Raw genomic sequence first — 84,476 nt, forward strand, 5'->3', positions numbered from 1 at the left:
AAGGCCTCGCCACCTTCCCGGTTGATGAAGGTGTCGGGATCGTCTTCGGCCGGAACCTCCACCACCCGCGCCGGGAACCCCTCCTCCAGAAAGAGTTCCATGGAGCGGACCGTCGCCTTGCGCCCGGCCTCGTCGCCGTCGAAGAGCATGAAGGCGCGGTCGGCGTAGCGGCGCAGAAGCTTCACGTGCGGCGGCGTGAGGGCCGTGCCGCAGGTGGCGACCACGTTGGTGTAACCGGCCCGGTACAGTGCCAGGTGATCGAAGTACCCCTCGACCACGATGGCGCTCCCCTTCTCCCGCATCCCCTTCTTGGCCAGGTCGACGCCGAAGAGGACCTCGCTTTTGCGGTACACGATGGATTCCGGCGAGTTTATGTATTTCGGAAGCGAGTCGTCCATGACCCGTCCGCCGAACCCTATCGCCCGCCCGTGCAGGTCCGCGATGGTGAAGAGGAGACGGTTTCTGAAGGTGTCGTAGTAGCCGTCCTTCCCTTCCCTCTTGCGCAACAAGCCGAGCTTCTCGGCCGCTTCCAGCGGGATCCCCTTACGCCGCAGAAAACCGGTCAGGTTGTCCCACCCCGCCGGCGCGAAGCCCATGCGGTAGGTGGCGGCGGTGGCCTTGTCGACCCCGCGCTTCTCCAGGTAGGCCCTGCCGGCGGCACCCGCCTCGTCCGATTCCAGCACCCGGCGGTAAAACTCGCAGGCCGCCTCGTTGATCTGGTAGGCCTGCTCCTGCTCGTCCACCTTGCGCTTCTCTTCGCGGGTCAGCGGGCGCTCGGGGATTTCCACCCCCACTTTCTTGGCCAGGAACTTCACCGCCTGCGGGAAGGAAAGCCCTTCCATGCGCATCACGAAATCTACGGCGTTGCCGCCCACGCCGCAACCGAAGCAATGGAAGATGCCGCGCGCCGGGTTCACGTTGAACGACGCGGTCTTCTCGCCGTGAAAGGGGCAGACGCCCTGGTAGTTGGCCCCGGACTTCTTGAGGCTCATGTAGTCGGAGACGACCTGGAGGATCGGGGCCCTCTCGCGTACTTCCCTGATCTTCTCGTCCGGTATCGTCGACACTGCGGTTGATCCTTATTTCTTATGCGCTCCGTGCGGAGTCGGCGCCTTTACTTCTTTGTTTTCCTTTGTTTCTTTAGCGTCCCTGGCTTCCCTGTTCTGGGCTATGGCGCCTTCCCATCCGGCGGCTATGTCCGCCCCGGTGGAGGCGAATGCGGCGGCGGTCTTGGAGCCGTGGATCCAGAGCTTCACCTTCTCCGGCATCGGCTTGGTGGTGGCCAGGTAGAGGAGCACGCAGAGTATGAATCCGCCCTGGAGGAAACCGAAGACGATCCCGCCGGCGCGGTTGATCCCGCCCAGCAGCATGACTTTCAAAACGACGGTGAGCAGATGACCGAGGAAGTAGAAAAGCATGCCGAGCAGCATGAAGATAAGGAGGAACGCCAGCGGCTGCGCCACCTGCGGGGGGAGGTTGATGAAATGCCTGATCCCCAGACTGAGAGAGGAATAGTATCGGAATGCGGCCCAGCCGCCCGTGACGAGGCCGAGCAGGGAGCATGCCTCCCGCACCAACCCCTTCGAGAATCCCTTCGCCACAAAGAAAAGCAGTACGACCCAGATAAGGATGTCGAGAAGGATCATGCAAACACCTGGTCACTAGCTACAAAGCAAAAGAAGGGGGAATCGCTGCGATTCGCCCCTACTCATGACACCCAAACCTCGCAAGCACCCCCGGGGTTGGCCCGGGGGCGTTGATCATGCGAGTTTTTCCTTCACAACTTCGCTCACCAGTTTGCCATCTGCACGGCCGGCGACTTGGGGCTGGATGGCCTTCATGACCTTGCCCATATCCTTGCCGCCGGTAGCGCCGACTTCCGCGATGACTTTCGCCACCAGGTCAGCCAGTTCTTCCCGTGTCAGCTGCTGGGGGAGGTAGCCCATGAGGAGCGCGAGCTCCGCTTCCTCTTTATCCACCAACTCCTGCCTGCCTGCTTCCTTAAAGAGTCGGATGGATTCCCTGCGCTGCTTGCAGAGGGTAACGATGGTTTCGGTGATCTCGCTATCGTTCAGTTCACGCCTGAGCTCGATATCGCGGTTTTTCACCGAGGAGAGTACCATGCGGATGGTAGATAAACGCAAGGTATCACGACTTTTCATCGCCTCCTTCAGTTCCGCGTTAAGCCTCTCCCTCAGTTGCATGAAACCCTCTTTCTTAGTCGACCATCTTGCGCTGCTTCTTCAGAGCGCGCTTGCGAGCGGCAATGGCCTTTTTCTTCTTCTTGATGCTCGGCTTCTCGTAGTGCTCTCTTTTGCGGACCTCAGAAAGGATCCCCGCTTTCTCGCACTGCTTCTTGAACTTCTTGAGCGCAAGCTCAAACGGTTCAGTCTCTTTTACCTTTACTCCCGGCATTCATATTCCCCCCCCTTCTCTAGCTAGATTTACAACTTGTGTGGGTACGGGCCGGCAGACATTATTCAAGGAACCAGCAATATATCATTGCGGTCTTTTTTGTCAAGGACTTTGTGCCATTGTGGAACGGCTACCCGACGCGGGAGTTCTTCTCCTCGATGCCGGACATGCCGAAGCGGCGCCTGAGTTCCGCGTAGACCTCTTCCGGGTCGATGTCGTAGAAGCCGAGCAGGACCAGGCTGTGGAAGAAAAGGTCGGCGGTCTCGTAGACGATCTCCTCGCGCTTGCCCCCCTTGCCCGCAATGACCACCTCGGTCGCCTCCTCGCCCAGCTTCTTGAGGATCTTGTCGATCCCCTTGGCCATGAGGCTTGCCGTGTAGGAGTTTTCGCTCGGGTTGGCCTTGCGTTCCTGGATGACGCGGTAGACCGCGGAGATGATGTCGTCTTTATGCTGCTCCATAAGGATGCTCCTTGGCATTATCACTCCTCCCCCTGGAGGGGGGAGGTCGGGAGGGGGGCTATGCTGGCTGAAGAAAAACTTCCCCCTCCCTAACCCTCCCCCTCCGGGGGAGGGGACTTGGTCCGGTCGTTAGAGCCTTACCGGCACGCCGCGCTCGCGGAGGTAGGTCTTGGCTTCTTCGATGGTGTACTCGCGGTAGTGGAAGATGGAGGCGGCGAGACAGGCGCTGGCGCCGGCCTGGGTGAAGCCGTCGTAGAGGTGCGAAAGACCACCGACGCCGCCCGAGGCGATGACCGGGATGCTGACCGCGTCGACAACCGCGCGGGTGAGCGGCAGGTCATAGCCGTCCTTGGTGCCGTCGCGGTCCATGCTGGTAAGGAGAATCTCGCCTGCGCCCAACTCTTCCATGCGCTGCGCCCACTCGACCGCGTCGATGCCGGTCGGGTTGCGGCCGCCGTGGGTGTAGACCTCCCAGCCGCCGGTGGCGCGGGAGCGGGCATCGATGGCGACCACGGTGCACTGGGACCCAAACCTCTCGGCAGCCTCGTTCACGAACTCGGGACGATGCACCGCCGCGGTGTTGATGGAGACTTTGTCCGCCCCTGCATTAAGAAGCCGGCGAATGTCGTCCACAGTGCGAACCCCGCCGCCCACGGTGAGCGGCATGAAGACGCGCTCGGCGGTCCTGCGCACCACGTCGATGATGATGTCGCGCTCGTCGGAGGAAGCGGTGATGTCAAGAAAGGTCAACTCGTCCGCGCCCTGCTGATCGTACAGCTCGGCGATCTCGACCGGGTCGCCCGCGTCGCGCAGACCCAGGAACTGGACACCTTTTACTACCCGGCCACCTTTTACGTCGAGGCAGGGGATGATTCTTTTAGTAAGCATCTCGAACTCCAGATTAAGACTGAGATTAAGATTGAGATTAAAACTGACAGCGACAACAAGGATCTAGAAGATGATGTGCCCTTCTTAGTCTTAATCTTTGTCTTAATCTATGCTTGTCGCTTCTTAGTCAGCGCTATCGCTTCGGCGAGGTTGATGGCGCCGGAGTAGATGGCCTTGCCGGTGATGACGCCGGTGACACCGGAGGACTCGATGGCGATCAGGTTCTCGATGTCCTTCAGCGACGAGAGACCGCCGGAGGCGATGACCGGGATGTTGATGGCCTCGGCCAGCGCCTTGGTCGCCTCGATGTTCGGTCCCTGCATCATGCCGTCGCGGCTGATATCGGTGTAAATGATGGCGGAGACGCCGTCGCCTTCGAACTGCTTCGCCAGTTCGGTGGCCGTAATGCCGGTCACCTCGGCCCACCCCTGGACGGCAACCATGCCGTTCTTGGCGTCGATGCCGACCACGATCTTGCCCGGGAACTTGGCGCACGCTTCTTTCACGAAGGCGGGATTTCTCTGTGCGGCGGTGCCGATGATGACGCGGCCGATGCCGAGGGAAAGGTAGGCCTCGATGGTGGCGATGTCACGGATACCGCCGCCCAACTGGGTCGGTATGGTGACGGACTTGACGATGGACTCGATGGCGGAGCGGTTCTTCGGCTCGCCGGCGAAGGCGCCGTCGAGGTCGACGATGTGCAGGATCTCGCCACCCTGGCGCTGCCACTCGGCCGCCTGCGCACCCGGATCGTCGTTGAAAACGGTGTCCTTCTCCATCAGCCCCTGCTCCAGGCGGACACAGCAGCCGTTCTTCAGATCTATTGCCGGAATAATGATCATTTCAATCCCTCGTCACTATTTAATAGATACGTTCCTGTCCCATCCCCTCCCCCTCCGGGGGAGGGTGGCCGGAGGCCGGGTGAGGGAGTTGCCACGGAGCGTCATGGTTGCAGCTTGCAGCGCCCTCACCCCCGCCCCTCTCCCGGAGGGCGAGGGGAGACAGGCTCTGCCGGGGGAGGGAACAAAGACCCGGGCGGGCAGAGATTACTTCATCTGCGAAAAGTTCTTCAGCATGGCGAGCCCCTTGTCCTGGGACTTCTCCGGGTGGAACTGTGCGGCCACGACGTTGTCGCGCCAGATGGCGGCGCAGAAGTCGATGCCGTAGTTGGTGGTCGCGGCCACCACGCTCTCGTCATCGGGCTTCACGTAGTAGGAGTGCACGAAGTAGACGTTGGCGCCCTGCTCGACGCCCTGGAACAGCGGAGACGGGCGCTTGATATCGAGCTGGTTCCAGCCCATGTGCGGCACCTTGAGGTCCTCGCCCGCCTGCTGCATCCCTTCCGGGAAGCGGAGCACCTTGCCCGGGATCACGTCGAGTCCCTTGTGGATGCCGAACTCCTCGCTCTCGGTGAAAAGAAGCTGCAGACCGAGGCAGATGCCGAGGAAGGGCTTGCCTTCCTTGATCACCTTGAGGATCGGCTCGACGAAGCCCCCTTCCTCGAGGTTCCTGATGCAGTCGCGGAAGGCCCCCACGCCCGGGAGCACGACGCGCTCGGCGTCCAGCAGCACCTTGGGATCGGAGGTGACGACGGCGTCGCAGCCGACCTTCTCGAACCCTTTTTGCACGGAGCGGAGGTTGCCCATGCCGTAATCTATGATCGCGATCATCTGTCTATCCTTCCGGCACCGCAGGCGGCGCCTGTTGCTGTGCTACCGTTATCGCGTTGGCGGCATTACACGTGCTGCCAACGCCCTCATCCGCCCCTTCGGGGCACCTTCCCCCGGTGGGGGAAGGGATGGACACCGCCACTTTAAAAAGGGAGGCCATCGCCTTGATCCACTCCCCCTCGCCCTTTGGGAGAGGGTCGGGGTGAGGGCCGCGTCTTGCCCCCTCGCCCTCCGGGAGAGGGTCGGGGTGAGGGCAGCGTTAGAGTTTCCCCTTGGTGGACATGACCCCTTCAATGCGGGAGTCCATCTGCGTAGCCATGTCCAGCGCGCGGGCTGCGGCCTTGAAGCAGGCTTCCAGGATGTGGTGCACGTTGTCGCCGTACATGACGTTGATGTGGAGGTTGGCGCCGCAGTGGTTCACGAAGCCCTGGAAGAACTCGCGCACCAGCTCGACGTCGAAGTCCCCGATCTTCACCTTGGGAAGCTGGACGTTGTAGACCAGGTACGGCCGGCCGGAGAGGTCGGTGGCGACGCTGGCGAGGGTCTCGTCCATCGGGACGGTGGCCTGGCCGTAGCGGCGGATGCCGCACTTGTCGCCCAGTGCTTCCTTGAACGCTGTCCCCAGCACGATGCCGATATCCTCGACGGTGTGGTGGAAGTCGATATCGATGTCGCCATGCGCCTCGACCTTGAGGTTGAAGAGGCCGTGCCGGGCGAAAAGGTCCAGCATGTGGTCCAGGAAAGGAACCGAGGTGCAGATATGCGCCTCGCCTTTGCCGTCGATTTCGAGGGAGAGCTTGATCTGCGTCTCCTTGGTGATGCGTTCGATGCTTGCCGACCTGGCCATGCCGCCTCCTTGAATTAGATGATCAAAGCCGCAATGAATTCCAAACTAGCTGTCCAGCCTGAAGCTGACCGACTTGCCGTGGGCTTCGAGCCCTTCCAGCGTCGCGATGCGGACGATGTCCTTGCCTACGCGCTGCAGGCCGCCCTTGGTGAAGTAGATGAGGGAGCTTTTCTTGACGAAGTCATCCACAGACAGCGGCGAGAAGAAGCGGGCCGTGCCGCCGGTGGGAAGGGTGTGGTTGGGGCCGGCCAGGTAGTCACCGGAGGCCTCGGGGGTGTAGTGTCCCATGAAGATCGCGCCGGCGTTGGTGATGAGCGGCATGATCTCGAAGGGGTTGTCAACGGCGAGTTCCAGGTGCTCCGGCGCGATGCGGTTGGAGAAGGCGATCGCCTCTTCCAGGTTGCCGGCCACGATGATGACGCCGAAGGATTCCCAGGACTTGCGGGCGATGGCCTCGCGGGAAAGTTCCTTCAACTGGCGCTCCACCTCGGCCGCCACCTTCTCGCCGAAACTGCGGTCGGTGGTGATCAGTACGGACGACGCCAGTTCGTCGTGCTCGGCCTGGGAGAGAAGGTCCGCCGCGATGTGAGTGGGGTTGCCGCTGCCGTCGTTGATGACCAGGATCTCGCTGGGGCCGGCGATCATGTCGATGCCGACCTGGCCGAAAACGAGCTTCTTGGCGGTGGCGACGTAGATGTTGCCCGGGCCGGTGATCTTGTCGACCCTGGGCACGGTTGCGGTGCCGTAGGCAAGGGCCGCAACGGCCTGCGCGCCGCCGATGCGGAAGACGCGATCGACGCCGGAAAGTTTCGCCGCCACAAGCACGTGGGCGTTGGTCTCGCCCCCCGGGGTGGGGACGACCATGATGATTTCGCCGACGCCTGCGACCTTGGCGGGGACTGCATTCATGATGACGCTGGAGGGATAGCAGGCCTTGCCGCCGGGGACGTAGATGCCGACCTTGGCGAGCGGGGTCACCTTCTGGCCCAGCATGATGTCGGCTTCCTCGGTGGAGAGCCAGGTCTGCTGCTTCTGCTTTTCGTGGTAGCGGGCGACGCGCTCGACGGCGAGTTTCAGCGCCGCGAGGTCCTTCTCGTCCACCTGGGCGAAGGCCTTGGCAAACTCCGCCTCGGTAATCTCAAGCCCGGCGGCGTCGCACTCCAGCCGGTCGAAACGGCGGGTGTACTCGATCAGCGCCTCGTCGCCGCGCTTGCGCACGTCCGAGATGATGCCGAGCACCACCTCTTCGACCTCGCGTCCCGACTCCTCGCCGCGCTCTACGATGGCATCGAACTTCGCCTGAAAATCTGCTTCCCTAATGTCGAGGAACTGCATCTTTAACCTCGCGGATCATGGCAATAAAATTCAAAGATTGCTGTTTCCCCCCTTTTGCGAAGGGGGCAGTGGGAGGGGGACTGGCTCCGCCAGGTGCCTGTCCCCTTAGAGCTTGGGTAAGATGGCTGCAGCGGAATGGAGCGTTCCGCTAGAGGGACAGGCACCTGACGGAGCCAGTCCCTTCCGCTACTAAATATGCTGCTCCAGCCCTTCGATGATCTTGGAGATGCGCTCGTGCTTGGTCTTGAGGCTCGCACGGTTGACGATGAGACGGCAGGTGATCTCGGCGATGGTCTCAACCTCTACCAGGCCGTTCTGCTTCAGCGTCTCGCCGGTGGACACGAGGTCGACGATGCGCTCGGAGAGGCCGACCAGCGGGGCCAGCTCGATGGAACCGTAAAGCTTGATCAGCTCGACCTGCACGCCCTTGGCCGCGAAATACTTCTCGGTGACGTTGGGGTACTTGGTGGCGATGCGGATGTTGTTCCAGGCGGCGGGATCGTCCTTGCTGGAAAGCTCGACCGGCTCGGCGACCATCAGGCGGCAGTAGCCGAACTTCAGGTCCAGCGGTTCGTACAGGTCCTTCTCCGCCTCCATCAGCGTATCCTTGCCGACGATGCCGAGGTCGGCGCAGCCGTACTCCACGTAGGTGGGGACGTCGGTGGCGCGCACGATCATGTAGCGCATCTTCTGCTCGTGGTTCTCGAAAACCAGCTTGCGGGTGTCGGAGAGGAGCTCTTCACAGTCAATGCCGATCTTCTTGAACAGGGCGACGGAGTCCTGCAGGATGCGGCCTTTAGGGATGGCGATGGTGACGTAGTCGGTCATTTAAAAACTCCAGTGGAGCATGGCATTTTCTGTTACGGGTCTTGCGCCTCGTCCCCTCTCCCTCTGGGAGAGGGTGCCCGAAGGGCGGGTGAGGGAGGTTTTTCAAGCCGCACGCCCTCACCCTAACCCTCTCCCAGAGGGAGAGGGGATAGTGGACGCTGGGGGTAAAGCTTGGGGCGACACAACATCAGCGTGTCATGCCCCCTATGCTGATTATGGCGCGTCGATATCCGGGACGCGGACGATGTCGGCACCGAGACCGGCGAGCTTCTTCTCGATGTTCTCGTAGCCGCGGTCCAGATGGTAAATCCTGGAAATCTCGCTGGTGTTGTCGGCGGCGAGCGCGGCCAGGATCAGCGAGGCGGAGGCACGGAGGTCGGTGGCCATGACCGGGGCGCCGGAGAGCTTCTTGACGCCCTTGACGGTGGCGCTGTTCCCCTCGCAGATGATGTCGGCACCGAAACGGAGCAGCTCGGAGACGTGCATGAAGCGGTTCTCGAAGATGTTCTCGGAGATCACGCTGGCACCCTCGGCGATGCACATGAGGGCCATGAACTGCGCCTGCATGTCGGTCGGGAAGCCCGGGTAGGGACGGGTCTTGATGTTCACGTTGCGGATCTTCTTGGGACCCTTGACGCGAACCACGTTGTCCTTGTTGATGATCTCGACGCCGGCATCCTGCAGCTTGAAGGTCAGCGCGTCCAGGTGCTCCAGGCGCATGTTCTTGATCCTGATGTCCCCGCCGGTGATGGCGGAGGCAATCATGAAGGTCCCGGCCTCGATGCGGTCCGGCATGACGGCGTGCTCGGCTGCGGTCAACTGCTCGACGCCCTTGATCCTGATGGTGTCGGTGCCTGCGCCCTCGATGTTGGCGCCCATCTTGGTGAGGATGTCGGCAAGGTCCACGATCTCCGGCTCGCGGGCGGCGTTCTCGAGGATGGTCTCCCCCTGCGCGGTGGCTGCCGCCATGAGAAGCTGCTCGGTGCCGCCGACGGTGGAGATGTCGAAGTTGATGCGCGCGCCCTTGAGCTTCTTGGCTTTCGCCTCGACGTAGCCGTGCTCGAGGGTGATCTCGGCGCCCAGCGCAGCAAGACCTTTCAGGTGCAGGTTGATGGGACGTGCGCCGATGGCGCAGCCGCCGGGCAGCGACACGCGGGCCTGGCCGAAACGGGCCAGCAGCGGGCCAAGGACCAGCACGGAGGCGCGCATAGTGCGCACCAGGTCGTAGGTCGCTTCCCAGCTGTTCAGGTCGGTGGTGTCGATCTTGACCACATTGCCGCGGCCGTCGACATGGGCGCCGAGCTTTTCCAGCACCTTGATGGTGGTGTTGATATCGCGCAGGAACGGGACGTTGCTGATGGTGTGGCACCCGGGCGCCAGGATGGTCGAGATGAATATGGGGAGGGCGGCGTTCTTCGACCCGCTAACGGTCACTTCTCCGGAGAGCTTGTTGCCACCTTTGATTACCAGTTTTTCCACTGTTACCTCTGTACTCTTTTCGTTTGTTCAGCGCCCCGAAGGGCGGATGGAAATGTGTCAGCGACCTAGGGGGACAGGCACCTGGCGGAGCCAGTCCCCTCCGGGCAAAGGGGGACAGGCACCTGGCGGAGCCAGTCCCCTCGGCAGTCCCCTACAGCCTGCCGCCGACCACGCGCTCGATGCCCGCGGGATCGGTCTGGGTGAAGGTTTCCCCGGCGAAGCCGCCGGCCTTTAAAAGCCCCAGCACCTGGGGAGCCTGTCCGGCGCCGACCTCGAATATCAGCCAGCCGCCGGGGTTCAGATAGCCGGGCGCGTCGCTCACGATACGCCGGTAGAAGTCGAGACCGTCGGCCCCTCCGTCCAACGCGCCCATCGGTTCGAAGCCGCGCACTTCGGCCTGCAATGTCGCCAGTTCGGAATTGGGAATATAGGGCGGGTTGGATACTACCATGTCGAAGCGTCGTCCCGCAAACGGTTCGAACAGGGATCCCTGGAAAAATTGCACGCTGGCCCCGTTGCGCTCGGCGTTGCCGCGGGCCACTTCAAGGGCTTCCGCGGAGACGTCGACGCTGGAGACCTCGGCCTGCGGCAGTTGCTTGGCAAGGGAGATGGCCACGCAGCCGCTGCCGGTGCCGATGTCGAGAATGCTCTTCGCGGTAGTTGCGCGCTTGACCGCCTCGGTCACCAGCACTTCGGTGTCGTGGCGCGGGATCAGTACCGCCGGGGTGACCCGGAACTCGAGTCCCATGAATTCCTGGGTGCCGAGGATGTACTGCAGCGGTTCGCGCTTGCCGCGCCGCGCCACCATGGTGCGGTAGGCGGCCAGTTCGGCGTCGGAAAGGGGCTTGTCGAAGTTGAGGTAGAGCCCGACCCGGTCCAGGGAGAGCGCCTCGCACAGCATCCACTCTGCCTCAAGGCGCGGGTTGTCCACGCCTTTCTCGGCAAGGTAGCCTTTGGTCCAGTTGAGGACTTTGAGGACATCCCATTTTTCGGGGGTGGTGGTCATGGCAACCTACTTGGACGTTGTGGACCCGGTGGACCCGGTGGACCTGGTGGACCCGGTGGACCTGGTGGACCTGGTGGACCTGGTGGACCTGGTGGACCCGGTGGACCTGGTGGACCGGTCGACCTAATGAACCTGGGGACCCGGTGGACCGGGGGAATTACATGCCTTCGCTTTGGGCCTGCAGGGCTTCCATCTGGTAGTGGGTACGCAGGGAGTCGGCGATCTCGGCGATGTCGCCGGCCATGATGGAATCGAGACGGTACAGGGTGAGACCGATACGGTGATCGGTCATGCGCCCCTGCGGGAAGTTGTAGGTCCTGATGCGCTCGCTGCGGTCGCCGCTGCCCACCTGGCTCTTCCTGTCGGCGGCCATCTTGGCGTTCTGCTCCATCACGATGTTGTCCAGGATCCTGGACTTCAGGACCTTCATGGCCTTCGCGCGGTTCTTGATCTGGCTGCGCTCTTCCTGACAGGCGACGACGGTGCCGGTCGGGAGGTGGGTGATCCTGACCGCGGAGTCGGTGGTGTTGACGTGCTGGCCGCCCGCGCCGGAGGAACGGTAGACGTCGATCTTCAGGTCGGCCGGGTTGATGTCGATGTCGATGTCCTCGGCCTCGGGCATGACGGCGACGGTGCAGGCGGAGGTGTGGATACGCCCCTGCGCCTCGGTCTCGGGCACGCGCTGTACGCGGTGGGTGCCGGACTCGTACTTGAGTTTGGCGAAGACGCCGTCGCCTTCGACCAGCGCGATGACCTCTTTGAAGCCCCCGCGCTCGGACTCGGAGGCGGAGATCACCTCGACCTTCCAGCGGTTGGTCTCGGCGAAGCGGCTGTACATGCGGAACAGGTCGCCCGCGAAGAGGGCCGATTCGTCGCCGCCGGTGCCGGCGCGGATTTCCAGCACGACGCTCTTGTCGTCGTTGGGGTCCTTGGGGAGCAGGAGCACCTGGATCTCGCTTTCCAACTGCTCGCGGCGCTCCTCCAGGGTCTCCAGCTCGGCCTGGGCCATCTCGCGCATCTCCTGGTCCGGCTCCTTCAGGAGTTCCTTGTTCCCCTCGATGTCGGAGAGCACCTTCTTGTACTCGCGGTAGGCGGCGATCAGCTCGGTGAGGCCGGCGTGCTCCTTGGAGAGCTTCCGGAACTCAACCTGGTTCGCCAGCACCTCCGGATCGGAAAGGAGCGATTCAAGCTCTCCGAAGCGGGTTTCAAGATCTGCGATTTTGTCGAACATGGACATCAAAACACCTCAAAAGAGGTTCAACGTTCAACGTTCAACGTTCAACATTAAAGGCACACCCGCAGGTGGTTGCTTCTAACATAGAACGTAGAACGTTGAACGTTGAACGTGTTTTAGTTAAACCACCAGCCGGTCGTCCTTGAAGCCGTCGTTCAGTTCGAGGGCTACCTGCATGGACTTGATGGCGACCTCGAGCTGGCTGTCGTCGGGCTCGCGGGTGGTCAGCCGCTGCAGTGCGAGGCCCGGGGCGATCACCATTTTCACCAGCGCGTGGTTGTCGTGCTTCGCGGTCCACTTGAGGACCTCGTAGGAGAGCCCGGCGATCATCGGCAGCAGGATGATCCTGGAACCGGCCTTGAAGTAGAACGGCCACAGCTTCGGGATCAGGGAGAACACCACGATGCTCACCAGCATGACGATCAACAGGAAGCTGGTGCCGCACCGCGGGTGCAGGCAGCTGTACTTTCTCACGTTTTCGACGGTGAGCTCCTCGCCCGCCTCGAAGGTGAAGATCGACTTGTGCTCGGCACCGTGGTACTGGAACACCCGCTGGATGTCCTTCATGCGCGAGATGGCGATGATGTAGATCAGGAACACCGCGACCCGGATCACGCCGTCGACCAGGTTGAAGACGATGTTGGAGTCGCCGATGATCGGCACCAGCAGCTTGGTCAGGTAGAGCGGCAGGATGAAGAAGAGCAGGATGCCGAAACCGAAGGCCGCGGCCATGGTGCCGGCGATGGCCCAGTCGTTGATCTCTTCCTTCTCCTCCCCCTCGGCGAGCGCCTCGTTGGCGGAGAAGTTGAGCGCCTTGATGCCGATGATGAGCGACGAGAAGAGCGCCACCGCACCGCGGACGATGGGGAGCTTGGTGATGGGAAAACGCTCGGAAAGCGGGATCACCGTCTCGCTCTTGACCGAGATGTCGCCGTCGGGCCTTCTCACCGCGATGGCCATCGAGCGCGGCGCCCGCATCATGACACCTTCCAGAACCGCCTGTCCGCCTATGTTTATCTTTGACACGTGTTACCTCGTAAACCGAAAACCGTTAGCCACGGAGACACGGAGAAAATCTGAGAAAACCGGAACCTGGAGGCTTACATCTCCCGGAAGTACTCCCGAACCTGCGCCATCTTGCCACAGCACATGGCGCCCTCGGGGCAGGGGCCGCCGAGACAGCCGGGGCCGGCCTTGTCGAAAACCGTCGGCGCCACCGGCTTCACCAGACGGAGCATCTCGATGGCCATGGCACGGATCTCCCACTGGGCCCGCTCGCAGCAGCGCACGGCGAAGAAGTGCAAAAGCTCCCGGGCGTTCATGGTGATGATGATCTTGGTCTCGGTGGCGTTGGGGAGCAGGTAGCGCGCATCCTCGGCCGGGACACCCGCCTCGACCAGGGCGGCGTAGGCGGCGTGCAGCGACGCCACCTGGGCCTCGAACAGTTCCAGGTGCTTGGGATTGTCCGCGATCGATTGCGGCGTCACCACCGCGAAACGCTCCTTGTGGGAAACGTAGCGCTGGGACTGCTGGGAAAAGGAGGCGACCCGGTGCCGCACCAGCTGGTGGCTGGTGACGCGCGAGATCCCGTCCACGCCGAAGGTGAACGATGCGTGCTCCAGCACCGACTGGTGCCCAAGCGACATGATCTTGTCCAGGAATTTTTTGACGTCAGCGCCGGAGAGCTTGTCCTTGAGCGCCTCGATGTCGGCCGACGAATAGCAGAGCCGGGCCGCAAGTGCGATGGTCAACTCGGGATCGGGGGTGTGCTGCAGAAGGGCAACCTTCATGAAGATCCTTCACATGCTGCGTTGTTTTGCAATCGGGCCATAGAAAACGAAACAAGGGGATTTCGCCATAGACAAAATCCCCTCCGAACGGATTCGCAAGCGCGAAAGCCTACTTCTCCAGGTTGTATCTCTTGCGGAAGCGCTCGACGCGGCCTGCGGTGTCGATCAGCTTCTGCTTACCGGTGTAGAACGGGTGGCACTGCGAGCAGATCTCGGTGGAGATCTCCGCTTTGGTGGAACGGGTCTGGAACTGGTTACCGCACAGGCACTTTACGGTAATTTCCTCGTACTTCGGGTGGATCCCTTCTTTCATATCTTCCTCCTGGCGGGGCGCGCCCCGTTATCTAACTTTGATGTTCTTGCCGGAAAGTAGCCATAAATAGCACCTTCACTGCAAGATTTCAACACTTTTTTACTTGCTCATGGAATCGAGGAAGTCCTGGTTGCTCTTGGTCCCCTGCAGCTTGGAGATCAGGAACTCCATGGAGTCCACCACGTTCATCGGGTGGAGCACCTTCCGGAGGATCCAGATGCGGTTCAAAGAGGCCTGCGGGATGAGCAGTTCTTCCTTCCTGGTGCCGGACTTGTTGATGTCGATGGCGGGGAAGGTCCTCTTCTCGACCAGCTTGCGGTCCAGGTGGAGTTCCATGTTACCGGTGCCCTTGAACTCTTCGAAGATGACCTCGTCCATCTTGGAGCCGGTATCGACCAGGGCGGTGGCGATGATGGTGAGCGAGCCGCCCTCCTCGATGTTACGCGCGGCGCCGAAGAAGCGCTTGGGCTTGTGCAGGGCGTTGGAGTCGACACCACCGGAGAGGATCTTGCCGGAAGGGGGGATCACGGTGTTGTAGGCGCGGGCCAGACGGGTGATGGAGTCGAGCAGGATGACGACGTCGCGCTTGTGCTCGACCAGGCGCTTGGCCTTCTCGATGACCATCTCGGCGACCTGGATGTGACGGGAAGCCGGCTCGTCGAAGGTGGAGGAGATGACCTCGCCCTTCACGGAGCGCTGCATGTCGGTAACCTCTTCCGGGCGCTCGTCGATCAAGAGGACGATCAGGAACACCTCGGGGTGGTTCAGCGCGATGGAGTTGGCGATGTTCTGGATCAGCATGGTCTTGCCGGTGCGCGGCGGAGCGACGATGAGGCCCCTCTGCCCCTTGCCGATCGGAGCGACGAGTTCCATGACGCGGCTGGACATGTTGTCCGGGGTGGTCTCGAGGACGAGCTTCTCTTCCGGGTAGAGCGGGGTCAGGTTGTCGAAGAGGATCTTGTCGCGGGCGACCTCGGGAGACTCGTGGTTGACGGTCTCGACCTTCAGCAGCGCAAAGTAACGCTCCCCTTCTTTCGGCGGCCTGATCTGACCGGCAACGGTGTCGCCGGTATGCAGGTTGAAGCGGCGGATCTGGGACGGCGACACGTAGATGTCGTCCGGACCCGGCAGGTAGTTGTAATCCGGCGCCCTCAGGAAGCCGAACCCGTCAGGTAGGGTCTCGAGGACCCCCTCGCCGAAGATCATGCCGTTCTTCTCGGTCTGGGCGTTGAGGATGGCGAAGATCAGGTCCTGTTTCCTGAGACTGGACGCCCCCTCGATGTTCAACGCCTTGGCAATGGCCGTGAGATCGTTGATTTTCTTTTCTTTAAGTTCCTGTAGGTTCATCTGTTCTCCTGATTTGGCGCAAATATAGATCTATGGGCAAATTGCCTGACTGGGAATACGGGAATGTTTCACCGATGCGGCATGGGTAACATGCGAGGCGTGCCTGACGAGCGCTATCGTGTAAAGGATCTGTGAGTAAGTAAGCCTTGAGTTTATTCTTGAGGTGTCGGTACCGGTTCGGTATGAGAAAAAAATTGGGGTATTAAAAGGTGTCTGCAAAGGTCTTATTGAGGATATGGAAATTTATACCCTTCCCCTCGTTACCTTGTCAACTTTATTTTTTCCGCCCTTTATGGCGCGGGCTGCGCCCGACGGCCTGAACTGACGGGGGTCTTCCCGGCGGCAAAAGGTCAAATTATTGGCTCTCATTCCAGGTAGTTGACGCTGCAGACCCCGTTTCCGGGCCCTGTCCAGCATCCTTTGCAGCATCGGTGCCATACTTGGCGCCGCTGCGCCGTTTTCTGCGGGCCTTCTGTCTCTTCAGCTTCTCCGCCGCCAATTCCTTCTTGGTCATGCCGCCGCCGGCCCCTTCGATCTTCTCCAGCAACAGGCGCCGGGCCAGGAACCGGTTCCGCGACTGGCTGCGCGATTCCATGCATTTCACTTCCAGCCCGCTGGGGAGGTGTTTCAGGTAGACGCAGGAGGAACTCTTGTTGACGTGCTGCCCGCCGCGCCCCGAGGCATGTACGAAACGCTCCTCCAGGTCCTTCTCCGCGACCCCGAGCTCTTCCATCTTCGCCTTCAGCCAGCGGTTCTTTTCTTCGCTTACTGCGAAATCAGCCATTGCCTCTCCCTTTCCAACGCTCTTCACGATGCGTTTTTGTTTCCCACCTTAGAGCCTTCAGCAAAGGAGGGGACTGGCTCCGAGACGTGGCTGTCCCCTTAGTGTTGGCAGGTGGCTGAGCTGAAAGGAGCGTTCCGCTAGAGGGACAGGCACCTGGCGGAGCCAGTCCCTTCAGCACCGGCCATGATAGCGTCCGGCAATGTGGAAGTCAAAAGATGTCGGCGAGAGGAGGGAGGCGGCGCCCCGCGGCCTTCGCCGGGATCAGCCCGCCGCTGTAGGGGCAAATAATTATTTGCCCAGCCACAGTGTCCGCCGCCGACGCCGATGGCGAGAGAGGTCCAGGGGCGCAAGAGGCGGGCGAATAATTATTCGCCCCTACAGGGTGAGGTCACCTTGGTATAATCTCCGGCTTGGAGGAGCGTTCATGACAGCTATTAGCAGACGGGCATTCCTGGCGGGCGGGATCGCCTTCTTCCCCTACCTCTACTACCAGAGAGTGTCGGTGGCGGTGCGACGCTACCGGGTGCCGGTGCACAAACTCCCGCCTGGTTTCCACGGCTTCACCATCCTGCATATCACCGACCTGCACGACAAGGAGTTCGGCGAGCGCGGCGAGGAACTGCTGGCGATCCTGCGTCGCTTATCCTTCGACCTCGTGGCCGTCACCGGGGACCTGGTGCTGAGGACTTCGCCTAAATTAGACGCGGCACTGGACCTGATCAGGGGGATTGGCGCCTTTTCCAAGAGCCCGGTCTTCTCGGTGAGCGGCAACCATGAGTGGGGGGCGCAAATGACGCCGCACGTCAACGCAAAACTGGAACATGCCGGGGTCCGGGTCCTTAAGAACGAAGCGGAGCTGCTGCGGAGAGGGAAGGACCGGCTCTGGGTGGTCGGGGTGGACGACCCGGTGACGGGACGGGCCGACCTGGCGCAGGCGATGAGCCGTACCGATGCCGGTGTCCCGCGCCTGTTGCTGGCCCACGCGCCGCATCCTTTCCCGCAGGCGGTGCAGGCAGGCGTGGACCTGATGCTGGTGGGCCACACCCACGGTGGCCAAATCCGCCTCCCCTTGATCGGCGCGCCCTACATCCCCTCCATGGGCTACCTGCCCCGGTGGGATTACGGCCTCTACCGCCAAGGAACGTGCACCATGATCGTCAACGGCGGCCTGGGGGAGAGCTGGTTCCCGATCCGCATCAACAACCCTCCCGAAGTGGCGCTGGTGACCCTGCTTCCCACGGAAACGACCACGGGGACACAACAGCAAGACGTGGGCTAGTCGCGCGTCGGCGGCATGACCACGTCGGCCATGATCTCCGCGATGCGCACCGCCGACAGGCGGGCGTTGTTGAAGACCAGGTGGTACAGGGTCGGGTCGGTGATGTCGCGCCCGAGGAAATCCTTGAGGAAGGCGTCCCGCTGGCGCTGCTTTTCCGTCACCATGTCCTGCGCCTGGTCCGCGGAGATCCCGCAGCGGGCCGACACCGCCTTCACCTTGAAGCTCATGGGGGCGATGATCCGGAAATGGTAACAGTTGCCGGTGTCCTGGGTCAGGATGGAGCCCCCCCTGCCCACCAGGATCACGTTCCCCTCGGTGGCCAGCGCCACGATCTGGCGACAAAGCAGCCGGTAGTAATCCTTGTCGCTTTTCCAGCGCGGGGAAAAGGTGGAGAGCATGTCGTCGAGGAAACGGTTCTTGGTGCCCAGGTTGCGCAGAATGCCTTCGGAGAGGTTGTGGTCCTTGGCCACCGCGTCCAGCAGCGCACGGTCCATGACCACCCACGGCTTGCCGCTACGCTTCTCGAGGAGGGTCTGCAGCTTTTCAGCCACCGGATACCCTTCGCAGCCGAACTCGCGGGTCAGGGTGACCGTGGGGTTGCTCCGCTGCACATCCGACATGCCATGCTCGTGCAGGTTCCTGCGGCCGACCTCCAACATGCCGCGCAGCCTCTGTTCAATCGACGGGATCAAAACGTTCTTGCCCATGATGACGCCCTCCCGAACGTTAAGTCACTAGTCCAACCTCTTTAATTAGGCCGCAATTTTGAGTGCAGTCAACTGCCCCTGTTTTAAAAGCTGTTACGCAAAGAACGCGGAGCATCCGCGAAGAACGGCAAGTAAGGATTTGGGGTTAAACCTTTAGGCTGGTGGTTTCATGGCGCCCGTCGCGCATACTTTCCGTACTTTGCGTAACTGCTTTTGACGTTTGTCACCCCTCTCCCCGGTGCGCAGCGCGCTTTTTTCGCTATCATTAACGCCATGACGCCGCTATGGTTCCCGCTCACCGTTTTGTCCGCCTTCTTCCTCGCCACCAGCGATGCCACGACCAAGCGCGCCCTGACCGGCAGGAACGAGTACCTGGTCACCTGGCTGCGCATCGCTCCAACCTTCCCGCTCTTCCTGGCCACGCTCCCGTTCATCACCATCCCCAACATCGGCGACGACTTCTACTTCTGCATCTTTACCGGTCTGCCGCTGGAGGCGGTGGCCATCATCCTCTATACCAAGGCACTGAAGCTCTCGCCACTCTCGCTCACCCTGCCGCTGCTTTCGCTGACACCGCTTTTGCTGCTGGTGGTGCCGTACCTCCTCTTGGGGGAAAGGATCTCGCCGATGGGAGGGGCGGGGATCTTCCTGATCGCGCTGGGGGGCTACCTGCTCAACTCCGGCAGGGGCGAAACCGGCCTGCTGGCGCCGCTGAAGGCGCTGGCCAGGGAGAAGGGGGCACTGTGCATGCTGGGGGTCGCCACCATCTACAGCGTCACCTCCACCCTCGGCAAAAGGGCCATAGCAGCATCCTCGCCCCTGTTTTTCGCCGCGGTCTACCTCCCCCTCCTGGTGCTCGTCCTCACCCCGTTCGCCCTGTACAAGTCACGCGGCGAACTCCCCCCCGTGCTGCGTAACGGCACGGCCAAGGCCGTCGTACTCCCCGCCGTCTGCTACGCACTCCAGGCCCTCACCCACGTTTATGCCGTCAACCTCACCAACGTCGCCTACATGATCGCGGTAAAAAGGCTGAGCCTCCTTTTCGGGGTGCTCTACGGCCACTACCTGTTCAAGGAGCGCGGCGGCATCCTCTCCACCATCATCATGCTGATCGGAGTCTTCCTGATCGTGGCGGGAGGGTAACGAGAAACCCTCCCTCACCCGCCCTTCGGGCACCCTCTCCCAGAGGGAGAGGGTACACAGAGGCCCCCAGGCAGTTTCCACATCGGCGGTGGTGCGACGAGCGGGCGGAACGGATTTTGCTCGGAGATCCGTCAGCCCATCGCCCCCGGAGACACGTCAATGTACCAGGTATTCAACGGCTGCGCCGGCAGCCCCAGCGGACCCGGCCTTTTCAGGGACGTCTTCCTCTTTGGTGAGGAGGGCATCCCGCTGCAGGGCAACCGCGTCATCAACCGCTTCGTCAACTACCCCAACGACCAGGTCCTCATCTGGCTCATGCAGCACCAAAACCGCACGCTGGTTCCCCTCGACGGCGTGGTGCTCCCGCTTTACGGCGACTGGAGCTACAACTTCTGGCACTGGTGCACCGAGATGCTTCCCGTCGCCTACGCCGCCCACGAAGCCGGCTTCAGCGGGACCTACCTGGTGCCGCAAAGCCCTTTCGCCGCGGAGTCGCTGCGGCTTCTCGGGATCAGGGAGGACCGCATCAGGGTGGCGGAAGCGTACGACTACCACATCGAGTGCATGTACCTGGTGCGCAAGACCACCGGCCACGACCCTGCCACCATGGCGATCCGGGGACGGATCCGCGAGGCACTTCGCGCGCACTTCGCCTGCAGTGACCCGCGCCACCACCTCTACATCACCCGGAACTCACACCCCGACACCATGAGGAAGGTGGTCAACGAAGAGGACCTGCTGGCGCTCCTGCAGCGCTTCGACTTCCTCACGCTGCGGCTGGAAGAACTCTCCCTCTCGGACCAGCTCGCCCATACCTGCAACGCCGCGACACTCCTCGGCCCCCACGGCGCCGGCATAACCCATTGCGCCTTCATGCCGGAGCGCTCCATGGTCATCGAGCTCTTCCCCCCCACCTACGTAACCCCGTGCAACGTTCTGCCGTGCCACCAGCTGCGCCACCGCTACTTCCAGCTCACCAGTTCCTGTCATTACAAGGGTTACCCGCACGGCTACGACATCGAGGTGAACCTGCCCATGCTGGAGATGATCCTGGAAAAGGAACTGTCGGGTTATTGACTCCGGTCGCGGCAGGCATATTTCAAAAATTTGACCACACTGCAAATCGCTGACGCCGCAACAGTTGCTCGCCGCCATGGGCGCCGTCAAAACGTGTGCGAAATCAACGGCATCGCCTGCTCTCCTGAGCACGGGGCGCGACCGAAGCGGGAACTGCCCCCTGCCGCTGCCACCCCGCTTGGGAAGAGGTGCCGGGGCTGGCATGGCAGTTGCTTCACTCACCCCTGTTTACCCCGTGCCTTCGATCACCTCCCCGACACGGGTACCCGCAGTCCATAAAACCCGAAATGGAGAATTTCATGAGCCAGTTAGTCACCCGCCCCAGCGGCGCGATCGCCGTCATGGAGAATGGACCGCTTGTTTCCGCCATAGTCGTGACCCGGGATCGGGAAGCGCACCTCAGGGAATGCCTCTCCGAGCTGATGGAGCAGACGGTCGCCAGCAGGATGGAGGTCATCGTCGTCGATGCCGGCTCGACGCAGTGCGAGTGGGCTGTGGTGGCGGACCTGCAACAGCGTTACGCCAACCTGGCCGCGCTGAAGCTTCCTTGCGGGGCGGCGGCACGCGGGGTCAACATGGCCCTCAAGATGGCTTCCGGAAGATACCTGACCATCCTCGAGGTCACCGACCGCCTCAGGCGAGACGCTTACGAGCAGCTGACCGCGGCCCTGGAGCAAAACGCCACCGCCATGGTTGCATACGGCGACACCTGCTTTACCGCTATCGCCCACGAGACCTTCGCCAGCCACACCAGTTACGGCAAGGTAATCTGGCCTGACTACACCCCGCAGCAACTCTCCCAGCTCTCGGAGGTCGCCCCTCACCTGCTCTGGCGCCGGGAGGTGCACGACAGCGTCGGTCATCTGCCCGAAGGCTACCCGAACCACGGCCTGCGCGAGTTCCTGCTCAACGTGGTGCAGCGCTTCCGCATCCAGCACATCGCTGAATTCACCGGCCTCAAGCTGATCGCCGCCGTCCCGCAATCGGCGCCGCAACAGGCCCCGCAGCCGGTGGAGGTACAGAGCGCCCCTGCCGCGGCGGCGCAGCCGGTTCCGACCCCGATGCAGAGCGAGCCGTCCCCCATGGCAATGCCGGAGCGTGCTGCCTTGCCGAGCGCCGAAGACGCCTACGCGGCCCTGCGCCCGCAACTCTCCGGCGACGACCTGGGGCAGGCAGCGGCAGCGCTGCGTCAGCACCTGGCCAACTATCCCGACCATGCCGTGGCCCACAACGATCTCGCCGCCGTGAGCTACCAGATGGGGGACACCGACCAGGCCCTGGCGCACTACCGCGAGGCGGTGGCCCTGGAGCCGGACGAGGACGTCTACCTGAAGAACCTGGCCGATCTCCTCTACGTCGAGAAGGGGCAGACCGACGAGGCGATCAACATCTACCTGAAACTGCTCGAGAGGGCACCGCGCGACGTGGAGACCCTGCTCAACCTCGGCATCATCTGCGAGGGGGTCGGGCAGCCGGACGCCGCCGAGTCGTTCCTGCAAAGGGCGCTCGAGATCGAACCGGCCAACATGGCGGTGCGCGAGCGGCTCTCCGAACTGAGGCAAAACGCTTCCCCAGCGCCCGCACCGACGGCAGCGACCGCGCCGGCGGCACCGGAGACAGCCACAACACCGGCGGCAGCCGCCGCGGAGGAGGACGATTTGACAGCTGAAGACCACTACCTGAAATCGCAGGAACTGGTGAACCGTGGTGACCTGGCCGGGGCCGAGCAGATGTTGCAAGGGATCGTGGCGCTGTATCCGGATTTCGCGCCGGCCTACAACGACCTCGCCGTGCTCGCCTACCAAAACGGCGACAAGGACACCGCCCGCCGCAACTACGAGAAGGCGGCTGCGCTGGCTCCGGGCAACAGCACCTTCCAGAAGAACCTCGCCGACTTCTATTTCGTCGAGGGGTACGACATTGACGGCGCCATCAACATCTACCTGGACCAGCTCAGGAAGGAGCCCCGCAACATCGAGACCCTGATGAGTCTGGGCAAGATCTGCACCATTCTGGACCGCCCGGAGGAGGCCGAAACCTTCTACGGCAAGGTGATCCACCTGGAGCCCTGGAACCGCGACGCCCGCGAGTGCCTGGACACCCTGAAGCAGGCAGCCAACTCCTAGAGAGGCAGGCGCGCCGACGAAACGACAAAAGCGCCCGGTCGGCCTGAACCGCAACCGGGCGTTTTCGTTAGGCAATACAGTTTTCACTAAAGTTTCAGCGCCGGATGCCGATACGACAGGCGGCTAATGAGTATCTAGCGCGGAGGATGTTATGGCTACCCAGAAGACCGCCTGGGATTACCTGGGCGACATGTTCGACACGCTGACCTCGCAGGACAGCATGAAGGCCCAGGCGGCGACCAACGCCATGGCCAGCGGCGCCGGGTTCTTCCAGAAGAAGGACTACGCCCGCGCCGCCAGCGAGTTCAAGCGCGCCGTCTCTCTCGACCCGACCAACGCGCAGTCGTACAACTATCTGGCCAACGCCTACCTGGCGCAGAAGAAGTACGACGACGCCATCAAGACCTACAAGACCTCCCTCACCATCGACCCGACCCAGGACTCGGTGCACACCAACCTGGGCAATCTCTACCTGCAGCAGAAGAAGTACAACCTGGCCGAGAAGGAGTTCAAGGACGCCGCCCGCCTCAACCCGACCGACACCCTGGCGCCCTATACGCTGGGACAGCTCTATGTCCAGACCGGACGCTACGGCGAGGCGGAGACGCAGTTCAAGAAGGTCGCCAAGATGGCGCCCAACGACCCCAACCCCTACTACAGCCTGGGCGCGACCTACAACAAGGAAGGAAAATACGCCGAAGCGGTCAAGCAGCTCACCCAGGCGGTGAAGCTGCGTCCCAAGATGGAGGCGGCCCACTTCGAACTGGGCGTCGCCTACGCCGCGCTGGGCGACAGCACCAATGCGCAGAAGGAAGTGGACACCTTGACCAGGCTCAACTCGACCCAGGGTGCGCTGCTGGAAAGGACCATAGCCCGCCCCAAGATGGTTGCGGGAGGAGGCGGCGAACTGGACACCTTCTTGCCGATCTTGCAGAAACCGCAAGACCCGCCAGTGGTGGGCTACGACCCCTACCAGCTCATGTTGCTGGACGTCGTCAACCTCTCGACCCCCAACGCGTCCAAGGTCTTCACCCAGACCTTCTACTTCGACTCGAAGATGGACCCCAAATCGGTGCAGGACGTGAACAACTGGACCATCACCAAGGCAAGCGGCGGGGCGGCGGGTTACTACAACAACCTCCTGCCGGTACTCCCCACCGAAGCGTATATCCCTCAAAACCCGATGACCGTGAGCTACGATGCTGACAAACAGTCCGCTACGGTCACCTTCATACTCAGCCAGAACGACACCAATAACGCCACCATCGACTCCGCCCACATGGTCTTCAAATTTTCAGGGAAGGACGTGACGGGAAAGACTATCGACCCGACTGCGGACGAGTGGGATTACGCCGCTTCCGCCCCCTTCTAAGTCGTGATTCAGTACAGCCAGCCACGAGGCGTCCGTCCCTGACGGGCGCCTTTTCATTTTTGATCTCGTTCCCAAGGTCCACCTTTGGAACGCAAAGCCTCTCAGAAGTTCCAACTTCCCTCGGATGCAAAGCTGGAGCTTTGCTCATATGGGGTTCCCAAGCTGGAGCTTGGGAACCAGGAAAAACCCTGCCCCAACCGTGTCTCCACCGTATCTCCACCGTGCCCCAACCTCCATGGCAAACCATGGCATGTTAACTGCAGTCTTTTGAGGGCCGACTACGGCCAAGACCTGCAGCATCAGCGCCACCAGCAGCACGAGGACAGGAATGCAAGGCATCACCATAGTTACCCCCTCTCTGAACCAGGCCACCTACCTGGAGCAGTGCATAGATTCCATCCTGAGCCAGAACTACCCCGACCTGGAATACATCATCATGGACGGCGGCAGCACCGACGGCTCCGTCAATATCATCAGGAAGTACGAGAAGTACCTCGCCTACTGGCAGAGCGCGCCCGACGGCGGCCACTACCAGGCCCTCAACGCCGGGTTCCAGCACGGCACCAAGTCCGTGATGGGATGGCTCAACGCCGACGACATGCTGCACAAAGGCGGGCTGGCCGTGATCGGTGAGGTGTTCGAGAAGCTGCCGCACGTCGAGTTTCTGACCGGCAGGCGGGTGGGGTTCGACGGCGACGGCAAGCTGCACCCGTTCGAGTTCATGACCCAGACCTGGTGCCACGACCAGATGCTGAACGAGGAAGTCGTCTTGAAGTACTGCCTGCTCGTGATGCAGGAGGGAACCTATTGGCGCAGGAAGCTCTGGGAGCAGGCCGGCGGCGGCCTCAACGCCGGGTACAAACTCGCCGCCGATTTCGAGCTCTGGATGCGGCTGAGCCGCCTTGCCCCCCTGTACTCGGTGGACGCTCTCACCGGCGGCTTCAGACTCTACAGCATGAACCAGCGCTGCAACAAGCACCGCGACCAGTACCTGGCGGAGTGTAAAGCGGTCATCGACCGCGAGCGTGAACTGCGGCTCCCTGCCGCGCCGCACCGCTCCAGCGCCCCTCCCCTGATCCGTTACCCCCTGCGCGATTTCTCCCCGCCGACCGTGATCGTGCCCCGCGAGGTGCCGCGCCTTACCATCGTGACCCCCTCCTACAACCAGGCCGAGTACCTGGAGGAGTGCCTCGATTCGGTGCTGAGCCAGGGCTACCCCAACCTCGAGTACATCGTCATGGACGGCGGCAGCAGCGACGGCTCCGTTGAGATCATCAAGAAATACGAGAAGCATCTCTCCTACTGGCAGAGCCGCCCGGACGGGGGGCACTACGCCGCGGTCAACGAGGGGTTCCGCCGGGCAACCGGAGAGGTGCTGGCCTGGATCAACTCGGACGACAAGTACCACCCCGGCGCGCTGCACCTGGTCGGCGACGCCTTCCTGGGCTGCCCCGAGGTCGAGTGGCTCACCGGAAGCCCCACGCTCTGGGACAGCGACGGCAAGGCGGCCGGCTTTTCCTCGGAGCCGCCGGCCTGGTGCCGCGAGAAATACCTGCGCGGCGAGGTGAACGCACCTTTCATCCAGCAGGAGTCCACCTTCTGGCGCCGCAGCCTGTGGGAGAAGGTGGGAGGGCTCGATGCCGCTTTTGCCCTTGCCGGCGACCTGGAGCTGTGGGCCCGTTTTTTCCGCCACGCACGGCTGTACACGCTGCATGCGCCGCTGGGGGGGTTCCGCAGCCGCCCGGGGGAGGGGCAGCGCTCGGAGGCCCACCTGGAGAGCTACAACCGGGAGGCCGAGCGGGTCGTGATCCGGGAGCGGGAGCTCTACAGAACGCAAGGGGGCCAGCATTTGGAGCCCGCTCCGCCGCCCCTGCAGGTGGCCGAGGTGGTGCGCCGCACCGAAAGCCGCATCACCCCCGAAAACTTCGGCTTCTTCACCTATTCCCGCCGCCTGCATTTCCCCTGGTTCGAGAAGAACGCGGCAGGTCTCCCCGGGAGCAACCGCCCCTCCGACTGCGACCTCAAGCGCTACCAGGAGTTGCTGATCTGCTCCTTCATCAGGGACAACGTCCCCAAGGGTGCCAGAATCCTCGGCTTCGGCAGCCGGACTTCGGGAGTAGTACGGGCCCTGGAGCAGGAGTACGAGATGTGGAACCTGGATCGGCTGCAGACCGACAGCGCGGACTTGTTGCAGCGGCCGGTGTACGGAGTCCGGCTGGTTGAAGGGGAGATCGGCGGCTTCAGCGAGCTCCTCCCCGGAGGCTACTTCGACTTCATGTACAGCGTCGGGGACTGCGGTGAGCTGCAGCATACCGAGGATGGCTGCCGCAGCATCGCAACCGACGTGGAGCGGATGCTGAAGCCCGGGGCGATGGCGCTGTACTCTTTCCGGGTGGTCGCCCGCGGCGACAGCTTCACGACTCCTCCGCTTATGAGCCATTTGCGCCGCGAGGGAACCCCGCTCAACCACCCCGCCCCCCTGGAGCAGGTCCCCATCGACCCCTTCACCTTCGCCGTGTCCCAGCCGACATCGGCAGCCGGCGTAATAGAGCGGGAGTTCTCCTACAACCTGCTCTGCCGCAAGGCCCCAGCCGCCTCCGCAGCCCAAGTTCCGGAGGCGGCCCCGCAGCCGGCTACGGTAGAACCGCCACGGGGGATTCGTGTCGGCCCTCATGCCGTAGAATGCTGGCTTAAAGGGTGCCGCAGGGCTGGGGGTGATCTGGTCGAATATGGCGAGGACCTGTCGGGACTATCGGACGGTTCACTGGACGAAATCTACGTCTCGAGCCTCCCCGGCCCCGGCTATAGCCAGGAAAAGCATCTGACCCTACTGAGGGAATGGAAGCGCGTCCTGAAGCCCCTGGGGACCCTGTACATCACCTCCCTCGACCTCGGTGCGCTGGCCGGGCTTTTCCAGGAGGCAGACGGGCTGGACGCCGAAGCGCGCTTTTCGCTGTGGCAGCTGATCTGCGGCCAAGACGAGGGGGCCATCAGTGAAGACCTGCTGTCCCGCCTGCTCGGGGAGGCGGGGTTCGGGCTGATTCGCCGGGTGGACTCCTTCCATTTCTGCCCGGGGCTTTCCATCAGGACCTTCCGGGACCGTTCCATCGCCCTCAACATCGTTGCGCGCCGGCTCGGCTGAGTCCGGCGCGGCAGCCCGGTCAACTTTTTGACCCGCCGCAACCCGCCAGGAAAAAGCCTTCTAGAATCCACCCCTTACCCCCGCCGGCCGCTACTGGCACGCCAGTTGCAAAATTCCGTTAGCCGGTCCCAGACCCGGACAAGTCGTCTGCCGGGGGGGGTGAATTCCCTCTCCGGAGTCAAATTAACGACAGGAAGGAGAGCCACTTGGCAGTCAGCGACATCCTGGCCCTGATCACCGCCCGCGGAGGCTCCAAGGGAGTCCCCCGCAAGAACGTTCGCCCCCTGGCGGGGAAGCCGCTGTTGGCTTGGAGCGCGGCGGCAGCCCTCAACGCGCAGACCCCCCTCAAGCTGGTCCTTTCCACGGACGATCCCGAGATAGCCGCGGCAGGCAAGGCCGCCGGCGCCGAGGTCCCCTTCCTGCGCCCCGCGGAGCTTGCCAGCGACACGGCGTCCTCGGAGGCGGCGGTACGGCACACCCTGGAGTGGCTCGCCGATAACGAGGGGTACCGCCCGCGCCTCATTCTCCTTTTGCAACCGACCTCCCCGTTCCGCACCTCCGGTGACATCGACCGGGCGCTCGCCCTGCAGCGCGAGAAGGACGCCGACTCGGTGGTGAGCGTGACCGAGAACGAGCGGCCGCCGCAGTGGCTGAGAACCATCGACGAGCAGGGCTTGCTGCGTGAAGTCGGCTCCACCCCCTACATCACCAGGCGCCAGGAGAGCGACAAGCTGTACCGCTTCAACGGCGCCATCTACGTCATCAAGACCGAGGTATTGCTGGAGGAACGCACCTTCTACCCGAGAAACATGGTGCCCTACCTGATGCCCGCGGAGCGCTCGCTCGACATCGACAGCGAGCTCGACTTCCTGATCGCCGACCTGCTCATGACCCACCGGATGCAGGAGAAAAGAGGATAAGCATGAGAGAATTCGACATCGCCGGACGCAAGGTCGGCGCGAACCATCCCCCGCTGGTTCTGGCGGAGATCGGCATCAACCACGAGGGGAGCCTGGAAAAGGCGGTCCGCATGGTGGACGACGCCGCCGCGGCCGGCTGCGAGTGCGTCAAGTTCCAGACCCACGTCATCGAGGACGAGATGATCCCGAACGACGTCATCCCGGGTAACGCCAAGGAATCGATCTGGGACATCATGAAGCGCTGCGCCCTGACCGCTGCCGAGGAGGCGGAGCTGAAACGCTACGTGGAGGGAAAGGGGCTCATCTTCCTGAGCACCCCCTTTTCGCGCGCCGCCGCGGTGCAGCTGGAAAAACTCGATGTCCCCGCCTACAAGATCGGCTCGGGCGAGTGCAACAACTACCCGCTGGTCGAGCACATCGCCCGCTACGGCAAGCCGGTGATCCTCTCCACCGGGATGAACCCCATGGAGAACATCGCCCGCTCGGTCGCCATCCTGGAGAAACACGAGGTCCCCTTCGCGCTGATGCACTGCACCAGCATCTACCCGACCCCCTACGACAAGGTGCGCCTGGGGGCGCTGGCCGAGCTGCAGGCCGCCTTCCCGGGCGTCCCGGTCGGGCTTTCCGACCACTCGCTCAGCAACTACCCCTGCCTGGGCGCGGTGGCACTGGGGGCGTCGCTTTTGGAGCGGCACTTCACCTCGGACAAGGGGTGGCCGGGACCGGACATCGAGATCTCCATGGACCCGGCCGAACTGAAACAGCTCATCGAGGGGAGCCGCGCCATCTTCCAGGCGCGCGGCGGGAAGAAGGGGGTGCTCCCGGAGGAACAGCCCACCATCGACTTCGCCTACGCCTGCATCGTCACCATCAGGGACATCGCGGCGGGGGAGACCTTCAGCTACGACAACATCTGGGTGAAGCGCCCCGGCACCGGGGAGATCAAGGCGGAGCATTTCGAAACGGTGCTCGGCAAAAAGGCCAAGGTCGCGCTCAAGGCGGACCGCCAACTGGCATGGGAGCAGATCGACAATGGCTAGGAAGGTACTCTTTCTCACCGGGACCCGCGCCGATTTCGGCAAGCTGAAGTCCCTGATGCACGCCCTGGACCGCGAGGAGGGCTTCGAGGTGCACGTCTTCGTCACCGGCATGCACGTCCTGCCCAAGTACGGCAACACCGGCGACGAGGTGGAAAAGGCCGGCTTCCAGCGCATCTTCAAGTTCATCAACCAGAAATCCAACGACTCCATGGACAACATCCTGGCCAACACCATCCTGGGGCTCTCCAACTACGTCGACCTGACCAAGCCCGACCTGATGGTGATCCACGGCGACCGCGCCGAGGCGCTGGCCGGCGCCATCGTGGGGGCCTTCAACAACATCCTGGTGGCCCACATCGAAGGGGGGGAGGTCTCCGGCACCATCGACGAGTCGATCCGCCACTCCATCTCCAAGCTGGCCCACCTGCACTTCGTGGCCAACGACGAGGCCAAGGCGCGCCTGATGCGCATGGGAGAGCCGGGGGGGAACATCTTCACCATCGGATCCCCCGACCTCGACCTGATGATGTCGGACGCGCTCCCCTCGCTGGCCGAGGTGAAGGAGCGCTACGAGATCCCCTTCGAGCACTACGGCATCTTCACCTACCACCCGGTCACCACCAGCCTGCACAACCTGCTGGCCAAGGTGAAGGAGGTCAAGGCGGCGCTCCTGGAATCGGGACGCAACTACGTGGTGATCTATCCCAACAACGACCCCGGCTCCGAGATCATCATCGAGGAACTGGAGGCGCTGCGGGGCAACCCGCACTTCCGCATCTTCCCCTCGGTGCGCTTCGAGGCCTTCCTGGTCCTTTTGAAGCACGCCGACTTCATGATCGGCAACTCCAGCGCCGCGGTGCGCGAGGCCCCCTTCTACGGGGTCTGTTCCATCAACATCGGCACCAGGCAGGACGGCAGGTGCCAAAGCGGCTGCATCCTCAACGTGCACGAGTCGCGCGGCGAGGTGATGGCGGCCATCGAGCAGTGCGCCTCCCAGCGCGGCGAGCGCTCCACCCACTTCGGCCACGGCAACAGCACCGACCAGTTCGTCAGCCTCTTGAAGGACCCGCGCCTTTGGGAAGTGAGCGTGCAGAAGCGCTTCGCCGACCACCCGGAGGCGGCATGATCAAGAAGCGGTTGATCGCCAGGATCGACATCAAGAACGAGTTCGTGATCAAGGGGATCCACCTGGAAGGGGTGCGCAAGATCGGCGACCCGCACGACCTGGCCGTGAAGTACTACGAGGAGCGCATCGACGAGATCCTGTTCATGGACGCGGTAGCGAGCCTCTACGGCAGGAACAACCTGTTCGACATCATCGAGCGCTCCTGCCGGGACGTCTTCGTCCCCATCACCGTGGGGGGCGGCATCCGCACCATGGAGGACATCGAGCGGTCGCTGAAGGCGGGCGCCGACAAGGTGGCCATCAACACCCAGGCGGTCAAGACGCCGCAGTTCATCGCCGAGGCCGTGCGCACCTTCGGCTCGCAGTGCATCGTCGCCTCGGTCGAGGCCAAGCGCCACGGCGCCGGCTGGGAGTCCTACTGCGACAACGGCCGCGAGCATACCGGCAAGGACGCGCTTGGCTGGTGCCGCCAGCTGGAAGAGCTGGGGGCAGGGGAGCTTTTGGTGACCTCCGTTGATACCGAGGGGACCAAGAAGGGGTGCGACCTGCAGCTGTTGCAGGCGGCGGCCAAAGGCGCGGGGATCCCGGTCATCGGCTGCGGCGGCATCGGCAACACGGGCCATGTCGTCGACGTCTTTCAGAAGACCGCCTGCGACGCCGTCGCCGTCGCGTCCATCCTGCACTACAACCTGGCCGGCGTGGGCCAGATCAAGGAGGCCCTTCTCGCCGGAGGGGTCCAGGTACGTCCATGACAAAGCCGGGCATAGCCATAGTTGATTACGGTCTGGGGAACGTGCGGAGCATCGGCAACGGCGTGGAGAAGGTCGGGGGGGAGCCTGTGCTGACCCGCGACCCCGCGCAGATTCTGGCCGCGGACGGGCTGGTGCTCCCGGGTGTGGGCTCCTTCGTCTCCGGCATGGAGCGCCTCGCCGGCTGCGGCCTCATCGACTGCATCAGGGAGTACGCAGCCGGGGGCAAGCCGATGATCGGCATCTGCCTCGGCATGCAGCTCCTCTTCGAGCAGGGCGAGGAATTCGGCGTCACCGCCGGGCTGGCGCTCCTCTCCGGCGAGGTGAAGCTCCTGCCGCCGGTGGCGAAGCTCCCGCACATGGCCTGGAACGGCATCGCGCCGCCCGCCCCCGGGCGCTGGGACGGGACCCCGTTTGCGGGGGTGCGCCCGGGCGAGGACATGTACTTCGTGCACAGCTACGCCGCCGTGGCGGGAAACGAAAGCGACGTCCTCTCCGTCACCGATTTCGGCGGGCACAGCTTCGTCTCCGCCGTGCAGCGCGGTAACATCACCGGCTGCCAGTTCCACCCGGAGAAGAGCGGGGCGGAAGGCCTGGCCATCCTCGCCGCCTGGGTGGACTCCTGCCGCTAAACGACGACTACCGCAAAGGGGAAATATAGATGAGCGAGCATCTCGAGGCCTACTACGGCCTGCCGGAAGAAGTGAAGTTCTGCAAGCGCTGCGTGATCTCCAACCAGCGCCCGAGCTCGGTGGTGGAGTTCAAGAACCGCGGCACGGAGAAGAAGCCGACCATCGAGTTCGACGACCAGGGGATCTGCAGCGCCTGCACCTTCGCCGACATGAAGGAAACGGTCATCGACTGGAAGGCGCGCGAGGCGGAGCTGATCGAGCTCTGCAACCGGCACCGGAGCAAGGACGGCGGCTACGACTGCATCGTGCCGGGAAGCGGCGGCAAGGACAGCGCCTTCACCGCCCACATCCTCAAGTACAAGTACGGCATGAACCCGCTCACGGTGACCTGGGCGCCGCACAAGTACACCGAGATCGGCTGGCACAACTTCCAGAACTGGATCCACTCCGGCCTGGACAACATCCTCTACACCCCCAACGGCAAGCTGCACCGGCTCCTGACCCGGCTCGCCTTCGAGAACCTGGTGCACCCCTTCCAGCCCTTCATCATCGGGCAGCGCCTGATCGGTCCCCGCTTCTCCGGGCTGTACCGCATCCCGCTGGTCTTCTACGGCGAGAACCAGGCCGAGTACGGCAACAACATCAAGGAGAACGACCGCCCCACCATGGCCCCCTCCTTCTACGAGACCACCCGCGACCTCGACTCGCTGTTCCTGGGCGGCGTCTCGGCGCGCGACCTGATCTCGCAGTACCAGGTCGATCCGCGCGACCTGAACCCGTACCTCCCCATCGACGGCAGCGTGCTGCGCGAGGTGGGGACCGAGGTGCATTACCTGGGCTACTACCTGAAGTGGGACCCGCAGGAGTGCTACTACTACGCCTCCGAGCACACCGGTTTCCAGGTCAACGTGGAGCGCACCGAGGGGTCCTACTCCAAGTACAGCTCCATCGACGACCGCATCGATCCCCTGCACTACTACACCACCTTCATCAAGTTCGGCATCGGCCGGGCCACCTACGACGCGGCCCAGGAGGTGCGCAACCAGAAGATCACCCGCGAGGAGGCGGTGGCCCTGGTGAAGCGCTACGACGCCGAGTTCCCGTCCAAGTACTTCCACGAGATCCTGGAGTACATGGGGATCACCGAGGAGCGCTTCTGGGAGGTGATCGACCAGGCGCGCTCGCCGCACCTGTGGGAGCAGGTGAACGGGGAATGGAGGCTGCGCCACCATGTCTACTGAGCGGCGGCAGGCCGAGGTGCTGGAGGAGGAGGCCCAGGCCTTCAACCACCAGATCCACGAGCGGATGGCCCACGGCCACGTCCCGGACCTGCGCCGGGCGCCGCGCTGCGAGTGGTTCATCAACAACCCCTGGCGCGACCCGGCCTACGTGAAGCTCGACTTCTACGAGCAGTTCGAGCTGATCGAGAAGACCCTGCGCGACCAGCTCGGCCCGCGCCCGGCCCGGGTCCTGGAGATCGGCTGCGGTCCCGGCTACCTCTCCCTGGAGCTCGCCCGCGCCGGCCACGACGTCACCGGGATCGACCTTTCCCCGGCCTGCATCGAGGTGGCGCGCCGCATGGCGGACGAGGACCCCTGGCGGGTGGAGCGGGGCGGCCTCGCCTACCTCGCCGGCGACCTGTTCGCACATCCGCAGCTTGCCGTGGGGAGCTTCGATGCGGTAGTCTTCCTGGGCGCGCTGCACCACTTCCCGGAGCAGGAGCGCGTCATGGCGCGGGTCAGGGAGCTGTTGCGCGCAGGAGGCATCGTGATGGCCCACGAGCCGACCCGCGACCGGGTCACCCGGGGCAACGCCGCCTTCTGCCACCTGCTCAGAACCCTTTTGTCCGCCGGCAACGGCTTCCACGCCGATTTCCCGATTCCCGCGCCGGAGGCGGTGGAGGGTGAGATCGGCAAGCTCTTCGCCCACATGCGCTACGAGACCGAGGACGCCGAGAAGCTGCAGTCCCCCAACGACAACGAGGCCGGCTTCCGCGAGATGTACGCCGCGCTTTCCGGCAGCTTCACCGAACTGGTCCTCGAGGAGCGCTACGCCTTTTTCCACGAGTTCATCGGCGGGCTCCGTTTTGACGAGGAAAAGAACCGCGCCCTGGCCCGCTACCTGCGTGACATGGACGCCCGCCTGGTTGAGCTGGGCGTACTCCAATCCACCGAATTCTTCTACGTCGGATCGAGAAGGGCATGAAAAACATCATCCTGATATACCCCAAGATGGGGATGGCGGGGAGCGTGCTGGTGCGCCACCTGCCGCTCAGCGTCCTCTACGCCGCGGTCGACACCATCAAGTGCGGCATCAGGGTAGACGTAGTCGACGTCCGGCTCTCTCCCTCTGCCTGGCGCGAACAGATCGCCCCCCTGGTCACCTCCGACACCCTCCTGGTCGGCCTGAGCGTCATGACCGGCCCCCCGATCAAGAACGCGCTGGAGATCTCGCGCTGGCTCAAATCCGAGCACCCGGATCTCCCGGTGGCCTGGGGCGGCCCGCACACCACCTTCAACGCGGTGGAGGTCTTCGACGAGGCGAGCGTCGACTTCGTCATCAAGGGGTACGGCTCGCTGCCGCTCTCCCGGCTGGCCAGGCGCCTGCGCGGCGATGCGGACGCACCCGCCCTGGACGCCATCCCCGGGCTCATGTACCGCGAGGGGAGCGAGGTGCGCGAGGTCCCCCCCGAGGCGAGCTTCGAGACCATCGACTACCGCGACATCCCCTATCACCTGGTCGAGAAGGACCTGGACCAGTACGGGCAGCTGGACAGCAGCGAGCGGATCTTCCCCATGTACAGCGCGCTCGGCTGCCCCTACCGCTGCGCCTTCTGCTCCTCCCCGGCCCAGTACCGGGACATGGCGCAGAAGTACCGCCACCTGCCGGCCGCGCACGTCGCCGACCACGTGGAGTTCGTGCACCGCCACTACGGCGCCACCTACATCTACTTCATCGACGACGACTCCTTCGTGAGCCTGGAGCACGTCGAGCAGGTGATCGACGAAATCCAGCGCCGCGGCATCAAGGTGGGGCTTGGCTTCCGCGGGGCGCGCATCAACGAGATCGTGCGCATGAGCGACGCCTACCTGACCAAGCTGGCGCAGGCCGGCACCAATATCCTGCACATCGGCGCGGAGTCCGGTTCCCAGCGCATGCTCGACCTGATGCACAAGGACTGCACCGTGGAGCAGATCGTCGAGGTGAACCGGAAACTGGCCCGGCACCCCGAGATCAAGGCGGCCTACAACTGGCTGGTGGGGATCCCCGGGGAAACCATGGAGGACCTGCGGCTCACCCGGGAGCTGATGATGCGTCTCATCGACGATAACCCGAGCGCCCTCATCTTCATCCCCAACAAGTACCGCCCCCTGCCGGGTACGGAGCTTTACGCGCTGGCCGAGCAAAGCGGCTACCGCAAACCGCGGCGGCTGGAAGACTGGGTGGAAGTAGAGGCCGAAGGGGATTACACTCCCCCCTGGTACAGTGAACAGCAGGAACGTGAGATCAGGATGATCCAGATCTGCTCCTACTTCATCGACGGCAAGATCAACAAGGTCGACACCGGCAACACGTTGAAGTTCAGGATCACCCGCCTGTTGGCGCTCTTCTACGCGCCTTTGGCGCGGCTGCGCGTGCGCCACGGCATCTCCGCCCTGCTGCTCGAATCCGCCGCATTCAACTTTTTCACCTCCAGGTTCCGCTAGTCCGGGAAAGGAAGCCACATGAAGCTGCACTGCCCCGATATCGCCGCGCCACCTGAAGCGGCCCGGCCCCGATCCCTGCGCGGGCCGGAGCAAGGCTGAGCCATGTGCGGCATCGTCGGCATATACGCCCCGGGCAAGGGGGAATGGGACCGGGGACAGCTCGCCGCCATGCTGGGGCGGGTGCGCCACCGCGGCCCGGACGGCGAGGGGATGCACCTGGAGCCGGGGCTCTTCTTCGGGCACGCGCGCCTGGCCGTGCTCGACCTCTCGCAGGCCGGGCGCCAGCCCATGGCCTCCCCCGACGGCCGCTATCTCGTCACCTACAACGGCGAGATCTACAACTTCCGCGAGCTGCGCGCCGAGCTCGAGAGCCTGGGGCACGTCTTTTCCACCCGTACCGACACCGAGGTGCTGCTGGCGGCCTGGACCGAGTGGGGCGAGGCGACGCTGTCCCGCCTGGACGGCATCTTCGCCTTCGCCGTGGCCGACCGCTACGAGCGCACCCTCTGGCTGGCGCGCGACCCGCTCGGCATCAAGCCGCTCTTCTACCAGGACAGGGGGGGCGAGATCTTCTTCGCCTCGGAGCTGTTGGCCCTGTTCGGCCCGCTGAACCCGGTGCCGCCCCACGATCCCGCCGACCTGGACAGCTACTTCACCTTCAACTACCTCCCCGCGCCGCGCACCGGGCTTACCGGCGTGCGCCAGCTCCCCCCCGGCACGCTCTTGAAGGCGACGCCGGCACGGGTCGAGCAGAAAAGCTTCTCCCACCTGGAGGGGACGGGTCCTGAGGGGACTGGCTCCGCCAGGTGCCAGTCCCCCTGTCCACCCGCTGCCACGGCCGCCCAGGACGAAACCGTGGCCGAATTCCGCGCCCGTCTCGACCGCGCCGTGGCCGCCCAGACCGTCTCCGACGCGCCGCTCGGGCTCTTCCTCTCCGGGGGGCTCGACTCCTACGCCGTGGCCCGCTCGGCGACCCGCGCCGGGCTGCGCCCCACCGCCTTCACCCTCGCCTTCGCCGAGGCGGGCTTCGACGAGAGCGCCGCGGCGGCCGACTACGCGCGGCACCTGGGCATCGCGCACCAGGTGGTGCGCTTTCAGTGGAACGAGGAGACCATCCGCGACACGCTCGGGAGCATGCGTGAGCTTCTGGCCGACGCCTCCCTCTTCCCCATGCACCAGCTCTGCGCCTTCGCCCGCAAGGAGGCGACCGTGGTCCTGGCCGGCGACGGCGGCGACGAGCTCCTGGCCGGCTACGACACCTATCTCGCCGGGGAGCTCACCCCGCTCATCCGGCGCATCCCCGCGCCCCTGCGCGCCTTCGTCCGCGCGCTGGCCCGCTTCCTCCCCTCCGACAGTCAGCGCTATGGCGCCCGCATCCTGGTGGAACGGATTCTTGACGCGGCGGCCGAGGGGGCGCACCGTGACCACGCCACCTTCCGCAGGATCTGCGGCAACGCGCTGAAAAACAGGATCTTCTCCCCCGGCTTCCAGGCGTCCCTCTCCGGCTCGGACCCGGTGGCGGAATACGCCGCTCTCATTATAGAGGCGTCAAAAACGCGTTCATCTTTGGCAGCACGTCAACAAGCCGACATCCGGTTCCACCTCCCCTCGGTGCTGGCCAAGGTGGACCGCACCAGCATGGCGCACGGCCTGGAGGTGCGGGTCCCCATCCTCGCCAACGACCTGGTCGGCTTCTGCCTGGACCTCCCCGACGAGGCCAAGCGGCGCGGCCGCAACGGAAAGCTGATCCTGCGCCAGGCGCTCGCCGACGACATCCCCGCCGCGGCGCTCACCCGCCGCAAGGCCGGCTTCCTGCCGCCGGTGGACCGCTGGTTCGCCCAGGAGGGGCCCATGGCCGCCGTCTTCCGCGATCACCTCTCGCAAGGGCGCGAAAACATTGCCGAACTGGACTGGGACCAGGTGCAGCGTCTCTGGGACGAGCACAGGAGAGGTTCCATCCGCGCCGGCTTTCCGCTTCTGGGCATCCTGCAATTCATCAACTGGAGTCTCGCATGCCGCAGCCTGAGAACCTGACCGCCTTCTACGACGCCGCCTGGGACAAGTGGAACGACATGATCCGCTACTCCCCGGCCCCCCGCCTGCGGCGCACCCGGATCCTCTCCTGGGTCAAGGAACTGGCCGCCCCGGTCACCCTGCTCGACGTGGGGTGCGGCAACGGCGAATTCCTGCTCCAGGCAAGCCGGGAGCTGCAAGGCACGGAACTTGCTGGAGCAGACGTGTCCCCCGCCGTGATCGACGCCAACCGCGTCCAACTCCCCGGCATGAGCTTCGCCACGCTGGACCTGAACCGGGAAGAGCTCCCCGGGCGCTACGACGTGGTCACCTGCATGGAGGTGGTCGAGCACTGCGCCGACCACAGGGAGGCGATAGCGAGGCTCGCGGCGATGACGGGACAATGGCTGTTCGTCACCGTCCCCTGCGGCCCGCTCTTCGTGATCGACCGGCGCGTCGGCCACACCCGCCACTTCTCCCCCGGCGAGATCCGGGAGGCGCTGGAGGCGGCCGGGCTCACGGTGGTGCGCTGCCAGGCCTGGGGCTTCCCGTTCTTCAACCTGTACAAGCACCTGATCAACCTCAACCCGGACCGGGCCTGCGCGGCCTTCCTCGAGTCCGGCAGCTACTCAGCGGCACAGAAGCTTCTCGCTTCGCTCGTGTACGCCTCCTTCCGGCTCTCCCTCCCCTTTGGGGGGTATCAGCTCCTGGTGGCGGCGCAGCGCCGCTGACCTTGGAGCACCAATGAAAGTTCTCTTCGTCGTCAGACGGATCACCATAGCCGGCGAGCCCATGGGCATCATGCTCCTCTCCGCCATCGCCCGCCGGCGCGGCTGGGAGAGCCGGGTCGCCGTCTCGCCCGACGCCCTGAAGGCGGTGGCCGACGAGGCGCCCGACCTGGTGGCGGTCTCCTGCATGTCCGGCGACTACTCCGACCTCAAGGACACCATCGCACAACTGCGCCAGAGCCACCCCGGGCTCCCCATCCTGCTGGGGGGGCCGCACACCACCTTCGTCCCCGACGCCATCGACGAGGTCGAGGCGGACGCGGTCTGCATCGGCGAGGGTGAGGACGCCTTCGCCGAGGTGCTGGAGCGCCTGGAGCGGGGCGTACGCGACTTCTCCGGCATCCTCAACATCCAGACCAAAACAGAGAGGACCGCGATCCGGCCGCTCATCACCGACCTCGACGCGCTCCCCTTCATCGACCGCGACCTCGTCTACCGGAACTCGGACTGGAAGCACTTCAAGCTGCGCTCCTTCTACACCTCGCGCGGCTGCCCGTACAGCTGCGCCTACTGCTTCAACCACGGCTACCGCCGGGTGTACCACGGCCTGGGCCCCACCTACCGCAAGCGGAGCGTGGACAACGTCATCGAGGAGATCCTCGAGGTGACGGCGCAGTACCCGACCGAGTACATCCGCTTCTCCGACGACGTCTTCATCGTGCGCCACGACGAGTGGATCGAGGAATTCGCCGAGAAGTACAGCCGCAAGGTGGGCATCCCCTTCTACTGCCTGATCAAGTCCGACATCATCACCCCGGAGCTGGTCGCGGTGCTCAAGAAGGCCGGCTGCGCCTCGGTCTGCATGAGCATCGAGACCGCCAACGAGGAGCTGAGGAGCCAGGTCCTGAGCCGCAAGGGACAGAACAACGAACAGATGCTGCGCTCCTTCGACCTCTTCAACGAGGCGGGGATCAACATCTACACCAATTCCATGATCGGGCTGCCGCACTCGACCATAAAGGACGAGCTGGACACCATCGAGCTCTACCTGAAGGCGAAGCCCAAGTGCGGCCTGTTCACCATCTGCGTCCCCTACCCCGGCACCGAGCTGTTCAGCTACTGCGTGAAGAACGGCCTGGTGCGCGCCGACCTGACCCACGAGGAGATCAACCGGACCTCCGGCGACTACTCCATGCTGGACAGCTTCAGCGCCAAGGAGAAGGAGGTGCAGAAGAACATCTCGCTTCTGGGGACCGTGGCGGTGACCTTCCCGTGGCTTAAGGACCTGATCACCAAGAGGCTCATCTACCTCCCCAACAACAAGCTGTTTTTCCTGATCTATTTCCTCGTCAAGAACTACCAGTTCAGCAAATACATCGTCCCCATCCGCTACTCCGCCTCCGACTACCTGAGGCTCGGCTTCGCAGCACTAAAGAACGACGCGGTCATGTTCATCACCGGGAAAGGGAAGAACAAGTGACACCACACAGAGACAGACGGGAGAGGGAAATGAACTCCCTGCCGGGACTCACCATGGTGGTTCCGGCCTACAACGAGGTGGGCAGCATCGCCGAGACGGTGCAGCGCATCCAGAAGACGCTGGCGGCGCTGCACATCGCCAGCGAGCTGATCGTGGTCAACGACGGCTCCACCGACGGCACCGGGGAACTGCTGGAGGAGATCCCGGGCATCCACGTGGTGCACCACCCGCTCAACATCGGCTACGGCAACTCGATCAAGTCGGGGGTGAACCGGGCGCACTACCAGTGGATCGGCATCGTCGACGCCGACGGCTCCTACCCCATCGAGGACCTGCCGCGCTTCGTGGCCGAGATGGAGAAGGGGTTCGACATGGTGGTGGGGCACCGCGCCAACATCGACGACATCGACTGTTTCGCCAAGCGGATCTTCCGCCGCATCTACAAGAAGATCGTCTCGTTTCTGAACGACAGCCGCATCGAGGACCCCAACAGCGGCTTCCGGCTCTTCAAGCGCGAGATCGTGATCAACCTGATGCCGTTTCTGTGCGGCACCTTCTCCTTCACCACCAGCATCAGCATCCTGACCTCGGGGCTGTTCTACTTCGTCAAGTTCATCCCGATCCAGTACTCCAAGCGGGACGGCAAGACCAAGGTGAAGCACCTGCGCGACTCGATCCGGACCATGCAGTTCATCGTGCAGGGGATCGTCTTCTTCAACCCGATCAAGTTCTTCATCATCCTGGCGCTGGCCATGGTGGCCTTCGTCTGCATCCCGGCCATGCTGATCGCCATGCTGCGCATGCCCACCCTGTCGCTCTACTACATGATCTTCGGCGTCGCCGTCTCGCTCATGGTGGGGATGGGGGCGCTCGGCGACATCATCAGGATCTCGTCCTTCAAGCGCACCAACGAGTTCATGTGAGGTAAGCCGTGGAGATCCTGGTCCTGCTCCTGAAATGCCTCACCCTGTACCTGGTCGCCCTGGTGCCGCTCTGGCGCCAGCTCCCCGGTTACGACGCCTACCACATCGGCAACATGGCGGGATACCGGGTGGCCGGATTATCGCTGACACGGGTGTTCTTCGCCGAGACCGGGTTTCCCATTCCGATGCTCTCCCTGTCGCTGCAATGGGACCTGTTCGGCAACAAGCTGGAGAAGTTCCAGCGCTGCCATGTCCTGTTCATCGCGACGCTCACCCCGCTGGTGTACCTGTTCGCCCTCGGGGTCACCGGGTCCGACGCCGTGGCGCTCGCCGCCGCCTCCCTCTACGGCCTGAGCTTCAGCTTCCCCATCAACCTGAACTGGTTCGTGGAGCCCGAGCACTACGAGCTCTTCTTCACGCTCCTGGGGGGGAGCGTCGCCTTCTACGGCGCCTCGACCGGCTCACTTCCCCTGGCCGCGGGCGGCGCCGTGCTGCTCGGGCTCTCCCAGCTGTGCAAGTTCCCGGGACTGCTGTCGGTCTGGACCTTGGCCTATCTCTGCTACGCCCGGCTGCCGGTGAGGGGTGAAACGGCGCTCGTGGCGGCCTGCTACGCCGCCCCGGCGCTGCTCTTCGTGGTCGTGAAGCTCGTGTTGCCCAAGCGCCCCATGCAGAAGGTGGCGGCGGAAGGTAATTTCTTCGCCCGCATCTTCGGCTACTACTACTATCGCTACCGGATCGACCCCAAGGCGTACCTGAAGTCGATGTTCTCCGACCGGGCCCGCGACTACTCGCTGCAGCACCTGCCGCTCATCTTCCTGACGGCGCTCTTCTTCTGTTTCGGCGAGCCCGGCGCGGCGCTCCTCGTCGGCGGCGCCATGCTCTTTCTCTGCCTGATCTTCCCGCTGCGGATGACGCTCTGGTACACCCACTCGCTCACCGTCTTTCTCTGCATCGCGGCGGCCTACGGCATGGGCATCGTGGTCAGCGCGGGGTCGGGGCTGCCGCTCATCCTGTTCACCGCGACCGTCCCGCTCTGCAGCGCCGCCATCGTGCGCTACCCGCACTTCAAGAGGCTCTTCCTCCCCTCGGGGCCGGCGGCCTCGCCGCTCACCGACATCGCCGCCTTCATGGCGCGCCTTTTGAAGCCGGAGGAGTCCTGGCTCTTCAACGTGAACAACGGCTACTCCAACGTCTACCTGATGGCGGGGCGCGGCTTCACCGGCTTTTTCTGCCACGTGCTGATGGGCGCCTACGGGCCGGGCAAGATCAACCTCGACCTGATGCCCCCCAACCTGTACCAGGAAGGGGCCGACATCGCGGCCGCCTTCTGCACCAGGCCCCCCACCTACGTGGTGCAGTCGCCGCACGAGTACCCGATTCTGAACCTGTTCTACCTGGAGCTCGCCTGCGGGGTGAGCTACGACATCGTCGACCTCTCCGACAACTTCGTGCTGTACCGGCTCGCCCCCGGGGTGACGCCGCAGCCTTTCGATCCCGACAAGTACGACGCCCGCCTGCTCTTCGACGGCGAGGCGGGACGGCGCATGATGATGTCCGCCGTGAACACGCACCACAACCGGATGGCCCTGCGAGCCGCCGCACCGAGGTAAAGGAATGACCATCCAGGAGCTCCTGAGCAAGAACGCACCACTGAAAAACTGCCACGCCGGGCGGCGCGCCTTCGTGATCGGCAACGGCCCGTCGCTGGCGAGCCAGGACCTCTCCCACCTGGCGGGCGAGGTCACCATCGTGGCCAGCTGGTTCCACAACCACCCGCTGGCCACCCTGATCCGCCCCGGCTACTGGGTGCTGGCCGACCCGGCCGGCTGGGACCGTCCCGACCAGCCCTTCCTGCCGGCGATCAACCACGTGAAGTCGTTGAACATCCATACCCGGCTCTTCGTGCCGAGCGCCGGCTACCAGTACTACAGCAGCCTGAACAACGGTCCGCTCATCGAGACCCACTTCTACCACTTCGACTACACCAAGCTGGACCACGACGTGATCGACTTCACCCAGCCGGTCCCCCCCTACTCGCAGAACGTGGTGCTCTCGAGCCTCATGCTCGCCTTCTACATGGGGTGCGACCCGGTCTACTTCATCGGCTGCGACCACGACTTCCTGGCCATCACCAAGGAGAGCTACGCCAACCACAAGGAGGAGCACTTCTACTCCGAGAAGGCCCCGGCGCGCTACGACCTGGAGTTCGAGTGGCTCGAGTTCGAGGCCTGCATGAACCGGCTGCGCGACCAGTACCAGCGGCTCGCCCACTACGCCAGGCGCTGGGGGCACAACGTCTTCAACGCCACCCGCGGAGGCTGCCTGGAGTACTTCCCGCGCGTGGAGTTCGAGTCGCTGTTCGTCCCGGCCCCGGCGAAGCCCGCCCCCAAGGCGCCGGGTCTGGAGCAGCGCGCCCTTTTGGAGGGGGCCATGGCGCTCATCGATGCGGGCAACGCCGCCGCGGCGCTCGCCATCATCGAGGAGGCGCTGCGGCGCAACATCAACCAGAGCCAGAGGATCGACGGGCTGTCGCTTCTGAAGGCGCACTGTCTCACCTGTCTGGGGCAGCCGCGCGAGGCGCTCATCTGGGCGCGCCAGGACTACCACTGCAACCCGGGCAACCGCGACCACGCCCTGCCGCTCATCAACCGGCTGGAGGCGCTGCTGGCTTAGCAAGAAAAAGATCCATTTTTCCTGGTTCCCAAGCTCCAGCTTGGGAACCCCATGTGGCGCAAAGCTCCAGCTTTGCATTCGAGGAAGTTGGAGCTTCGGAAAGGCTTTGCGTTCCCAAGGTGGACCTTGGGAACGAGATCAAAGGGGACAGGCACCTGGCGGAGCCAGTCCCCTCCCCCTCCGGGAGAGGGTGCCCGAAGGGCGGGTGAGGGGACTCGCCACGTAGCACCAGATGATCAGACAGTAACGCCCTCACCCTGACCCTCTCCCGGGGGGAGAGGGGATATGGACAGATAAAGGAGACGCACCATGAAATTTCCCGCCGCGCCCGACGTCCCCGGCTGCATCGAAGAACTGGTCCGGGACAATCCCGCCGCGCTCTGCTGCTCCGTCCGGGTCAAGGGGACCTGGCACGACTTCTCGCGCCGGGAGTTCTGGGACCGGGTCTGCCACTACGCCGACCTGTTCGCCCCGCTGCCGCACCAGAGCATCGTGCTGTTCGTGAAACAGCTCGACATACATCTTTTGGCCGCCTACATCGGCGCCATGAAGGCCGGGCACCTCCCGGCGCAGATCAGCTACCCCTCCGCCAAGGTGAACCCGGCGGAATACGGCAAGAAGCTCGGGCACATCCACGAGATCACCCGTTTCGGCGCGGTCTTCACCGACCCGGAAGGGGAGCGCCTGTTCGAGCAGTTCGGCGCGCTCCCCATCTTCACCCCCGACTCTCCCGCGGTGCCCTCGCCGAGCACGACTCCGCGGGGCAGCGAGAACGCCCTGGTGCAGTTCTCCTCCGGCTCCACCGGGATGCAGAAAGGGGTGGTGCTGACCCACGAGGGGGTGGTGCAGCACATGAAGAGCTACGCCGAAACGCTGCGCCTCACCGAAGCCGACGCCATCGCCACCTGGCTGCCGCTCTACCACGACATGGGGCTGATCGCCTGCTACCTGATGCCGCTCATGACCGGGATCCCCTTCTACCAGATCGACCCGTTCGACTGGATCATGCAGCCCGACCTGTTGCTGCAGCTGGTCGAGGAGCGCCGCCCCACCATCTGCTTCCTCCCCAACTTCACCTACCAGGTGCTGGCCCAGAAAGGGAAGGTGCGCGACCTCTCCAGCGTGCGGCTCTGGATCAACTGCTCCGAACCGGCCCGGGCCAAGAGCCACGCCATGTTCGCGCAGCGTTTCCCCACCGTGCAGCCGGAGTCGCTCACCGTCTGCTACGCGCTGGCCGAGAACACCTTCGCGGTCTCGCAGACGCTCCCCTGGAGCGGCAACTCGACCAGGGTGCACCCGGCCCGCAACGTGCTCTCCTGCGGCAAACCGATCCCCGGCGTCGAGGTGCGCATCTTCGACCCCATGGAAAGCGGCGACGGCGAGGTGGGCATCCGCTCCCCGTTTTTGTTCCACCGCTTCCTGGACGGCACCCGCCCCTTGCGCGACGGCTTCTGCCTGACCGGCGACCTCGGGTTCCTGGACGAGGAGGGCGAGGTGTACATCACCGGCCGCAAGAAGGACATCCTCATCGTGCACGGCAAGAACATCTATCCCCAGGACGTGGAATACGTCGCCTCGGAGGTACCGGGGGTCTACTCCGGGCGCACCGTCTGCTTCGGCGTCTGGGATGACGAACTGGGGACCGAGGAGCTGTACGTGGTGGTGGAACGGGTCCAGGATGCCGCGCCCACGCCGATCAAGATCGCGGTGCAGAAGGCGGTCATGGAGGAGGTGGGGACCGTGCCCAAGAGGGTCGAGGTGGTCGAGCACATGACGCTGGTGAAGACCTCCAGCGGCAAGATCTCCCGCGCCCGCAACAAGGAACTCTACCTGGAAAAAGGATTCCACCTCCTATGATCGTTGTCGGCAACAGCAACGTGAACACCTTCAAGCAGCAGGGGCTGGTGACCCTGGCCGGCGCCGAGCAGGTGAGCGTGGTATGGGTCGGTGCGCTCACCGCGCCCGACTTCTACAACGGGCACCCCGCCGGGCACAAGGTGCAGCAGCTCTTCGAGGAGCACCGCGACGAGTGGAAGTTTCTGAGCCTCGGCATCCACGACATCTACGATCTCTGCGGCGCAGCTTCCAAGTTCCAGTTGAACAACGTCCTGCGCGTCCTGCAGCAGCTCTACCAGCAGCTTTTCACCGAGCTCTCCCGCTTCGGCAGGTTCGGCTGGCTGGTGTTCCCGCAGCCGGCGCACGAGCTCACCTTCCCCGGGGTCTCCCCTGAGGAGGTGCTGGAGATCGCGCGCACCTTCAACTCGCACATGAAACAGTGGTGCGGGGAGGCCGGGGTCGCGGTCATCGACCCGGCGGACCGGATCCTCGGGCCCGATGGCAAGCCCCTGCCGCACCTCTTGCAGAAAGACGGCATCCACCTGAACGTGCAGGCGGCGCGCTGCTACCTGGACGACATCGCCGCCCTCACCGGCGTCCCGCTCGAGTTCCAGAGCGACGCCCCCCCCTTCGAGCCGGCGAACGAGCCGGAATCCTTCGTTTCCCTGCTGTTGAACGCGCTGGACATGCCGCACCGGCGCCAGGGGGGCTTGGCCGGGCTGGAGGGGCGGCTCCTCGACTTCGTGGCGGAGCTATTGCGCGGCAAGGGGCTCGAGCTCGACATCGACGCCGACACCGAACTGGTCGACTCGGGGCTGCTCGACTCGCTGAACCTGGTGGAAACCTACACCTTCGCGGTGAACAGCATCGGCATGGAGATCGTCTACGACGTGGACCTGCGCACCCTGGACACGGCGGGGAAGATCTGCCGCTTCCTGGAGGAGCAGGCGCAGGGTGGGCCGGAGCCGGAAGGGCCGACCTTCGAGGACTTCATCACCTCCATGCGCGGCGACCTCGCCGACCCGGCCCAGCGCGAGGCGATCCTCGCCGCCGACGCCCGCATCGCGGCGCTGCCCCAGGCCAGGGTCCAGGAGTTCATCCGCCACTTCGAGGTGGTCTCCTACAGCTTCAACTGCAACTACGGCATCATCTACTTCTGGCTCTCCTTCTTCGCCGCCCAGAACCGCAACTACGCCACGGCCCTGGAGCTTTTGAAGCACGGCAGCACCGCCGACCTCGCCTACCCGGTGCGCGGCGAGCACGTGCGCTACTACCGCGAGCGCTGGGAGAAGCTCCAGGAAATGGCCCAGGGCCCGGCGCCGCGCCCGGCCGCTCAGTCCCGGCCGCGCCTCTCCGTGGTGATCCCCTCCTACAACTACGGCCACTACCTCAAGGACTGCCTGGAGTCGATCCTGTCCCAGGGGTACCCGAACCTGGAGCTGATCATTCTGGACGGCGGCTCCACGGACGACACCGTCGAGGTGATCCGACGCTACGAAAAGCACATCGCCTACTGGCGCAGCCATAAGGACGCCGGGCAGTACGCCGCCATCGAGGAAGGGCTGAACCGGGCCAGCGGCGAGATCATGACCTGGTTGAACGCCGACGACATGTTCCATCCCGGCGCCTTCGACGCCGCCGGGCGCATCTTCGCGGAGTGCGCCGAGGTGGAGTGGCTCATGGGGCGCCCCAACAGCTTCGACGAGCAGGGGAGGCAGAAGCACGTCCTCTCCTACCTCCCGCTCAACTCCCGGGCCAAGTACCTGGCCGACGAGGAGTTCATCCAGCAGGAAGGTGTATTCTGGCGCCGCACCCTGTGGCAAAGAAGCGGGGCCTGCATCGACAGGACCCTGCCGCTGGCCGCCGACCTGGAACTGTGGGCCCGCTTCTTCAGGAGCGCGCGCCTGTTCTCGGTGGACATGATGCTGGCCGGCTTCCGCGACCACCCGCTGCAGAAATCCAAGGACAAGGCTGGCTACACCGCCGAGGCGGACCGGGTGCTGGCCCGTGAGCGCGAGCTGTTCGCCGCCGAGAAGACGCCTTTCAACCCGCCGGCGCCGCTTCCCATACTGATCCAGGGCGACCGGGTGATCCTGTGACTCTCTCCATGGCCAAGAAATACCTGGTTTCCGCCATCGTCTCCACCTACAACGCCGACCGCTTCCTGGCGGGTAAGCTCGAGGACCTGGAGGCGCAGACCATCGCGCCCGAGCTGGAGATCATCGTTATCGACTCCGCCTCGCCGGGCAACGAGCGCGCCATCGTGGCCGACTTCCAGGCCCGCTACGACAACATCCGCTACTTAAGGACCGAGAAGCGCGAGACCGTGTACCAGGCCTGGAACCGCGGCATCCGCATGGCGACCGGCGAATTCGTCACCAACGCCAACACGGACGACCGGCTCCGCAACGACGCCTACGAGGTCCTGGTGCGCGCGCTGAAAGAGCGCCCGGAGTGCGTGCTCGCCTACCCGGACATGCGCATCACCAAACAGGAGAACGCCACCTTCGAGCGCCACCAGCCCTTCGGCTTTCGCGACTGGCCCGAGTTCGACCGGCTCAACCTCCTGGAGCTCTGCTGCGTCGGCCCCTTCCCGCTCTGGCGAAAATCGCTGCACGAGGACGTCGGCTACTTCGACGAGCGCTTCAGGAGCGCCGCGGACTACGAACTGTGGCTGCGCGCCGCACTCCGGCACGACTTCGTCCACGTGCCGCAGTTCCTGGGGCTGTACTGGCTCTCCGAGGAGACCGTGTCCCGGAAGGGTGACCTCCCCACCCTGGAGTACCTGGAGGTGCAGAAGGAGTACCGCCCCCGCTTCGCCCCGCTCGCCCCGCCGCCGGTGGAGCTGGAGCCGGAACAGTGGCGTGAGTTCCAGGCGCTCTCCGCACGGCTGGAGTCCGGGGACGGCGCCGTCCTCCCCGAGTTGGAGCGCTTCAGCGAGCGGCACCCGCGCGCGCCCCGCTTCCACCTGGAGCTGGCCCGCATCTTCTACAAGAAGGGGGAGATCGGCTACGCCAAGAAGTACTTCGAGAAGGCCGCCATCATCGCCCCCGGCAGCGACACCTACCGCGACGCGCTCCTGTCCTTCCTGAAAAGCGAGCTGTACCAGGCGCTGCAGCACCAGACCGCCTACGTGGCGGCCAACCCGGACGACCCGGAGGCCCACCTCTGCGCGGGGATGATCCTCATCCTCATGGAACGCTACCAGGCGGCGCTGCCCCACTACCGGCGCGCCCTGGAGATCAACCCGGACAGCGCGCCGGCCCGGGACAACATCGCCTTCCTGGAGCGGGAGCTGCGCCCCAAGGTGCGCCCGCTCACCTCCATCGTGGTGGCGGCCGGCGACGACGCCGCCTGCACCCGCGAATGCCTGGAGAGCGTCGAACGCCACACCCCGGAGCCGCACGAGGTGATCCTGGTGTTCCGCGGCAGCGACGACGGGGCGCTCGCACAACTGCAGGAATTCTGCGCCGGTCACAGCGGCCACCTCCTCGTCGACTGCGGCGGGCGCTCCCCGGCGGCCGCCTTCGGCGCCGGCCTGCGCGAGGCGGTCGGCAGGGAGCTGGTACTCCTGCAGGGGGACGTGGTGGTCACCCGCGGCTGGCTGGCGCGCATGCTGGACGCCCTGGCCCGCGAGGGGAAGGCCGGCCTGTGCGGCCCCATGACCAACCGCGCTCACGGCCCCCAGGGGAAGGTGGGGTGCGACTACCGCAACCTGTCGGAACTGGAGGCCTGCGCCGAGCGCTTCGCCAACGACCACTACGGCCGCCGCATCGCGCTGCCGCGCCTGGCCGGCTTTTGCCTGCTCTTCTCGCGCGAGCTTCTGGACGAGGTCGGCGAGCCGGACGGGAGCTTCGCCTCGGACGCCTGGGCCGGGGACTTCTCCCTGCGCGCGGCGCTCAAAGGGTACGGCTGCGTTGCCGCCGGGGACGTCTTCGTGCACCGCTACGGCACCCCGGACGACGATTTCCTGCTGCGCCGGGAGCGCCCGCTCCTGGAGCACAAGTGGGAGCCGGGCGCCCTGGAGCCGGAGTTGGCTGCGCGCCTGTTGCGGCTGCGGGCCGGCATCGAGGGGATGCGGCTCGCCCGCGCCGGGAGGGTCAGGCAGGCGGTGGACCTCATGATCGAACAGGGTGTGCACTTGGCCGATGGCGCCCCCGCCCCCTACCTCGCCCTGGCCGGGATGCTGGCCGAGGCGGGGCAGAGCCGCGAGGCGCTGGAGGTGCTGGCTCACGTCCCCCCCGGAGAGGCGCAGGCGACGCACCTGCTGCGGGCGCGCTGCCACGACGCCGCCGGGGAGCGCGACCTGGCGCTGGCCGAACTGGAGCGTGCCGCCCTCCTGGACGACCAGGCGCCCGAGCTCCTCGAACTGCAAGGGGTACTGGCGCTTAAGGCGGGCGAGCGGGACCGGGCGGAGGAGCTGCTGCGCCGCGCCCTGGTCGCCGACCCCGGCTACGCCCGCGCCTGCTGCGCCCTGGCGGCCATCGCCTGGGAGCGGGGCGACAGGGAACAGGGGCTGCAGTTAGCCGAGCGGGCCTTCCTTCTCGACCCCCTGCAGCTCGCCGCGCTCGGCCGCTACCACGACTACGCCACCGCGCTCGACCTGCTGCCGCGCGAGGAGGAGCGCCTGCGCGAGGCGATCTCCCTCTACCCGGAGCACAAGGGGCTCTGCTACGGCCTGGTCGAACTGCTGATCAGAAGCGCCCGCTACCGCGAGGCGATCCGGGAGATCGAGCGGGCCGCCGCGCGCTTCGGGCTCGACGACGCCGGCATCGATGCCGCCCTGCAGATCCGGGGACTCGCCGGCGCCCCGCCCCCCGCCGCCAGGGGGACCGGCAGCATCTCGGTCTGCATGATCGTCAAGGACGAGGCGGGTAACCTCCCCGCCGCGCTCGACTCCGTGCACGGCCTGGCCGACGAGCTGGTCGTGGTCGATACCGGCTCCAGCGACCGGACCCGCGACATCGCCCGCATCTTCGGCGCCCGGCTGTTCGACTTCGCCTGGACCGGGAGCTTCGCCGACGCCAGGAACTTCTCCCTTAGCCAGGCCGCCGCGGACTGGATCCTGGTGCTGGACGCGGACGAGGTGCTGGCGCCCACCGACCTTACCCCGCTGGCCGACCTGGCCCGCAAAGGGGGGCGGGTCGCCTACTCCTTCACCACCAGGAACTACACCGAGGAACTGGCCCGGCGCGGCTGGGTCGCCAATGGCGGCGAGTACCCGGAACAGGAGCGGGGACGCGGCTGGACCGGCAGCGACAAGGTGCGCCTGTTCCCCAACCTCCCGGCGCTGCGCTTCGAGGGGGCGGTGCACGAACTGTTGGAGCTCTCCCTGCTGCGCGAGGAGATCCCGATCCACGCCTGCGACGTGCCGGTGCACCACTACGGCAAGCTGGACCAGGCGGGGAACCGCGCCAAGCAGGAGCTCTACTACCGCCTGGGTCTGCAGAAGCTGGAGGAGACCGGCGCGAGCCACGAGGCGCTGGCCGAGCTGGCCCGGCAGGCCACGGAACTGGCCCTGTTCGCCGAGGCGGAACAACTCTGGCAGCGGCTGCTCCGGGTCAAGCCGGACCACGCCGAGGCCTATTTCAACCTGGGCTACCTGTACCTCTCCTCGGGGGATTACCGGCAGGCGCGGGACCACGCCGCGCGGGGTGTGCAGCTGGCCCCGGACCTCAAGGAGGCGGCCTTCAACCTGGCCAAGAGCGAGCTCTACCTGGGCGAGACGGCTGCCGCGCTGGCGCGCTGCCGCGCCATGCTGCACCAGTGGCCCGGCTACCCGGCCGCCCGCTCGCTGTTCGCGGTCTGTCTGCTGCTTGAGGGGGACCGCGCCGGCGGCGAGGCCGAGGTGGCGCGCCTGGCGGCGCAGGGGTATGACTGCGGCGATTTCCTGAACGAGTACGCCGGCGGCATGCAGCGGGGCGGCCTGGAGCAGCTGGCTGCGCCGCTTGCCGAGCTGGCGGCGCGGCTCGGGGCGGGGGGACGGCCATGACCGAGTCACAGAGCCTGAAGGAACTCTTCGCCGCGGCCAACGCCCTGTTCGCCTCAGGCGACCTCTCCGGCGCCGCCGAACGCTACCGGCGCGTGCTGCAGCTCGATCCCTATTTCGCCCAGGCCAGCTTCAACCTGGGCTGCACCATGGAACGGCTCTGCGGGCCGGGCGAGGCGCTCCCGCACTTCGAGCGGGCGGCGCAGCTGGTGCCGCAGTGGAGCGAGGCGCACGGCAACCTGGGCTTCGCCCTGGCGCGGGTGGGACGCATGGAGGAGGCCGCCGGCGAACTCGCCGAGGCCTGCCGCCTGGCGCCGGACCACGCCGGCTACCGCAACAACCTGGGGCTCGCCCTGAGCGAACTGGGGCGCGGCGAGGAGGCGCAGGCGAGTTTCAAGGAGGCGATCCGCCTCGATCCGCGCTACCCGGAACCGCACAGCAACCTCGCCATCCTCTACGAGCGCTTCGGCAACGGCGCCGCCGCCATCGACTCGCTGCGCCAGGCGCTGCGGCTGCGTCCCGACTACCCGGAGGCGCACCACAACCTGGGCAACGCGCTCAAGTCCCAGGGGCGCCACGAAGAGGCCATCGCCCACTACCGCGAGGCGCTCCGGCTCAGGCCCGATTACCTCGAGGCGCAAAGCTCGCTCCTCTTCGCCCTCCTCTACGGCACCGAGGTCGCCGAAGAGACCATCTTCGCCGAGCATGCCGCCTTCGGTGCGTCGCAGCGCCGCGCGGTCAAGCCCCACGACAACGTTGCCGACCCGGAGCGGGTCATCACCATCGGCTACGTCTCGGCCGACTTCCGCGAACACGCCGTGGCCCGCTTCATCGCCCCGGTGCTCGCCCACCACGACCGGAGCCGCTTCCGGGTGCTGTGCTATTCCAACGTCGCCGTCCCCGACGCCAAGAGCTCGCAGCTCGCCGGCCTGTGCGACCGCTTCGTCAACATCGCGGGGCTCCCGGACGAGCAGGCCGAGGAGCTTCTGCGCGAGGACGGCATCGACATCCTGGTCGACCTCTCCGGCCACTCCGCGGGGAACCGCCTGCCGCTCTTCGCGCGCAAGCCGGCGCCGCTGCAGGTCACCTGGATCGGCTACCCCTTCAGCACCGGCCTCGACAGCATCGACTACCGCATCACGGACGCCATCTGCGACCCTCCCGGGGAGACGGAGCGCTACCACAGCGAGGAGCTGATCCGGCTCCCGGGCGCCTTCTCCTGCTTCGCGCCCCCCGAGGACGCCCCGGCCGTGGCGCCGCTTCCCTGCCTCGCCACCGGGGAAATCACCTTCGGCTCGTTCAACAACCCGGCCAAGATCACCCGGGAGACCCTGGCCCTGTGGGCGGACGTGCTGCGCGCGGTGCCCAACTCACGGCTGCTGCTCAAGGGATATTCGCTGGCGTGCCCGAAAGGGAGGCAGCGCTTCCTGGACGCCTTCGCCGCGGCCGGGATCGACACCGGGCGGCTGGAGCTGGTGGGCAACACCCCGTCCTACCGCGACCACCTCGCCCTCTACGGCAAGGTCGACATCGCCCTGGACACCTTCCCCTACCACGGCACCACCACCACCTGCGAGGCGCTCTGGATGGGGGTCCCGGTGGTGACGCTGGCGGGCTCCACCCATCGCTCCCGCGTCGGCGCGACGCTTCTGCACAGCGTCGGCCTGGACGGGCTCGTCGCCGAAGACGCCCGCAGCCTGCCGCAGATCGCCCACGCCCTGGCGCTGGACCGGCACCGCCTGCAGGGGCTACGGGAGACGCTGCGCGCCACCATGGCGGCCAGCGCGCTCACCGACGGCGCCGGCTTCACCAGGGGACTGGAGCAGGAACTTCTTGCCGCCTGGGGGCGCTGGTGCCGTATCCTCCCTCTCCCTGCGGGAGAGGGTCGGGGTGAGGGCCCCCCGGCTGCCGACCCGAAACAGGAGGGGCGCGAGCTGCTGCGCGAGGGGAGGCTCGACGCCGCCCTGCAGCGCTTCCTGGTGCCGCTGCGCTCCGGCGACAAGTCCACCCTCGCCGGGATCCAGGACACCCTCAACGCCCAGACCGCGGCAGACCAGGCACGCGCCCTGGCGCTCGAGGAGGGGAATGAAGATGCGTCCTGCCCGGGGAGAATCGCCGACGAAACCCTCGCCGAGTGCGCCGAGCTCCTCTGCAGCGCGGGGATCGTCACCCCCGCCGACCTGATCTGCCGCTACCTGGCAGACCGCGGCTATGACAGCGCCCGCGTCAGCCGCACCCTGGGCTCGGTGGCCCTGGCCATCGGGCAGCCCGGCGCGGCGGTGGCGGCGCTGTCCCGCGCCCTGGAACAGGGGGACGCCTCGCGCGCCACCCGCATCCTGCTGGTGAAGGCGCAGCAGGCGGCCGAGCTGCCGCCGCCGCGCGGGCAGGGGGAGCGCCTGCTGCTCATCAAGGCCTGGGGCTACGGCTTCTGGAGCGACGTGAACCACGTGCTGGGCCAGCTCCTCGTGGCCGAGATCACCGGGCGCACGCCCGTGGTGCACTGGGGCCCCAACTCCCTCTTCAGCGACGATCCGCTGGAGAACGCCTTCACCAGTTTCTTCGAGCCGGTGTCGCAGGTCACCATCACCGACCTGATCTCGCGCCGGCGCAGCTTCTACCCGCCCAAGTGGCAGCGCGACAACGTGCGCCACGAGAACCTGGCCAAGTTCGACGGCCCCTGGTCCCGCTGTTCCGCGCTCTGGACCCTGGAGCGCAAGGAAGAGGTCGTGGTGAGCGACTTCCATTACGCGGTCAACGACCTCGCCCCCTGGATCCCCGCCGGCCACCCGCTGCACGGGCTCTCCACCGGGGAGCTCTACCGCTACCTGTTCGACCGCTACCTGAAGGTGCAGCCGCGCATCCTGGAGCGGGTGGAAGCCTTCCACCGCCAGCATTTCGCGGGCGCCCCGGTGATCGGGCTGCACGTGAGGGGGGGAGACAAGGTGGGCGAGGACCCGGGGCTGGCCCGGCTGAACGCCCTCTACCTCCCGGAACTGGAGCGGCTTCTGCGCGACACGCCGCAGGCGCGCATCTTCCTGAGCACCGACGACGACCGCATCCTGGCCCGCTACCGGGAGCGCTTCGGCGACCGGCTGGTCTACACCGTCTCCACCCGCACGGCCAACGTGCAGGGGGTGCACTACCAGAAACAGGCGAGCCGCCGGGCTCTGGGGGACGAGGTGCTCATCGACACCCTCCTCGCCGCGCGCTGCGACCATTTCCTGGGCAACGGCCTCTCCAACGTGTCGCTGGCCGTGGCGCAGATGAGGCCCTGGGCGCCCGGGACCTGCCGGCTCTTCGGCGCCCGGCTCGACTACCTGCGCCAGCTCACCCTGTACCGGAGCTGACATGACTACCCAAGATTCGGCACAGGGGCAGGCGCAGCTCAAGTACGTGGAGTTGCTGCTGCGCAAGGGGATGCAGGAGGAGGCGCGCGCCCGGCTCGAGGAACTGGTGCGGCAGGAGCCTCCCCTGCCCACGGCCTGCTACCTGTTGGCGGTGCTCAAGGGGGAGGACGGCCAGGCACAGGAGGCGGCCGACCTGCTGGCCCGGACCCTCAGCCTGGAGCCTGGGAATACCAAGGCACTCAACGCCCTGGGGGGCGCGCTCTCGCAGCTGGGGCAGTTGGAACGGGCGGCGGCGGCTTTCACGGAGGCGCTGCGCATCGACCCCGGCTTCGGCGAGGCCCGCATCAACCTCGCCCTCCTTTTGAAGCAGGCGCTGCGCTTCACCGAGGCCGAGGCGCTGCTGCGTGAAGGGATCCAGCTCGACCCCGGTTCGCTACGCCTCACCTATAACCTCGCCAACGTGCTGCACGCGCAGGGGCGGAGCCTGGAGGCGGTGGCGGCCTACCGCGAGACGCTGCGGCTCGACCCGGACCACCTGGACGCCCGGCAGAACCTCCTCTTCGCCCTGCACTACTCGCCGCAGTTCACCAGGCGTGAGATCTACGCCGAGCACCTCACTGCGGCGCGCAGCCGTCCCTTCCGGCCGGACCACCGGCAGGATCTGCCGCGCCCCCACCCCGGCGGCCGCATCAGGGTCGGCTACCTCTCCCCCGACTTCCGGGGCCATGCCGTGGCGAGCTTCATCGAGCCGGTGCTCGAGCAGCACGACCGCGACCGCTTCGAGATCTTCTGCTACGCCAACGTCGCCACGCCCGACGCCACCACCCATCTCCTGCAGGGGCTGTGCGATCAGTGGCGCGACATCCACGGCATGGCCGACCATAACGCCGCGGCCCTCATCGCCGGCGACGGCATCGACATCCTCATCGACTTGGCCGGGCACACCTCCGGCAACCGGCTCCCCGTCTTCTGCCACCGCCCCGCCCCCGTCCAGGTCACCTGGATCGGCTACCCCGACAGCACCGGCCTCAAGGAGATGGACTACCGGATCACCGATGCGCTGGCCGATCCCCCTGGCGTCGACGACCGCCTGCACAGCGAATGGCTGCTGCGGCTGCCGCGCACCTTTTGCTGTTACCACCCCCCCGCAGAGGCTCCCGAGCTCGTCCCGCCCCCCTGTTCCCGGAACGGCTACATCACCTTCGGCTCGTTCAACAACCTCGCCAAGGTAACCCCGGAGGTGATCGCGCTCTGGAGCCGCGTGCTGCACGCCGTGCGCGACTCGCGCCTGCTCCTGAAGGCGAAGCCGCTCGCGGACCAGGGGGTGCGCAGGCGCATCCTGGACCTGTTCCAGGAGCAGGGGGTGGCGCCCGGGCGCATCGAGCTGGACCAGGGGCAGCGCGGCACCCGCGAGCACCTGGAACAGTACCAGCGCGTCGACATAGGGCTGGACACCTTCCCCTACAACGGCACCACCACGACCTGCGAGGCGCTCTGGATGGGGGTGCCGGTGATCTCCCTCTCCGGCGACCGCCACTGTGCGCGCACCGGCGCGAGCCTGCTCACCAACTGCGGCCTGGCCGACCTGGTGACCAGGAGCGAGGCGGCCTTCGTCGAGATGGCGCGGCAGGTGGCGCGCGACCGGGAGACGCTGCGCGAGTTCCGGGCGGGCGCCCGGGAGAGAATGCGGCGCTCGCCGCTTCTGGATGCGGCCGGCGTCACGCGGGAACTGGAAACGGTGCTGGCCGAGCTGTGGGAAACGTCGCGCAGGCCATGAAAAGCCAGCAGCCGAGAACATTTGAGAACTACTGAGAGAACCTGAGGTCTTTTGGGTTTACCCCAAAGCTTGTGTTTTTGGCTTTCTCAGATTTCCTCAGATTTTCTCCGTGGCTAACGGTTTGCTTTTTTGTTTTGAGGTTCCTAGTTGGGGGGGGTAATGGCGGTGAGCGGCGCGCGGGCGCCGCGGGCCAACGACAGCGAGGGGGACCACCGTGCGGCAATCCCCCTCGAAGAGCAGCTGCTGTTGCGGCTAACCCGCGTTCTCGGGGTTGGTCCTCAAGCCCGCGGCGATGTTGAAGTTGATGTCGATGACGATGGAGAGCTTTTCCGCTGTCGGGAACGCCATCACCTCGAAGAAGCGCTTGTCCACGAACAGGCTCAGGTTCAGGAGGTCCTCCCGCAGCTTCTTGGGCATGGGGTGGTTGGGCTCGGTCAACTCGGCCTGGAAGAAGCTCCAGACCTTCTGGTTGTACTTTATCGCCTCCAGCATCTTGGCTTCGCGGTCCGGGGCATCCCAGTCTTCCTGGACGGCCTTGAGCATCAGCCCCGCCTTGGTCAGCACGGAGGCTTCGAGCTCGCGTCCCGACATGCTCTCCTTCTGGATACCGACGTACTCCTTGATCGCGTTGTTAGTTTGCATTTTTCAGTAGCTCCTCTTCGTACTCGATGAGATTCTTCGCAAGTTTCAGTGCCTGGTAGTAGTTACCGGCCTCTATCCGTTCGTTCAACTGCTCGATGTGTGTCCTGGTGCTGGGGGCCGCCTTCAGTATCTCGGCTGCCAGTTCCGAGTACGCCTTGACGTAGTTCGGGACGTTTGGCTCGTCGATGTACATGAGCTGGATGGTGAAGTAGACCCTCTTGCAGGGCGTGGTGATGTCCTTTTCGCCCAGGATGTCCTTTTCGCGCAGTATGGGGACCGTGTTCTCTATGAAGAGAACGGTGCCCTTGCCGCCGTTTCTGACCACTGCGCCGCCTACGATTAGCCGCTCGTTGCTCTTCAAAGTAATTTTCAGGGACATGTCGGTTAGCTCAACCCTTTCAGGAATTGAGGGTGCTGTTGCGCCACCCCCTGAGTAACCGATTCTGCAAATTGCTGGCCAATCTCGGCACTTTTTTCTGCCGCGCGTGATTCGGTGGCGATCAACTCGAAAGCATGTGATTCCGCACCCTTAGGCGCCGAGAAAATGCTGGCGAAACGCCCGTCGGCAACAAAGGAGGCGGTGGCCGCGGCAATGTCGCCGCGCAGCGCCGTCAGCGACTGCGCCGCCGCGTCAAGTTTGTCCACGTGGTCAGCAATTTGACTGTCGTCCGCGTTCATACCGAGCGGCTCCGGAAGCGGTACCTGCTTGCGGGCCTCGACAACGGATGGAGGAGGAGGGAAGGTGAGCTGGTCGATCTCCTTGCGGAGCGCCGTGTAGGCCCTCAGCAGCTTCACCCTTTCCTTGTCTTGCGGTGCGAAGGGAGGAAAATTTTTAACTATGGTTTCCAGAGGTTCCTTCAGTTTGTCAATCTTTTGACCCAACTCCTGGGCCGCCTTGTCGGTCTCCCTGATGGCGGCTGCGGTGCTGTTCTGCCGCTCGTTTTGCAGGCGGATGTCCGCCAGCTTGCGGTCTCCCTGCACGGAAAAGAGCACCTGGTCTGTGATTGCGGGGTCTTCGGGCTTTTGCTTTTCGGTGGGGGAATTTTGGACAGAGCTGGAGGGGGAGGTGAGTTGGGAAGAGGAAGTGGTGACTGGAACGCTCTCTGGTTGCAGTCGTTCTATTAACATGAGCTACCCCCCTTAAAGAGGGATTGCGGAGCGGGTTACCCCGCTCCGCAAAGCTAGGGTTAGAACAGTCTGAGGACCGCCTGGGCTGCCTGGGAAGACATCGAGAGCGAGGTGGTACCCAAGCTCTGACGGGTCTGCAGCATCAGCATGTTGGCGCCTTCCTGGTTCATGTCGGCCAGGGTCAGGTTGTCAGCACCGGTCTGCAGGGTGTTGATCATGGAGTCGGTGAAGTTCTGACGGGTGGTGATGATGTTCAGGTTTGCCGCCAGGGTCTGGGTGTTGGACCTCAGGGTCGAGATCGCGGTGTCCATCTTCGCCGTATCCGTGGTGATGTCGGAGTTGGTAGCCCAGCTGCCGCTGGCGCCGTTGAGGCTCAGGCCGCTGGAGTTGGCCAGGAAGCCGACGACGTTCAGGCTGGAGCTCGCATCCTCGTTGAAGTTGACAGTCAGGGTGTTGGTGGAGCTCAGCAGGTTGAGGCCACGGTAACCGGAGTCAGAGGAGATGTTGTCGACCTGGCTACGAATGGTGTCGTACTGGGTGGCCAGCTTGGACCTGGTCGCGGTGTCGCTGGTGGAGAGAGCGGATTGCGCGATACCTTTTGCTGCGTTGATCAGGCCGGTGACGGCGGTGATGCCTGCGTTGGCTGCCGAAACGGTCTGAACCGCCTCAGCCATGCCGTCCTTGCGGTCAGCGAGGTCGCTGGCGCGCTGGTTAGCGTTCTGCGCTGCGAAGTAGTTGGTCGGGTTGTCGAGAGCGCTGTTGACCTGCTTGCCGGAAGAGAGCCTCTGCTGGGTCCTGTTCAGGAGGTTGCTGGTCTGTTGGAGGTTGAGAAGGTTGGTCCTCATGCCTGCGGTGAGAGAGATGTCGCTAGTTGCCATGGTACTTCTCCTTTTCTGGGTGTTTGCCGGCATTCTTGCCGGGTTGAAAACCGTGTCGATGCTGTCTGCTTCGGGATCGGGCATCCTGCCCTACGGCGAGTAACTGATGAATTTCACCCCCTCATCGCCGGCGCGTCCTGCGCGTTTGTAAAGAATATCGACACGGCGGGCCCAAAACTTTAACGGGAAAGCACCACCTTACGATTATTTTTGTCAAATTATTGGCAGCTCAACCTCTCTTGCAGGAGGGCGCGGATCCGGCCCATGACGCCGGGCCAGTCGCCGGGGCGCCCCTGCCGGAAGATGCGCATGGCCGGGTACCAGGGGGAGTCCTCGCGCTCAGCGAACCAGCGCCAGTCGCAGGAGTAGGGGAGCAGCAGCCAGACGGGGATGCCCATGCCGCCGCCCAGGTGCGCCGCCGCCGTGTCCACCGTGATGAGCAGGTCGAGCCCGGCCAGGATGGCGGCTGTGTCGCCGAAATCCTTGATCTGCGGCGCGAGGTCGACGGCGGGGAGGAGGTCGGTGTCCGGGGCCTCCCCCAGTTGCAGGGAATAAAAGAGCACACCAGGCATATCGGCAAGAGCGGCGAAATGCTTGAACGGGCAGGCGCGGTTCCTGGGGAGCGGGCCGCCGCGCCAGACCAGCCCGACCTTGAGGGTCGCCCCCTCCTCCAGCATCAGGCTCCAGAGCGCGGCGCGCCGCTGCTCGGGGAAGAGGTAGGGACGCCAGGGGGGCATCTGTTCCAGCGTGGTCCCGAAGAGGTGCGGCAGGGAAATGAGCTGGACCTGGCAGTCGCACGGCGGCAGCTCGTCGGCCGGCCCGCACACCGCCGCCACGCCCGGAACCCGGGCCAAGAGGGGCTTCAGCGCCGGGATCTGGCAGCGCACCACCACCCGCCCTCCCCGCTGCGCCACCAGCGGCGCGTAGCGGATGAACTGCAGCGTGTCGCCGAGCCCCTGCTCGCACTGCAGCAGGATGGTGCGCCCGCAAAGCTCCTCGCCGCGCCAGACCGGGACGGCCAGTTCCGGCTCGCACCCCGCCAGGCGCCACTGGTATTCGCGCCAGCCGTTTTCATAGTCCCCGACCGATAAAAGGCTCAGGGCCAGGTTCCAGTGCGCCTCCGGGTGCTCCGGCGCCAGGCGCAGCAGTTCCCGGTAGGTCGCTATCGCCTGCTGCGGCTGCATGAGATCCTGGTAGGCGGTGCCGAGGTTGATGCGCGCCTCCAGGTAGCCCGGGTCGAGCGCGATGGCCTGACGGTACAGCTCCACCGCCTGCGCCGGCTCTTCCAGCACCTGCAGGCACGCGCCCAGGTTCACGTAGGCGGGGAGGTAGCCGGGGTTGAGCGCCACGGCGCGCCTGAACAGCGGCTCGGCGTCGTCATGCTGCGCGCGGCCGACCAAAAGCGTCCCCAGGTTGTTGTAGGCGTCGGCGAGGGTCGGCTTCAGCTCCATGGCGCGCCGGTAGCTTCCCTCCGCCTCCACCAGGAGCCCCTGGTCCTGCTGCGCGAGCCCCAGGTTGTTGTAGACCTCGGCGCATTCCGGGAGCCGCTCCAGGAGGGCGCGGTAGAGCCGCACCGCCCCGGCGAGGTCCCCCTCCCCCCTCAGCCGGTTCGCTTCCCGGAACAGCTGGTTCGGGTCCTCAAGCGCCGCCTCGGGAAGGGGCGCCATCTCCCGCGCCACCGCCTCGATCACCGGCTGCCACTGTCCCGGGGCCGGCTGGCGGTGCAACGTAACGCTCGGGTACCAGGGGGAGTCGGAGCGCCCCTGCAGCCAGCGCCAGTCGCAGGAGAAGGGGAGCATGAGCTGCACCGGCTTTGCCATGGCCGCGGCGAGGTGCGCGACGGCGGTGTCCACCGCGACCACCAGGTCGAGGTTGTCGATCAGGGCCGCGGTGTGCGCGAAGTCCTCGAGGCCGGCGCTCAGGTCGACGCAGGTTCCTCCCCCCGACAGGAGGGCCAGTTCCTCGGCCGCCGCGCCCAGTTGCAGGTTGTACAGGGTCACCCCCGGCACAGCCGCCAGGGGGGCCAGGGCCTGCGCCGCCAGCGAGCGGTAGCGGTCGCGCTTGTACCCGGCGCTGCCGGCCCAGACCACCCCCACCCTGAGCCCCGTCCCCGGCGCCATCCTGGCGCGCCACTGCGCGCTCAGGGCGGCGTCGGCCTTGAGCGGCGGGGTTTGCGGCGGGATGGACTCCAGGGCGGTGCCCAGAAGGTGCGGCAGGCTCAGGAGATAGGCGTAGGTGTCGAACGGGGGAGGTGCCTCGCCGGCGGCAAAGAGGGTGAGGCCGTCTCCCTGGCCGGCGAAGAGCGGCAGCAGTTCGCGGCGGCACTCGAGCACCACCTTGTTGCCTTGGCGCGCCAGCAGTTGCGCGTAGCGGAAGAACTGGATGGCGTCGCCGAAGCCCTGCTCGGCGCGCAGCAGCAGCGTGCGGCCGGCAAGCGGGGAGCCGTCCCACAGCTGCCGCCCCATGAAGCCCGTGTCGAAAGCGCCGGCGGGGTCCTTCAGGCGCCACTGGTACTCGCGCCAACCGTCCCGGTAGTCGCCCAGGGCGAGCAGGGCCAGGGCGAGGTTCCAGTGCGCGTCGACGCTCTCGGGATCGAGCGCAAGCGCCACGCGCAACGCCGGCAGCGCGTCGTCGAACTGGTTCAGGCTGAGCAGCGAGCCCCCCAGGTTTACCCATCCCTTCAGGTGGTCCGGCTGCAGCTCGACCACCTTCCGGTAGCACTGCGCCGCCCCCTGCCACTCCCCCTGCGCGCGCAGGGCGTGGCCGAGGTGGTAATAGGCGTTGCCGTAGCCGGGGTCGAGGGCGATGGCGTCGCAGAAGCGCGCTACCGCCGCATCCACCTCTCCCAGCTTCAAGAGCACGTTGCCCAGGTTGCCCATGGCCTCCGGGTAGTCGGGCTTGAGCTCCAGGGCGGCGCGGTAGCTCTGCTGCGCCTGCTCCAGCCGCCCCAGGTCCTCCAACACCACGCCCAGGTTGTTGTGCAGCTCGGCCTGCGCCGGGTCGAGCCCTGCGGCCCGGGAGAAGGCCTCCAAGGCCTGTTCCGGCCGCCCCAGCAGGCGCGCCAGGACGCCGGAAAGGGTGAGCAGGTCGACGTCGTCCGGCGTCTCCCGCAACAGTTCCCGGCACAGTTCGTCCGCCCGCTCGAAGCGGTTTTCCGCCAGGGCGCGTTTCAGTTCGTCGCGGCTTTGCATCGACTATCGTTCTCCTTTTCCCTGCACCAGCAGTTCCAGCTGCCGCGCCACCCGTTCCAGCACCTCGCCCCAGTCGCCGCGCCGCCGCTGGCGGAACAGGCGGGCGGTCGGGTACCAGGGGGAATCCTCGCGATCCATGAGCCAGCGCCAGTCGCAGGCCATGGGGAGCAGCACCCAGACCGGCACGCCCAGCCCCCCGGCCAGGTGCGCCACGGCGGTGTCGGCCGAGATGACCAGGTCGAGCTGGCTCAGGATGGCGGCGGTGTCAGCGAAGCTCTTGATCCCGGCGCCCAGGTCGGTGAGCTCCATGCCCGGCGGCGGGGTGGCGGCCTGTTCCGCCCCGTCCCCCACCTGGAGCGCGCAGAAGCGGGCCCCGGCAACCTGCGCCAGCGGCGCGAAGAGCGAGAGGGTGAGCGAGCGTTTCAGGTCATCCTTGTAGGTTTTCCGCCCCGCCCAGACCAGACCGACCCGCAACCCATCGCCCGGCAGCGCGGCCTGCCAGCGCCCGACCAGGCAGGGATCGGCGGCGAGGTACGGGATGTCGGCCGGGATGGTGTCGAGGAGCGTGCCGCACAGGTGCGGCAGGCTCATGAGCGGCGCGTGGCAGTCGAACTCCGGCAGCGGCTCCCCGCGCACCAGCACCCGCGCCACACCCGGCACCGTGGTCAGCACCGGCGCAATCGGCGTCGCCTGGCACTGCACCAGGACCGTCGCCCCCTGCGCCGCCAGCACCGGTGCGTAGCGCACGAACTGGAAGGTGTCGCCGAAGCCCTGCTCGGCATGGAGCAGGATCCTTTTACCCGTGAGCGGGGAGCCGTCCCACAGCGGCTGCGGCAGCACCAGGCGCGGGATGGGGTCCACCTTGTCGAAGCGCTGTTCGTAGCCCCGCCACCCCTCGCGGTACTCCCCCAGCTGCAGCTGCACCAGGGCGAGGTTCCAGCGGGCATCGGCATAGCCGGGATCGAGGGCGAGCACGCGGCGGTAGCAGTCGATGGCGGTGTCGACGTCGTTCAGGGCGCGGCTTGCCGAGCCGAGGTTGTTGAGCGCGTGCAGGTAGTCCGGTTTCAGGCGCAGCGCCCGGCGGTAGCACTCCACCGCCTCTTCCAGGCGCCCCCGTACCTGGAGCGTGATACCGAGCGCGTTCCAGGCGGGGAGGTAGCCGGGGTCGTCGGCCAGGACGGCCTGGAAGGTCGCCTCCGCCTTTTCCAGCTCTCCCATGGCGTGGTGCAGCTCACCCAGGCTGTGCCGGGCCTCCAGGTAGTCCGGGGCGACCGCGACCGCCCGTTGCAGCGCCTGCAGCGCCTCCTCGAACCGCCCCTGGTCCTTGAGGGCCAGCGCCAGGTTGTGCCAGGCCTGCGCCAGGGTGGGCTCCACGGCCAGGGCGCGCCGGTAGCACTCCGCCGCCTCGGCGAGCCGCCCCAGCGTGTACAGGCTGTTGCCCATGTTGTAGTGCGGCGCCACCAGGCCGGGACAAAGCTCGATGGCCTTCCGGTAGCGCTCGATCGCCTCCGGCTGCCTCCCCGCCCCGTCCAGGGTGCACCCCTCGTCGTTGTAGCGCTCCGCCTGCCGCATCGGGTCGGCGGCCGGCGCCTCTTCCTTGCCGGATCTCTGCGCCAGGAGCGCGCCCAGTTCCCGCACCACCCGCTGCAGCACGCCACTCCAGTCGCCCGGCGTGCCTTGCCGGAACAGGCGCATGGTCGGATACCAGGGCGAATCGTCACGGCCGGTGAGCCAGCGCCAGTCCGGCACGAAGGGGACCAGCAGCCACACCGGCAGCCCCAGCGCCCCGCACAGGTGCGCCACCGAGGTGTCGGCGCAGAGCACCAGGTCGAGCCGGCTGGCGAGCGCCGCGGTATCCGCGTAGTCGCCGATGGCGGGGGCCAGGTCGGTGACGGGCAGGATGGCGGCGAGGTCGCCGCGGGCGCCCAGCTGCAGGGAATAGAAGCTCACGCCGGCCCCGGCAAGCCCGGCGAGCGCCGCGAGCTGCTCCGTGGGGAGCGAGCGGTTCAGGTCGTTGGGATGACCCGGGTTCCCCTGCCAGACAAGGCCCACCTTCAGCGTCCCGTCGCCGGCAACGCGGGCGGCGCAGGCGGCCACGCGCGCCGGGTCCGGCCGCAGGTAGGGAATCTGGGCGGGGATGCCGTCAAGGTCGGTCCCGAAGATGGCGGGGAGGTCCATGAGCGAGGCCTGCAGCTCGCAGGGGGGCACGGTCTCGCCGCAGGCGAATACCGCCTCCACGCCGGCCACCGTTGCCACCAGCGGCACGAGTCCCGGCGACTGCACCTCGATAAGGACGCGGCCGCCGCGTGCGGCAACGAGCGGTGCGTAGCGCACGAACTGGAGCGTGTCCCCAGCCCCCTGCTCCCCGTAGAGGAGGATGGTCCTGCCCGACAGCGGCGCGCCGTCCCAGGCGGCCACCTGCTGCCACCTGCGTTGCGGCGCCTGGCTGCTCTTCTGGAAGCGCCAGAAAAACTCGCGCCACCCCTCGGCGAGCTCCCCGGTCATGAGCAGCAGCACGGCCAGGTTCCAATGGGCGTCGGCGTAGCCGGGGGAGATGCGCACCGCCTCCCGGAACTCGTGCAGCGCCTCGGTGAAGCGCCCCAGGTCCTTCAGGGTGGTGCCCAGGTTGTAGCGCGCCTTGACCAGGGTGGCATCGAGCCGCAGCGCCTCCCGGTAGCTTTGCTGCGCCCCCTCCATATCGCCCAGCACCTGCCTCACGATCCCCAGCCCCTCGTGCAGTTCCGCTACCCCGTATTCCAGGGCCAGGGCCTCTGCCAGGCTCTCGCGCGCCTCGGCGAAGCGCCCCAGCTGCTGCAGCGCCTGCGCCAGGGCGTAGTGCGGCTGCCACTGCCGGGGGAGGAGCTGCGCCGCCTTGGTGAAACGGACCGTCGCCTCGCCCGGCTTGCCGGCGGCAGCCAGGAAGGCGCCCATGAGGTAGTGGCTCCCCCCGTCGAAGGGGTGCGCGGCCAGCCGCCCTTCCAGGAAACCCGCCACGGCATCGGTGAGGGCGGCACGCAGCCGCTCGACCACCTCGCCCCACTCCCCCTGGGCCTGCTGCCGGAAGATGCGCATGGTCGGGTACCAGGGGGAATCCTCCCGGCCGCACAGCCAGCGGTAGTCGCCCGCCATGGGGAGCATGAGCCAGACCGGCTTACCCAGCGCCCCGGCCAGGTGCGCCACCGAGGTGTCGATGGAGATGACCAGGTCGAGCTGGGCGATGAAGGCGGCGGTGTCGCCGAAATCGCGGATGGCGGCGGTGAAGTCGATGAGGCCGGGGCACTCGTCAGGCCCCGCCGCCCCCTCCCCCACCTGCAGTGAATAAAGGGTCGCCCCCGGTATGCCGCACAAGGGCGCCAGCGCCTGGAGCGAGCAGGAGCGGAACGGGTCGGGGACCGCCTTCCCCGCCCAGACCAGCCCCACCCTGAAGCCGGGGTCGGCGGAGAGCTTGGCCTGCCAGAGCCCGAGCCGCTGCGGCGGGGGGGAGAGGTACGGGACCCGGTCGGGGACGGTGTCGAGAGTGGTATCGAAGAGGTGCGGCAGCGACATCAGGGGGATCTCGAGGTCGAACTGGGGGAGCGGTTCCCCCATGATGCAGACTTGGGCGACGCCGGGCATGCCGCGCAGAAGCGGCGCCAGGGCGGCGGACTGGCACTCGGCGATGACGATGCCGCCCCGGTCGGCCACCATGGGGAGATAGCGGGCGAACTGGATGGTGTCCCCGAACCCCTGCTCGCCGTGCACCAGGATGCGTCTGCCCTCGAGCGGGGCGCCGTCCCAGGCCGGCCTCTGGAAGCTGCGCCTGGGGGAGGTGAAGTCGTCCCTTTGCCAGCGCCACTGGTACTCGGCCCACCCTGCGCGGAACTCGCCGGACAGCAACAGGGCGAGGGCCAGGTTCCAGTGTGCGTCGGCGCAGTCGGGGCGGCGCCGCACCAGGTCCCGGAACACGGCGATGGCCCCGTCGACGTCGCCCGAACGCTGCAGCGCGCCCCCCAGGGCGATGGCCGGTTCCGGCGCCTCCGGCGCCTGCGCCAGTGCCAGGCGGAACAGTTCCGCGGCCTCTCCAAAGCGTCCCAGCTTGAACAGCGAGGAGCCCATGTTGTTCAGGGCCAGCGGGTCCCCTTCCCGCAGGGCGAGCGCCGCGCGGTACTGGGCCAGCGCCTCCTCGTGGCGGCCGGTCTCGTCCAGGAGCGCGCCCAGGTTGATGTGCACGTCCGGCAGGAGCACTCCCCCCGCCGCGGCCAGGGCGCGGTAGATCGGCTCCGCCTCGGCCAGCCGCCCCTCCCGCTGCAGCTCCAGGGCGCGCGCGAACTCCTGCGCCAGATCGGTCTGTTGGGACATGAGGCTAGGCATTGCGCATCCGGGCGAGCTCCGCCTGGTTGGCGAGCTTGGTGGCCAGGTAGTGGAACTGGCGCGCGGCGCCGCTCCAGGTGAGGTTCTTCATCTCGTCTGCGGCCAGCGCCCCCTTGCCCGGGAGCTCGTGCCGGTTGCGGTAGACGTGTTCCAGCATCTCGATGATCTCTTCCAGTTCCGGCTCCTCCCACACCCCGGTCTGCACGCCGCCGTTTGCCACCACCATGGGGCGGTAACGGGTGAGCGGATAGGCGATGGCGGAGTTGATCACGTCGGCGTGGCCGCTGGTCTCGGAGGCGATCACCGACCTGCCGCAGGCCATGTACTCGCACATCACCATGTTGTTCCCCCCTTCGCAGCGGTTGGGGAACAGCCCGACGTGCGTCCCGGCGAAGACGTCCCTGATGGCGTTGTTGTGCACCAGCGGGTGCACCACGGTGCGCGCCGGGTCGAGCCCGTTTTCCAGGGCGCAGCGCCCCGGGACGCTCAGGAAGTCGACCTCGTCGTGGCGGTAGGTGATGAAGGGGGAGCTTTCCATGGTGAGCAGCGAAAAGGGCCACTGGTTGGCCCAGCTGCAGGAGAGGTAGACGTCCCCGTGCCGCTGCATGAGCACCTTCATGGCGGCGATGACCAGGTCCTGGCCCTTTCTGAGCTCGAACTTGCCGCCCGAGAAGACCACGAAGCGGTCGTCCGGGGGGAGCGGCACCGGGTAGAAGCGTTCCGGGTCCACCCCCTGCAGGATGGTGGCGCAGTTTTTCACGCCGCCGATCCTCAGCAGGTACTCGCACCACTTGGAGCCGGCCACGATGAAGTCCCACCGGCGTGCCGCTTCGCGGGTGAAGTTGAGGATCTCGATGCTGTTTTCGAAGAAGCAGTAGCCGATGTTGATGGCGTCCCAGGCCTCCGGGTTCAGCGGGGCGAGGTTCTGCGACATGCAGTGCAGCGTTACCCCCGGCACCGGGGGGAGTTGGGCGATCTCGCGCTCCAGGTAGGTCCCGGCGATGCCCCAGCCATGCATGGAGCCGCTGGGCATGGAAACTTTCATGGATGAAAACCTCTCTGTGGTGATGGGTCGACCACTACAGGTCAGCAACTACCGTACCAGCGGGGACGGGTGGCAGCTAAGAGGTTGAAAAAGAAGGGACTTGCTGGAGCGAAGCGGTGGCGGGGTCATTTGTTTGACAGCCGGTCCGACGTCGGACCAGTCGGACAGAGACAAAGGGGACAGGCACCTGGCGGAGCCAGTCCCCCACCGCAAAGGGGACAGGCACCTGGCGGAGCCAGTCCCCTACGGCTCGTTGCGCTCGCTCTGCTCGGAGAGGAGGACGATGTCGACGCGGCGGTTCTGGGCGCGCCCGTCCTCGTCGCTGTTGTCGGCTACCGGGCGATACTCGCCGTAACCGGCCGCGGAGATGCGGGCGGGGTCGAAATCTTCCTGCTTGGTGAGGTACTGCAGCACGTTGGTGGCGCGCGTGGTGGAAAGCTCCCAGTTGGACGGGAAGGCGGCGGTGCTGATGGGGATGTTGTCGGTGTGCCCCTCGACCCGGACCGCGTTGGAATAGCTGGCCAGGGAGGCGACCACGTCCTTCAACAGGTTCAAAGAGCTCTGCTTCAAGGTGGCGCTGCCGCTGTCGAAGAAGCCGGCTTCCTTCAGGCTCACCACCAGGCCGCGCTGGGTCACCGAGACCGAGACCTTGTTCTGCGCCCCCGCCTTCATCAGGTACGCCTCGATGGACGCCTTGGAGGCCCGGAAGTCCTGCTCGCTGCCGCGGGTCCTGGTGCTCACCCGCTTGGGGGCCTGGGTGATCTTGTGGATGGAGGGGATGACGCTCATGGAACCCGCGTCGATGACGGTGGGCTTCTGGCCGGCCGAGGTGGTGCTGTAGCCGAAGGACTCGCGCATGGAGGCCAGCACCTCTTCGGCCTTCTTCTTGTCGGTCTGGCTCATGGCGTAGAGCGTCACGAACACGGCGAACAACAGCGTGATGAAGTCGGCGTAGGATACCAGCCAGCGCTCGTGGTTGGGCTCTTTTTCGTGCTGGGCCTTTTTCTTAGCCATTTACTTCCCCTTCTTCTCTCCACCGTCATGCAGGTAGGCCCTGAGCTTCTGCTCGATGAAGTGGGGGTTCTCACCGTTTTGGATGGCAATGAGACCCTCGATCACCATCTCCTTCTGCAACAGCTCCTCCTTGAGACGGATCTTCAGCTTGGTGCCGAAGGGGATGCAGAAGATGTTGGCGGTCATCAGGCCGTAGATGGTGGCGACGAAGGCGACGGCGATGCCGCCCCCGAGCTTGGAGGGATCGGAAAGGTTGCTCATGACGTGGATCAGGCCGAGCACGGCGCCGATGATACCGATGGTGGGGGCGAAGCCGCCGGCCGACTCGAACACCTCGGCGCTGTGCTTGCCGTGCGCCTCGATGGAGCCCAGTTCGATCTCCATGGTCTCCCTGAGCTTCTGCGGGTCGATGCCGTCGACCACCAGCGAGATCCCCTTCTTGGTGAAGGAATCCTTGACCGTCTGCGCTTCCTGCTCCAGCGAGATCAGGCCGTTCCTGCGGGCCTTGGCGGCGTAGTTGATGATGTTCTTGATCACCGCCTCGGGGTCTTCCTTGGGCGGCATGAAGACCTTCTTCAGGTCCTTCACCGCGGTCATCAGGATCGGCAGCGGGAAGCTGACGATGGTCGCCGCCGCGGTGCCGCCGAGGACGATCATGGCCGCCGTCGGCTGTATCAACGCCGACATGTGCAGCCCTTCCAGGGCCGCGCCGCCGAACACGGCGAAAAGCCCCAGGACGATTCCGATTATGGTCGATAAATCCATATGTTTTCCTGGATCGTGAAAACGCTCGCCTGCGAGCGGCTAGATCCTGCAGTTGGGGTGGTAGCCTTCCGCATCCCTTTTGCGCAGGTAGCGCCGGGCCACGCTCGACGAGGCGTGCCGGAACAGGTGCGCCTTGAAGTTGACGATCCGGCTGATCACCACCCGCGCCGGCTCCAGCACCAGGTACCGGTTGCCGTTGGAAAGGGTGATGTGCGTGTCCGGGGTCTCCGTGATGAGCTCTATCAGGTCCGGGTTCAGGTACATCTCGGAGCCGTCTCGTGTGGTCACCTTGATCATGGCTTCCCCCTGCGGAATGCGGCAGATAGTTTGTTTTTCGGATGCAGCACCGAAAGCTTTAGCGCTATCACCGCCCTTCGTCAAAAAAGAAATGGAAAAGGCCGTGCGAGCCTGGCCAGCTCACACGGCCCTTGGTGGCGCGGGGGATACGCGGCAACCCTACTTCATGTAGTCCAAAAGCGAGAGCTGGCTCAGCTTCGAGGTGGCCGACAGCGCGGCGTTGAAGGCGGTGGTCTGCCGGGAAAGCATCACGCCCGCCTTGGCGTAATCGACGTTCTGGATGTCGCCGAAGACCGTCTTCAGCGTGTTCTGGTTGTTGGCGATCATGCTCTTCATGTTGTCCAGGCGCACCAGGCGCCCGGCGACGTCGCTCTGGGCCACGGTGATCTGGTCCGCGCCCGCCTTCACGTTCTTGACCCCGTCCAGGATCCCGGCGCTGTCCTTGTTGTTGATGGCGAGGATCAGCGCGTCGATGGATCCCAGGATGTTGACCGGGCTCTGCCCCGCGGTGGCCCCGCTCCCGACCGCCGCAGCCGGCTTGCCGCCGTTCAACAGGTCGGCGCCCGACACGGTGGTCCCCACGGTGCTGTTGGGGGCGATCTCGACCTGCGGGATGTCGGTGGTGCCGCTGAAGACGCCGGTGGAACTGAAGGGCTGGCTGGTGGAGAAGCCGCCGAAGACGTACTGGTCCCCCAGGCGGGTGTTGCCCATGTCGACCAGCTGGCTCTTCAACTGGGTCAGGTTGGCTACCGCGCTGGCGGTGCCGGCGGCGTCCAGGGTACCGGCCACCATGTCGCCGGCGATCTTCTTCACCTGCTGCATCAGGGTCGCCATGCTGGTGAGCGAGGTGTTGGTCACGTTCAACAGCGTCTCGGCCTTGGTGATGTTGGAGCTGTACTGGTCCCCCGAGGCGATCTGCTCCTGCAGGTCCAACAGCTGCCTGGTGGAAAGGGGATCGTCGCTGGGGCGGTTGATGTTGTAGCCCGAGGCGATCTGTTCCTGGAGCTGGTCGATGGCGGTGCGCCCCTGCTGCAGGTTGTAGATGGCGTTCTCGGCGCTCATGCCGGGGGTGATTCTCATAGCGATTCTCCTATCGGACCATGTTCAGGATGGTGTCCAGCATGTCGGTCCCCACGTTGACCACCTTGGCGGAGCCCTGGAAGGCACGCTGGTACTTGGTCAGGTTGAGCAGTTCCTCGTCCAGGGATACCTCGGAGTTGGAAGCCCGCAGCGCATTGAGCTGCTTCAGGAAGGCCGCGTTCTGGGAGGTGACGTTCTGGGTCCCCTCGGTATCGACGCCGACCTGGGACACCATGGAGTTGTAGAAGTTGCCGAAGGTGGCGCTCCCGGTGCTGAAGGCGAAGCTGGTGCTGCCCAGGTTGGCGAGCTTGACCGCGTTCACGTTGTTGCCGCTGCTGGTCGGGATCGGGTCGCTCGCGGTCGGCAGCCCCGCCGCGATCTTCACTGCCGAGATCCCGGCGTCGAGCGCGATGCTCCCGGCGGTGAGGCCGGCCGGATCGAAGAAGTTGTTGTTGGTAGTGCCGTCCAGCGCGTACCCCGCCTTGTGCAGCGTGTTCACCTGGGTGGCCACCGTGTCGGCCATCTCGTCCAGCAGGGCGCGGTACTTGGGCACGATGCCGTCGCGCACCTCCATGGTGCCGCCGAGCTTCCCTCCGATGGTGGCGCCGTCCCCGACGGTGCCCACCAGGGTGTCGGTGCCGGGGGCGTTGGCCGGAGGCGGGTTGCCCAGCCCCGAGAGCATGATGTCGTTGGTCGCCGGGACGCCGGTCGCGTTGGTGTAGAGCGTCGCGTACCTGGTGCTGGAGACCAGCTGTCCCCCGCCGGGGAGGGTGACCGAGGCGGTGTTGTCGCTGGCGATGCTGTAGCTGATGCCGGTCTGCTCGGAGAGCTTCCTGAGCAGCAGGTCGCGCTGGTCCAGAAGTTCGTTGGGACTCCCCCCCACCGCGCTGGTGGCCAGGATCTGCTGGTTCACCAGGGCGAGGTTCCTGGCGTTGTCGGTCACCTCGGCGGTGATGCCGACCAGGTTGCTGTCCGCGGTCGTGGCGATCGAACTGAGCGCGAAGTCGGCCTGGTGGAAGCTGTCCACCATGATCTGGGCACGGGTCAGCACGGCCTGCCGCTCGGCGGCGCCGGAGGGGTTGACCGAGAGGTCCTGGAAGGCGCCGAAGAGGTTGGCGACCGCGGTCCCCACCCCGTCCGAGGTGAGCGAGTTGAACGTGGGCTCGATCTGCTCCAGCGCCGACTGCTGCGCCAGCCCCTCCTGGTAGGTGCTGTTGGCGTTCACCAGCTGCAGCTGCAGCATGTTGTCGTAGCTGCGCTGCACCGCCGCGATCTGCACCCCGGTCCCCAGCGCGAAGCCGTTGGCTGTGCCGACCGGCTTGTTCTCCATGATCACCCGCTGGCGCGAATACCCCTCGGTGTTGACGTTGGAGATATTCTCGCCGGTGACCTCGATGGCCAGCCGCTGCGCGGTGATGCCGGAAGAGGCTATGTCGAAGAGGGTGTTGATGCCCATGCTAGATCTCCTTGCTGACGAAGCCGCTGTTGCCGCGCCCCGCGTTCACGAAGGCCCCCGCCCCGCCGTAGGTCTGGCCGGGGTTGAACAGACGGTTGAAGAAGTTCACCGAGCGCCCCACCACGTTCATGGAGTCTTCGATCAGCCTTTTGTGCAGCGCGAGCGCACCCTGCAGCGCCCGGGCGTTGCCGGTCACCGACTGCTGCGCCTCCCTGAGCGCCTGCTTTTCCGGCGCGCCGAGCCGCTCGATGATGGGTGAGAGCGTGCTGTTGCCCGGCATCCCCATCTCGGTGCCGATGGCGGCGATCATCCCCTGGCACTGCCCGGAGAGCCTGGCCAGGCGTTCCATCCCCGCCGTGATCTCCTGCTGGTTCTCCTCCATGCGGGCCAGGTCGAGCGAGGTCATGCACTCCTGCTCCTCCTGCAAAAGGGCCTGCATCTGGTCCAGGAGCACCCCCTTCTCGCACAGGGCAGCTATCAGTTCAGCGACGTTACGATCCATCTATTCCCCCTTAACGCGACTTGTACGCGTCCATCATCTTTTGGGCCAGGGCCGAGGCCTCGACGCGGTAGGCGCCGTTTTGCAGGTTCTGCCTGGCCAGCGCCACCCGGTCCATCCTCACGTCGGGCATGGCCGCCACCTCGGCCTTGAGCTTCTGCAGCTCCCTGGCCTGGGACGAGATCTCCACCCGGTCGAAGGGGATCACCCGTCCGGCCGGACGGCTCCCCTGGACTGCCTGCGTCTGCTGCGTATCGTTCCGGACCTGCTGCGAGCGGTTCAGATCGACTACGTAGGCTGAACCTTCAATCCGCATCCCGCACCCCCTTAGCCGGAGCCGGCGTGCCGTAGGCCCGCGAGAGCTCCCTCTCTATGGTCTGTGCCAGTCCTATGCCGCCTCCCTGCACCGCGGCGTTGGCGTACTCCTGATCCAGCAGGGAACGGAAGGTCTCTTCGCCTCTCCCCCCGCCGGTCAGGGTGTCCTTGCCCACCGTGTCCCGCATCGACTTCAACATCATGGAGACGAACATCGCCTCGAACTCGCGGGCCACCTTCCTGATCTGCTCCGGGTTGCGCTCCTGCGCGCTCTTTTGCGCCCGCAGGTCGGTGACCGGCAGCGCGTTGTCCGGTATCGGCTTCACATCCATGACCCTTCTCCCTACATCACGCTCAGCTCGGCGTTGAGCGCGCCGGCGGCCTTGATGGCCTGCATGATGCCGAGCAGGTCCCTGGGGGTGACGCCGAGGGTGTTGAGTCCCCGCACCACCTCGCCCAGGTTGGCCCCCTCACGCACCAGCGAGAGGTTCACCTTCTCCTCGGCGATCTTCAGGTCGGTCCTGGGCACCACGGTGGTGGTGCCGGTCCTGGCGAACGGCGCCGGCTGGGAGACCTTCGGGGTCTCCTTGACCACCACGGTCAGGTTGCCGTGCGATACCGCCACCGTCGAGATGCGCACGTTCTCGCCCATGACGATGGTGCCGGTGCGCTCGTTCATGACCACCTTGGCCATCACGTCCGGGTTCACCTCGAGCCGCTCCAGGTCGGCCACGAACTCCACCACCCGGTTCTGGTAGTCGCCCGGGATGCTGATCTGCACGCTCCCCGGGTCGGTCAGCGACGCCGAGCCCTGGAAGCGGCCGTTGATGGCGGCGGCGACACGGGCGGCGGTGGTGAAATCGGACTGGTGCAGGTTCAGCTTCAGCACCGGGCGGTTGGCCAGCACGTTGGGGAGCTCGCGCTCCACCAGGGCCCCCTCCGGCACGGTGCCGGCGGTGGGATGGTTCTTCACCGCGGTGGTGGCCTGCCCGCCGTAGGAGAAGGAGTTGGTGAGGACCGGCCCCTGCGCCACCGCGTAGACCTGGTTGTCGGCACCCTTCAGGGGCGCCATCATCAGCGTACCGCCGGCGAGGCTCTTGGCGTCGCCCATGGAGGAGACCAGCACGTCGAGCTTGTTCCCCTGCTTGGCGAAGGGGGGAAGCTGCGCGGTCACCATGACCGCGGCCACGTTCTTCACCGTGATGTCGGCGCGGTTCACCGTGATGCCCAGGCGCTCCAGGGCGCCCACCAGGGACTGCACCGGGAACTTGGTCTGGTCCGAGTCGCCGGTGCCGTTCAGGCCGACCACCAGGCCGTAGCCGATCAGCTGGTTCTGGCGCACGCCGTCGAAGGCGGCGATGTCCTTGATGCGCGCCCCCAGGACGATCTGGGGGAGCAGCAAAAGTATCAGGAGCGCGAGGCAACTTTTTGAGATCATGTTAATTTTCAAGCTCTTTCACCTAACCTTTTTCGGCCGTCGCGTCGGTTTTTTGACAGAAAACCGTCAATTCCCAAACACGCCGCCCGCCTAGAACGGCCAGATCTTGTCCAGCGCGTTCAAGAGCCACCCCGGTTTCTGGCGGTCGGAGATGACCCCTTTGCCGGAATAGGAGATCCTGGCGTCGGCGATGAGCGCCGAGTTGATGGTGTTGTCGGCGCTGACGTCGCGTCCGCGCACCGTCCCGGTCAAGATGATGATCTGGTCCTCGTTGTTCACCCTGACGTTGCGCCTTCCCTCGATGAGCATGTTGCCGTTGGGGATCACGTCCACCACCTTGGCGGAGATGGTCGCCTGCAGGTTCTCCTGGCGCGAGGTGGAACCGGCACCATCGAACTTGGAGCCGTAGCTTGCGCTCAGCATGTTGGCGAGGTCGGCCCAGCTCTTGATGGGCGTTTTCTCAAGCCCCAAAAGCTTCGGGATGCCGGCGCTGATCGAGGAGTCGCGCGAGGTCCCGGTGGCCGCCTTCTTGCTGGCGCTGGCGTTTTCGGAGATGACCACGGTGATGATGTCGCCGCGCCTTCTCGCCTTCATGTCCTCGGCGAGCCCCGTGGAGGAGGCCTGCCAGAGCGAGCCGTTGTTGTAGTTCACCTGCGGCGCCGGGATCTGCTCGTCGAAGGCGGGGGTTGCCACCTCGGCGCTCTGGTGTGCGCAGGCCGAAAGCCAGAACAGCGGCAGGCACAGGGCCGCCGCTTTCAGTATGGTCAAGCTGTTGCTTTTCTTGCGGTCCATCTAGAAATCCACCTTTACCGTGGTCGCGTCGATCACCCGCGCCGCGATCTCCTTCTGCGAGGAGAGGTTCTGCACCGTGATCAGGTCGCCCGAGGCGCCGGCCCCCTTGGCCCGCCCGGTCGCGGTGATGCGCACCACGTCGTTCTCGGCCACGATGGTCACCACCTGCCCGCTCTTGACGATGGGCACCTTCTCCAGATTGTCCTTTCTGATCGGGGCGTTGGCGCGCAGGGTGCTCTTCACCCTCAGGCCCACCGCCTCGTCGATGTTGTTGAAATAACGTCCCTGCACCTGGGCCAGGTCGCGCTTGACGATGGCGAGGTCGGAGGCGGAGAGCACCTCGCCCCGCTCCAGCGTGCGTGCGGCCACCACCATCTCGGCCAGGGCCTCGACCTCGACCAGCACGGTCTGGTTTTTCTTCACCTGGTCGTCGACCCGCACCATGAGCGCCACCGAGGCGGGTCCGTACCCTTCCCAGCGCTCCGGGGCCACCACGTCGAAGGTCACCTTGCCGGCGGGAAGCTTCAGGTCCCCCTGGTAGTTGATCTTCTTCACGGTGATGTCGGCGTTCAAGGGAGCCGCCTTCTGCACCAGGTAGTCCTTGATGGCCGCCTTGACGGTCGCCTCGCTCACCACGTTGACCGCGGCGGGACCGGCCGGCTGGGCGAACCCGGACAGCGGCAGGGCAAGGAGCGCGAGAGCCAGCAAAAACGCGCGCATCAGCAGTTACCTCTTCAGCGCAGCGGCCTGCTGCAGCATATCGTCCGAGGCCTGGATCGCCTTGGAGTTGATCTCGTAGGCGCGCTGGGAGACGATCATGCTCACCATCTCCTCCATGACGCTCACGTTGCTCTGCTCGATGTACCCCTGCTCCAGGGTGCCCAGGCCGTTCTGCCCGGCGGTGCCGGTAGTGGCGTTGCCCGAGGAATCGGTGGGGAGGAAGAGGTTCTTGCCGATGGCGTTGAGCCCCGCGGGGTTGGTGAAGGAGGCCAACTGGAGGGTCCCCACCGTGGTGGAGGCCGTCTGTCCCGCCTGCTGCACCGAGACCGTGCCGTCGGAGCCTATGTTGATGCTGGTGGCGTTACTGGGGATGACGATTTCCGGGACGACGGGCTGGCCGTCCGGGGTGACCACCCTCCCCTGGCCGTCCTTTTTCAGCGAGCCGGCGCGGGTATAGGCGGTGGTGCCGTCGGACTGCTGCACCTGGAGGAAGCCGTCCCCTTCGATGGCCACGTCCAGTTCGTTGCCCGTGTGCACCATGGTCCCGGTGGTGAAAATCTTGCTCACCGAGCCGGGGCGGACGCCGAGGCCGACCTGGATGCCGGTCGGGATGGTGGTGGTGTTGGTGGCCGGGGCGCCGGTGGTCTTCTCGGTCTGGTACATGAGGTCCTGGAAGTCGGCGCGGCTTTTCTTGAAGCCGGTGGTGCTGGAGTTGGCCAGGTTGTGGGCCACCACGTCTATGTTGAGCTGCTGAGCCTGCATCCCGGATGCGGCGGTCCAAAGTGCTCTTATCATCTCTTTCTCCTAACGGCCGTTCAACGTTCAACGTTCAACGTTGAAGTGCCGACCCTCTGGTCTCTTTCTCGTTAGTTGTGGAACTGCTGCCGTCGCGCTGAAGATCCCAAACAGGAAGCGCGTGTCGAACGTTGAACGTCGAACGTTGAACGGGTTTAGACCTTCCCAAGGTCGTTGGCGGCGCGGGAGGTGAGGTCGTCGTAGGTCTTCACCGCCTTGGCGCAGATCTCGAAGTAGCGGCTCGCCTCGATCAGGCGCGACATCTCCACCACCGCCTTGACGTTGGAGGTCTCCAGGTACCCCTGCTTGATCCCGGCCGTGGCGGCGGTGGTCGCTGCGTTGGGGTCGGCGGGCTGGAACAGCCCGTTGCCCAGCTTGTTCAGGGCGTACGGCTTGGCGAAGTCCGCCGTGCTGATGGTCCCCACCGTGTTGCCGTTCACGCTCACCTGCCCGGTGGGGCCGATCTCGACCTTGCCGTTGGCGGGAACCGTGATGGCGCCGCCGCTCCCCTGCACTTCGTAACCGTCCGCGGTGACCAGCCTGCCGTTCGACGTCAGGTGGAAGCTCCCCTGGCGGGTGTAGGCCGTCCCCTGCGGGGTGTTGACCACGAAGAAGCCGTCGCCTTCCAGCGCCACGTCCAGGACGTTGTCGGTGCGCTGCAGGCTGCCGGCGGAGAAATCGGTCGAGTAGCGGTCGTTGCTGAACACCGGCCCCTGTGTCGAATTTTTGACATTGGCCAGCACGCTCTCGAACTGGATCTGGTCCGCCTTGAAGCCGGTGGTGCTGGCGTTGGCCAGGTTGTTGGAGATCACGTCCAGCCTGCGCTGGGCGGAAAGGTTGCCGGTCAAAGCCGCGTACATCCCTGCGTTCATGATCCCCCCTAGGCGACGCGCTTCATCTTGCCGCGCAGCCTGACGATGGCCTGGCTGTGCAGCTGCGAGATGCGCGACTCGGTGAGATCGAGCACGGCGCCGATCTCCTTCAGGTTCAGTTCTTCGTAGTAGTAGAGCGTGATCACGATGCGCTCCTTCTCGGGGAGGGAGTCGATCGCCTCGGCCAGGCGCTCCACGGTCTGGCGCGCGATGAGCTGGCTCTGCGGGCTCTCGGTCCCCTTGTCCTCGAGGACGTCGAGCAGGCCGAACGGCGCACCGTCCTCGTCGTGCCAGGCGTCGTCCAGGGAGACGAAGGAAAGGAGATGGATCTCCTCCAGGAGCCGGAAGTAGTCCTTGAGCTCCAGCCCCATGGCGGTGGCTACCTCGTCGCTGGAGGGGTTCCGCCCCAGGCGCTGCTCGAGTTGGGAGAACTCCTTCTCCAGCTTCTTGAACTTGTCCCTGAGGCTCCTGGTCAGCCAGTCCTGGGCCCGCAGTTCATCCATGATGGTGCCCCGGATGCGCTGCTCGGCGAAGGTCTTGAACTGTACCCCGCGGCTGGGATCGAAGCGTTCCGCGGCGGAGATCAGGCCGATCACCGCGGCGCTTCTCAGGTCATCCCGGTCGAGATGCGGGGGGAGTGACGAGGCGATCCGGTCGACAATAAACTTAACCAGCGGGAGGTGGGTGACCACCAGCTCGTCCCTGCTCATCGGGACCCCGCGTTGCGCCTCATACTCATACGCCTTAAGAAGACAGTTCATGGTTCCTCCACATCGTGCTAGATGCCACCGAAGCTACCGGCATGGCCCCTGCGCCGGCCGGCCGCTCCGCATTGATTTTGTGTGCCAAATTTTTGAAACCCGTCGACGCCTTGGCATCGGGGAAGAGGCGGCATAAAGCCCCGCGGCGCCTCACACTTTCCACCAGCAGCTCGTCGTGCAGGATCGTTCCTGCGTGGTCAAACTGTACTTGCAAAAAGCGGCCCGTAATTGCGGCCAACTTGGAAAAGAGTGTTTCCCCTTCCTGGTTGTCGCGGCACATGTTGATCAGGAGCCGGAACCGGAACGAACTGTCGCGGCCGGAAAGCATCTTGATCAGGGCGTAGGCGTCGGTGATGGAGGTCGGCTCGGGGGTCACCACCAGCATGATCTCGCGGGCGATGGCGGCGAAGCCGGTCAGGTTGGCGGCCATCCCGGAGCCGGTATCGATCAGGAAGCAGTCGTAGTCGTTCTGCAGCCGGAGCATGGCCTGCATAAGTGCGCTGCGCTCCCAGGGGGAGAGGGCGCTGTACTGCTGCATCTCCATCCCGGCTGGCAGGACGCTCACGCCCCCTCCCAGCTCCACCACCGTCTCCTTCAGGTCGATGTCGCCGGAGAGCACCTGCCCCATGCGGAAGGGCGCGTCCTTGCCCAGGCGCAGGCAGATGTCGCCGATGCCGGGGTTGCAGTCCACGATCAGGACCCGCTGCCCCTTGGCGGCCAGCGACGCGGCCAGGTTCACCACCACCGAGGTCTTGCCGACCCCGCCCTTGCCGCTGGTGACCGAGATCACCCTGAGCCCCTCGCGCACCTGGAGTTGGTCCGGTACTTCGGTCTTGGCACGTCCCGCCAGTCTCCTGAGCGATTCGGCCTGGTCTGTTGCTAGGCAAGACATTGTCATCAGTTAGACTCCTGCACTACCATGGCGGCGAGCTTTCTGGAGGTCGCCACCTCGATGTCCTCGGGCACCTTCTGCCCGGTGCTGAAATAAGAAAGAGGGATCTTGTGCTTCAAACAGGTGTCGACGATGCAGCCGAAGGTGCGGCTTTCGTCGAGCTTGGTGAAGAGGAGCTTGGTCAACGGCAGGGTGCCGAAGGTGGCGATGATCTCGTCGATCTCGCGGCTCCTCGTGGTTGCCGAAAGGCAGAGGTAGACGTCGATGCCGGTCTGGGTCTCGAGGTACCCCTTGAGCTCGTCGAGCCGGTCGGCGTCCTTGGGGCTCCTGCCGGCGGTGTCGATGAGGATCAGGTCCTTGTCGGAGTGGCGGGCCAGCGCCTTGGAGAGTTCCTGCGAGTTGCCGGCGACTTCCAGGGGGAGGTCCATGATCTTGGCGTAGGTCTTCAGCTGCTCCACCGCACCCACCCTGAAGTTGTCCATGGTGACCATGGCGACCGAGACGCGGCGGTTCAAGGCGTACATGGCGGCGATCTTGGCGATGGTGGTGGTCTTGCCGACGCCGGTCGGTCCCACCACGGCCACGATGCGCGGGCCGTTCTTCTTGATGCGCAGCGAGCCGGAGCACTTCACCATGCCGGCCAAGTTCTCGGCCATGAGCGAGCGGAGCTCCTCCAGGGACGCCCCCTCCTCGGCGGCGGCACGGACCGACTCGGTCAGGGTCTGCACCGCCAGAGGGCCGACCTCCTCACTCCTCAGTTCCTCGGCCAGCTGCTGCAGCAGGCGCTCCTCGTCGCTGGCCTTGGCGGTCTCCTTGACCAGGTTCAGGGCCGGGGCGACTTTCTCGGGCTGCCCGACCGGGAAGGGGAAGGCCAGGGGTTCGGGCTGGGCCGCGGCCTTGACGGTCTGCTCCAGTGCCTGCCCGGCCAGTTGGAAGGTCACCGGCTTGGCGCCTCTCTCGGGGGCCTTCTCCTTGTTCCCGGAGACGGCGTTGTAGAGAAGCTGCTTGATCTCCTCCAGTTCCTCCTTGCCGAAGGTCCTGGGGACGGCCGGGATTTCCTGCTGCGGCTCCTGGGCCAGGGGTGCTGCCTGCTGGGCGGCCTGCTGCGCCTCCTTCTTCGTGAGCGCCTCGATGCGCTGCTTCAGCTCGCGCACCTCGCGCGCCAGGGGGCCCAGCATGGAGTTCTGGAACTCCTCGCGGGTGGAGAGCTCGCGCTCCGGTGCCGGCGGCGGCTCCTCCCGGTAGGGGTTGGGACGCTGGGCCGGCCTGGGCTCCAGGGCCGCGGTCACCTCGTAGTACGGTTTGGAGAAGAAGCCGAGGATACCCTTCTTGCGCTCCTTCTTGGAGGAGAGGATCATGGCGTCCAGACCCATCTCGGCCTTAACCATCCTGAGAGCTTCCGACATCTCGCCTGCTTGGAATGTTTTAACTAGCATTGATCACCACCACGCCTAAGGATTGGATTTTTATGTTGGGCGGGATCTCGTTGTGCGAGATGACCGCCAGGTTGGGCATGAACCGTTCGGTGAGTTTCTTCACGTGACGACGGATGGACGGGGAAGCCATGAGCACCGGCAGCGCGCCGATGGCGTCGAACTGCTCGGCGTTCCTGCGGATGGCGGCCAGGACGCGCTGCGCCACGTGCGGGTCGATGGCCAGGTAGCTTCCCTGCTCCGAGAGCTGGACCGAATCGATGATGGCCTCCTCGATGTCGTGATCCAGGGTGAGCACGCAGAGGGTGTCGTCCTCGCGCTTGTACTGCTCCACGATGTAGCGCCCCAGGCTCTGCCGCACGAACTCGGTGAGCATCTCGGGGTCTTTGGTCACCCCGCCGTAGTCGGCCAGGGTCTCCAGGATGGAGCGCAGGTCGCGGATGGAGACGTTTTCCTTCAGGAGGTTCTTCACCACGCGCAGCACGGTGCCCAGGGAGAGAAGCGACGGGACCAGTTCCTCGACCACCTTGGGGAGGGTGGCGGCGATGCTGTCCAGAAGCTGCTGCAGTTCCTGGCGCCCGACCAGCTCGTGGGCGTGTTTCTTGATGGTTTCGCTGATGTGGGTGGCGAGGATGGTGGTGTTGTCCACCACGGTGTAGCCCGAGACCTGCGCCTTCTCCCGCTCTTTCCCCTTGATCCAGACCGCGGGGAGGCCGAACACCGGCTCGGTGGTCTTGATCCCCTCCAGCTGCCCGACTGCGCCGCCGGAGTCCATGGCCAGGTACTGGCCGGAAAGTTCGCCGCCGCCCACCTTGGCGCCGTTGATGAGGATGTTGTACTCGTAGGGTTTCAGCTGCAGGTTGTCGTGGATATGGATGGGGGGGACGATGAAGCCCATGCGGTCCGCCACCTGCTTCCTGATGGAGCGGATGCGGTCCAGAAGTTCCCCCTGCTGGCTCGCGTCCACCATGGGGACCAGGCCGTAGCCCACTTCCAGCTCCAGCATGTCCAGAGGCCGGATGGAGCTGATCTGGTCGCTCTCCTCGGCGCTCCCCGCCGTGGTCTCCACCACGTCCTCGACCTCGGCCTTCTTCTCCACCGCCATCTTGCTGACCAGGTAGGAGACGCCGGAGAGGAGGAAGAAGGCGAAGTGCGGCAGCCCGGGGATCATGGCGAACAGGAACAGGACGCCCGAGGCGACCTGGAAGGCCTTGGGGTAGTTCAGCAGCTGCCCGGCGATCTCGTGGCCGAAGTTGTTCTCGTCGGCGGAGCGGGTCACGATGACGCCCGCCGCGGTGGAGATGATCAGGGCCGGGATCTGGGCCACCAGGCCTTCGCCGATGGTGAGCAGGGTGTAGTTCTGCAGCGCCTGGTCCAGCGGCATCCCCTTCTGCCAGACGCCGATGACGAAGCCGCCCACGATGTTGACCAAGACGATCATGATGCCGGCGACCGCGTCCCCGCGCACGAACTTGGAGGCACCGTCCATGGAGCCGTAGAAGTCGGCCTCGCGGGCGATCTTCTTGCGGCGCAGCTTGGCCTCCTTGTCGGTCAGGATGCCGTTGGAAAGGTCTGCGTCGATGGCCATCTGCTTGCCCGGCATGGCGTCCAAGGTGAAGCGGGCGGCCACCTCGGCCACGCGCCCGGCGCCCTTGGTGATGACCACGAAGTTGATGATGACCAGGATCAGGAAGATGACGGCGCCCACCACGTAGTTGCCGCCGACCACGAACTGTCCGAAGGCCTTGATGACGCCGCCGGCCGCCTCGACCCCCTCGTTGCCGTGCATGAGAATGAGGCGCGTGGAGGCGATGTTCAGGGCGAGTCGGAATAGCGTCGTGACCAGCAGGATGGAAGGGAATACCGAGAAGTCGAGCGGTTGCACCGTGTAGAGGCAGACCAGCAGGATCACCAGCGCCACGGTGATGTTGGTCGCCAGGAAGATGTCCAGCATGAACGCAGGCAGGGGGACCACCATCAGGGCCAGCACCCCGATCAGGGCGACCGCCATGTAGATGTCCGAATTGCTCTTGGGTCCCGGGAGCGCCAGGGCGTCCGTCGAGGGGTTTGCCATGCGTCAGTTTCCTTTGCCTTGCCTGGGGGATTGCACTGCAGAGGGACCTTGTGCAACCGGTGTGCCATTTTCCGGAAAGCGGCAGCGCGGCGCGGTGGCAGGCGAAAAGCGGAATGAATACAGGGGGGAGCAGGAGCAGAGGTGGGGACGGTGGGGTGGTGGCGGCAGCCACGGCAACGTCATTTTTGAAGTGCGGCGCCAGTCATTTTTTTGACCGCACATCAGCGTCCCCCCTCCCCTCGCGGGACGAAGCGCTTCGGCGCGCAGGGCCCGCCAAGGGAGGGGGAGAACTGGAAGCGGTCGATTTTGATGACAGCAGGTACCTAACCGGACAACGCTGGCCGCACATGGGTTAGAGTCTTCTTTTTTTCTTGTCAAAAGGACGGGGAGCCGCTATGTTTTCGTCGCCCGAAGGAGGCTTCCCGCAGCCTTCCCAGGAGTTCGTCCGAAACGGAGCACCATGCGCGCGTTAACGCTTCTATCGCTGATCCTTCTGTCGCTTCTGGCTGGCTGCACCAGCTACATCCCGGCCACCGTGCTCCCGGCGCCCTCCCCGGCGCAGCCGTACGTGAAGATGGTCACCATCCCGCTTCCCGTCATCGCCTCCAGTCCCAACGAAGGGGTCACCTATGGCGCCCTCACCGCCTTTCTTTTGCACAACGACAAGGACGAGGTTTCCGCGCTGTTCGCTCCGCAGGTGAACCAGAACGAGAACTTCGGCACCACGGGGACCCTCTACGGCGCCGTGTACCCCTCCCCGCTGCGCAGCATCGAGTTCAACCTCTCCAAGTCCACCAAGGTGAATTCGGACTACGAGGTGAGGGTCAGGGACCAGAGCCTCATGGAGCGCCAACTGGAGCTGAATGCCTTCCTCTACAACTTCACCGACGGTTCCGCCCGCTTTTTCGGCTTCGGCCCGGGCAGCCGCGCCGAAGACGAGACCAACTTCGCCGACCGCGAGTTCGGCTACACCCTGTCGGCAGGTTACCCGCTGACCACCAACATCCTGTTATTCCTGGGCGACCGCCTGAGAAGGGTCGAGGTTGACGACGGGGCGGTCACCAAGCTCCCCAACCTGCAGCAGCACTTCAGCGCCGCCGAGGTCCCCGGCATCGACGGCTTCAGCACGCATGCGCAATCGATCTCGCTGGTCTACAGCACCCTCGACGCCCCCGCCATGGCCAGTTCCGGCATCCGGGCCCGGGCCACGGTGGAGGGGAGCCTGGCCGCCCTGGGGAGCAGCGCCCGCTTCGTGCGCTACGAGGCCGAGGTCAAAGGGTTCTTCCCGGTGCCGGACAGCCGTTTCATCAGCGCCGGGAGGTTCGCGGTGGGACAGGCGCGCGGCAGTTCCATCCCGTTCCTGGAGCGGAGCATCCTCGGCGGCGAGAACACGCTCAGGGGTTACGGCAGGAACCGTTTCATCGACAACAGCTACGTAGTGTGCAACCTGGAGGAGAGGATCAGGCTGTTCCGGTGGGAGGTGTTCGACGTCAAGGCGGACTGGGAGCTGGCTCCCTTCGTGGACATCGGCGGGGTAGCCGACACGGTCGGCGACCTGCGGGCGGGCAACATCGAGGTCAACCCCGGCATCGGCTTCCGCGCCGTAGTACGCCCCAACATCCTCGGCCGCATCGACGTCGGCTTCGGCAAGGACGGTCCCGCCGTGTTCGTGGGGCTCGGGTACCCGTTCTAAGCCCTTAACAGCCGTTCTACGTTCTACGTTCTAGGTGTTGAGTGCCACGACATCGTGGACACAAATAAGTGCCACCACATCGTAGACAAAGTTCTCTGACAATCGAATAGCCATCGCGTAATCCTGTGGACACCGAAACCACGTTGGAGGTGTCCATGAAGGAT

At 65.3% G+C, this 84,476-nt stretch carries 71 protein-coding genes (1 of these 71 only partly in view); 27 read left to right on the forward strand and 44 right to left on the reverse strand.

What is annotated here, in order from left to right:
• From dnaG to prmC, 13 genes are all read right to left on the reverse strand, one after another.
• Positions 1-1,067 carry the 5' portion of a DNA primase gene (dnaG, locus tag H7687_RS16100; RefSeq protein WP_183349245.1) on the reverse strand. 691 nt of this gene lie to the left of the window's left edge, so only the first 1,067 of its 1,758 coding nucleotides appear in the window; its start codon is at positions 1,065-1,067; its stop codon lies beyond the left edge, outside the window.
• A 12-nt stretch (positions 1,068-1,079) separates the two neighbouring features.
• Complete coding sequence (locus H7687_RS16105) at positions 1,080-1,646, reverse strand: CvpA family protein (protein ID WP_183349247.1); 567 nt, start codon at positions 1,644-1,646, stop codon at positions 1,080-1,082.
• Between the two features lie 114 nt (positions 1,647-1,760).
• Positions 1,761-2,204: a GatB/YqeY domain-containing protein gene (locus H7687_RS16110; RefSeq protein WP_183349249.1), complete on the reverse strand. Its 444-nt coding sequence runs from the start codon at positions 2,202-2,204 to the stop codon at positions 1,761-1,763.
• 13 nt (positions 2,205-2,217) lie between these two features.
• Complete coding sequence (gene rpsU, locus H7687_RS16115; RefSeq protein WP_183349251.1) at positions 2,218-2,415, reverse strand: 30S ribosomal protein S21; 198 nt, start codon at positions 2,413-2,415, stop codon at positions 2,218-2,220.
• Positions 2,416-2,545: 130 nt separating this feature from the next.
• Positions 2,546-2,875, reverse strand: a complete 330-nt coding sequence (locus tag H7687_RS16120) for a phosphoribosyl-ATP diphosphatase (protein ID WP_183349253.1) — start codon at positions 2,873-2,875, stop codon at positions 2,546-2,548.
• 129 nt (positions 2,876-3,004) lie between these two features.
• Positions 3,005-3,763, reverse strand: a complete 759-nt coding sequence (hisF, locus tag H7687_RS16125) for an imidazole glycerol phosphate synthase subunit HisF (RefSeq protein ID WP_183349255.1) — start codon at positions 3,761-3,763, stop codon at positions 3,005-3,007.
• Between the two features lie 107 nt (positions 3,764-3,870).
• Positions 3,871-4,605, reverse strand: a complete 735-nt coding sequence (gene hisA / locus H7687_RS16130) for a 1-(5-phosphoribosyl)-5-[(5-phosphoribosylamino)methylideneamino]imidazole-4-carboxamide isomerase (RefSeq protein WP_183349257.1) — start codon at positions 4,603-4,605, stop codon at positions 3,871-3,873.
• A 204-nt stretch (positions 4,606-4,809) separates the two neighbouring features.
• Positions 4,810-5,433, reverse strand: a complete 624-nt coding sequence (gene hisH / locus H7687_RS16135) for an imidazole glycerol phosphate synthase subunit HisH (RefSeq protein ID WP_183349259.1) — start codon at positions 5,431-5,433, stop codon at positions 4,810-4,812.
• Positions 5,434-5,692: 259 nt separating this feature from the next.
• Positions 5,693-6,280 (reverse strand): imidazoleglycerol-phosphate dehydratase HisB, encoded by a 588-nt coding sequence (gene hisB, locus H7687_RS16140; RefSeq protein WP_183349261.1) that lies wholly within the window; start codon positions 6,278-6,280, stop codon positions 5,693-5,695.
• A 45-nt stretch (positions 6,281-6,325) separates the two neighbouring features.
• Positions 6,326-7,615 (reverse strand): histidinol dehydrogenase, encoded by a 1,290-nt coding sequence (hisD, locus tag H7687_RS16145; RefSeq protein ID WP_183349263.1) that lies wholly within the window; start codon positions 7,613-7,615, stop codon positions 6,326-6,328.
• A gap of 189 nt (positions 7,616-7,804) precedes the next feature.
• Positions 7,805-8,443 carry an ATP phosphoribosyltransferase gene (hisG, locus tag H7687_RS16150; protein WP_183349265.1) on the reverse strand — a complete coding sequence of 213 codons (639 nt, stop codon included), beginning with the start codon at positions 8,441-8,443 and terminating at the stop codon, positions 7,805-7,807.
• Between the two features lie 213 nt (positions 8,444-8,656).
• The gene (gene murA / locus H7687_RS16155; RefSeq protein WP_183349267.1) at positions 8,657-9,922 is read right to left on the reverse strand and encodes a UDP-N-acetylglucosamine 1-carboxyvinyltransferase; all 1,266 of its coding nucleotides are present in this window, start codon (positions 9,920-9,922) and stop codon (positions 8,657-8,659) included.
• Positions 9,923-10,073: 151 nt separating this feature from the next.
• Positions 10,074-10,928: a peptide chain release factor N(5)-glutamine methyltransferase gene (prmC, locus tag H7687_RS16160; protein WP_183349269.1), complete on the reverse strand. Its 855-nt coding sequence runs from the start codon at positions 10,926-10,928 to the stop codon at positions 10,074-10,076.
• On the opposite strand from prmC, the gene H7687_RS22130 reads away from it, so the two are divergent.
• Complete coding sequence (locus tag H7687_RS22130) at positions 10,927-11,055, forward strand: hypothetical protein (protein WP_281376724.1); 129 nt, start codon at positions 10,927-10,929, stop codon at positions 11,053-11,055. The two genes, prmC and H7687_RS22130, sit on opposite strands and share 2 nt — an antisense overlap.
• A gap of 30 nt (positions 11,056-11,085) precedes the next feature.
• Here H7687_RS22130 and prfA read toward each other — a convergent pair whose 3' ends face one another.
• The 6 genes from prfA to H7687_RS16190 form a co-directional block, all read right to left on the reverse strand.
• Entirely contained in the window at positions 11,086-12,159 is a 1,074-nt protein-coding gene (gene prfA, locus H7687_RS16165; RefSeq protein WP_183349271.1) for a peptide chain release factor 1, read from the reverse strand.
• Positions 12,160-12,282: 123 nt separating this feature from the next.
• Positions 12,283-13,188, reverse strand: a complete 906-nt coding sequence (locus H7687_RS16170; protein WP_183349273.1) for a DUF1385 domain-containing protein — start codon at positions 13,186-13,188, stop codon at positions 12,283-12,285.
• A 74-nt stretch (positions 13,189-13,262) separates the two neighbouring features.
• Positions 13,263-13,952: an FAD-dependent thymidylate synthase gene (thyX, locus tag H7687_RS16175; RefSeq protein WP_183349275.1), complete on the reverse strand. Its 690-nt coding sequence runs from the start codon at positions 13,950-13,952 to the stop codon at positions 13,263-13,265.
• Between the two features lie 109 nt (positions 13,953-14,061).
• Positions 14,062-14,265, reverse strand: coding sequence for a 50S ribosomal protein L31 (gene rpmE, locus H7687_RS16180; protein ID WP_183349277.1), 204 nt, complete (start codon positions 14,263-14,265; stop codon positions 14,062-14,064).
• A 99-nt stretch (positions 14,266-14,364) separates the two neighbouring features.
• Positions 14,365-15,612 (reverse strand): transcription termination factor Rho, encoded by a 1,248-nt coding sequence (gene rho, locus H7687_RS16185; RefSeq protein WP_183349279.1) that lies wholly within the window; start codon positions 15,610-15,612, stop codon positions 14,365-14,367.
• Positions 15,613-15,967: 355 nt separating this feature from the next.
• Positions 15,968-16,396 carry a peptide chain release factor family protein gene (locus H7687_RS16190; protein WP_183349281.1) on the reverse strand — a complete coding sequence of 143 codons (429 nt, stop codon included), beginning with the start codon at positions 16,394-16,396 and terminating at the stop codon, positions 15,968-15,970.
• Between the two features lie 424 nt (positions 16,397-16,820).
• On the opposite strand from H7687_RS16190, the gene H7687_RS16195 reads away from it, so the two are divergent.
• The gene (locus H7687_RS16195) at positions 16,821-17,675 is read left to right on the forward strand and encodes a metallophosphoesterase (RefSeq protein WP_183349283.1); all 855 of its coding nucleotides are present in this window, start codon (positions 16,821-16,823) and stop codon (positions 17,673-17,675) included.
• Here H7687_RS16195 and H7687_RS16200 read toward each other — a convergent pair.
• Entirely contained in the window at positions 17,672-18,382 is a 711-nt protein-coding gene (locus tag H7687_RS16200) for a cytidylate kinase-like family protein (protein ID WP_183349285.1), read from the reverse strand. The two genes, H7687_RS16195 and H7687_RS16200, sit on opposite strands and share 4 nt — an antisense overlap.
• Positions 18,383-18,655: 273 nt before the next feature.
• Here H7687_RS16200 and H7687_RS16205 point away from each other — a divergent pair, with 273 nt between their 5' ends.
• The 24 genes from H7687_RS16205 to H7687_RS16325 all read left to right on the forward strand — a co-directional run bounded on the left by H7687_RS16205 (position 18,656) and on the right by H7687_RS16325 (position 56,182).
• On the forward strand, positions 18,656-19,525 hold the full coding sequence (locus tag H7687_RS16205; RefSeq protein ID WP_183349286.1) for an EamA family transporter: 870 nt from the start codon (positions 18,656-18,658) through the stop codon (positions 19,523-19,525).
• Between the two features lie 159 nt (positions 19,526-19,684).
• The gene (locus H7687_RS16210; RefSeq protein WP_183349287.1) at positions 19,685-20,602 is read left to right on the forward strand and encodes a glycosyltransferase family 61 protein; all 918 of its coding nucleotides are present in this window, start codon (positions 19,685-19,687) and stop codon (positions 20,600-20,602) included.
• A 299-nt stretch (positions 20,603-20,901) separates the two neighbouring features.
• A complete protein-coding gene (locus tag H7687_RS16215) occupies positions 20,902-22,728 on the forward strand; it encodes a tetratricopeptide repeat protein (protein ID WP_183349288.1) in 1,827 nt (608 codons plus the stop codon).
• 151 nt (positions 22,729-22,879) lie between these two features.
• The gene (locus H7687_RS16220) at positions 22,880-24,100 is read left to right on the forward strand and encodes a tetratricopeptide repeat protein (protein WP_183349289.1); all 1,221 of its coding nucleotides are present in this window, start codon (positions 22,880-22,882) and stop codon (positions 24,098-24,100) included.
• Positions 24,101-24,428: 328 nt separating this feature from the next.
• Positions 24,429-27,242, forward strand: coding sequence for a glycosyltransferase family 2 protein (locus H7687_RS21830; protein WP_198424646.1), 2,814 nt, complete (start codon positions 24,429-24,431; stop codon positions 27,240-27,242).
• 206 nt (positions 27,243-27,448) lie between these two features.
• On the forward strand, positions 27,449-28,162 hold the full coding sequence (locus H7687_RS16235) for an acylneuraminate cytidylyltransferase family protein (protein ID WP_183349290.1): 714 nt from the start codon (positions 27,449-27,451) through the stop codon (positions 28,160-28,162).
• A gap of 2 nt (positions 28,163-28,164) precedes the next feature.
• A complete protein-coding gene (locus tag H7687_RS16240; RefSeq protein ID WP_183349291.1) occupies positions 28,165-29,202 on the forward strand; it encodes an N-acetylneuraminate synthase family protein in 1,038 nt (345 codons plus the stop codon).
• On the forward strand, positions 29,195-30,328 hold the full coding sequence (gene neuC / locus H7687_RS16245) for a UDP-N-acetylglucosamine 2-epimerase (protein WP_183349292.1): 1,134 nt from the start codon (positions 29,195-29,197) through the stop codon (positions 30,326-30,328). The genes H7687_RS16240 and neuC overlap by 8 nt, the downstream gene beginning before the upstream one ends.
• Positions 30,325-31,080 (forward strand): imidazole glycerol phosphate synthase subunit HisF, encoded by a 756-nt coding sequence (gene hisF, locus H7687_RS16250; RefSeq protein ID WP_183349293.1) that lies wholly within the window; start codon positions 30,325-30,327, stop codon positions 31,078-31,080. Before neuC ends, hisF (H7687_RS16250) begins: the two co-directional genes overlap by 4 nt.
• Positions 31,077-31,709 carry an imidazole glycerol phosphate synthase subunit HisH gene (gene hisH, locus H7687_RS16255; RefSeq protein ID WP_183349295.1) on the forward strand — a complete coding sequence of 211 codons (633 nt, stop codon included), beginning with the start codon at positions 31,077-31,079 and terminating at the stop codon, positions 31,707-31,709. The genes hisF (H7687_RS16250) and hisH (H7687_RS16255) overlap by 4 nt, the downstream gene beginning before the upstream one ends.
• A gap of 29 nt (positions 31,710-31,738) precedes the next feature.
• The gene (locus tag H7687_RS16260) at positions 31,739-32,950 is read left to right on the forward strand and encodes an N-acetyl sugar amidotransferase (protein ID WP_183349303.1); all 1,212 of its coding nucleotides are present in this window, start codon (positions 31,739-31,741) and stop codon (positions 32,948-32,950) included.
• Complete coding sequence (locus H7687_RS16265; RefSeq protein ID WP_183349305.1) at positions 32,940-33,914, forward strand: class I SAM-dependent methyltransferase; 975 nt, start codon at positions 32,940-32,942, stop codon at positions 33,912-33,914. Before H7687_RS16260 ends, H7687_RS16265 begins: the two co-directional genes overlap by 11 nt.
• Entirely contained in the window at positions 33,911-35,416 is a 1,506-nt protein-coding gene (locus tag H7687_RS16270) for a B12-binding domain-containing radical SAM protein (RefSeq protein WP_183349307.1), read from the forward strand. The genes H7687_RS16265 and H7687_RS16270 overlap by 4 nt, the downstream gene beginning before the upstream one ends.
• Positions 35,417-35,518: 102 nt before the next feature.
• Positions 35,519-37,450, forward strand: coding sequence for an asparagine synthase (glutamine-hydrolyzing) (gene asnB, locus H7687_RS16275; protein WP_183349309.1), 1,932 nt, complete (start codon positions 35,519-35,521; stop codon positions 37,448-37,450).
• Complete coding sequence (locus H7687_RS16280; RefSeq protein ID WP_183349311.1) at positions 37,429-38,160, forward strand: methyltransferase domain-containing protein; 732 nt, start codon at positions 37,429-37,431, stop codon at positions 38,158-38,160. The genes asnB and H7687_RS16280 overlap by 22 nt, the downstream gene beginning before the upstream one ends.
• A gap of 13 nt (positions 38,161-38,173) precedes the next feature.
• Positions 38,174-39,637 carry a B12-binding domain-containing radical SAM protein gene (locus H7687_RS16285; RefSeq protein ID WP_183349313.1) on the forward strand — a complete coding sequence of 488 codons (1,464 nt, stop codon included), beginning with the start codon at positions 38,174-38,176 and terminating at the stop codon, positions 39,635-39,637.
• Between the two features lie 29 nt (positions 39,638-39,666).
• Positions 39,667-40,560: a glycosyltransferase family 2 protein gene (locus H7687_RS16290; protein WP_183349316.1), complete on the forward strand. Its 894-nt coding sequence runs from the start codon at positions 39,667-39,669 to the stop codon at positions 40,558-40,560.
• Positions 40,561-40,568: 8 nt separating this feature from the next.
• Positions 40,569-42,170, forward strand: a complete 1,602-nt coding sequence (locus tag H7687_RS16295; protein ID WP_183349317.1) for a hypothetical protein — start codon at positions 40,569-40,571, stop codon at positions 42,168-42,170.
• Positions 42,171-42,174: 4 nt separating this feature from the next.
• Positions 42,175-43,233 (forward strand): hypothetical protein, encoded by a 1,059-nt coding sequence (locus H7687_RS16300; RefSeq protein WP_183349319.1) that lies wholly within the window; start codon positions 42,175-42,177, stop codon positions 43,231-43,233.
• Between the two features lie 309 nt (positions 43,234-43,542).
• Positions 43,543-45,090, forward strand: coding sequence for an AMP-binding protein (locus H7687_RS16305; protein ID WP_183349321.1), 1,548 nt, complete (start codon positions 43,543-43,545; stop codon positions 45,088-45,090).
• On the forward strand, positions 45,087-47,168 hold the full coding sequence (locus tag H7687_RS16310) for a glycosyltransferase (RefSeq protein ID WP_183349323.1): 2,082 nt from the start codon (positions 45,087-45,089) through the stop codon (positions 47,166-47,168). The genes H7687_RS16305 and H7687_RS16310 overlap by 4 nt, the downstream gene beginning before the upstream one ends.
• Positions 47,165-51,061 carry a glycosyltransferase gene (locus tag H7687_RS22135; protein ID WP_281376725.1) on the forward strand — a complete coding sequence of 1,299 codons (3,897 nt, stop codon included), beginning with the start codon at positions 47,165-47,167 and terminating at the stop codon, positions 51,059-51,061. Before H7687_RS16310 ends, H7687_RS22135 begins: the two co-directional genes overlap by 4 nt.
• Positions 51,058-54,405, forward strand: coding sequence for an O-linked N-acetylglucosamine transferase family protein (locus tag H7687_RS16320; protein WP_183349325.1), 3,348 nt, complete (start codon positions 51,058-51,060; stop codon positions 54,403-54,405). The genes H7687_RS22135 and H7687_RS16320 overlap by 4 nt, the downstream gene beginning before the upstream one ends.
• 1 nt (position 54,406) lies before the next feature.
• A complete protein-coding gene (locus H7687_RS16325; protein WP_183349327.1) occupies positions 54,407-56,182 on the forward strand; it encodes an O-linked N-acetylglucosamine transferase, SPINDLY family protein in 1,776 nt (591 codons plus the stop codon).
• 252 nt (positions 56,183-56,434) lie between these two features.
• Here H7687_RS16325 and flaF read toward each other — a convergent pair whose 3' ends face one another.
• From flaF to flhA, 24 genes are all read right to left on the reverse strand, one after another.
• Positions 56,435-56,824, reverse strand: a complete 390-nt coding sequence (gene flaF / locus H7687_RS16330; RefSeq protein ID WP_183349329.1) for a flagellar biosynthesis regulator FlaF — start codon at positions 56,822-56,824, stop codon at positions 56,435-56,437.
• Positions 56,814-57,203 carry a flagellar biosynthesis repressor FlbT gene (locus tag H7687_RS16335; protein ID WP_183349331.1) on the reverse strand — a complete coding sequence of 130 codons (390 nt, stop codon included), beginning with the start codon at positions 57,201-57,203 and terminating at the stop codon, positions 56,814-56,816. The genes flaF and H7687_RS16335 overlap by 11 nt, the downstream gene beginning before the upstream one ends.
• 5 nt (positions 57,204-57,208) lie before the next feature.
• Positions 57,209-57,952, reverse strand: a complete 744-nt coding sequence (locus H7687_RS16340) for a hypothetical protein (RefSeq protein ID WP_183349333.1) — start codon at positions 57,950-57,952, stop codon at positions 57,209-57,211.
• 59 nt (positions 57,953-58,011) lie between these two features.
• The gene (locus H7687_RS16345; protein WP_183349335.1) at positions 58,012-58,830 is read right to left on the reverse strand and encodes a flagellin N-terminal helical domain-containing protein; all 819 of its coding nucleotides are present in this window, start codon (positions 58,828-58,830) and stop codon (positions 58,012-58,014) included.
• A gap of 218 nt (positions 58,831-59,048) precedes the next feature.
• Entirely contained in the window at positions 59,049-62,021 is a 2,973-nt protein-coding gene (locus tag H7687_RS22140; protein ID WP_183349337.1) for a tetratricopeptide repeat protein, read from the reverse strand.
• A 3-nt stretch (positions 62,022-62,024) separates the two neighbouring features.
• On the reverse strand, positions 62,025-66,371 hold the full coding sequence (locus tag H7687_RS16355; RefSeq protein WP_281376726.1) for a tetratricopeptide repeat protein: 4,347 nt from the start codon (positions 66,369-66,371) through the stop codon (positions 62,025-62,027).
• Positions 66,364-67,416, reverse strand: a complete 1,053-nt coding sequence (locus H7687_RS16360) for a glycosyltransferase (protein ID WP_183349339.1) — start codon at positions 67,414-67,416, stop codon at positions 66,364-66,366. Before H7687_RS16360 ends, H7687_RS16355 begins: the two co-directional genes overlap by 8 nt.
• Positions 67,417-67,659: 243 nt before the next feature.
• Entirely contained in the window at positions 67,660-68,430 is a 771-nt protein-coding gene (locus tag H7687_RS16365; RefSeq protein ID WP_183349341.1) for a flagellar motor protein MotB, read from the reverse strand.
• Positions 68,431-69,195, reverse strand: a complete 765-nt coding sequence (locus H7687_RS16370; RefSeq protein WP_183349343.1) for a flagellar motor protein — start codon at positions 69,193-69,195, stop codon at positions 68,431-68,433.
• A 39-nt stretch (positions 69,196-69,234) separates the two neighbouring features.
• On the reverse strand, positions 69,235-69,492 hold the full coding sequence (locus H7687_RS16375) for a flagellar FlbD family protein (protein ID WP_183349345.1): 258 nt from the start codon (positions 69,490-69,492) through the stop codon (positions 69,235-69,237).
• Between the two features lie 159 nt (positions 69,493-69,651).
• Positions 69,652-70,572: a flagellar hook-associated protein FlgL gene (gene flgL / locus H7687_RS16380; RefSeq protein WP_183349347.1), complete on the reverse strand. Its 921-nt coding sequence runs from the start codon at positions 70,570-70,572 to the stop codon at positions 69,652-69,654.
• A 10-nt stretch (positions 70,573-70,582) separates the two neighbouring features.
• Positions 70,583-72,028: a flagellar hook-associated protein FlgK gene (gene flgK / locus H7687_RS16385; RefSeq protein WP_183349349.1), complete on the reverse strand. Its 1,446-nt coding sequence runs from the start codon at positions 72,026-72,028 to the stop codon at positions 70,583-70,585.
• A gap of 1 nt (position 72,029) precedes the next feature.
• Positions 72,030-72,530, reverse strand: coding sequence for a flagellar protein FlgN (locus H7687_RS16390; RefSeq protein ID WP_183349351.1), 501 nt, complete (start codon positions 72,528-72,530; stop codon positions 72,030-72,032).
• Between the two features lie 10 nt (positions 72,531-72,540).
• Entirely contained in the window at positions 72,541-72,843 is a 303-nt protein-coding gene (gene flgM / locus H7687_RS16395; RefSeq protein ID WP_183349353.1) for a flagellar biosynthesis anti-sigma factor FlgM, read from the reverse strand.
• Positions 72,833-73,174: a rod-binding protein gene (locus H7687_RS16400; RefSeq protein WP_183349355.1), complete on the reverse strand. Its 342-nt coding sequence runs from the start codon at positions 73,172-73,174 to the stop codon at positions 72,833-72,835. The genes flgM and H7687_RS16400 overlap by 11 nt, the downstream gene beginning before the upstream one ends.
• Before the next feature lie 11 nt (positions 73,175-73,185).
• Complete coding sequence (locus tag H7687_RS16405; protein ID WP_183349384.1) at positions 73,186-74,280, reverse strand: flagellar basal body P-ring protein FlgI; 1,095 nt, start codon at positions 74,278-74,280, stop codon at positions 73,186-73,188.
• A 90-nt stretch (positions 74,281-74,370) separates the two neighbouring features.
• Positions 74,371-75,072 (reverse strand): flagellar basal body L-ring protein FlgH, encoded by a 702-nt coding sequence (locus tag H7687_RS16410; protein WP_183349357.1) that lies wholly within the window; start codon positions 75,070-75,072, stop codon positions 74,371-74,373.
• The gene (gene flgA, locus H7687_RS16415) at positions 75,073-75,792 is read right to left on the reverse strand and encodes a flagellar basal body P-ring formation chaperone FlgA (protein ID WP_183349359.1); all 720 of its coding nucleotides are present in this window, start codon (positions 75,790-75,792) and stop codon (positions 75,073-75,075) included.
• 6 nt (positions 75,793-75,798) lie between these two features.
• Positions 75,799-76,587 (reverse strand): flagellar basal-body rod protein FlgG, encoded by a 789-nt coding sequence (gene flgG / locus H7687_RS16420; protein ID WP_183349361.1) that lies wholly within the window; start codon positions 76,585-76,587, stop codon positions 75,799-75,801.
• 155 nt (positions 76,588-76,742) lie between these two features.
• Positions 76,743-77,459 (reverse strand): flagellar basal-body rod protein FlgF, encoded by a 717-nt coding sequence (gene flgF / locus H7687_RS16425; protein ID WP_183349363.1) that lies wholly within the window; start codon positions 77,457-77,459, stop codon positions 76,743-76,745.
• Positions 77,460-77,467: 8 nt separating this feature from the next.
• On the reverse strand, positions 77,468-78,220 hold the full coding sequence (locus tag H7687_RS16430; RefSeq protein ID WP_183349365.1) for a FliA/WhiG family RNA polymerase sigma factor: 753 nt from the start codon (positions 78,218-78,220) through the stop codon (positions 77,468-77,470).
• A complete protein-coding gene (locus H7687_RS16435; protein ID WP_183349367.1) occupies positions 78,204-79,118 on the reverse strand; it encodes a MinD/ParA family protein in 915 nt (304 codons plus the stop codon). Before H7687_RS16435 ends, H7687_RS16430 begins: the two co-directional genes overlap by 17 nt.
• Positions 79,118-80,548, reverse strand: coding sequence for a flagellar biosynthesis GTPase FlhF (gene flhF / locus H7687_RS16440; protein WP_183349369.1), 1,431 nt, complete (start codon positions 80,546-80,548; stop codon positions 79,118-79,120). Before flhF ends, H7687_RS16435 begins: the two co-directional genes overlap by 1 nt.
• On the reverse strand, positions 80,538-82,619 hold the full coding sequence (gene flhA / locus H7687_RS16445; RefSeq protein WP_183349371.1) for a flagellar biosynthesis protein FlhA: 2,082 nt from the start codon (positions 82,617-82,619) through the stop codon (positions 80,538-80,540). The genes flhF and flhA overlap by 11 nt, the downstream gene beginning before the upstream one ends.
• A 460-nt stretch (positions 82,620-83,079) precedes the next feature.
• Here flhA and H7687_RS16450 point away from each other — a divergent pair, with 460 nt between their 5' ends.
• Entirely contained in the window at positions 83,080-84,312 is a 1,233-nt protein-coding gene (locus H7687_RS16450; protein WP_183349372.1) for a BamA/TamA family outer membrane protein, read from the forward strand.
• The last annotated feature ends 164 nt before the right edge of the window (positions 84,313-84,476 follow it).

This window comes from Geomonas paludis (genome assembly GCF_014193585.1).
Taxonomy (GTDB): domain Bacteria; phylum Desulfobacterota; class Desulfuromonadia; order Geobacterales; family Geobacteraceae; genus Geomonas; species Geomonas paludis.

Excerpts from the sequence above, each read along its gene's own strand:
- hisA (WP_183349257.1), bottom strand. The coding sequence starts at position 4,605 with ATGATCATTATTCCGGCAATAGATCTGAAGAACGGCTGCTGTGTCCGC.
- rho (WP_183349279.1), bottom strand. The coding sequence starts at position 15,612 with ATGAACCTACAGGAACTTAAAGAAAAGAAAATCAACGATCTCACGGCC.
- H7687_RS16300 (WP_183349319.1), top strand. The coding sequence starts at position 42,175 with ATGACCATCCAGGAGCTCCTGAGCAAGAACGCACCACTGAAAAACTGC.
- H7687_RS16265 (WP_183349305.1), top strand. The coding sequence starts at position 32,940 with ATGTCTACTGAGCGGCGGCAGGCCGAGGTGCTGGAGGAGGAGGCCCAG.
- H7687_RS16355 (WP_281376726.1), bottom strand. The coding sequence starts at position 66,371 with ATGCCTAGCCTCATGTCCCAACAGACCGATCTGGCGCAGGAGTTCGCG.
- H7687_RS16280 (WP_183349311.1), top strand. The coding sequence starts at position 37,429 with ATGCCGCAGCCTGAGAACCTGACCGCCTTCTACGACGCCGCCTGGGAC.
- hisD (WP_183349263.1), bottom strand. The coding sequence starts at position 7,615 with ATGCAGTTCCTCGACATTAGGGAAGCAGATTTTCAGGCGAAGTTCGAT.
- flgA (WP_183349359.1), bottom strand. The coding sequence starts at position 75,792 with ATGCGCGCGTTTTTGCTGGCTCTCGCGCTCCTTGCCCTGCCGCTGTCC.
- H7687_RS16260 (WP_183349303.1), top strand. The coding sequence starts at position 31,739 with ATGAGCGAGCATCTCGAGGCCTACTACGGCCTGCCGGAAGAAGTGAAG.
- flgL (WP_183349347.1), bottom strand. The coding sequence starts at position 70,572 with ATGAGAATCACCCCCGGCATGAGCGCCGAGAACGCCATCTACAACCTG.
- H7687_RS16450 (WP_183349372.1), top strand. The coding sequence starts at position 83,080 with ATGCGCGCGTTAACGCTTCTATCGCTGATCCTTCTGTCGCTTCTGGCT.
- H7687_RS16110 (WP_183349249.1), bottom strand. The coding sequence starts at position 2,204 with ATGCAACTGAGGGAGAGGCTTAACGCGGAACTGAAGGAGGCGATGAAA.
- H7687_RS16200 (WP_183349285.1), bottom strand. The coding sequence starts at position 18,382 with ATGGGCAAGAACGTTTTGATCCCGTCGATTGAACAGAGGCTGCGCGGC.
- thyX (WP_183349275.1), bottom strand. The coding sequence starts at position 13,952 with ATGAAGGTTGCCCTTCTGCAGCACACCCCCGATCCCGAGTTGACCATC.
- H7687_RS16205 (WP_183349286.1), top strand. The coding sequence starts at position 18,656 with ATGACGCCGCTATGGTTCCCGCTCACCGTTTTGTCCGCCTTCTTCCTC.
- flgK (WP_183349349.1), bottom strand. The coding sequence starts at position 72,028 with ATGGGCATCAACACCCTCTTCGACATAGCCTCTTCCGGCATCACCGCG.
- rpsU (WP_183349251.1), bottom strand. The coding sequence starts at position 2,415 with ATGCCGGGAGTAAAGGTAAAAGAGACTGAACCGTTTGAGCTTGCGCTC.
- prfA (WP_183349271.1), bottom strand. The coding sequence starts at position 12,159 with ATGTTCGACAAAATCGCAGATCTTGAAACCCGCTTCGGAGAGCTTGAA.
- flgM (WP_183349353.1), bottom strand. The coding sequence starts at position 72,843 with ATGCGGATTGAAGGTTCAGCCTACGTAGTCGATCTGAACCGCTCGCAG.
- asnB (WP_183349309.1), top strand. The coding sequence starts at position 35,519 with ATGTGCGGCATCGTCGGCATATACGCCCCGGGCAAGGGGGAATGGGAC.
- hisH (WP_183349259.1), bottom strand. The coding sequence starts at position 5,433 with ATGATCGCGATCATAGATTACGGCATGGGCAACCTCCGCTCCGTGCAA.
- flaF (WP_183349329.1), bottom strand. The coding sequence starts at position 56,824 with ATGCAAACTAACAACGCGATCAAGGAGTACGTCGGTATCCAGAAGGAG.
- H7687_RS16400 (WP_183349355.1), bottom strand. The coding sequence starts at position 73,174 with ATGGATGTGAAGCCGATACCGGACAACGCGCTGCCGGTCACCGACCTG.
- flgF (WP_183349363.1), bottom strand. The coding sequence starts at position 77,459 with ATGAACGCAGGGATGTACGCGGCTTTGACCGGCAACCTTTCCGCCCAG.
- H7687_RS16240 (WP_183349291.1), top strand. The coding sequence starts at position 28,165 with ATGAGAGAATTCGACATCGCCGGACGCAAGGTCGGCGCGAACCATCCC.
- neuC (WP_183349292.1), top strand. The coding sequence starts at position 29,195 with ATGGCTAGGAAGGTACTCTTTCTCACCGGGACCCGCGCCGATTTCGGC.
- H7687_RS16435 (WP_183349367.1), bottom strand. The coding sequence starts at position 79,118 with ATGACAATGTCTTGCCTAGCAACAGACCAGGCCGAATCGCTCAGGAGA.
- H7687_RS16210 (WP_183349287.1), top strand. The coding sequence starts at position 19,685 with ATGTACCAGGTATTCAACGGCTGCGCCGGCAGCCCCAGCGGACCCGGC.
- H7687_RS16120 (WP_183349253.1), bottom strand. The coding sequence starts at position 2,875 with ATGGAGCAGCATAAAGACGACATCATCTCCGCGGTCTACCGCGTCATC.
- flhF (WP_183349369.1), bottom strand. The coding sequence starts at position 80,548 with ATGCTAGTTAAAACATTCCAAGCAGGCGAGATGTCGGAAGCTCTCAGG.
- H7687_RS16370 (WP_183349343.1), bottom strand. The coding sequence starts at position 69,195 with ATGGATTTATCGACCATAATCGGAATCGTCCTGGGGCTTTTCGCCGTG.
- H7687_RS16220 (WP_183349289.1), top strand. The coding sequence starts at position 22,880 with ATGGCTACCCAGAAGACCGCCTGGGATTACCTGGGCGACATGTTCGAC.
- H7687_RS16340 (WP_183349333.1), bottom strand. The coding sequence starts at position 57,952 with ATGTTAATAGAACGACTGCAACCAGAGAGCGTTCCAGTCACCACTTCC.
- H7687_RS16410 (WP_183349357.1), bottom strand. The coding sequence starts at position 75,072 with ATGGACCGCAAGAAAAGCAACAGCTTGACCATACTGAAAGCGGCGGCC.
- H7687_RS16345 (WP_183349335.1), bottom strand. The coding sequence starts at position 58,830 with ATGGCAACTAGCGACATCTCTCTCACCGCAGGCATGAGGACCAACCTT.
- H7687_RS16310 (WP_183349323.1), top strand. The coding sequence starts at position 45,087 with ATGATCGTTGTCGGCAACAGCAACGTGAACACCTTCAAGCAGCAGGGG.
- hisB (WP_183349261.1), bottom strand. The coding sequence starts at position 6,280 with ATGGCCAGGTCGGCAAGCATCGAACGCATCACCAAGGAGACGCAGATC.
- H7687_RS16305 (WP_183349321.1), top strand. The coding sequence starts at position 43,543 with ATGAAATTTCCCGCCGCGCCCGACGTCCCCGGCTGCATCGAAGAACTG.
- H7687_RS22140 (WP_183349337.1), bottom strand. The coding sequence starts at position 62,021 with ATGCAAAGCCGCGACGAACTGAAACGCGCCCTGGCGGAAAACCGCTTC.
- H7687_RS16390 (WP_183349351.1), bottom strand. The coding sequence starts at position 72,530 with ATGGATCGTAACGTCGCTGAACTGATAGCTGCCCTGTGCGAGAAGGGG.
- H7687_RS16375 (WP_183349345.1), bottom strand. The coding sequence starts at position 69,492 with ATGATCAAGGTGACCACACGAGACGGCTCCGAGATGTACCTGAACCCG.
- H7687_RS21830 (WP_198424646.1), top strand. The coding sequence starts at position 24,429 with ATGCAAGGCATCACCATAGTTACCCCCTCTCTGAACCAGGCCACCTAC.
- flhA (WP_183349371.1), bottom strand. The coding sequence starts at position 82,619 with ATGGCAAACCCCTCGACGGACGCCCTGGCGCTCCCGGGACCCAAGAGC.
- H7687_RS16430 (WP_183349365.1), bottom strand. The coding sequence starts at position 78,220 with ATGAACTGTCTTCTTAAGGCGTATGAGTATGAGGCGCAACGCGGGGTC.
- H7687_RS16270 (WP_183349307.1), top strand. The coding sequence starts at position 33,911 with ATGAAAAACATCATCCTGATATACCCCAAGATGGGGATGGCGGGGAGC.
- H7687_RS16405 (WP_183349384.1), bottom strand. The coding sequence starts at position 74,280 with ATGATCTCAAAAAGTTGCCTCGCGCTCCTGATACTTTTGCTGCTCCCC.
- H7687_RS16190 (WP_183349281.1), bottom strand. The coding sequence starts at position 16,396 with ATGGCTGATTTCGCAGTAAGCGAAGAAAAGAACCGCTGGCTGAAGGCG.
- H7687_RS16290 (WP_183349316.1), top strand. The coding sequence starts at position 39,667 with ATGAACTCCCTGCCGGGACTCACCATGGTGGTTCCGGCCTACAACGAG.
- H7687_RS16105 (WP_183349247.1), bottom strand. The coding sequence starts at position 1,646 with ATGATCCTTCTCGACATCCTTATCTGGGTCGTACTGCTTTTCTTTGTG.
- hisH (WP_183349295.1), top strand. The coding sequence starts at position 31,077 with ATGACAAAGCCGGGCATAGCCATAGTTGATTACGGTCTGGGGAACGTG.
- H7687_RS16195 (WP_183349283.1), top strand. The coding sequence starts at position 16,821 with ATGACAGCTATTAGCAGACGGGCATTCCTGGCGGGCGGGATCGCCTTC.
- H7687_RS22130 (WP_281376724.1), top strand. The coding sequence starts at position 10,927 with ATGGCAACCTACTTGGACGTTGTGGACCCGGTGGACCCGGTGGACCTG.
- hisF (WP_183349293.1), top strand. The coding sequence starts at position 30,325 with ATGATCAAGAAGCGGTTGATCGCCAGGATCGACATCAAGAACGAGTTC.
- prmC (WP_183349269.1), bottom strand. The coding sequence starts at position 10,928 with ATGACCACCACCCCCGAAAAATGGGATGTCCTCAAAGTCCTCAACTGG.
- H7687_RS16360 (WP_183349339.1), bottom strand. The coding sequence starts at position 67,416 with ATGAAAGTTTCCATGCCCAGCGGCTCCATGCATGGCTGGGGCATCGCC.
- hisG (WP_183349265.1), bottom strand. The coding sequence starts at position 8,443 with ATGACCGACTACGTCACCATCGCCATCCCTAAAGGCCGCATCCTGCAG.
- H7687_RS16285 (WP_183349313.1), top strand. The coding sequence starts at position 38,174 with ATGAAAGTTCTCTTCGTCGTCAGACGGATCACCATAGCCGGCGAGCCC.
- H7687_RS16215 (WP_183349288.1), top strand. The coding sequence starts at position 20,902 with ATGAGCCAGTTAGTCACCCGCCCCAGCGGCGCGATCGCCGTCATGGAG.
- H7687_RS16320 (WP_183349325.1), top strand. The coding sequence starts at position 51,058 with ATGACCGAGTCACAGAGCCTGAAGGAACTCTTCGCCGCGGCCAACGCC.
- H7687_RS16365 (WP_183349341.1), bottom strand. The coding sequence starts at position 68,430 with ATGGCTAAGAAAAAGGCCCAGCACGAAAAAGAGCCCAACCACGAGCGC.
- H7687_RS16325 (WP_183349327.1), top strand. The coding sequence starts at position 54,407 with ATGACTACCCAAGATTCGGCACAGGGGCAGGCGCAGCTCAAGTACGTG.
- H7687_RS16335 (WP_183349331.1), bottom strand. The coding sequence starts at position 57,203 with ATGTCCCTGAAAATTACTTTGAAGAGCAACGAGCGGCTAATCGTAGGC.
- hisF (WP_183349255.1), bottom strand. The coding sequence starts at position 3,763 with ATGCTTACTAAAAGAATCATCCCCTGCCTCGACGTAAAAGGTGGCCGG.
- flgG (WP_183349361.1), bottom strand. The coding sequence starts at position 76,587 with ATGATAAGAGCACTTTGGACCGCCGCATCCGGGATGCAGGCTCAGCAG.
- rpmE (WP_183349277.1), bottom strand. The coding sequence starts at position 14,265 with ATGAAAGAAGGGATCCACCCGAAGTACGAGGAAATTACCGTAAAGTGC.